Raw genomic sequence first — 93,402 nt, forward strand, 5'->3', positions numbered from 1 at the left:
CCTCTCAACTGTGCACGATAGCTCAGGTCGAGATCCTCCGTCAGTGTATCGGCCTGCCAGTTGCCCGCATCTTCGATGGCGGATTTGCGCCACACGCCTGCGGTGCCGTTGAAGTTGATGAAGTAGCCGACTTTGTTGCGGACGGATTGTTCGATCACGAAATGCCCGTCGAGCGCCATGGCCTGCGTTCGTGTGAGCAGCGAGTAGTCGAAGTTCAGATGTTCCCAGCGTGTCTGTACCATCCCGATAGCCGGGTCGGTATTGAAGTGTGGGATGGTCTTGAGCAGAAAATCCATTCTCGGCACAAAATCGGCGTCGAAGATGGCAATGAACTCTCCTCGAGCCGATGCCAGTCCTTTCTTCAATGCTCCTGCCTTGAAACCCTCTCTGTTCGTGCGGCGCACATGTCGGATATCGAAGCCAAGCTTGTGATACTTCTCGACATGCGCGGCAACCACATCAACCGTTTCATCCGTCGAATCATCAAGCACCTGAATCTCCAGCTTCTCCTTCGGATAGATCATCGCGCAGGATGCCTCAATCAACCGGCCGACAACGTAGCGTTCGTTGTACACGGGCAACTGCACGGTGACAACAGGATACTCATCCAGGGATTGTACGGCGGGACGTTTCTGATCCTTGAATTTCAAATAGTAATAGATCATGATGAAGCCGTGCAATCCGAAGATGAACAGGATTGACAACGAAGTGATGTAGGCAATCAGTACAAATTCAGCCATGATGACTTCTTTTTACACCTCTGATGTGGATACAATGATGGTTTACCAGCCGGATACTGTTTCAAGCAAAATATCTTCCGAGATCTTCTTCATTGCTTCTTCCAGCCCAAGCTGGCGTTGGGCAAATCCGCCCCCCGAATCGTAGTCGCCGTAATTCGAGAATGTCTTCTCGAACACCTTCTTCCGCATCTTCATATCCTGGAAAATCACCTTCACCGACATGTTGATGCGCCGTTTGTTTACTTGTTCGCTTCCTTGGGCTCCGGCCCCGACTGAAAGAATCTCATCACGAACGGGAAGAATCACGGTTTCAAGAATTGAATCAGACGCGCCGCGATCTGCCACTTCAAGACTGTTGTCACTGATGAACAAATCCGTGAGCGTCGTTGTAAATTTCTCGCGCAAGCCAGCCTCGCCGAAACCCGATTGATCGTCAGCGAGAGGGATGGCAATCGTCTTCAAATGACTCGGCACAGATGCGCCTGTAAATGAGTAGCAACCCGCCAACGCGAGCATCCCAACGAGACTGACGAGTGTGATATCGGCGGTTCTGAGGTTCATTCGAGATTGTATTCCTTGATTTTCCGATACAGCGTCCGCTCGCTGATGTTCAGCGCACGAGCCGCGGCACGACGGTTTCCTTTCGACCTGTGCAGCGCCTCAACGATCATTTTGTGTTCCATTTCGGCAAGCGAAAGTGTCACATCAGATTGTATAGCCATCGGGTCGGTGACTTGCTGTGCAACGTTTGCCATTGCCGCTGAATGCTCTTGCAATGCATTCTTGAGTTCCAGAACATCCGCCTTGATCTCCAGCAACGCCCGGAGAATCAATTCCCGTTCGGCCTGTTCAACGCTTCTGCCGGTTACGGCAGGAAGGTTCCGTCCTTCGGCTTTGGGCGAATGATATTCTTTGAGATACCTGCGTACGTCGTCGGGTTGAAGGATTTTCCCGCCCTCCAACACCAGCATGCTTTCCGTTACGTTGCGCAGTTCGCGTACGTTGCCCGGCCAATGATACTGCATCAATTCCCGCATCGCCTCGTCGGAAATGCCGCCGAACTTCACATTGTTCTTGGCGGAAAGTTCTTCGACAAATGCTTTGAACAACACTGGCACATCTTCCCTGCGATCGCGCAGGGGTGGGATGGCAATGTTCACCGAGCGGAGCCGATAGTACAAATCCGAGCGGAAGCGGTTGTTGCGGACTTCTCCCTCAAGATTCTTGTTCGTTGCGGCAATCACCCGCACGTTGACCCGCCGTGAAATGGACGAGCCTACACGAAGAAATTCCCCGTTTTCAAGAATACGCAAGAATTTCACCTGCGCTGAAAGCGGCATCTCGCCGATCTCATCCAGAAAAATCGTTCCGTTATCTGCCAGTTCGAAGTAGCCTTTACGTTCGCCGGCAGCCCCGGTAAACGAGCCGCGTTCATGCCCGAACAACTCGCTTTCGATAATTCCTTCGGGAATCGCCCCGCTGTTTACGGTCACCAGCGGCTTTTTGCTTCTCGTGCTGGCGCCGTGAATCGCTTTTGCAATCACTTCCTTCCCGACGCCGCTTTCTCCCGTAATCATCACGGTGATGTCGGTAGGGGCAACCTGCTGCACTACCTCAACAATTTTCTTCATGGCAACAGATTCGCCGAGAATGCCGTGTTCTTCCTGAAAACTCGAGGGTGATATCTGTAGTGCCGAACTTTCCATTACCGGATAACAATGATGTAGTTCATGTTGAATTCGCGACGGATTGCGTCACCCGTTGCCCGGGCATCGGCGTCCGTGCTGTACGAGCCGACATACACAACGAACAGCTCCCGTCCTCCGCTGCTTTTCTGTGCAACTTCCGCCGGGTAATTGTGATATGTGAAGAATGATTTCTGCTTGTCCGCGTTTTCGTACGTTGAGAACGCGCCGACCTGCAGCGTGAATCTACCCGGCGAGGCGGGGGGCTGCGTGACAGGGGGCTTCACCTCTTCGCTTCTCGGGGTCGACTCCGGTTGTGATATTTCGATGCTCGGAGTTGTGGGCGGTTCGGAGACTGTAGCGGAGGCTTGCGCGGTTGCTGTTTTCTGTTCGGAGATTACCGGCGCGGCAGGAGACAAACCCGCAACGTATTTCGAGTCGGGGTAATCCCGCTTCAACTGTTCGAGCTTCAGGTCTGCCGTCCGAAACAGCCCGATTGCATAGTAGAACTTGTACACTCTGTGCAGCGCATCGTCGGCCCATTCACTCGTCGGATGATTGTCGACGATATTCTGATACAAACGAACCGCCTCTGCTCCGTCCGTTGTCATCAATGCCTGCAGGTACAACACGCCGGGATTCTTCGGATGTTGATTCAGAAGAGACGGAAGCTCGTTGCGGACAAGATCGGCTTGTCCGTTTTCGATCAGGGCGATATAGGTTTCGATGTTCGGCGATTGCGCAAACGACGCAACGCCGGTCAATGCCACCAATGTCAAGATCACGATACTCAGCTTCATTGTGTCACCATCTCCGTCATGAATCCCGTCTTCAAATCAGAATGAGAACCCGCCCGTTTCCCGAACAGCGTTGCCGGGTTGCAGCGTTCGATCAAAATATCAACGTACTCGCCCGACGCTTCGCCGTTTTTCGAGAAGATGACGGTTCTGTTGGTGTCCGTTCGTCCCGTCCACTCTTCATCCGATTTCTTGCTCGGGCCTTCGACGAGAACCTGCTCGACTTTTCCGATCAGTTTCTGATTCAATTCCTGTGAGATTTTCTGCTGAAGCTGGGAGATTTCAAATACTCGCTGTCCCTTTACATCTTCGGGGATGTCATCCACCAGCTCCCACGCTTTCGTATTCTCGCGTGGAGAGTATTTGAATGTATACGCTCCGTCGTACCGGACTTCACGCATCAACTCAACCGTCATCCGGTGTTCTTCTTCAGTTTCAGACGGGAACCCGCTAATGATGTCGGTGGTGAGACTTGCATCCGGCATCGCCGTTCTAATCTTCTCAACAAGTCCGAGATAATGTTCAATGGTGTAGGTACGGTTCATCAACTCCAAAATCCTGTTCGAGGCAGACTGAACCGGCAGATGAATGTACTTGCAGATATTGCTGTTTGCCGCAATCGTCCCGATCAGCTTGTCGCTCATATCCTGCGGGTGGGATGTCGTGAAGCGAATCCGCATGGTCCGGTCGACTTCAGCAACACTTCGCATCAGGTCGGCAAAATCGTATTCGCCGTCGCTGTACGAATTGACATTCTGCCCCAACAACGTCACCTCTTTGAAGCCGCGTTCGGCAAGGTTTCGTACCTCTTCCACAACGCTTGCCAGCGATCGGCTCCGTTCGCGGCCGCGTGTGAACGGAACAACGCAAAACGAGCAGAACTTGTCGCAGCCCCGCATGACGGAAAGCCACGCGCTGATACCGTCCGTGCGGAGGGGGACGATATCTTCGTAATTCTCGACCCGCGACAGCCGTGTGGCAATTCCTTTTTCTCCCACGAAGGCGTTTTCGATCAGTTCGGGAAGCTTCCGGTACTCGTCCGGCCCGACAACGAGATCAACCAACTTTTCTTCTTCCACCAACTTGAAGCGCAGCCTTTCGGCCATACAGCCGAGGATCCCGATAAGCGTGCCCGGCCGCTGCTTTTTATACGTTCCGAACAGCCCGATCCGGCCGTAAATGCGCTGCTCGGCATTGTCGCGGATGGCGCACGTATTTACCAAAATCACGTCCGCAGCGGACATATCGTTGGTGAAGCCGTAGCCCTGCCGTGCGAGAATGCCGCCGACAACCTCGCTGTCTGCCATGTTCATCTGGCAGCCATACGTTTCAATATAGACGCGCTTCATTGAGTATGACAAAACTGAATGGGCTTGGGGGTGAAAAAAATCTATCCAAAGCATGACAGATATACAATCAGGGTGGGTTAAATGAGAGTTAAATGATTTTAATTGCTAAGGATTTTGTGCGAAGTGGAACAGGAAATGCCAATTCGTCACGCCTTCGGGTGGAAGGGGTGTGTGACAAAAAGTGAGAGGGAGGGAGAGGCGATTCCTATCGTCCGATGGAGTCGGTTTTCCGATTCGGAAAACGCCCCTACGGTTGAAAGCTTCAGGTTTTAAGCTGGAGTAGAACGGATCGCCGATCCGTTCTACAGAAGCTCGCGGTCACGGCGGCCGTGTCCAATCGGTGGCTGTGATGATTGTTGGGGTGTTGCTGTCACGTCAAGTACTTTGTATCTTGGAAACGAAAACTGCTCTCTCACATAATCTCTTCACGCATTCATCGCGAAGGAGGCCACCATGAGATATCACCTTGCATTTCTGTTGCTGGTCACTCTGGCGGTTGGGAGTTCTGCCCAACAATTTGAATGGGCAAATGTCCACCCCCTCGTCCTTACGTCAAATTACAACACGGTGCGGAACGTCCTCACTCTTGACACCGCGGACAATCCTGTCTCCGGGCGGCTTGTGCGAACGGTATCGGGCAACTTCGGCGAATCTGTGATTGAGAAACTCAATACGTCCGGAACCACGATCTTTTCGGACACCCTCTTTGGCAAAGTCTTTCTGCAACACCTTACATCCGACAACAACAATAACCTGATTGTCGCCGGCCTGTTCCGGGACACGATTCGCGTCGATACCGCCATGCGAACACTTCCTTCGTCGAACCTGGTTCATAGCTTCATTATGAAACTCGATCCTGATGGAAGATTGGTATGGTTGAGAGACATGACGCAGACAAATCCGATCGTCAAGGAGATTTTTTCTTTGAAGTCCGACAGGGATAACAACATCTGGGCGGCGACTTCACCGGGTTTCCCTACTTCGTATGTGATGAAGCTGGATGGAAATGGAAATGAAGTCGCCTCGTTCCAGCAGATCAATGCCCGTATCATATCAAGCCTGGCAATTGATGCTGAGGGTAATGTTTGGGCTGCCGGTTCCACGTTCGATGGCAGCCACTCGTTCAATGGATTGCAAGTCACGGCTCCCTACCCGTACAACATCTATGTCGTACGGTATTCACCGAGCGGAGCGGCCCCTTTCGTGCGGTTCGTTCAGGATATCACACTCCCGTCTCCCCTTCTTGCTGCAACAGGTCGAGATGTGATCATGGGGGGGGAGACTTCTTGCGCCCACATCGTTCGGCGGGCTTCCGGCACACGGCCCGCGCTGGGTGTATGACTTGTATTCGACAAGGATCGATTCGAGCGGATCATTCGTCTGGCTCACTGAGGTCCCGTTTGAGGTTGGAGGTGACGCCGGTCCTGGTGAAGGGCCGTTCCTCGCAACGAGTCCCGATGGTTCAGTCATTGCCACTGGGTTCACTCGGGGAACTTTGAACTGGGGAAACGGGGTGGTCACGCAAGCGCAAAGCACAACGGACATTCTCGTGATCAACCATTCCTTTTCTGATGGGACAGTGCGGTGGGCGAAGACGGCCGGAGGCGTGTACTACAACAGGGGAGATGCCGTTGCCATTGATCGCCGCGGAGCGATCTACGTTGCCGGCATGGTGGGAGTGAATGCCCGCTTCGACTCACTTCAGTTCACCGGGGAAGAGATTAACACCTTCATTGCGAGAATCGGTCCCGGCGGAGCTACATCGGTTGGTGATGAGCCACAGCCGTACGAGTTTTCTTTGCATCAGAATTACCCGAATCCGTTCAACCCCACGACAACAATTACATTCAGCATTCCCGTCGGGATGGGGCAAGCCCCGTCAATACTGAAGGTTTATGATCTGCTCGGAAGGGAAGTGGCAACGTTGGTGAACGGGCAGCGGAATCCGGGAATGTACAAGGTCACTTGGAATGCGGAAGGCGCCGCCAGCGGTGTGTACATTTGCCGGTTAACTACAGGCGGCTTAACGGCAACACGGAAGCTTTTGCTGGTTCGCTGAAGAATATTGCGGGTTTGCGGCGTTCGTTCTTAAACTGGGTCGTCATGGCATCGATGTCCAATCGGCAGGCCGTGACGACTAAAGCGATGATGCTGTCACAGATCGCAAGCTGTGCATGTTTGCTGTGACTCAAGCCGTCAATTTTTCCTTAATGATCCTCAGGCACAGCACAATCTGTTTCTTTGCGATATCGCCCTGCTTAATGACAACGTTGAGTACTTTCTCCTTCCGTTCTGGGCTGCCGACTGAACTCGGATTGCAACAGGCATGGACATATTTTTCAAATATGAAATGGTATTGTCTTATCGTTGCATAGGTAGTTGAAAGCGAACCCAATAGGTCGGGATCATTTAGCCACTGGAGTTCTCCCCCATCAGAGAATGCATTCCATGATTCTAGCCGAACTGGAAAGAAGTTGTCAAGAACATCCTTGTGGAATTCGTTGATCGCATTTTGGTTCTCATTAAGTTCCGCGTCCAGCAAACTTAGGATCTTCTTGACACGCGCATTTGTTTCCCTTTTTCGCTCGCTCTCGCTTCTCAAGCGAGCCATCCGATCAAGCCATAGTGCAATGGGGAACCCCAAAGCAACGCCAAATATAGTGGAAAGGAGATTGGATAGAAAATCTGCACAGAATGCTTGATCGAACACATCTACCTCGTTTGTGCTAGCTAACTTTCGGGGGCGTCGTTTTGATGAGCTGGGCGGCCGCCTCATGGACTCAAATTGTATTTTTCTCTCACGGCGCGCAGGGTCCACGTTTGCCCCGACAGTCCGAGAAAAACTGCCCCTTCACTCTACCAAATCCCACCTCCAAAGTCAAGACGGAACTGCACATCACCGCCTCCCCTTTAGTTTCACCGAAAATACAATTACATTGGCTGCACAAAATCCCCCACAACCATGCAAATGTTTTTCGTTGCCGGCATCGGCATCGCCGTATTCATCGAAATCCTCCTGATCAGCAAGAAGAACAAATCCGGATCGGACAAGATTCTGACCTTCTGGATGTTCCTGATTCTCGTCCATCTGTTCGTGTTCTATATGTTCTTCACACGAGAGGTGCACAACTTCCCCTTTCTTTTGGGTATTGAACACCCGCTTCCGCTTCTTCATGGCGTATTCTTGTATTTCTACGTCGCCTCATTGACGAAACAGTTGCCCGAAAAGAAGTCGCTATTAGTCCTGCATTTCCTGCCGGCAGCACTGATGTACGCATATCTCGCAACATTCTTTGTTCTTCCCTCTGAACAGAAAATCGAAGTGTACAAGAATCGCGGCGCAGGGTACGAGATGTTCAATATGCTGAAATCGTATGCCTATTCGCTGTCGGGAATAGTCTATGTAATCTGGTCGGCGATACTCCTTAAGAGGCACCAACGCAACATCCGTGACCAATTTTCCGCTCTCGAAAAAATCAATCTGCAATGGCTGCAACTCCTGACGTTCGGGCTGGGGGGTATCTGGTTTCTTGTGATCTTCTTCGGAACGGATGTTCTGATTTTCTCGGGTGTTGTTGTCTTTATCTTCTTGATAGGCTTCTTTGGAATCCGGCAAGCGGATATCTTTGCCCGAACCGCTGCACCGATCGAGGAGAAGGAGCCGAAGGAGAAATATCAGAAGTCGGGATTGACGGAAGATGTCTCCGAAGAGTTGCATAAGGAACTGAAACGGCTGATGGCAGACGGGGCATTGTACAAAAACAGCGAACTGTCGATCAGTGACCTCGCATCCACACTCGGCGTGCACCCGAACTATCTCTCTCAAGTCATAAATCAGAAAGAGAAGAAGAACTTCTACGATTTTGTGAATACGTACCGGATTGAAGAATTCAAGCGGCTGATCGGACTGCAAAAAAACCGGCAGTTCACCCTTCTTTCATTGGCCCACGAGTGCGGATTCAGCTCAAAAACGGCGTTCAACCGAAGTTTTAAGAAAGCCACCGGTTTGACCCCCTCCCAACACGTCTCTGCTCAAAACCAACCTGAAACCTGAAGTAACAACAGACCCCATTCTTACTTCGTTCTGAGCCCCACCTTGCAGGATGGCACCCGAATACACGTGCCGCCTTCCAAGGCGAACCGACTTCCCCCCCGAGCAGGCGTATCTTTACACCAGATGTACCAATCAACCATTCATCAATCATAAATCTGGTGTAATTATGAAAACACTACTCTTTGCGTTGGTTACGGCAGTACTTGCCGCGGCCACATTCACCTCCTGCGAAACTGTCGAGTGGAGCGAACCCGGCGCTTTGGTTCCTCTCACGGTGGACCAGGACCCCACGCTGCCCTCTATTTCCGTGAACGGCACACAGCTTCATGCCGAAACATACGGCAATCCGAACGACCAGATGATCATCGTTCTGCACGGAGGTCCCGGATCGGACTACCGGAGCCTGCTCAACTGCAGCAGGTTTGCGGCGGACGGTTACTTTGTCGTGTTCTACGATCAACGCGGCTCGGGGCTGTCGAAGCGGCACGGCAAGGAAGTCTACACAAAGCAGGTATTTGTTGACGATCTTCGGGCTGTTATCAACCACTACAAGCAGCCGGGGCAGAAGGTAATTCTGATGGGGCTTTCCTGGGGGGCAATGCTGGCAACCGCGTACGTCAACGAACATCCTGCGGAAATAAGCGGAGTTGTTATGATGGAACCGGGAGGTTTCATCTGGCGTGATGCCGAGGCGTATATCAAACGATGCAGATCGCTTGAACTGTTCGGCGAGACGAGCAACGATTATCTCTTCATCGATCAAATCGTGACCGGACATGATCACAACGTGCTTGATTACAAGGCGGCCGTACAAGCTGCCGCTGATTTTGCAAAAGGCAACAAGGTGGGAAATCAGGGCCCGTCGCCGTTCTGGAGGATCGGGGCAGTATGCGCGTCGGCGTCGTTCGAATATGTGCATGCGCATCCGTTCGACTACACGACGAATCTGCAGCACTACACAACGCGGGTTCTGTTCATGTACAGCGAGCTGAACACAGCATACGGCAGAGCATATGCGGAGCATGTCTCCTCGGCATATCCGAATGTGCAGCTTGCCGAAGTGATGGGTACGGGGCACGAAATTCCGTACTTCGGCTGGGCGGGATTCTATCCCGTTGCCAAAGCGTACCTTGACTCAATCAGATAATCATACTCTAAAGGAATATCACCATGAAAAAACTTGTTGCAGTAACAATCGTCATGCTCAGCGTTGTTCATTCCGGCTCGTCGCAGACCATCAACTGGAGATCGTTGGGCGAGGATCAACGCAACGTCATCCAATTGAATGTTGGATTTGACTACGGCGTGACAGCTCAAGCCGTCTACGGCCGGGCGTTCACGTTCATCAGGCCGGTTATGGTAGGAGTGGATTTTTCGTTGCCGATGGGAGAGAATCTTGTCGACGACTTCAAAGCAAAACTCGGGGTGCAGATTGAAGTTGTTGAGATGGGAGGATTCTCTGCTACACTGCGAATTTTTTCGATCTTCAGGCGATACGAGAATGAGTTGGTGAGAATCGTCAGTTTCGGGTCGGATTTGGGACTTGTGGCGGGATATTACAGTCCGACATGGCACGTCGCCGGCGAATTCGGATTCGACAAATCCATCGTGTCGCATCTGAAACACTCCGACGTCATGCGAAGCTACTATCCGCGGATACGGGACGGCTGGTACATTCCGTCGGGAGGGCATTTCTATTACGGCATACAGGCGGGCAAGACACTCGGGCAGAATCTCGACCTGACGCTGCGTGTTGGCGCAACCAATGCGCAACACAGCGACGAAGAGGCCGCCGTGCCCTACTATCTTCAACTCGGATTGGGAATGAGGTTCTGACCGGAACGATCAGATGAGAAAGGTGATAGAGAAGTTGTTCTGGATAGCACTCGTGGTCATCAGCGTGTCTCTGTGGCTTGCGGCGATATGGCTGATGTTCCACGAGTGAGGGGGAAGGGGGGTGTCGCTTGTGTACTGTCACTGCCCGCTGATTATCTGCATTTGCTGTGACAGCCGCGAAAACAGATTTACATTAACTCGATCCCTTTGCCGCCTCTGCCTTTTTCCCAAAGATCATCGCAACGCCCCAGAAGATCACTCCAGCACCTGCAACGATCAAGGCAATCCTCGCGGGAATTGCAGCTATAGTCTCACCCCCTAAGACGCCCAAAGTGCTTGCAAGAATCCAATATCCAAACAGAGCGAAAGCAAAGAACTTCAGAGGCGGGGTCTGTTGCGCCCGGAATCGCCGCAAACCAAAATAGAATGGAACTGCAGCAATTGTAAATAGGACCGCAGATGGGATGGCACGTGATCCGTAATACACGACCCGATTAGATTCCGAAGAACTTGCGTAGGAGGATGGGCTGTGAGTACGTTCAGGAGGCATTGTCTCGTGAGCGGCAATCGATTGCTCGCCAGCATCACCATACGTCTTCAAGAAAGCTTTGCGCCATACATCAGGCTCAACTTTAGGGGCCGTACTTTGCGGGTTAGCTTCAAAAATCTTCCGAGTGGTTTCAAGAATCTCTTCGTCGGTAGAAGAGCTATGTTCCGGATGCATTGATCTAAATCGCTTTAACTTGCTCATAGCATACAAGGACTTCTCTCCAGTTTGCGCTGGCATTTCAACTTCAAACCCCGGAAGTAATTTAACACTACCGAGAACCTTGTTGGTATTATTCCACCACCATTTATGGGCATCATATGAATCGACCGCAGAATTCTCGCCGACGATTCCTCCAGAAAAGAAGGAAGAGAACAAAACGAATCCGTCGCGCGAGAAAACTATCTCATGTCGTGCAATTCTAGAGGAGAAGGCTTTAGAGTTACCAATTTGATCTTTCACTAAAAAAAGGAGAGTAATCACATTACCATCCATTGAAGCCACTGTCGCGTCTTTTCTATTTATTTCCTTTAGCACTCTGAAGAACTCGACAGCATCGTCATGGGTGAAGGCATGGCCCGAGAATGCCTCCACAAACAGAAGTGAATGCTCAGACTCCGAGACTGGAAATCTGTAGCTTAGAACCCCAACTGACCAAATTGTTGAGGTGATACCGGGAAGTTTAATCGGCCTCCACCCAGAAGGGATAGTAGATTGCCTATACCCGCCCCCCTTGATTTCATACCCCAATGGAAGCGTGAAAGACAAGTGACCTTCTTCAAAACGAACTTCGCGAGATAACTGAGCAACTGAATTCTGGCAGAATAAAAGGGTCATTAGTGTGAGCACAAAGAATGTAGATTTCATGGAATTAATGCTTTCTGAAAATGCGATGAATGAGTGCATTGATGTTTAGACCGATTCCGAAAAAATTTGGCTTCAGTTCGATCAATTGATTGATTCCTAAACGTGAATTCTCAGTTTGCATCTTCTTGCCGATGAAATTCTCAAGTCTTGTAGCGAGGTTTTTCAAATCGAGCATTCCTGCGGCCATGTCTCGTGACTCGCAATACAATTTTTCGACTTTTCTAAAATCCGAGTTTTCATAATCCATCAAGTGTTGTGGATATTCACGATGCCACATTTGTCCCAGTTCTTGATTGATTCCCCTCGCCGTATCTCCGATGGACCTAAGCCGAGCAACATGATGACTTTGAATTTCCTGGGTAAGTTCTGAAACGACCTCCTGTATTTCGTTGGCTGCGCGATCATAAATACTCATACAATGCACTATCAGATCCTTAAATCCAGCATACACATTGTCCCAGTAACCGCTTTGCTGTAATTCGTCACGTACGCCTTTCAATGTTTTGCAGGTTTCACGAAGAGAGTGAATCCACTGCTTCAGATCGCCAGACATTTCACTAAGTGTTTGGGAAGAGTAATCGGTATCCCCTGCCATCAATGACCTTACCATATTGATTCCTCTGAGTAAGCATTTGCGAAACCTAACGGACTGCGGTATGGTATGAATATGCAGGATCCCGCCGCACTTGAACTCCCCCAACTCTACCAAATCCCACCAAAAAAGTCAATGCTGGAGGCCACGTCGGCATGCCCGAAAAAGCTACTCTCCCCCAACTTTCTTATCTTTAGACAACGGTTTTTCATCTCCAATTCATAGCTGAAAGAAATACGTCCATGATGCCCTCGGAATTAATGAACAGCATACATCTCAAAGCAAAATCCCTCAAGAAATCCATCGTTCTGCCCGATGCAACGGATGAACGCGCCATTCAGGCGGCGCGGATTCTTCTCGATAAGGGGCTCGTTGCCCCCATTCTCATCGGTGATGCGGGCGCTATCGAAGAGCAGGCGAAGAAGGCGAATACGCAGCTCGGCGGCATTCGCGTGATTGATCCGAAAAAGTCGGAAAAGCTGAGCGACTTCTCCCACATCTTCTTCAATATCCGCAAGGAGAAGGGAATCACGTTTGAAGAAGCGCAGAAGGCAATGACCAACCCGCTCTACTTCGGCGCCATGATGGTGCGTGAAGGCATGGCCGATGGCAGCGTTGCCGGTTCGCTTTCCACCACGGGCGACGTGTTGCGTGCCGCCATTCAGGTGATCGGGCTGGCGGATGGAATCACGATCGTCTCCAGCTTTTTCCTGATGGTATTTCCGCATCAGGTGTTCTCGTTTGCCGATTGCGCCGTTGTGCCCGACCCGACCCCCGAGCAACTTGCTGACATCGCTGCCTCGACTGCCGATAATCACAAGAAACTCACCGGCGAGGAGCCGCGTGTTGCCATGCTTTCGTTCTCCACAAAAGGGAGTGCGAGCCACCCGCTCGTCGAGAAAGTACAGCAGGCAACGGCGATTCTCAAGAAGAAGCGCGCCGATTTAGTGGTTGATGGAGAGTTGCAACTCGATACGGCAATTGTTCCGAAGGTGGCACAAAGCAAAGCGCCCGGCTCGCCCATCGGCGGGCGCGCAAATGTGCTGGTCTTCCCGGACCTGAATGCTGGGAACATCGGCTACAAGTTGGCGCAGCGGTTAGGCGGAGCGGAGGCAATCGGCCCGGTGGTGCAGGGATTGCGCAAGCCCGCATTCGATCTCTCCCGCGGCTGCAGCGTTGACGACATTGTGAATGTCGCGGCGATCAACGCGGTGGTGGGGACTGTCTGAAATTGATTTAACTTGGAGATTGTCACTGCGGTTTTTACTTTGTAGCGTCGATTTATCACTTACCGGAGGGGAGATATGAAGGGAATTCAGTTATTGCTCGTGTTGCTGATTGTTCTTTCGCAATTTCATTGCACCGACAAAGCCGTCACATCGAAAGATCCTGAACAGATTCTGCATGATTGTTCCGACCCGCCCGTGGTACGTACCGGTGAAGCGACCTACTACACGTGGGCAAACGGCGGGGGCAACTGCATGTTCGACCCGACGCCGAACGATCTGATGGTTGCGGCGATGAATGCCGCGGACTATGCAGGTTCGGCGGTATGCGGCTCGAGCGTTACGATTACGGGCCCGAGCGGACAAGTCACGGTGCGCATCGTTGACCAGTGCGGCGATTGTCCGCCAGGAAACATTGATCTGAGTCCGGCGGCATTTTCGCGTATCGCCGACATTTCACTCGGGCGTGTGCCGATTACGTGGCGGTACGTCCCGACAGCGGTGTTGGGAAACATCATCTACCATTTCAAAGATGGCAGCAACCAATGGTGGACTGCGGTACAAATCCGCAACCACCGCTATCCGATTGCGCGGGTTGAGTACAAGACGCAGGGGGGGACATTCAAATCTGTAAACCGGACTGACTACAACTATTTCGTCGAGTCAAGCGGAATGGGACCCGGGCCCTTTACATTTCGCGTAACCGATATTTACGGTCACGTGTTGGTGGATAGCGCGATTGTTCATCGCGAGAATCAGGATGTGCCGGGGAGCGGACAGTTTCCACCGTGTAATTAGAACGGGAATCGCTCAGCGAAGCAAGTTGTAATGAAAACTGATGAATGAATTGAGGAGGGGATTATGAAATCGCGTATTTGTGTGGTTCTTTTCTTATTTGTGATTGTTGGCTGCTCCGATTTGACCGACGCCGTGAAGCCTCAAGCGGTTGGTGAGCATGTTGTGAAGCAAGAGAGCTTCGGCGAGCTGGAAGATTCCTTGGCTCTGATTGATGCGTTGGGAATACGATGCGACACGCCCTTGCGCACCGGCTATGCCACATACTATATCGAGGCAAACGGGGGAGGCAATTGTCTCTTCGACCCGACGCCGAACGATTTGCTGGTCGGCGCGATGAATTCCATTGACTACGCCAACTCCGATATTTGCGGCGCGACGGTGATGGTGTGGGGCCCGAAGGGCAGTGTTGTTGTCCGCATCGTTGACCAATGCAGCGGTTGCTCGGAAGGCTCCATAGACTTGAGTCCGTTGGCGTTTTCCCGCATTGCCGATCTTCCGTTGGGGATTGTGCCCATCAAATGGAAACTCATTGCTGCGCGGGTGCAAGGAAACATCAGCTACCGGTTCAAGGACGGCAGCAATCAATGGTGGACTGCGGTGCAGATACGGAATCACCGCTATCCGATTGCGCGGCTGGAATACCTCTCCGGCGGAAATTGGATAAACGTGCAGCGTCTCAGCTACAACTATTTTGTCGAATCAAGCGGAATGGGCCCCGGCCCGTACACATTTCGTGTGACCGATCTGTTCGGCCATGTCCTGGTGGACAATGGAATCGCGCATATCGAGAACGGAAGCGCGCCGGGAGCGCGGCAATTTCCGTTGTGTACTGTTGTGAAGGAGTTCTGAGAAATACAATTCTTGCGAAAAACAATCACGCGAAAATCCGGATACCCTATGCGATCAGAAAACTTCTGGGTTCTGCTTTGTGCTTGCACAGCAGCCATTCTGCTTACTTCATGCGCCTCACAATCGGTGTACATGCAAAATCTTACCTCCGACGGCACGATGGTAAAGCCGCCGCTCTTCATGACGGATAATCCGCAAGAGGGAGATGTACGCGTTGTTCCGAAAGTGGCAGTTGCCGCACGGCAGACTCTCGTCGGAAGGGCGCACGAACACTCCAACGTGAACGACAGCGGCGTGTTTCAGGTGGATACGGTAACGCAAAACGGCACAACGCAATACTTCGAGAGGGCGGGCGTGAACAAGAATTCTTTTCAGGGAAGGAGTTTCCGCTGGGAGCCGCCGAGGGTAACGGCATCGGTGGATTTCGAGTACTTCGTGACGAAGACATTCTCCGTTGTTGCGGGGGCGAACTATTCGTCAGGGTCTACGCGAAGTTTTCTCGGCGCGGCCGGCGGAGTCGGGTTTTCGTTCGAGAGCCGAAACCTCGGACTGCGTATCGATCTCGGCGCGCATTGGAGTTCGGTTGCGTACACCGTTGACTACGTCGTTGCAACGAAGCTGTTTGGAGAATCGGATCAGCGGGTTGAGTTCTTCCGCGAGTCGGGGAAATCATCCTACCTGAATTCGTACGGCGCATTCACGCTCAACACAAAATACAAGTCGTCGCCTGTTCAGGGCTTTCTGCAACTCGGTATTAACCGGCAGACATTGGTTGAGATCGAGCGGCGGACATCGTTCGTCGGCAGCTCCGTGGTGTTGCAGTCTGCATCGTTCTTCATTGTAACACCGGGGGTATTCTTTCATGTTGCCCGCGGGACAAGAGTTGTTGCAGGGATACACTTGGCCGATGAGACGGAGTTGCTTGAAGCCGATCCCGGAGTGTTGCTCTCGCCGTTTCTGCAGATAGAAATCGGGCTTTGATGTATAGAAAGCGGCAGTTCTTTGCTTTCCGTGCAGATGTTTATCCGAATTCCCCGAAAAAGCTTGACAGAATACGGGAAAAAATCGTATGTTCAATGCGTACGAAACAGATCATGAACAAAACCACTCGACATAGAGTCGCCATACTTCTGCTGCTCGTGTATGTGCCGGTTCTCCTCACTATGGACCTGTGGCACAACCACGTGATTGTGCTTCCCGGCGTAACGGCAGAAGTTGCCGCTTCAACGGTGGCGAAGGGTGTGACTCTCTCACATGACGGTTTTTGCGCGTCGTGTCTCTTTGCGACGGGGCATTTGTTTGAGAATGTCTCGCCGGTGCTGGCACTCAGTTGTCAGTTCAGCGTCGTACTCTCTTCCCAACAGCCGCCACTTTCTCCTTCAAACAGGCTCGAATCCGCACGGGCTCCTCCATCCTGTCTCCATTCCTAATCTCACGTTTGTAAAAGCAAATCCTTTTTGTTTTGCAGACGGCATGTCGTAGCGTGCCGATCTGCATTGCAAGCTGTTTTTAACCAACTTGAATGTGATGGCGATTTCAATGCAGAGTTTCCATTGGAAATATGCGGCGTTGTTTCTTGCTGCGGCTGTAGTCCAGGCTGCAACGGGGGAACTGCGTGCGCAGCACAATGTTCAGATCGACGGCCGTGTTGTGGATGCCGTGACACGCCTGTCCTTGCCTGGTGCGTCTGTTATCCTACTGGAACTGATGCAGGGCCAGAGCACAAAAAACGACGGAACGTTCTCATTGGAAGTGCCGCCGGGAACCTACCATCTGCTTACCCGGTATGTCGGCTATGCGGATGACACGCTGGCGGTTTCGCTTGCAACCAATACTTCCTTGACGATTCGTCTGATGCCTGTTGACGTCAGGCTGTCCGAAGTTCAGTCAACGGCGGAAAGGGACAAAGAGTATTTGCAAAGGTCAAGCCGGGCAATCGCCGTTCTTACCAAAAAGGAGTTGGACAAACATCGGGGCCAGACGCTGGGAAAAACGTTAGAGAATATTCCCGGTGTCACTCTGTTGCAAACCGGGCCATCCATTGCAAAACCGGTTGTGCGCGGCCTGCATAGCCAGCGCGTCTTGGTTTTGAACGCGGGCATTCCGCAGGAAGGCCAGCAATGGGGAGGCGAACATGCGCCCGAGATTGATCCGTTTTCGCCATCGCGCATCGAGGTTTTGAAAGGGGCCGCTGGCGTGGAATACGGTGCTGGTGCAATAGGCGGCGTCATTCGCGTGGAACCGAGAACCTTCCGCGAGCTTCCCGGTATGCACGGGGAGGTTTCCCTCAATGCGTTTTCGAACAACCTGCAAGGCTCCGGTGCCGTTTTTCTGGAAGGCGCACACGAAGCCCTTCCCGGGTTTGCATGGCGTGTGCAAGGCAGCCTCCGGAAGGCCGGTGATACCCGGACGAGTGCCTACGTTATGAACAATTCGGGATTTTCCGAGGTGGATGCTTCGGGAGGAATACGATACGCGACAGGCCGCTGGAGTAGCGAAGTATACTACAGTCATTTCGGAACAATACTTGGCATTTTTCGCGGCTCGCATATAGGCAATATCACTGACCTGATGCAAGCCATTACCGACGGCCGACCGCAAGTTGTGACACCGTTCAGCTATGCTATCAACCGGCCGAAGCAGGAAATCCGGCACGATCTCTTCTCGCTTCGTTCGTCATTGATGTTTCCGGGAGTTGGTGAATTGACGACGCAATTCGGATACCAGCAGAACAACCGGCTGGAGTATGATGCACATCGGGCATATAATGACTCCCTGGCGGCTTTGAATGCGCCGTCGTTCGACCTGACGCTGACCACGTATACTGCTGATGTGAAGTTCAAACATGTTCCAGTCAACGGATTGTTCGGTAGCATCGGCGTCAGCGGAATGCGGCAAGGCAATGTCAGGGCAGGCAGCGTGTTTCTCGTTCCGAATTTCAGGGCATACTCGGCAGGCGTGTACGCACTCGAAAGCTGGGCGCGTGACCGGCTGACACTCACTGCGGGCGTGCGCTACGACTTCCGGCAGGTGGAAGTCTATCCCTTTAACTTCAGGGGATTGCAGCAGCGAATGCACACCTACGGAGGGTTGTCGGTCGCGTTCAGTGCATTGTATCTTCTTTCTGATTCGTGGTCCGTCGGGTCAAGCATCGGGTCGGCATGGCGTCCGCCAAGTATCAATGAGATGTACAGCAACGATATCCATCACGGCACGGCACAGTTTGAGATTGGCGACCTGAATCTCGATACCGAGCGGAGCCTCAGTCTGGATGTTACAGTGAAACACGCCGGCGAACGAACGAACGCCGAATTCAGCCTGTACAGCAATGTCATGAACCGTTTCATCTTCCTGTTTCCCGATCCGCAACCGACATTGACGATCCGCGGCGCGTTTCCGACGTTCCGGTATATGCAGGCGGACGCCGTTCTGAGCGGGTTTGAAGGGTCATTCGAAATCCGTGCAAGCGAGCTGCTGAAGTTGGGCATTACCGGCTCACTTGTTCGCGGCGACAACCGGAGTACCCGTGAGCCGCTGATAGGTATGCCGGCGGATCGTGTGAGGCTGTTGACGCACTTTGACATCGGTGATTTTTCGACCTTCAGCAATACGTACGTGGAAATTGTGTCCAATTTTGTCCGCAAGCAGGACCGGGTTCCCGCGAATGCTGACTACGCCGCCTCGCCGGCGGGATACGCTTTGCTGGATTTCGGAATGGGGGGAGAGTTGAGTTTTGGAACACAGGCGATTGCGATCGATCTTACAGTACAGAATCTGCTCAACAGATCGTATCGCGATTATCTCAGCAGGTTCCGGTATTTCACTGATGACCCCGGTGTCAACGCCGTTCTTCGGGTGAGAATTCCCATTGGCGAATCGGCGGAGTGAGGTTTGAGTTCAAAAATTGAAACTATTCTATAACAATCAATATATACGAGGATGTACGATGAAGAATCTACGGGCAATACACGTTCTTGCGGCATTTCTTTTGTCAGCCGCGGTTCTGGTTACAGGATGCAAGAAAGATGATCCCGTTTCACCGCCTGAGGAGCAGAATCCGCAGGAACTTATCACCACGCTGATCTTGTCACTCACGGACACGGCAGGTGTAGCCCCTGGCGCGGAAGCTATCTTTAGAGATCTTGACGGCCCCGGCGGGAATGCGCCCACCATCGATACAATGAAAGTGCAGTCAGGCGTTGTCTATCAGGCCACGATACTTCTTCTCGACCAGACCAAAACCCCGGCGGATACGATCTCTCATGAAGTAGAGGAGGAAGGACTTTCACATCGCTTCTGGTTTACGGTCGGAGGTGGAGCCGCCGGGAGAATCACGGTGACGTATCTGGACGAGGATGAAGGAAACCCACCGCTTCCTATCGGCCTTGAGACACAGATTGCCGTCTCTGCAGGCGGAACAACAACCGGAACATATCAGGTTGTGTTGAAACATTATGAACCCGCATCTCTCAAACGGTCCGATACGAACGGCACGCTCGGCGAGACGGATATTGACGTGACGTTTCCTGTACAGATTCAGTAAGCCTGGATGTGGAAAGGGGGATGCGAAAGCATCCCTCTTTTTGTTATAGACGCAGCTTTATCCCGCCATTCATCACAAATCCATCCACGGGGGCAAAGAGATCGTTGAATATCGGATTCGTGATTGTGCCCGTGTAAATGCTGCCGAACCTCGTTTGCCTCGTGTCAAGAAAATTCTCGAAGTTGATGTAGAGGGAGAATTTCTCCCATGTTTTCTCCGCCATCAGTCCGCATATCCAATACGACTGACCTTTCGTTCCGTCCGGCAATAGTTGTGTGTCGAAGTAGTATGCCTCGGCTCCCAGACGCCACTCATCGTGAACATACATCAGAACGGTATTCACGCGATGCTTCGGCGTAAGAGGCATGGGCGAGAGCATCCCCGAAAAATGCCGTTTCGTATCGGTAAGTGTATAGCCCAGATACAGCTTGAGATCGTCAATCGTCAGTTTGATGTTTGTTTCGATTCCGCGGGTATCGATATGTCCGTCGGCATTCGTGAACATCATTGCTCCTGCTACCGACGGTGTCAGGACGAGTGGCTTGTCCAGCTGTGTATAGAAAACCATCTGGTTGATGTTCAGAGAAACAACATCCAAGATTGTCGTCCGGTAATTGATATCAACGTTGCCGCCCAACGAACGCTCGGCGGATTGTGCCCCTATCGGGAGTATCCCGCGGAACTGCAGTGCCTCTGCATCTTCCGTGAAGATCGTCGGCAGCTTGTACCCCAAGCCGCCGCCGATGCGGGAGGTCAGGTTCGGGGCAAGCTTCATGAGTATGGAAATGCGCGGGAGGGCAAATGATCCGTACTCGCTGGCGTAGTCCAGCCTCATCCCTCCCTCGACCGCCAGAAGATCGCTTGCGTCCCATGTGCTTTGAAGAAATCTGCCAATGATTGTCTGTGAAAAATCTTTGGGAATAACTGCATCCTGTTTGCTCTCTTCGAACCTCTCGGTTGTAAGACTCAGACCTGCAATCCACTCAATATCTCCATTCCCATAGAATAGCGTCACCTCGGTAAATGTGGAGAGTTGATTCCCTTCGAACCTGTATTGCGGAACTTCCAGTAACCGGTTGAAGGAGCTGACACTGTTTCTGAGCGTGAGGCGACCGTTCTCCTGAAACGAGTGTTCGAAGGACAATTGTGTTGAGATGCGCGTTGATTTGTTCCGCTCGAAATAGCTGTGAGTACTGTCCCCGCCGTTCTTGATGTAGTGCATATCGCCGCCGAGACGGTTCTCGAACATCGCATTGATTCCACCAATCAGCATCGACTGTTCGCCGAGTCTGGAAAACAGCCGGGGGTTGACCGTAAACCGCTCGAACTTCGGAATGGCGGTCAGATCGATGTCGGCCGGATCGTACGGCGCGTTGCTGTTGTGGGCGGCAAAAACCGTAAGCCCGAGTTCGTCAAACCGGTTGCTGTAGAAGGCGTTGATGTCGAGTCCGCCCGCAGTCGTTCCATTGATGTGGAAATTCAGATCTTCTTCTTCAGTCGGACTTTTCGAAATAAGGTTGATGAGGCCCGCGATTGCTCCTCCGCCGTACAGCGTCGATGCGCTTCCCTTGATGACTTCCACCTGGTGCAAGTCAAGAGGCGGAATCTGCATGATACTCAATCCGCCTGCGAAGCCCGTGTACAGCGGAAACCCGTCTTTCAATATCTGCGTGTATCGCCCGTCGAGCCCTTGGATACGGATACCGGCATTTGCCGTTGTTGCCGAAGTTTGCTGGATGTGAATACCCGTGCTTTCACTCAACAACATGCGGATATCTCCAGGCTTCATATTCGATTTTTCCTCCAACTCTTCCGTAGTAATTGCCTCGATGCGTGTCGGCTCGTCTGCAATTGTACGGCTGGTGCGCGTGGTCGTAACGACCACCTCTCCCAGTTCGCTTTCCGTGGGTGAGAGATAAACAATCACAGGCTCATTTGAAGGCAACGGAAAGTCGAATGGACGTTCAACCCGCTTATAGCCGATAAGGCTGAAAACAATGTGAATTGTTCCGTTCCTGATATTCGTGATTTCAACATATCCGGCACTGTCGCTGCTCGCGCCGGAAGCGGTCTTTTCAAGAACAACAGTAGCGCCCCATAAAGGCTCACCGGATTTGGCGTCCTTGATATACGACTTAAATGTATTCTGACTTGCAGCGCCGGATGTGCATAGCGTGGCAAGCAGGAAAAGCAAAATCGTTCTCATGACATATCCTGTTATAATGATAGGTCGGAGTTTGCTGGTTGCAGCAAGAATCCTTGATCAAGAAAGATAAATCAGGAGAACGGCTTGGGGGGGTGCCAAATGTTCCGGCAGATGAGGGAAAAATCCGGTTCGGCGAAATCCGGGCACATCTCAGAAGGCGGTGTGGTTGGAGGCAGGGTAGACGTGAATTGAGCGGTAAAGCCGGAGACGGGGCACGTTGAACATCCGAAAAACGGAGAGCAGGGCTCCTTACACACATCGTTCTTCTGTTCGCATGTCTCAGTCTCGCTTTCATCCGCAACAGAGTTGTCAAATGCGCAGCAAGGGACGATTGAAACGGCGAAGACGTGCAGCGTGAGTATGATTGCGATGATTCTCATGCCTCAAGATACAAAGAGACGGTATGAGATGAAACAGATGGAATTCTTTCCTACCATCATTCACAGAAAATCGCGTCATTACTGTAGCTTCCGTTCGGGAGCCCCGTCTATACCGACTTATCTCAATAGGAGAATGTGATGTACGCTCCGCGTGTGCGGTTTGTTCTGTTGTGCTTCTTCATGTTCTCGGGAGTTTATGCGGCTGGAAATGACATGAATGCCCGGCAGCCCCCGATGGCGGAAATCAAGCCTCATACGTTGGAGAAGCACGGCAGCATCCGCACAGACAACTACTACTGGTTGCGCGAACGCGACAACCCGCAGGTACTCGAATATCTCAACGCAGAAAACCGCTACACGGATGCTGTCATGGCTCCGGCGAAACAACTTGAGCAAAAGCTGTTTGAGGAAATGAAGGGACGCATCAAACAAACAGACCTTTCCGTGCCGTACAAACTGGACGATTACTTCTACTACACGAAATACGAGAGCGGCAAAGAATATCCCATCTACTGCCGTAAACAGGGCTCACTTGATGCACGGGAAGAAGTGATGCTCGACGGAAACGAGATGGCGAGAGGCCACGGCTTTTTCACCATCGGAAGCACGGCAGTAAGCTCTGAGCAGGATGTTCTTGCTTTCACGCTGGACACAGTTGGACGCCGCTTCTATACAATACGTTTCAGGAATCTCAGAACCGGTGAATTGCTACCGGACGAGATACGCTCATCTACCGCAAATATCGCATGGGCAAATGACAACAAGACACTCTTTTATACGAAGCAGGATCCGGCAACCCTGCGTGCGCACAGAGTATACCGGCATAGGTTGGGCACGGACGCATCGCAGGATACGCTTGTGTATGAGGAGGAGGACAGTACGTTCAGTTGCAGCGTCTTCCGGACGAAATCCAAACAATACATAATGATTGCTTCACGGCAGACTCTGAGCACGGAGTATCGTTACTGTGATGCCAACACCCCCGACGGCCAGTTCAGAATCATTATGTCGAGAATGGACAACCACGAATACTCCGTTGAACATTTCGAGAGCAACTTCTACATCAGGACAAACTATAAGGCAAAGAATTTCCGTCTGATGCGAACACCGGTTCTGGACACACGCATGCTTTCCTGGAGAGATGTGATTATTCACAGGCGGGGTACGCTGCTGGAAGGGTTTGCGATCTTCAAGGACTTTCTGGTTGTCATAGAGCGCAAGAACGGTTTGCGCCAGATACGCGTTCTTCCGTGGAGCGGCGGCGAGCACTACATCCAGTTCGACGAAACCGTTTATGCCGTGAGTGTCGGCATCAATCCTGATTTTGAGACGCATCTGCTTCGGTACAATTACCAGTCGTTGGTCACCCCCAACTCTGTTGTTGAGTATGACATGGCGAGGCGGACGAGGACGGTGTTGAAGCAGGATGAAGTGTTGGGGGGGTACAATCCCGACAGGTACCAAACGGAACGGGTGTTTGCAAAAGCGCCAGATGGACTGCTTGTTCCGATCTCGCTTGTCTATAGAAAGGGGATGAGAAGAAACGCGGACAACCCGTTGTTGCTGTACGGCTACGGATCGTACGGCATAAGCACAGAAGCAACGTTCGCATCCAACCGGTTGAGTCTGCTCGACCGCGGGTTCATCTATGCCATCGCGCATGTTCGCGGGGGGCAGGAACTTGGGCGAGAGTGGTATGAAGACGGAAAGATGCTGAAGAAAAAGAACACCTTCACCGACTTCATTGCGTGTGCCGAGTTTCTCATTCAGGAACGCTATACAACTCCCCGGAAACTCTTCGCACAGGGAGGAAGTGCAGGCGGCCTGTTGATGGGAGCAGTGATGAATATGGCTCCCAACTTCTTCAAGGGCATTGTTGCAACAGTTCCCTTCGTTGACGTTGTCACAACGATGCTTGACGAGACAATTCCGCTGACAACATCGGAATACGACGAATGGGGGAATCCGAACGAGAAAGAATACTACGACTACATGCTTTCTTACTCTCCCTACGACAACGTTGAACCAAAGAACTATCCCAACCTGTTGGTGATGACGGGATTGCATGATTCGCAGGTACAATACTGGGAGCCGGCCAAATGGGTGGCAAAACTGCGGGCGCTGAAAACCGACGACAATCTGCTCCTCCTCAAAACCAACATGGAAGCAGGGCACGGCGGCTCCTCCGGCAGGTTTCGCAGGTTGCGCGAAACTGCGCTGCAATACGCGTTCATGTTGCACATCCTGGAGAAGACGAAATAGCATGAACCGACCTCGACAACACAATCCGGCCGGTTTCACACCGCTGTCATTGTTCACAAGAATCCTTCTTGTTGTGGCGGGAACGATCTCGCTCGGAGTCGGCATCGTGGGGGCGTTTCTTCCCGTGCTGCCGACAACGCCGTTTGTGCTGCTTGCCGCACTCTGCTACGTTCGCAGTTCGCAACGCCTGTACGAGCGACTGATGCAAAGCCGGTTCGCAAGCAAGCATGTCCGTAATGTGCTGGCGGGGAACGGCATTCCGCTTTCTGTCAAGATCATCTCGCTTTCCATCTCCGCAGTCATGATCGGCTATGTGAGCATCTTCGTGACGGAAAGTTTCGTCGTGAGGATGTTGCTCGGCATGTTGTATCTCGTGCAACTCGGGTTTATGGTGAAGATGAAGACCCTGAAACATCATCATGATGAAGGCCGGATTTCTGAACATCGATTGCTTGACGAGGCATGAGTCGACTTCCGACAAGCAGATGAATGCGGAGAAGTCTGACGATTTTTTGTATCTTCTTGATGGTGTTCCAATAAACTGAAAGAGACGATCATGCAAATCGGAATTGTCGGACTTCCGTTTTCCGGAAAATCCACCCTGTTCCAAACCATCACAAAATCCCACTTTGATCCCGCGGCTTTGGCAAAGGTGGAAGCGCATCATGCCGTTGTGAAAGTTCCCGATGCCCGGCTGGATGAATGTTCCCGGATCTTTTCCCCGAAACGGACAGTCAACGCTACCATTGAATTTGTCGATGTTGCCGGATTGAAGAAGGGCGAAACCGGCTCGACGCAGTTCACCACGAACTTTCTCTCCAACATCAAAACGAACGACGCGCTTGTTCAGGTTGTGCGCCTCTTCGCGAATGATGCCGTGCCGCATCCCGATGGAACGATTGATGCGCAGCGGGACATCGATTCGTTTGAAACGGAGTTCATTCTTTCGGATCTCGCCGTTGTGGAGAGCCGGGTCGAGCGCCTGAAGAAGCAGGTGATGAAGTCGGGAGATGAGTTGGGCAAACGCGAGTTGCCCGTTCTTGAGAAATGCAAACAGATTCTTGATTCGGCAAAACCGCTGCGTGAGCATGACTTCACGAAAGAGGAACTTCAATTGCTGAAGACATATCAGCTTCTTTCCATCAAACCGATGCTGATTGCCTTGAATCTTGATGAATCGCAACGCGACCAGGCCGATTCTCTTCGCAGGAAGGTCGCCGAACAGAAAGAGGGGAGCCATACAAAAGTCGTCTCTTTCTTCGGCAAGATCGAAATGGAGATGTCGGAACTTGCGGATGAAGAAGCCTCCGTGTTCATGCAGGAATATGGCATCACCGAGTCGGCGCTGGACACACTGATTCGCGAATCATACGCTATGCTGGGTCTGCAATCGTTCTTTACGGTCGGCGAGGACGAGTGCCGGGCATGGACGATCAGACGCGGAATGACGGCGCAAGAATCAGCAGGGGTTATTCACTCGGATTTTTTCTCGAAGTTCATCCGTGCAGAAGTGGTGCACTACGACGACTTTGTTGCGCATGGCGGTTCGTTTGCCAAAGCAAAAGAGGCAGGTGTGTGGAGGCTTGAAGGGAAAGAGTACATTGTGAAGGACGGGGATATCATTTCGATTCGGCACAGTTAAGCAAGACGGCGGCAAAAACCGTGAACCATCCACCAAGTGAGTGATGTGCGGAATGCCGATGCAATGAAAACGCCATCTCCTCCCATTGAATAGGCAGAGATGGCGTTGCCGTTACGGAACGGAAGAACAACCTACGAAGTCTTTTGCCGGATCTGCTTTGCCGCGAGGTGGCGCACGTAGTACATTTTTGCGCGACGCACAGACCCTTCTTTCACCCTCTCGATTTTTGCAATGCGGGGGGAGTGAAGGGGAAAAATACGCTCAACGCCCACTCCATCCGAAACCTTCCTGACCGTAAACGTTGCGCTCATGCCCGAACCGTGGCGTCCTATTACGACACCCTGAAACTGCTGGATTCGTTCCTTGTCGCCCTCGATGACCCGCACATGTACGTTGATGGTGTCGCCCGCGGAAAACCCCGGAAGATCGCTCTTCATTTGCGTCGCGTCCACTAACTTTAGCTTATCCATGACTGCTTCTCCAAACTACGTGTGTTGTGATTGTTCAAGTAAGTCTTTCCGGCGTTCCGCGGTTCGTTTCATCTGCTGTTCCGCACGCCAGGCTTCAATTTCTTTATGATTGCCTGAGAGAAGAACCCCGGGCACTTTCATTCCATCAAACTCTTCCGGACGGGTGTACTGGGGTCCATCAAGTACACCGTGCTGGAAGGAATCTGTCAATAACGATTCGCCGTCGCCAATCACGCCGGGAATCAACCGCACGACCGCGTCGATAAGAACCAGTGCCGGGAGTTCTCCCCCGGTCAACACATAGTCGCCGATGGAAATTTCCCTCGTGATCAGCGCTTGTCGAATGCGTTCGTCGATTCCCTTATAGTGTCCGCACAGCAGCAGAAGATTCCCTTTCAGCGAAAGCTCGTTGGCACTCCTCTGTGTCAGCGGTTCGCCATCGGCACTGAGATAGATCACTTCGTCGTAGTGTCGCTTCTTCTGCAGGGATTCGATACATGCAAACACCGGCTCTGCTTTCAGAATCATCCCCGCTCCGCCGCCGTACGGTGTATCGTCGATCGTCTTGTGTTTGTCGGTTGCAAAGTCCCGCAGGTCGTGCAACTCGATCTCGACGATACCCTTTGCCCTCGCCCGCTTAATGATGCTTTCGTTCAGCGGACTGTGCATCAGCCTGGGAAATCCTGTTACCACGTCAATCCGCATCGTGTTCCTCCGTCTCTCCTGCAGACTCGTCGAGCATCCCTTCGATGAGTCGTACCTTCATGGTTCGGGATTCCATGTCGATCCTCTTGATGAACTCTTTTACCGCCGGGAGCAGAACCTCGTTGCCGTTCCGCTCCACGACGTACACATCGTTTGCAGGATATTTGAGAACATCCTTCACGACACCGATTGTCTCGTTATTCTCGCCAATGACGCGCAAGCCGATGATGTCGTGAACGAAGTGGGTTCCTTTCGGAAGCCGGACTGCGTCCTTTTCATCTACAAAAAGAAAGGAGCCGACGAGCTGTTCTGCGTCGTTTCGATCCGCGATGCCCTGGATGGAAATACGGACGCCCCGCGGCTCGACACGAGCCGACAGGATGCCATATTCGGCCACCTGAGCGTCGGTCGGGCCGATCAGCACCTGTTTCAGTTTTCTAAACCGCGCCGGATTGCTCGTCATGGGAAGTACAACAAGTTCGCCCCTGATGCCGAACGGCTTGACGATTTTTCCTACTGCCAACAGTGTTCGACTGCTCAATTCCTTCGTACAGGCTTAGTCTGCAATCTCCAGAATTGCCCGTTTACCTTCCTTGGCTGCAACCGCCGCAAGCAATGTACGCATTGCCTGTGCAGTTCTTCCCTTTCGTCCGATCACTTTGCCGACATCCGCCTGCCCTACTTGAAGTTTGAATATCACCTTGCCGTCCTTCTCTTCCTGGTCGAGAATGACCTGCTCGGGATTATCCACGAGATGTTTGGCGATGAACGTTACAAATTCACGCATAGCGCGCCTCTTGAGTTGGTTGTTAGATCTTACCTGTCCTAAGACCGCTGTGCACTCCTTGCGCATGGTCTTTAAGATCTGACGTCTGTACGACAACGCCCGCACACTTGTGCGGGATGTTGCCAGCGAGAAGCCTGCTCGCCTCCGTGCGAGTTAGGTCAGGCCGCGGCAGTTCCTGGTTCTGCCGGTGCCGGCTCGCCGCCGGCACTTTTTCGAGCCTTACGTTTTGCAGCAAGACGACGTGCTTTGCGCGCTTATCAAAGAAAGAGCTTTTCAGCCTGTGCCATTTGCCACCTTCTCCATAGTGCTGCAATCGTGGTTTGTCCGTTCCTTTTGAGCAGGCTCCACTTCAGCCATGTCCGTTCCGTTGCAGCAAACTGCGCAAGGTATCCGTGGGTCGCGCTCCGGCCTTCAGCCAATACATCAACCGCTGTTCTTTTGTTTCAATGAGCATCGGATTACGCAGGGGCTCGTAGCGGCCGATTATTTCCAGAAACTTGCCGTTACGGGCTGCACGCGAATCCGCCGCGACGATGTGGTACTGCGGCATCTTCTTTTTGCCGACTCGTCGCAATCTGATACGTACTGCCAATTGTTCCTCCTCTATGTTTTAACATTCTGTAGAGTAGTCATGTCTCCGCTCCTCGCCGGACGAGCGGATTCACTTTCGGATATGCCTCAAAACGCCGCTTTCATGCGTTGGGACATCTTGAACTTGCCGCCCCCTTTTCCAAAGCTTTTCATCATCTTCTGCATTTGCTCGAACTGCTTGATGAGTTTATTGACTTCCTGAACGGAGGTTCCGCTTCCCGTCGCAATCCGCTTGCGCCTGCTGCCGTTCAGCACGTCGGGATTGTCGCGCTCTTTTTTCGTCATGGATTGAATGATGGCTTCGATGCGGACAATTTCCTTGTCATCAACATTCACGTCCTTCGGCATCTTGTTCATGCCGGGCAGCATTCCCATCACCTGGCTGAGCGGCCCCATCTTCTTTATTTCCTGAAGCTGATCGAGAAAATCCTCGAATGTAAACTGCGATTTTCGGAGCTTTTGTTCAAGCTTGACCGCCTTTGCCTGATCGAACGTTTGTTGTGCCTTTTCGACAAGCGTGACAATGTCACCTTTGCCGAGGATTCTGCCTGCAAGACGTTCAGGATGAAACTTCTCCAGCGCATCGAGCTTCTCCCCCACACTAATAAACTTGATCGGCTTGCCAACAGTTGCGCGTAACGAGAGTGCCGCCCCGCCCCGTGCGTCGCCATCCATTTTTGTCAGCACCGCGCCGTCGAAATTCAGGCGGTCGTTAAACGCTTTTGCCGTGTTGACGGCATCCTGCCCCGTCATCGCATCGACGACGAAGAGGATTTCATTAGGCTTGGTTGAGGTCTTGATCTCCTCAACTTCCTTCATCATCTCTTCATCAACGTGCAGGCGCCCCGCAGTGTCGATGATGACAACATCGCGGGCATTTTTTCGGGCGTGTTCGATGGATTGCCTGGCAATCTTCACGGCACCGGAATCCCGTTCGGAATACACCGGAACGGAAATCTGTTTCCCGAGTGTAATCAATTGGTCGATTGCGGCAGGCCGGTACACATCTGCGGCAACGAGCAGCGGGCTTCGACCCTGACTCTTCAGGTGGTTGGCCAACTTTCCTGCGAACGTCGTTTTGCCCGATCCCTGCAATCCCGCCACCAGAATAACAGATGGCGGCATTGATGAGAACGAAAGCTCAGCCTTCTTTTCGCCCAGTAACCGTACCAACTCGTCGTAGATGATCTTGACAATGAGTTGTCCCGGGGTAATACTGGAAAGAACTTCTGCGCCTACTGCCCTTTTCTGGACGTCATCTATGAACTGTTTTGCGACTTTATAGTTGACATCGGCATCAAGCAACACGCGCCGGACTTCACGGAGAGTTTCAGCGACGTTTGCCTCTGAAATCTTTCCCTGGCCTCTTAGCTTCTTCAGCACCCCATCTAATTTCTGACTCAGATCTTCAAACATCGGCTAAACAGGAGAAGTAGCACAAGAAACAGAATCGTACCCATCAAGATGGGTGATTAAAGTACGGAAAAACAAGAAGTTAAGCAAGGCAGTCAGATTAAGAATTGTTAGCATGCCGGGGATTTTCCGCGCTTCTTTGCCTTGAAACTCACGTACCAATTGGGTAGAATGAATTACGCATTTTCTGTCAAAACTGCATGTAGGGACTTGATTGTGACAAGACTTCAGACGCTCATCCTAACACTTGCTGTCTTTTTCTGCGGAGTTGTTGCTTTTGCCTCATCATCGAACGATTTGGTTGAGAAGGGGTGGAAGTCGCTTGAGCCGGCCCCGGCCCCGGGAGGCGGACAATCCGAAGCTGAGAAATACTTCAAGGAGGCAATCGATGCGGACAAATCCAACACCCGGGCACATCTCGGACTTTCTTTACTGTACGAGATGCAAGAACGAAAACTCGAAGCGTGGAATGCGTTCCGCAACGTCCTGACAACGGAGCAGAACTATTACCCCTACCTCTCGGCGCAATGGCTCTATACGTGGGACGACAAGTTGCGCAATTCGCCTGCTTCCGGCATGATCGGACTGCTGAATCAACTCACGGAAAAAGCCAACCCGGACGGAATGATGAAAGCGCAGGCAGCCGAGCAATTAGGCACACATTTCATGAACCGGGGCGACTTGCCGCAGGCACGGGGCTGGTTCAACACAATGAACGCCATTACGCAGTGGATGGTGATCGGGCCGTTCGACAATATTTCGGCTTCGGGATTTGACAAGGCGTTTCCGCCGGAATATGAATTTGATCAATCGAAAACGTATGAGGGAAAAAACGGGATTCCGGCAACGTGGTTCGAACCGAAGGCGATACGATTTGACCGATGGGTCGATTTCACGCGTTACTTTGCTTTCTCACAAGCGGTGTACTATGCCAACGCTTTCATCTTCTCCCCGAAGAAGCAGTCCGCATGGATACGCATCGGAACGTCGGGATCGCTGAAGGCATTTCTGAATGATGAGGAGATCATCCGGTACTTTGATGAAAACAACAACGATCTCGACACCTATATCATCGAAACCGAATTGCAGGAAGGCTGGAACCGGCTCCTCGTCAAATGCGGCTATTCCGAGATCACGCGCTGTAATTTCATGGTACGCGTCACAGGCTCATCCGGTGATCCCATCGACGGATTGAACATCTCTCTTTCTGCACAACCCTACACGGTAAAGCCGGGCGCCCAGAGCAGGCATGTCGAGAATTTTGCCGAGGCGTTCTTCAAGGAAGAAATCAAGAATCATCCCGGGCGGCTGGAGAATTACGTTCTCCTTGCCCAAGTCTACCTTATGAATGACAAAGCTGTTGAGGCCGAACTGCAGTTGCGGCAAGCGCTGAAACGTTCTCCCAACAACATTCTTCTTGTCAACAAGATACTTGAAGCGTACATCCGGGGACAGAAGTTTGACGAGATGACACAAACTCTCGAGAAGCTGCTTACGATTGAGCCCCATGCTCCGAATGCCATCACGTATCGCATTCAACAGGCTATTGACAATGAGGATTATGAGACGGCGGAACGTTCGTTGCAACAATTGAAATCGCTTCTTCCCGATTCCGAGCAAGCATACCGCCAGGAGATTGCCCTCTATAGAAAGAAGAAGCAGAACGAGAAGGTGCTTGAGCTGAACAAGGAGGCGTATACCAAACATCCCGATGTGTGGGAGTTTGCATATCTCGAAGCGACTCTTGCCCAAACACGGCAGCGCAATACCGATCGCGCAAAGCAGATCGTCGCGCACTATCTGAAGAACAACTACAACGCCAACGCATTGAGCACGCTTGCGGAATACAGCCTCACATCGAGCCTCTCCGAATGGGAAGCATACTATGCGAAGATGATCGAGCTGGAACCGGCGGCACCGGGATACCACTACAAAATGGCGAAAGTCTATTCCTCTCTTGAGTTGTACGACAAAGCTGTACAAGCTATGCGCCGGGCAATAGACATGTGCCCGAACAGCGATTCATACTGGTCGGAATTGGGTGAATTGCATCGCATCATGAATGACATTCCACAGGCAATGGGGGCTTATCAATCGGCGTTGAAATTCAACCCCGCCAACTACGATGCGCGTGAAAAGCTCCGCGAACTGCAGGGGAAGAAATCGATCTTCTCACATTTCCAATCTGCAGGCATAGACAGCGCGGTCAAGGCCTCGCCCAAATCGGCCGACTATCCGAACGATAACGGCGCCATCCTGCTGGACGATACGAAGCGGGTTGTGTTCGACAAGGGAACGTCAATGTCGCAACACGAGTTGCTTGTGAAATTGTTCAATAAAACCGGGATTGACCAGTACAAGGAGTTCGGCGTTCCGTACAATCCCTACACGGAAACGCTTATCATCGAAAAGGCTGTTGTGATCAAAAAGGACGGGTCGGAGGTGAAAGCCGACGTTTCGAGAAATGCGATGGTATTCAAGCAGCTTGAGGAGAATGATTGCGTTTACATCAAGTGGAAAACAAAGAACCACTACAATGGCCGGCTATCCAATCAATTCTGGGACGAGAACTATTTCAACGGCGGATACCCCGTTGTGCTTGCCCGGTTCAGCCTGCTTGTTCCCGAACAACTCGTGTTCAACCACCGGACGCAACACATGCCCGACAATCCGGTGAAACGAACAACCGAAGATGGCTTGCTGTATGAATGGTCGCTCGGCAACGAGCCGGCAATCGTGTACGAGGCGGGGATGCCTCCGCTTACCGACGTTGCGAAGGTGCTGTATATTTCCAGCATCCAATCGTGGGATTACTTGGTGGATTGGTATACAGACCTCGCGAGAACGAAAACACGCAGCACGTTCGAAATCCGTGAGCAGGTCGAGGAATTGTTCGAAGGAAAGAAGAATCTGACAGAAGAGGAGAAAATCAGAATCGTCTACGACTTCATCACCGAAAACATCCGGTACAGCAGCGTGCCGTTCAGGCAGTCGCCGCTTGTGCCGCAAAAGGCGCGTGACGTTCTCGTGAACCGCATCGGTGATTGTAAGGACGTTGCCACACTGTGCATAGCTATGTTGCGTGAAGTCGGCATCACGGCGCATCATGTTCTCGTCAACACGGCGGATCAGGGGTCGAATGCAAACATCCTGCCGACCATCGCGTTCAATCATGCAATTGCGGCGGTGGAAACCGAGCAAGGAATCCGCTATCTCGATTTGACGGCAAACAATTTTCCGTACGGCTCTGCTCCGTCTCCCGATATCAATGCGTTCTCTCTTCTCATTGCCCCGAACAACACAAAGCCGGGGTATCTCGGCAAAAAGGAATTCAGCCCCAGCAACGTGCATCGAAAGACAACAGTAACGATTGCCGTCGACAACAGCATCAGCGTCCGGCATGAATCGAAGAGAACGGGCGTCGAGACGGCAAGCGTACGGTTTTTCTATCGCGATAGAAGCCCATCGGATAGGGAGAAACTCTATGTGCAGGGGCTGACATCGGACTTCCCCAACGTACGGTTGACTTCGCTGAGTTTCACCGGCCTTGATACCGTTACGGATGTTGTGACCGTGAGTTCGGGATTCGAAGTGCCTGACTATGTGTCCGAATCGGGAAGGTTCAGGTTTCTCAAGCTGCCGTGGGCGGATAAGCTCGGCCCGAACTCCGCTCTTGTACACGATACGCGGATGTATCCCATCGTGGACTACTCGCACGAAGATACATTGCGGGAGCAACTTACCGTCAAGCTTCCGAAAGGATACGTCGTGGAAGGCCTCCCCCCGAAAGCGAAGCTCACCTCCGAAGCAGCGGAGTATTCGGTTTCATACAAACTGTCGGGAGGGGCGTTATTGGCGACGCGTGAGTTTATCAGAAAGAAGAACACCGTTCTGCCGGAAGAATACGCCGCGTACAGGAAGTTTTACAACGACGCGTTGAAGGAAGACACAAGGCAGATTGTCTTGAGGAAGAAATGAAATACACTTGGAGGACGCTGTTATGGAATTAACTCTTGAAGAGATGGCCATGAGACTGCTTGGTCTCCCGGCGTCTTCGCGTGCGATGCTTGCCGAAAGACTCATTGAAAGTCTTGACGAGACAGAAGACGACGAAGTCGAACGTCTATGGATTCAAGAAGCGGAGGTTCGTCTTCAATCTATTCTTGAGGGCAAAGCAAAAACCCGGCCCGCTGATCAAGTTTTTCGGGAAGCACGAGAGAAGCTTGGATGAAGCTTCTCGAATTCGATTCAAATGCCGAGCAGGAAATGCTGGAAGCGGCTTTTTCTATGAAGAACGTCAGGTGAAGCTTGGCGTTGCATTTCTGAAAGAGATAGAGAGGGCGGTCCGACGATTGATTCGGTTTCCTGAATCGGGGGTTATCGTTAGCCAGAGGATTCGCCGTTCAATGGTGAAGAAATTTCCATACGCTGTTCTGTACTCGAATCAACCGGAGAAAATCGTTATTGTTGCCGTAATGCACTGTCGAAGAAAACCGGGCTATTGGAAGAAGAGATTGCGATGATGAACAAACTCACTCTTGTTTGTATTGTCGTGTCGCTTGGCGTGTCTGAATTCGTTCATACGCAGCCGGCAAAGATTTCCAGTGCCCTCAAAATTGCGCGGCTAAAATACTCCGGCGGCGGCGATTGGTACAATGATCAGTCGGCGGAAGTCAACCTGCTGAGGTTTGTCCGGGAGAATACCAACATCCACGTCGAGCCGACGTATGAATTTGTGGATCTGAACAGCGAGCAGTTGTTTACATACCCGATGCTGTTCATGACGGGGCATGGCAACATTTCCTTCAACGAGCAAGAGGTACGGCGTCTGCGAACATATTTGGAGAACGGCGGCTTTCTCTATGCCGATGACGACTATGGAATGGATAAGGCGTTCCGCCGCGAAATGAAGAAGATCTTTCCGGGACAAGAGCTTGTTGAACTACCGTTCAGCCACGACATCTATCGCAATCAGTTCGAATTCCCGGGCGGTCCGCCGAAAACACACGAGCATGACGGGAAGCCGGCACAGGGCTTCGGATTGTTTCATAACGGGCGGCTTGTTGTGTACTACACATTCGAATCCAACCCGAGCGATGGCTGGGCCGATCCCGAAGTTCATAACAACACTCCCCAAAAACGGGAAGAGGCCCTGAGGTTCGGAACAAACATCATTGTATGGGCGTTGACGAATTGAGAGCTATGTCGTGAGAGGCAAATGAGCGAAAATACCCCAAAAATACTCAGCGAGTTGACGGACAGACTTTCCGCCGTACGAAGGAAGGAGAATTCTTCTTCTCTTCTTTACGGCATCTTATTTTCTGCTTCCGTGATGGTCGTTGCTGCGGGATCGATGATTCTTATTGAACAGATATTCTATCTGCCGGCTCCGGCCAGAACGATCATTTTTTGGGTCGTCACCGCTGCCGCAATCGGCTTGCTTGGATGGTTTGTTTTTCGTCCGTTGCTGACGCGGTTCGGTTTGCTGCCCGCAGAAAGCGATTCGCAAACGGCGGAAAAAGTCGGCAAGGCATTCCCGGGCATCAACGATCATCTCGTCAACATCCTTCAACTATACAAAGAGAAAGACAGCACACAATATTATTCTCCCGATCTCATTGATGCCTCGTTTGAAGATGTCAGGAAAGAAATCGAACCCGTTGATTTCACTTCTGCAGTAAGCTATGCGCCTGCCCGGAAGTGGGGAAGGATTTTCGGATTGGTATGTGGAGTTACGGTGCTTCTCTTTGCGGTCTTTCCTTCCGGCTTTCTTGGGGCTGCAAACCGGCTTTTGCATTACAGCGAATCGTTTGAAACTCCGCAGCCGTTCCGGTTCATCGTCGAACCGGGCAACAAGGAAGTCGTAAAGGGTGCCCCGGTGCCGATTGTAGTGAAGGTGGAAGGCGTGCCTCAAAAGCAGATCACGCTTTCATCAAAGCCGTCGGGTCAAATTCAGTTTGAAGAAAGGACTCTTGTCGCCAACGCAGACGGTACGTTCAACTACGAAATGCCCGCATTGAAATCCACGACAATATATCGGGCAAGCGCAGGCGATGTTTCCAGCGACGAGTACACGCTGACGGTCATCGACAGGCCGATGGCAAAGATGCTGCGCGTGAACCTCAGCTTCCCATCGTATGCAAAACTCCCGCCGCGTCAGCTTGATGATAATGTCGGGGATGTGACGGCGCTGAGGGGAACACGTATCACGCTTTCTCTCGAAGCAAACAAATCCCTTGCTGAAGCGAAGCTCGTTTTCACACAACCGGCAAATGAACCGAATAGAAAACCGATCACACACCCCCTCACCGTTTCGGGAAACAAAGCATCCGGTTCGCTGATGTTGCTCAGAGAGCAGACGTACTACATTCATCTCGTCGACGAAGAGAATATCACAAGCGCCGAGCCGATTGAATACTCACTCAAGATTGTGCCCGACGCATTCCCGACCGCACAAATACTCTTCCCCGGAACCAATATTGATATTGCCGAGAACAGCCGGCTCAATATGCTGTACAAAATCACCGATGACTTCGGCTTCTCATCGTTGCGACTCGCGTACCGGCTCATTCAGTCGCGCTACGAGCAGCCGTGGGAAGATTTCCGGTATCTCGCCGTTACGATTCCTACCGCAATCACAAACGAGGGAGACATTGCCCATCTCTGGCCGCTTTCCGAACTCAATCTTGTTCCGGAAGATGTTGTGAGTTATTATCTCGAAGTGTTCGATAACGACAACATCTCCGGTCCGAAATCAGGACGAAGCGAAATCTACACGTTACGTCTTCCCTCACTCGAAGAAGTGTTTGCCGATCTCAACCAGTCTCACGATGTGAGTCTTGAGGCGATGAAGGAATCGTTGAAACAAGCGGAAGAAGCAAAGAAAGAGCTTGAACAACTTCAGCAGGAAATGCGGAAGAACCAGCAGAAGATGGACTGGCAGCAGCAAAAGAAAGCCGAGGAGATGCTGAAGAAATATGAAGAGATTCAAAAGAAGATGGAGGAAGTGAACAAGACCATCAATGAGATGGTGCAGAAGATGGAGAAGAACGAAGTTCTCTCGCAGGAGACGCTGGAGAAATACCAGGAACTGCAAGAGCTGATGGAACAAATGAACTCGCCGGAGTTTGCCGACGCAATGAAGAAAATGCAGCAGGCCATGCAGCAGATGAATCCCGAGCAGATGCGGCAGGCGATGCAGAATTTCCAGTTCAACGAGGAGAATTTCCGCAAGAGCATCGAGCGGACGATGAACCTTCTGAAGCGTATTCAAATCGAACAGAAGATGGACGAAGCGATCAAGCGGGCGGAAGAAATGATGAAGAAGCAGGAAGACCTGCAGAAGCAAACCGAGCAAACGAATCCCTCGGACAAGAACAAGCTCGACGATCTTGCCCAGCAGCAGAAGGACTTGAAGGAAATGCTCGAGCAACTGCAAAAGGAACTTGCCGAGTTGCAGAAGAAGATGCAGGAATTTCCCGCCGAGATGCCTCTCGACGAAATGCAGAAGGCGCAGGAACAACTCTATCAGAGTCAACTCGACGAGATGATGGAACAGATTGCCCAACAGATGCAGCAGCAACAACTCTCGCAGGCAATGCAGAACCAGCAAAGCGCCCGGCAGAAGATGCAGCAATTCATGCAACAGATGCAGCAGATGCAGCAAGCGATGCGGCAAAACCAGCAGCGGCAGATCGTGAACGAAATGCGGCGGGCGCTGCAGGATTTGCTGAATCTCTCGAAACGGCAGGAACAACTCAAAAACCAGTCGCAACGGATGGAGCCGAACTCGCAGCAGTACCGCGATAACGCCCAGCAACAAATGGATGTTCTGCGCGACCTCGCAAACGTCACGCAGGGACTGTCACGCCTTTCACAGAAAACATTCGCCATCACGCCCGAGCTCGGCAAATCCATCGGCGATGCGATGCGGCAAATGAACCAGGCGATGCAATCGCTGGACCAACGAAGCGGCAATCAGGCGGGGGCACAGCAGCAGGGGGCAATGGGTTCATTGAACGAAGCAGCAGACCAATTGCAGAGCGGCATCAACGGCATGATGCAGGGCGGACAAGGGATGGGCATGGGCATGGCGGGATTCATGCAGCGACTGCAACAGATGAGCGGGCAGCAACAAGGGATCAATCAAGGAACGCAGAGCCTGCAGGGAATGTCGCAACAGCAGATGGCGGAGATGGGACGACTTGCCGCCGAACAGGGAATGGTAAGAAAGTCGCTTGAGCAACTCGCGAAAGAGGCGGCGCAAAGCGGCGAGTTGAGCAAGATGTTAGGCGACCTCAACCGCGTTGCACAAGACATGCGCGAAGTACAGACGGATCTCGCCCAGGGTAATGTCAACCCCGAAACGATGAAGAAGCAGGAACGGATTCTCTCGCGCCTGCTCGACTCACAACGCTCGGCGCGTGAACGTGACTTCGAGAAGAAACGCCGCGCAGAATCAGGCACGAATGTAGCGCGCCGCAGTCCCGGCGAGATTGACCTGACGACGCAGGAAGGCCGCAACCGCCTCCGGCAAGACTTGCAGAAAGCCATTGACGAAGGCTACGCAAGAGACTATCAGGAGTTGATCAAGAAGTATTATGAGGCGTTGGAGAAGATGGAGAGGGAGAACTAATTACGGCATGTTGTAAGGACACGACCCCGTCGTGTCCTTCGCTTAACTGTGAACACGAAGAGGGCATGACTGAGTCATGTCCCTACAAAGAGAATATGCAATATCCCGATTTTCATGATTGGTGCAAGTTGTAAATCCTGTTCGGAATAAGTAGATTGAGCGTCACATATTCCGCTCAGGATTAATTCATGGCTTTTACGAGATTACTCAAGGGGAAAGACCCCGCCCGGACCCCCAATACATTAGCCCGCCATCTTTTCTCCGTGTATGAACACTACCGCGTTGACCATCTCGGCCCGCACAACTGCAATCACACGAACATCCGGGAGGCTGTAGCGGCTTGTGTTTCGAACAGCAAGGGGTTGTTGAGGGTTGAACAGATAGGCTCATCGCTTGAGGGAAGAAGCATCAACCTCATCACCTGCGGAAAAGGAAGCAAGCGAGTTCTTCTCTGGTCACAAATGCATGGCGACGAGTATACGGCGACTCTTGCGTTGATGGATATCTTGAACTTACTCGTCCGAAGATCTTCAGAAGAGAAGTGGATTCATGAGATGCTGGAAGAGTCGACGCTGTATGTTCTTCCAATGCTGAATCCCGACGGTGCTGAGCGGAGGCAGCGGCGTACCGCGCAGAATATCGACATGAACCGTGATGCGCGGGCGTTGATTACGCCAGAGGCTCAACTGCTTCGCACTCTGCAGCACAGGCTCAAGCCGCAGTTCGGATTCAATCTGCACGATCAGGAGTTGTGGGCCGTCGGCGATTCCAAGGAAGTCTCCGCGATTGCTTTGCTTGCTCCGGCGCTTGACAGGAAGCGCTCAACGCCGATGGTACGCGTGCGTGCCATGCGCGTTGCCGCGCTGCTTACCCGCGTGCTGGCACAATTCATCCCGAAGAACCTTGCGACGTACGATGATGCGTTTGAGCCGCGGGCGTTCGGTGACAACATGCAGTTGTGGGGAACCAGCACCGTGCTTGTCGAGTCAGGTCACTGGCCCGGGGACAGGGAGAAAAAGTTCATTCGCAAACTGAACTTTGTCGGCATACTCACGGCTTTGCGATGTATCGCCAACGGCTCGTATCAGGATGCGGAACTTGATCTCTATAAAGATCTTCCTCAAAACGGCAAGGCAATCTATGATATCATTGTCCGCGATGTGGTTCTCAAACATTCTCTCAACGGAATGCCCGATTGGACGCAGAGTGTTGACATTGGCCTGAGCATTCCCGCCAATACCAATCCCAACCCTGTTGTTGCTACTGTCAAAGATATTGGCGACCTGAGTACGTACGCAACACTTGAAACGATCAACGGCACCAAGCGATCAATCTCATCTTCCATATTGAAGTTGGAGCAGGAAATTCCTCTTTCAAGGCTGCTCGACGCGCTGCAACTCTACTACAGGTAATAGGCGATATTGCTTACGAAGACGGCTTGAATGTCGGGGGCTAATGTCGTAACTTGGCTCGTGAGTTAACTTCGTTCGTTCATTCTATCCGGAGCTGCATGGCACGGGCTGCCGTTACGCAAAAACAACGTGAATTTCAGGGTGAAGCCCTTCCGCATATGGACTTTCTGTACAACTATGCCTTGCGGATGACGTTTAATGCGGCCGATGCGGAAGACCTTGTTCAGGAGACGTTTTTGAAGGCGTTCCGGTTCTGGGACTCGTACGAGAAGGGAACGAATATCCGCGCGTGGTTGTTCAGAATCATGAAGAATGCGTTCATCAACCGCTACCGGAAAGAGAAGAAAGAGCCGGAGACGGTTGAGTACCAGGAAGTCGAGAACTTCTACAACAGCGTCCGCGAAAGCGCGGTTGAAACCAGCGACCTGCAGGAATCTGTTTTCAAGAACCTGCTGGAGGATGAAGTGGCTGTTGCGATTGCAGAGTTGCCGGAAGATTTTCGTACTGTGGTTATCCTCTGCGACATCGAAGAGTTGACCTACGAAGAGGTTGCAGAGTTCATCGATTGTCCCATCGGAACCGTTCGTTCACGGCTTCATCGGGGAAGAAAACTGTTGCGGGCCCGGCTCACGGAGTATGCCCGAAAGCGCGGGTACGTTGAAGAAAAGAAATAGAAAGATCCTTATCGCATTATTGCTAACAGTCTGGTCAGGTCAACGTGGAGTGTAGGAAATATCAGGAGCATATCACCGCGGCGGTTGACAATGCTCTGGAAAAGACGGAGAGGGATGCGCTGGAACTGCATCTCGCTGATTGCCCCTCGTGCAGAAACGAATTTGAAGTGGAGAAGCTGACACGCAATCTTGTCAGAACGCGTTGTCAGCGCAAGCGGGCTCCGGGCCATGTGCTGCAGCATATATCTCAACAGCTTGAACAGGAAGCAAGCCACGGGAAGCCTGTTGCATGGTGGGGCTCCCTTGTTGAATCAACGTACTTTAAACCCGCAGTTGCCTTCGCTGCTGCTTGTGTCGCCATCATCTTCCTTGTAAACAATCCATCATTGAACAGTCCGAGAGTGATCGAAGCATCACTTCTTCCCCAGAATGACATCATCAAACAATCGCTTGCCAACTATGGTGCGGTGGTCGCGGGAGAAATAACCCCGCAAGTGGTTTCCAGTCAGGCCGAATATGTTCAGGGATTCTTTGCGGGAAAGACGAAATTCCCTGTGTTGTTGCCAAAGATGACGGATTGTACATTGGTGGGCGGTGTACTCAACGATTTCGGCGGCGAAGCGCTGGCTCACGTCGTGTACAGCTACAACAGTTCGGACATCATTTATGTATATGAGGCCTGTTGGAAGACCGTCCTGAATGGTTCGCCATTCCATCTCGGCCGGGATGTTGTTGATGAACTGCAGCGCACACAACGGTACAGTACAACCACTCCCGATGGACGCTCGCTTGTATTATGGACTGACGGCAGAACTCTTTGTGCTGCTGTCTCCAGCATTGATGTTGCCGCACTCATTGCGTGCCTCGACGCGGCCCGATAGCTCTGCATTCCGCCGCTGCGGAATTCCTTTTAAATCTGAAAGGCAGCTTGCATGTACTCGCGCATACTCGTCCCTACCGATTTTTCCAAATCATCCTTCGTTGCATTCAAACCTGCTCTCGAAGTAGCAAAACGGTTCAAGGCTAAAATCTATCTGTTGCATGTTACGGAGGAAGTGCCTGTCTATGCATATCGCATCGGCATTTCCCAGAGTGAATTCAGTGAACGCTTTCTTGAACACGCGGCAAATGAAATGCGCAAAGCAGCGAAACGTCTCGGCGACCCCGGGGCCGAGTTGCTGATTCGACGGGGTGTGGTGCTGAACGAGATTCTGAGCATCGTGAAAGATAAGAAGATCGACTTGATAGTCATGAGCACACATGGCCGGACGGGACTTGCGCACGCCGTTGTCGGAAGTATTGCAGAAAAAGTCGTGCGCCGAGCACCATGCCAGGTGCTGACCGTCAAGCCGAAGTAGCCCCCGGCGTCTATTCAGGAGAGTATGTGTTGTACTGTCCGCTCCGCATTTCTTGACATCCCTTCTTTATCTTGGTATATTTTTTTGGTGAACATAAAAGGTGTCGAGCCGACACCTTTTTCTTTCTTTGATTTCGACAGGGGTCAGTTACTTCATGCAATCAGATTCGCTACCAGGAGGCGGGCCGCTGTACAGCGATCAGCTCGACGCGATTCCCAATCAATTACCGGTTTTGCCGCTTCGCGATGTTGTGGTCTTCCCGTATATGATTTTCCCCGTGCTTGTGGGGCGTGAGTCGTCACTCAAGGCCGTAAACGAAGCTCTTGAGCGCGACAAGTTCATTTTTCTCGCTGCGCAGCGCAACTCTGTGACGGAAGAACCCGGCATCGAGGATATCTATCACGAAGGCACGATAGCGAAGATCATTCAGATCCTCAAACTTCCCAATGGTTTAATGAAGATTCTGGTTGATGGTGTTGTCCAAGCCTCAGTCAAACGATTCATCTCCAACGGCAAATTTCTCGAAGCTGAACTCCAGATCAATTTCGACCACGTGGTAATGGACTCGGAACTCGATGCGCTATTGCGTCATACGTCGAGCTTGTTTGCGGAGTATGTTCATCTCAACCGCAATGTGCCGAGCGAAGTATTGCTTGCGTTCGAGAACACGAAAGACGTACAGCGAAAGGTGTTCTACATCGCGTCGAACATCCTGCAGAATGTGGATGTCAAGCAGAAAGTCCTGCAAATCACCGCGACGCGCGAGCAACTGCACGAGTTGATACGGATTCTGAATTCCGAAAACGATGTTCTCAAAATTGAGAAGGAGATTGATTCGAAGGTTCATGACAACATTGCCAAGTCGCAGCGGAAGTTCTTCATCCAGGAACAGATCAGGATCCTTCAGGATGAATTGGGAGATGAAGACTCCTCTCCCGAGCTCCTGAAGCTTCGCGACGATATCAGGAAAGCAAAGATGCCGAAACCGGTGGAGGAAAAGGCCGCCGAAGAGTTCGGAAAATTGAAGAAAACACCGCCCCTCTCACCTGAATCGACCGTCATCCGGAGCTATCTCGACTGGATGGTAAATGTTCCGTGGCACAAGCGAACCAAGGACAACCTGAATGTTGAACACGTCAAAGCAATTCTGGATGAAGATCATTTCGGACTCGACAAGCCGAAAGAGAGAATCCTGGAACACATCGCCGTACTGAATCTTGTACGCGAAATGAAGGGGCAGATCCTGTGCTTTGTCGGCCCGCCCGGTGTCGGCAAAACGTCCCTTGCGAAATCAATCGCCCGAGCGCTTGGGCGCAAGCTTGTGCGCATTTCACTCGGTGGCGTACGCGACGAGGCGGAAATTCGAGGGCATCGCAGAACGTACATCGGATCCATGCCCGGCAAAATCATCCAATCAATGAAACGGGCCGGTGTCATCAATCCTGTGATTCTGCTGGATGAAGTTGACAAGATGAGCATGGATTTCCGCGGTGATCCTTCATCCGCACTGCTTGAGGTTCTTGATCCCGAACAAAACTCAACGTTCAACGATCACTATCTCGATGTTGACTACGATCTCTCGCATGTCATGTTCATTACAACGGCAAACGTCCGGTATCAAATACCGCTGCCATTGCAGGATCGGATGGAGATTATCGAGCTTGCGGGGTACCTGCAGCACGACAAGCGCGAAATTGCGAAGCGACATATTCTTCCGAAGCAGTTGGAAGAGCATGGCCTCACAAAGAACAACATCGAATTTCAGGACACTGCGATAGATCGAGTCATCGCAGCGTACACGCGAGAGGCGGGCGTGCGCAATCTCGAACGTGAACTGGCATCGGTTTGCCGGAAAATCGCGAAGGAAATCGTTGTGGGAAACCAGAAGAACGGGAAGAAAGAAAGGCAGAGTACGGTTCCTGCGGTAACTCCCGAAAAGGTGGAAGAGTATCTTGGCGTTCCCAAGTTCCGCAGCCGGTTGCGAGCCGAGACGAACCGCGTCGGTTCGGTAACAGGGCTGGCATGGACGAGTGTCGGCGGCGACATTCTGCATGTTGATGTGACTATCATGAACGGGAAGGACAAGCTGACGCTGACCGGGCAATTGGGCGACGTGATGAAAGAGTCGGCGCAAGCGGCCCTCAGTTATCTTCGGTCCAATGCCGAGTCGCTTGGACTTGGGGCCGACTTCTACAGAGACAAAGAGATTCACATTCACTTACCTGAAGGTGCAATACCGAAAGACGGGCCGTCGGCAGGCATAACAATGGTTATGGCGATGTACTCCGCTGTGAGCGGCAAACCTGCACGGGCTGAAGTGGCGATGACGGGTGAAATTACGTTGCGCGGCGAAGTTCTGGCCATCGGCGGGTTGAATGAAAAGCTTATTGCTGCACAGCGAAGCGGCATTACCACGGTTCTGATTCCTCAGGAGAATGTGAAGGACCTGACGGAAATTCAGGCGAAGGTGAAGGAAGGATTGTCGATCATTCCGATCAACAAAATCGAGGAAGCGCTTCAATACGTCTTCCCGTGATAGAGTTTTCATTTTTCTTTTTTTTTTTGATCTATGAGTGATTACATCGTTACCGCCCGCAAGTATCGTCCGATGAAGTTCGACGATGTTGAAGCGCAGGGCCATGTGACGCAAACGCTGAAGAATGCCATCAAGCAGAAACGTCTTGCACACGCATATCTGTTTGCCGGGCCGCGCGGTGTCGGAAAGACTACTACCGCCCGTTTACTTGCGAAGCTTGTCAACTGTCGGAATCCGACCGCCGATCTCGAGCCTGATAATACGTGCGATCTCTGCCGTGAGATTACGGAGGGAAGAAGCTTTGATGTTCTTGAAATCGATGGCGCCTCGAATCGCGGAGTCGAGGAAATTCGGAATCTTCGCGAGTCGGTCCGGTACGCCCCCGCCAAGGGAGCATACAAAGTGTACATCATCGACGAAGTACACATGTTGACAAAGGAGGCATTCAATGCGCTTCTCAAAACGTTGGAAGAGCCGCCTCAGCATGTGATGTTCATCTTTGCGACAACTGAAATCCACAAACTTCCCGCTACCATCATTTCACGTTGCCAGCGATTCGATTTCCGCCGTATTTCAATTGAGGAGATTATGGCAAACCTCGGCAGCATTGCGAAGAAGGAGGGACTGGAGATTGACAATGACGCGCTGCTGTTGATTGCAAAGAAAGGCGACGGCTCGATGCGCGACTCGCAGAGCATCTTCGATCAGATTGTGGCGCTGTGCGGTTCAACGATTTCGAAGGACCAGATTCTGCAAGCGCTCAACATCGTCGATCAGGATTTCTATTTCCGTGTCACCGATCTCATCAAGGTGAAAAACACAAAAGGCGGGCTTGATCTCGTTCAGGATATCATGAACCGCGGCTACGATATCAAGGAATTTCTCGGTGGGTTGACGGAACATCTCCGCAATATCCTCACCACAGTAACAACGGGATCAACTGCATTTATTGAAGAGTCCGATTTCTACAAACAGAAGTATGTCGAGGTGGCGAAACAGTTTACCGTTGCCGATGTGCTGCGGTTGCTGAAGTTTGTGAACAGTACCGAGGCAGCCATCAAATGGAGTGCACAACCCCGCTTCAAGCTTGAGGCGGATATCGTTCAGTTGATTGCCCTGAACAGTGCCGCTGAAGTTGGAGAGGTTCTCAAGAAGATTGACGACTTGTCAAAAGGTATTCCGCAGGAGAAAAAAAAACTCCGTGAAGACAACCAGTTCCCGATAGCTAAAGCCTCCACGCCTTCCATTGATGAACGGCAATCGGAAGCAGGTTGTTCCTCTCCTCAAACATCAACCACAACTTCACGATTTGCTGTACGCCAGACCTTTGTGCGTCCACCGGCGCAACCGAAAAGCGAAAACTCCCCAGCCCTTGAAACCGCCGTACTGGCATCACTCTCGGAGGGGGAAGTTACTTCGCGATGGGATGAGTTCCTTGCCGAAGTTCGCCGCCAGCGTATTGCGGTGGGAACCGCGCTTGAGTCGGCAGACCTGCTGGGTGTCAGCGGCTCGACGATCCGTGTGCGTGCAAGCGATTTCACCGCCTCGTCGATAACCCGTAACAGGGAGCTTCTGGCGACCATTATTCAAAGAGTGTTCAATACGCGGGGTAGAATAGAAGTTGAGATCGGCCAGGAAAAGAAGGCATCAATATCTCTCGATCCGCATTCCGCCTCCACAACTGAACTTCCGCCGCCGGACCAGTTGGAGAAGGAGCATCCTGTTATTAAAGCAATGATCCGTGAACTTGGCGCCGAACCTTTTTGACTGAAACGAATGTGAGGAAGGCCAAATGAGGACACCCGATTCTGAAATCAGCCTAATTCCGCTGTATTGTCGAGGTTCGGTGCCTGCGAATGTGATCTCGAACCTTGATTTTCAAGCCTCATTTTCTGATTATGAACCCACAAACTCAGGAGAGCCGTTACTGCAAGCATGATACAGTGCTGTATGTAGTTCACTGTAAACTCAATCCGTCCGGCTGACAGGCCGGTGTATTTTTCGAGAGGTGAAAGATGAAAGCTCGTTGGTGTGCAATCGTGTTGTTGATGTGTGCCGCCTCTTCCGGGGCAATGGCCGGAGGCACGAGTGTGGCAAAGTATGCCGGGGAATTTACCTCGATCGGAGTCGGTGGAAGGGCTCTCGGTATGGGCGGCGCATTTGTGGCGCTTGCCAATGATGTGACTGCAGGATATTGGAATCCGGCCGGGCTCTCCCACATCATGTATCCGCAAGCGGCGTTGATGCACGAGGAACGCTTCGGGAGTGCCGTCAATTACGATTACGGCGCAATTGCATTTCCGCATGGAACGAACACGAGTTGGGGATTCAGCGTCATCCGCATTGGTGTTGATGATATTCAGGATACCCGCAATGCTGCAATTGATGCAAGCGGACGCTTGGTTGATTACCAGACGTACATTCAGAATCCGGAAAACTACCGGATTGACCCGAGCCGCGTTACGTACTTCAATGCGGCCGATTGGGCATTCTTCTTCACCTACTCAAAGAAGCAGTCGGAAGATTTCTCGTACGGCGCAAGCCTCAAGGTGATCCGCCGTGAGTTAGGTGATGCGTCGGCAACAGGCTTGGGGCTCGACATCGGCGTGTGGTACATGCCGATGGATAACGTCATGTTGGGGGTAAATCTTCAGGATATTACCACGACGTTTCTAGCGTGGAATACCGGCACGAACGAGTTGATTTCCCCGACGATGAAAATCGGCTCGGCATACTTCATCGAAGCATTCGGCGGGCGGTTTGCACCGGCAATTGATTTTGATATCCGTTTTGAAAATCGCAAGTCGGCATCAACCTTTGCGCTCGGCCCGGTGAGCTTTGACGCGCATATCGGGACGGAGTTCATGTTCAAGAATGTTGTTGCATTCCGTGTCGGATACAACGATGTGAAGCAGGTCTCGTTTGGAGCGGGGCTGCATCTCCCGAAACTCAGCATCGACTATTCCTTTGCGCGGTTTGCACAATCCGCCGGAGATCGTCTTGATGATACCCACCGCATTTCGTTGATGTTCACACTCGAAGCCGAACAGTTCAGGAGAGTGGACGGATACTGAAGTTGACTTGGTTGCGATAACGAGGGGTGTGTTCAGGCGTTGAGCACACCCTTACTGTTTCAGGGGGGAAGTGCTACTTTGTTGTTAGTTCGAATACACCGCTCCAGTCGGCGGGAGGCGGATTTCGCTTGAAGAAACCTGCGCGTTCGGTGTATAGATGTGAAGGGTAGTCCTCTTTCCGAAGCATTGCCGCTTCACTGAATCTTCGTTCCGCTTCTTCCCATTTTCTCGATCGGTACAACATCAATCCTTCCGTGAACAACTGAACAAATTGTTCCAGCGCAGGATCAAGATTCGCATCCCGTTGCTGAATCAACTCGAATGTTCGAACGGGTTCCGTGCGTCCTTTCACCGATAGCAAGTCGAGTTCACGTCCGAGTATGTTGTGTTTCACAGCCTCATACGTTGTCTCGCTGACGATGATTTCCGTCCGATACACCTTGTTGGCTCCCTCGAGGCGAGAGGCGATATTCACACTATCCCCGATAACAGTATAATCGAATTTCTCCGCGCCGCCCATATTGCCGACAACCATTTCGCCCGTGTTAATGCCGATGCGCGTGTAAATCGGCGGTCTGCCATCCAGCTTCCAGCGATCACGGATTTGCCCGAGTTTGTGCTGCATTTCCAGAGCTGCGACACATGCACGCAAAGCGTGATCTTCTTGCGATAGCGGCGCTCCCCAGAATGCGATCACCGCATCGCCGAAAAACTTGTCAAGTGTGCCGTTGTTGCGGAGAATAATGCTCGACATTTCCCCGAAATATTCGTTCAACAATGCAACCAATGCATCGGATTCCATTTTCTCGGAAATCGATGTAAAGCCTTCAATATCACTGAACATTACAGTAAGCTGCTTGCGTTCTCCCCCCAACTTCAACTTCTCCGGGTTGGCTATCAGCTCATCAACAACAGTCGGATTGACGTACGTGCTGAACATTGTCTTGATCATGAGGCGCTGCTTGCGCTCGGTGACGAAGTGGTACCCCGTGCTTGCGACGTAGCCGCCAAGCACGGCCACGATGGGGCTGATCGCTGCCATAACAAACTGAGAGTGGATAAACAGCCACAGCGTTGCCGCTGCAATCACTGCAAGTTCGAGCATCACAAACAGAAAACCGAACAACTCAAAGACAAAATGCCGCTTGCTTCGCCCGCTTCTCAGAGCGGAGGTGACATAAAATGTGAAGAGGGAAAAGAACAGGACAAGGAGAATTTCCGACCGGGTTGATTGTTTGTACAGGAACCTGTTCTGGAGGATGCTCTCGACGACGTTCGCGTGTATCTCCACACCATACATGAGATTGTCGCCGCGCTGCAACCCCTGTGCTATGGAGACGGGAAAGAGATCATGATCTTCTGGCAGCGTCGAGCCGACAAGAACAATTTTATCCGTAAACGTACCGTCATACCGGTACCCGTAATCGGGGTCGCTGAACGTGTTGATCGATTCGCCCGTTTCCGTTTCTTCATTGGTGATGATGTCTTCGTCATCGATAACATCCGCGAACTTGACACGCCGGAATGTTCCGCTGGGGCCGAAGAAATTGATAAGCAGGGAAGAGGGATCGTATTGCGGAATCATTCGCCCGGCATACGCGAAACGCTTCTCTTCAATTGTTGCAACATGTTGCGGCGGAAGTCCCAGGTATTTATTGAGAACGGCAAAGCCGAATGTCGGCACGCGAACAGTATTGTGCCGCCTGATATGTGTTGCCTCCCAGAACGGACTGTAGCGTCTGTGCACGCCATCCGGGTCGTTCCGGATATTGACGAGCCCGAGCGAACTATCCACTGTGAAGAAGATGTTGCCAAAGTGTTCATCGGCTTCAACCAGTGCATAATCCTGCGGCTTCGTTTCCAGCTTGCCTGCCAGCACAACAATTCCCGCTTCGCGAATTGCCGCCCGGAGATCGTCGTCGTTTTCCGGGGACTGGACTTCCGCTTCACTCAGGATAATATCGATCCCGACAGTCTTCGCACCTGCTGCTTTCAGATTTCGGACAAGACGGGCATAGTATGAGCGGGGCCACGGCCACCGATCGGGCAGCGACCTGTACGATTCATCGTTGACTTCTACAAGTACGACATGGCTTGATTCACGCAAGGCGGGATATGTGCCGCGTACCTGAAAGCGGTAGTCCAGCGTTGCCATCTCGAGCCGTTGCACAACTCCCAGCTGGAGGATATCATCATGCGTGAGAATGATGGTGAGCACGCCGACAACGATTGCAACCAGGAGTTTTCTGAGGTGCGGGTTCATTGCACGTCAGAAATCGAAGCGATATTTGACGCTCCAGAAATCATCGTTCGGGAGGCCGATGTTCCCGAAGAGGCTGTACTGAAGGATGATGTTCATTGCTCGCGTCACAGCCCATTGCGTCGAAAGATCGACTGTGACCCGCTTGAAATCGCCGAACGTAGGACTGACGGTGCAGGAAACCGACGCAACATCATCGGGAAGAGTGTACACGCCGTTGGCAAACACATTCGTGTACCGCAACCGCATGCGCGCCCCGAACGGCCCCGGGTAAGTATTGTAGTTGTGCGTGAACCCCATTGTGGTTTGCAGCGGTATCCGGTATCGCGAGTTGAGATTCAAAGCGACGGAGGTGTTGCGGACATCGAGGTTTTGCGGCGTGTAATCATTCCGTTGTGAACCCGAAAGGCTGATTGATGCGGTATGCGACGCATGGAAGTTGAACCGCTGAGCAAGAAGAACAAAAATCCTGTTCGTCTGATCGTCCACCGCACCAATCACAAATCGCGGAGAAAGGTTGTTGATGTTTCGATAATGTGTGAACCCCACAGCGATGCTCGGTACGTTTGAACGCGGATCGTAGTTAACGGCAACATTGTACGTTGTGAAATGAGTTGTCACCGCTTTTGATTTGCTGGTATTGTCCGAAAGGCGCTCGTATCCGAGAGTGATGAAGAGATTCTGGGCCGGAAGCTTGATCCGATCGGTGATGTTAAATCCCGCAATGTCCGTTCTGAGGAACGTTTGCCCGAATGAATTGTAGTCGCTTCCCCGAAACTGATAGCTGATTCTGAATGCGTTATCGAAGTAATTCAGAGCAAGGCCTACGTCGTAGGCAACTGTTGAGAGTTTCTTGAACGAAAGAGGCCGGAGATTGTCGTTGACCGTAATGAAGCTCTTCAGGATGTCCCGTGCGTTCTTGATGGCAGCAGCATCCTTCGTGTACACCGAGTCGATATACGCATCGGTGAAGTTGCCGCTTGAAATATCGTTATTGTATGCACTGAAGGCAAACTGTCCGGTCAGCTCGATTCTGCTGTTATCGAAGCGCGATAACAAATCTGCTCCCAGTACAAGATTCTCTTTGGGCCTCGTCCCGTACCGGATTGAATTCATGTCATCTTTCGACTTCAACCAGGTGAAGCCGATTTGATATGTCTCGCCAGATCCGAAACTCGGTCGCACGGCAAAAAGGCTGCGCGAGTAGGTTCCGTAATTGTACTTTCCCCAGAGAACCGAATCGATTTTTGCGTATGCCGCGAGAGAGTCGAGCTGTTGTTCGTACGCCAGGTTTTCAATCGGAATGACCTTCAGGAGAGTTCCCTCAATATCACGGACTGTCTTTCCGGCAGCAACCTCAACGTTGAATTTGCCGAGCCTGATTGCAGAGTTCAGCCCGCGAACACGTTTTCCGTTCAGGATCAGACTCGGGAAGTAGGGGTAACTGTCGCCGTATCCCACAAGGAGCCATTTTGATTCCAATCCGGCGTAATATCTGTTTTGCGGCTGCCGATTCAAGCGTTCATCCGACGTGACGAACGCATTGGCATTGAAACGCCACGCACCCTGGCTGCCGTTGAAGCGGAAGTTACCCCGATTGTACCATGTTTCTTCGCGGTTTACTTTCTCGCGCCTGAGCTCAAGATCAACGGATCCCGTTGATACAAATGCGGCACCCCCCCGCTCGGGGGGCTGTCCTTCAGCCAGCACGTTGAATGACGTTGTCACCTGTCGGTGCAATAATCCCTGGCGGTTGTACAACAAAACGGAAGCTGTGTAACGCCCCGGCTTGAGAGTGACTCCGTGATTGGTCGGAACATACACGAGAATGTCATCACTGATAACAATATGGCGCGTGACATTTGTATTATTCAGAAAGAGTTGAGTCGCCCGCTTGACAACCATCGTGTCTGCTCTGAACATCGACACGGAAATCAGCACATCGTTTGCCTCATAGGAGGCGTTTGGTTCAGGACTGAGGAATACCGCTTGTACATCATCCTCCTTCTTCATAACAGGAAGCTGGAGGGTTTTCCCGGGTGCATTGGTAAGCGGGTCCGGGCTTTCGCTTACAGGGTATGACTCGAGTTGACCCGAACGATTGACGAGCACGATATAATATTCAAGGAACGGCGGTGATACATGCCTGGGAGGAATTCGTGCGATTGCCGTGTTTCCTAACAGCTCCATCTCCACCCTGGTCCAGCCCGATTCGGTAAATGAGCGGTAGAGAAAGTATACGCGTTCTATGGTTTCTCCATGGCGCAGCTCGGCACGGACTACCAACGGTGATCCGCTAACAGCTTCAGATGGTGAGAACGAGGAGATGCTCGTTGAAACCTGGGCCTGTAGAGTTGATATACTGATGAGAAGAGAACAGAGCAGAACAAGAGTATGCAGAACACGGCAACGGCACCTCGATAGGGTCGGCGAAAAGCCAATTGTCATTGTATCTAAGAGGAGAATGATTCAAAAAAAAGCCCTGCAGAACATCACATCCACAGGGCTACTCGCGTGTGAACGTCACTTATCTGAACTTGATTTCGATGTTCTTCTTGTTGCCCCCGCCGTCCTTCAACTCGATATCAAGCCTGCCGTCCTGCTCTCCTGTACGCGAGGAAAGCTCGGCGGCTACCTTTTCTTCGGGCGTTGACGGGCGTACTTGGAGAGTACCGTCGGGAAATGAAAGTCCGGTAAACCCGCCGCCCACATCGACAACCCGCGACGAAACCTTGCTTGAGAGCGTAACCAGTCCGTCAAGAACAATCAGCTTATCCGAAGAGTCTGATGCGCTGAACTGTCCGCTTGTTCCCCGCACCGATGCAACAGAAGTCGGCGACGAAAAACGAAAGCCCTCACCCTGTTGTTGCTTCTTGATACTGAAGCCGATGACACCCCGCTCGAACTCGGTCGACTTCAATGTTGACGTTGCATCCTTTGCGCCACTGAGCAGCACCTCGGTCTTTTCACGTACGCGCAACATGCTGTTGTCTTTGAACTTGATCACCGCGATGGATTTCTCTCCGGTTTTCAAACGCTCGCCGGACGAGAGCATTTCGCCCCGCTTGGCAGCCTGCCAGGCTTTGTCGGGTTGTTTGCGCGTAACATCCAGAATAACTCTGCTGATAAGTGCAATAGTAGTATTCTGCATCGGGGGAGGAACTGCGCCCGGGAGGACGCATATCATCACCACTATTAGGCCTGCTAAACCTGTTGTTTTCATTGTCAGACTCCCCTGATTATTCAACAATTACCGAACTGACTGATTCCGGGCTTGACCGGATATCATTCAATGCGTTTAACAAGTCGGCCAGAGAAATAGGGGAACCATTGAACCGGAATGTCCCGGACGGGCTGAGATCCTGGGCGCGAATTTGATCGAACACGGGTTTGTATGAAGGAGGCAGAGCATCCTCCAATTCCTGAAGTAGCCAATCGAGGGAGCTTCTTCGCTGTGTCGAAACGGAGAATGACCGCAAAGCGCTGCGAAGCTCGAGATCTGTTCCGCCCGCTGTGCCAACCAATCCCTTCACGTGCCACACGTATGTCCGGCCAGGCATCAGTGGTCGCGCACCAGTTACGGGATAGCGGAATGATCGCGTTGCAACAGTTGCGGTTGTCTGGGGAGTACCGGAAGCCACTTCTTCCAGGCTTCGCTGACCGGGAAGCATCTCATAGATACTGATTGTTGCGCGCGGCCCGTCGTATTGCCACTCAAACAACGGCAGTTCTTCCACAACTGTCTCACCCGCGGCCGGTGCAAGCAACACCGGGGATGACGGATTGGTCAAATTGAATTCGAACATTCCCTGACCCGTCGCATTGCTGGCGCTGACATCAACCGTAAACCTGTACGTGCCTGCAGGCATCGACCCGCTCGGAAGAGCAATCTCCTGAAATGCTGCTTTCGCCTGTTGGTTGAAGATGTAGCCGTCAACATCGCGCTGCGGAATGCCTCTTCCTCTTCCAAGTTCGAGGTTGGTAACAGTTCTGGTGCCTTCCAACAGGAAGGGTTTCGAGATGAACTTCGCGGCATTGACGTAGGTTTCACCGGCAGCCAAATAGACATCAAGGTTGATCGTGAGAACCACTTCGACCGATTGTGGTGACGACATGGTGATTGTAAAAAGCCACTTCGGCGTTGTGGCATTGAGAAAATCAAGGTCGCTAATACTCAGAGTATTAACGGGTGCACGAAGGGTGGTAACGGTGATTTGGCTCTGTGAGGTGGCCGGCCACAGAAGAACCGCCAAGCAGAAAAGAACCGAAAGGACTCCCCAAGTCCTTTTCCCATCAAACACATTCTTCATAATTGTTCCCCTTCAGATTATGAATAGACAACATTCCCCTTGAAATGATAAGAAAAACCCCATTGGATAGCAAACCCGATGATCTTTGCGACTGTTCAACGCACAAAAAAGGGAGGGCGCTTCAAAAGGCCCTCCCATGACCGGATCTTTCTATGGCAATGGTAATCAGAAATTTCTGATATCGTTGAACACGACAAAAGCCATGAATGCGAGGAGGAGAAAGAACCCCGCCCGCTGAACCACAAGCTTGATTTTCGTCGGGATTTCCCGCCCCATTATTCCCTCAATGCCGAGAAACACAAGGTGTCCGCCGTCAAGGGCCGGGATTGGCAGGATATTCAGGATGGCGAGACTGATGCTGAGAAACGCCATAAACGTCAGGTATGTGATGATGCCCAGTTCAGCAGTCTGCGAGGCGAGCTGCGCAATTTTGATTGGCCCAGCGACGGATTCGCGGAAGGGGGTTTTGCCGCTGACAATACTCCCGATCCCCTTGATCGTCAGCCCCACCACATTGCTGATGCTGACAACGCCCTCATTCAGGGCTTCGAGCAGTGAATAGTCTGTATGTTTGACCGGCCCGTTGTAACGCAACCCGAACGAGATACCTATCAACCCCTTGTCGCTTGGCACAACCGTGCCCGACATCAGCGAGTCGTTGCGTCGCCATTCAACATGCAACGGCTTACCCGCATGTGCACGTACGATCTCATTCACTCTGCGGTCGTACCTGATCGGTTGATTGTCGAGCGAGAGGAGAACGTCGCCCGCCTTGAGTCCTAACTCCGCGGCAGGCCTGCCCGGATCAACGGTGTTGATAACGAGTTCCGTGTGGTTAGGCGTAATACCGAATGAGCCTTCGTTGAGGGATTGCAGAGTCTGTTCAGGGGCGTTGACAATCACTTCATTCCCATCCCGCAGGACAACGAAGTGAAGTTCCTTCCCGATATTTTGGAGATAGACATGATTCCTGACGTCATCCCAATGCTCAATCTTCTTGTCGTTTATTGTCAAAATCTTGTCGCCGCTTCGGAGTCCGGCTGCCTCGGCGGGGCTTGCTTCAAGCACGTAGCCGATTTCTGTGGTGTCGGAAACACTTTTGCCTTGCGAATAGTGAATCCCCCAAAAAATTCCAACGGCGAGAAGGATGTTCATAATCACGCCGGCAGAAATGACAATCATTCTCTGCCAGATCGGTTTCGAACGGTATTCCCACGGTTGAGGTTCCTGTTGCAAGTATTCGGTATCAAAGCTTTCATCGATCATCCCGGCGATCTTGACATACCCGCCGATCGGAATCCAGGAGATACAGTAATCCGTTTCACCGATTTTCTTCCCGAATGCGCGGGGAGGAAAGCCTAGAGAGAACACATCAACCCGCATACCGAACATTTTTGCTGCAAGAAAATGCCCCAACTCATGAATGAATACCAGAATACCTAACGTGACAACAAAATAAAATATCGTGTTGATGACTTCCATGCGATTCCTTCGTTACTGTACCGTTGTTGAGAATTCGTGAGCATGCTGACGCGTCTCGGCATCAATACGCACAATTTGTTCGTACGTTGCATTGTGAACCACTGTGTGTGAAAGCAGCGCTTCCTCGATGACTTCGGGAATTGATGAAAAAGGGATTTCCTGATTCAGGAACTTCTGCACGGCAACTTCATTGGCGGCGTTCAGAACGGTGGTTGCCGTTCCCCCTTTCTCCAATGCCGTGAACGCGAGATCAAGACATTTGAACTTCTCGTAGTCCGGCTCGTCAAACGTCATTTCTTTCAGCGTAGAAAAATCCAACCGCTTGTGCGGAGCTTCCGGTCTGTCGGGATACATCAACGCGTATTGAATCGGCACCTTCATATCGGGCATGCCAAGCTGCGCCTTCGTCGAGCCGTCCTTGAATTCCACCATCGAGTGGATGATGGATTGCGGGTGAATCACGACATCAATGCGTGCGGGCGGCAATCCGAACAACCAGTGTGCTTCTATCACCTCAAGTCCTTTATTCATCAGCGTTGCCGAATCGATCGTGATTTTGTTCCCCATGCTCCACGTCGGATGATTTAACGCATCGGCAACCGTGATACCGGAGAAGCGTTCTTTTTCCAGTCGCCGGAACGGACCGCCGGAGGCCGTAAGAATCAGCCTCTCAACATTGCCGATCTCTTCGCCTTGCAGACATTGGAGGATGGCACTATGCTCGCTGTCAACAGGAATCATCCGTACGCCATGTGTCTTCACGGCTTTCATCATGATTTCGCCGGCAACGACAAGCGTTTCCTTATTTGCCAGAGCTATGTCCTTTCCGGCTTGAATGGCATGCAGCGTCGGCTTCAGTCCGGCAAACCCGACCAGGGAACTCACAACAACGTCAACATCTTCGCGCTGAACGATCTCGCACAAGGCATCTTCGCCGGAAAGTACTTCAGTTGTTCCATTGACGAATTTTCTCAGGACTGACGCGTTGCACTCGTCAAGTACCACAACCGCACGCGGGTTGAATTGCAGGATCTGCTTCTGCAACAAGTCGATATTCTTGTGTCCCGTCAGATAGGTAACGCGGAAACGGTCGGGAAACAGGGAAATGACATCCAGTGTGCTGCGCCCGATGGAACCCGTGGAACCGAGGATGGCTATGTTCTTCTTTCTCACTATCGAAAAATCATTCTCTCACACAGAAACAAAATCACCAAGAGATTCGTTCTTGAATCAAAGCTTGGTGATGAAAATAGTCGTTTCAAATCAGCAAAAAGGTACGTAAATCGCATTTCGTTAGCAAGGAATGCGCTGCGATCCAATATGGGAACCAGCCTCCTTGAGGACAGTTTATGCTTATTGCACTCATATTGTATAGTTATGTGAATTTGGTATATTATTTCACATGAATCGAAATGCCCGGGAAAAAACCACTCTGCTTGCTGCAATATTCTGCGCGATTGCCTTATGGCTTTGTGCCTCTACGTTTCGTGCCGCTGGCCAGACTTCTGATACGAACAATCGTTACCGGTTGGCGCAGAGCTACGAACAAGGCGGCGATTTCGAGAACGCGGCAAAATTGTACCGTGAGCTTCTTCTTGCCGATCCGGCCAACTACGTGTTCTTCGACGGACTCCGGCGGTCGTACTTTCAGCTTAAGAGATATGATGATGCGATTATTCTGATTCGCCAGCGTTTGGTTTCGAACCCGCGCGACCTGAATCTGCTGTGTTATCTCGGCAGCGCCCAATACCAGTCCGGCCAGGAACGCGAAGCGAGTGCTTCCTGGGAACAGGCGATAAACGTCGATCCGAAGAATGCCAATGTGTATCGTGTTGTGGCAAACACGCTGATCGAGAACCGTTTGCTTGAGAAGACTGCCGAATTGTACCGCCGGGCACGTGTCGCATGCAACGATCCGAATCTGTTCACTCTTGAGCTTGCCCAGCTTCTCTCGGCAACCATGGATTACGCCGGAGCGACAACGGAATTCCTCCGGTACTTGCAGCAGATTCCCACACAACTCGGCTATGTACAGAGCCGGATGTCGCAATACACCGGGAAGGAAGATGCGCGCAATGCGGCAATTGATGTCGTTCGCTCGGCCCAGCGGAACTCCGATGACTTGAATCTTCATCGCCTTCTTGCGTGGCTAATGATGGAAGCGAAGAACTTCGGCGAGGCGTTCAATGTGTATAAAAGAATCGACGCGTTGACGAATGCACAAGGAGTTGAATTGTATTCATTTGCCGAGCGGGCTTACAAAGAAGGCGCGTTCGGCATTGCCGCGGAAGCGTACAGGACTGCAATTGCTGCACCGCTTGTACCGCAGCGGCTCCCGCATGCACAGTTCGGGCTTGCACTTGCCGTCAAAGAGTTGAGTCTTCTTGAAGACTCCGTCAAAAGAACCTTGCACACCGCGGGCCCTGTGCCTGAGTCCCAATCAAGGTTTGTTGCAGCGATTGATCATTTCAGAACATTGATAACGGAGTATCCCAACAGCGAGTTTGCCGCGCGTTCATATCATCAAATCGGGCTGCTGCAATTTGAAAAGTACTTCGATCTCGACGGCGCGTTGGCGTCGTTTCAGAAAGTTGAACAGGGGTTGCCCCGGACGAATCCCGTCAGATTCGATGCACTGATCAAGTTGGGAGAGGTGTTGACGGCGAAAGGCGACACAGCAGCGGCGGCCATTCGGTTTCGTTCCGTGATGGCCGCGCCCAACGCGACGCCCGATCAACAAGATGAAGCAACGTACAGGCTTGCCGAGCTCGAGTATTTTGCAGGGAACTTCAACGAAGCAATCCGGAACCTCGACGCTATCAGCACAAACCTGAAAGCCGACTATACAAACGATGCGCTGCTACTCCGCTCTTTTTTGCAGGAAAATTCACAAGGTGCCGAAATCCCCCTCAAAGAATTTGCAAGGGCAGACTACCTTGCCCGCCAGAAGAAATACACCGAGGCAATATCAGCATTTCAAGGTGTTATTGACAGGAACCCCCAGGCGCTGTTTGTGGATGATGGTATGATGAAGATTGCAACGCTGCAAACCAAAGCCACGCGGTATACCGATGCGCTCGCAACATATCAGGCGCTGGTGTTGCAATTCAAGGAGAGTAGCATAGCGCTTGACAAGGCACAGTTCAGCATCGCCGAATTGTACGATTACAGCCTGAACAGCAAAGCACAGGCCATTGCTGAGTACGAAAAACTGCTGGCCGACTACCCGCAATCGCTGCTGAACGAAAAGGCACGCCGGCGGATCAGAGAGTTGAGAGGGGATTCGTTATGAGAAGTCTGTGTACCCGGACCGCAATACGGCTTCTGCTTTTCGTCCTGCTTGCTTACAATGTCGCAGCGGCCCAATCCAAGGTTCTGATCCCGATGGATTTGTCACAGACGGATCATCTGAAGGCGTACGGCCTCGCGTACTGGGCCTTGACAAAGGGAATTGAAATTGACTGGCTGCTGAACTATCGCGGCGGTTCATTCATGATAGATGATCACAGCGTGGTTTCGGCGGAATGCCGTATACGCGGTGTCGCTTTCACCTTTGTCAGCGCTTCCGAGGCTTCGCAGATTTACTCTGAAGTCCAGCAGGAAGATAACAACATGGATGTCATCCGTCTGGAAAAAGCACCGAAAGTTGCCGTATACGTACCGCCTGGCTTCCAGCCCTGGGATGATGCGGTAACGCTCGCGCTTGAGTACGCCGAGATCAAGTACGATAAGCTGTGGGATACTGAGGTCATAGCCGGCAAACTGAACGAGTACGACTGGCTTCATCTGCATCACGAAGATTTTACCGGCCAGTACGGCAAGTTCTACGCATCCTTCGCCCAGGCAACATGGTACATTGAACAACAGGTGACGTTGGAGAGGGAGGCAAAGAAGCTCGGATTCAAGAAAGTGTCAGAATTGAAAAAGGCCGTGGCGCGGAAAATCAAAGAGTATGTCGGCAGCGGCGGATTCATGTTTGCCATGTGTTCGGCAACGGACACGTACGATATTGCACTCGCTGCCGAGAATACCGATATTTGTGATGTAATGTACGACGGCGATCCGCCAGACCCGAACGCACAGCAAAAACTCGATTTCAGCAAAACGCTGGCATTTACAAACTTCACGCTCGAAAAGAACCCTCTGCGCTACGAGTACTCCGATATCGATCAGCCGCCGAGTGATTTGTTAGGATTGCAGAATCCGGAAACCGATTACTTCACATTGTTTGAGTTCTCCGCCAAGTTCGATCCCGTGCCGACTATGCTTACGCAGAACCACGTCAACGTGCTGAAGGCATTTCTCGGACAAACCACGAACTTCAAAAAAAGCTTGATCAAAAACACCGTGACAATACTTGCAGAGAAAGAAGGAATTGACCAGGTTCGCTACCTGCACGGGAATTTTGGCCGGGGAACGTTTACGTTTTATGGCGGCCACGATCCTGAAGATTACCAACACGCAGTCGGTGATCCGCCGACGGATTTGTCGTTGCACAAGAATTCTCCCGGATACAGGCTCATTCTCAATAACATTCTCTTCCCGGCGGCAAAAAAGAAACAACAAAAGACATAGTAGATTCGAATTCATCAACATTGTAGTATCTATCATTTCAAGAACAAGACAAGGAGACACCATGAAAAGAGGCGTGCTGATACTCGCAACACTGACAATTCTCTGTGCCACCTCGCTGACGGCCGGGCCGATCAGTTTCGGGTTGCAGGCAACAGGGGCGAACATCAATATTGACGGGCCATTGAAAGAGGTGTACGGCTTTGGTTTTGGCGGCGGGGCACATCTCGATATCAACTTGCCCGTATTGTTTGCCATTCGGATTCAGGCGGATTACGTCACCTTCTCCCCCGACAACGGAAAGTATCAAGCGCTGATCGCCGGTCTGATTCCCGGGTCAGCTTCAGCAGATTTTTCTATTGATGGGGGGAGAATTAACATCTTTTCGGCCAATGCCAATGGCAAATTGAGCCCGTTGCCTCTTCCCATTATTTCCCCTTATATTACCGGAGGAATTGGATTGGCGAACGTCGGTGCAAGCGATGCAACGGTGAAGTTCCAGGGTAATCCTGTTCAGGGAGGGACAATACCCGGATCAAAATCAGAAACGAATACCTCGGCAAACCTCGGTGTCGGTGTCGATTTAGATCTCCTTGTGCTCAAGCTCTATCTCGAAGCCCGCTATACGTGGATTTTTGCATCGGGGGCAACAAGCACCTACATCCCTGTATCGCTAGGAGTCACATTCTAGTCACGCAAAGTCTTTATGAGAAAAACAAAGGGCGAGCCTTTCGACTCGCCCTTTTTCTTGATGGAGATTTCGATTGCTCGAACTCTATTTGAGGAGTATCATCTTCTTCAAACTTGTGAAGTTCTGATTGTCTCCTGTTGATGTAGCTTCCATCCGGTAGAAGTAGATGCCGCTGCTCACCTTGCTGCCGGACTTGTTCGTTCCATCCCATGTTGCGAGGAAGTAACCGGCATTCCTGACCTCGTCGGCAATCGTAATGATTTCCTGACCGAGCAGGTTGTAAACAGTCAACTTCACCCTGCTTTCCGTCGGTAATCCGAACTTGATGGTGGTTGCCGGATTGAAGGGATTGGGATAGTTCTGCGACAGCTCAAATGACTCGGGAATCTGATTTCCTGCAGAAGAAACGCCCGTGAGAATGTCAACCGCAACAGGTACGTTTACAATCGGAGCAAGAGGATCATTCGTGTTTACAACAAGCGCTGCTTGCGATCGTCCACCTCCGAGTTCGCCCGTTCTGACCCTGAATCCAAGCAAAGCGCTGTCGCCCGAAGCTACCGTACCGCTCGCGCCCGACATGATGTTCACCCATTGTCCGCTGCTGGTCACCAGTTGCGTGTAGTAGAGCGTGCTTGTTTGTGTGTTCGTGATGGTAGCCGGCGGCGGGAACGCTGACGAGGTTGCGAGACCGCTCGTGATTGTCCCGAATGGAATTGGAACAGGAACAGGGGAACTCAGTTGGTAATAGTACGTCAGGCCGGCTGCTCCCGGCCAATGGGCGCCAATGGCGTAAATCTTGCCGGCCTGCAATGTGACAGAGATTGGACCTGACGAATACCACAGCGGACCGCCAGTGCCCGACGTGATGGAGGTTTCAAATATCTTCGTGTAATTTGTCCCGGTAGTGTTCTCATACACCACGAAGCGGATTTCGCGCGGGCTTGTCAGCGTCAGCCATGTTTTAATTTCGCTGAGCACGACTGTGGTGGCGACATTCACCACGCCCCCGCGCATGAGCGTTGAGCTGGATGCAAGTGAAGTGGTTGCCGTACCGACATTGACAGAATCTCTGCCAATGTGGCCCCCGCTCACGTTGCTGGTGTACGTCAACTCTCCCAGCCCGGTGTTACGAATAGTGACCGTTCCGTTGACGCTGTCACCCTGCGAAAGAGCAAACACGAATGAATCGGGACTGACAACCACGTGAGCAATTCCTATACTCCGTCCCCGCAATGCTATAGAGGGAGCGAGCGCGTCGTTCGATACGAACTGCATCGTTCCGGTGTATGTTGCTCCTGGAGCCGGAGCCGTAAACCGTACGGTAACACGCTGCGTATCCAGCGATGCCAATGAGAAGCTCGTCGGATTGGCAGAGAAGTTCGGATTGCTCATTGTAATGTTCGTGACGTTGAGTGCTGCCGCTCCGATGTTGCGGACAAGAACCGACAGGGCCTTGCTCGAATCGATCTCTACATCGCCAAAATCCAACGAGTCGCGATCTACCGAGGCTCTCGGTCCCGGAGGTGGTACAACAAACAATCGCGATGGTACGCGCAACGTATCTGCAAGTGCCGAGTTCGTTGCAATGACTTCAACGCGTCCGAGGTAATTCCCGGGATTGTTGAATATATCGGGATCCGTCGCGTCGAATCTTGCAGTCATGAGCACAGAGTCGCCCATTGCGACGGATCCTGAAGTCGGGCCTACCGAGAACCAATTGCCGCCTCCCTGTGTCAAAGCGAGTATTCCGAAATTTCCTCCGGAACCCGAAGTGCCTGTGTAACTCCCGGTCCAACATGCGCTGAACGCGGTGCCATAACCCGCCGCTGAGTTGGTTGTTGCGATACCATCAACACTGCTTGATGTTCCCGTGAAGCCGGGGTGGCGGAACTCCACGAGCAAGTGGCCGCCTGTGTATTGCCATGGTGTATCGAACGTAATTTCCGGTCCGAATTGGTTCGGGTTGCCTCCTGAAGGGTATGAGCCCGCGGGAATAAGAAGGCTGCCCGAGCGCACCTGAGTCTGCGGTCCGACAATATTCTGCGCAAAAGTCAGGCTTCGATTCGCCGGTGCAACGCTTCCGCTCAGGTAGATGTCATAGTTGGTGATTGTCACATCCGAAGCAGGCCACGGCGCCGATGCAGATACAGGAATCCTGTGGCGGATGGCTGTAATTCGCTGCCCAACCAAGCCGGTAAGTAAACTGTCATGAATCAGGTACTGATAGGTTCGAGCCGCGTTTGCAAGTTGTCCGTTGAATGTGGAACCCCCGGACTGATTCTCGTAGTTCGGTGGAACCACATAATCCAACTGTGCCGCTGAGTTGGCTGCTGCCGGATTCGAAAGCTGCTCGAGCGTCAGCGGAATGACCTTTGCGGCACCGGGATTTGTTCTCGGATATACGATTGCCCTTGCGGAGAAGTCTCCCGCCGTGGTTCCGACGTTTCTCATACGGAAGGTGACGGAATCACGCGTACCGCCTTCGAGCGTTCTGGTCAACGAATCGACGCTGGCCGTGAAGTGCGGAACACCGATGGCTGTACCGTCAAGCAGAACATCTTTGCGTGGTGTGTAGATGGAACTGCTCAGCACAATGACACGTCCAGTATCCGTACCTCCCAAGGTCGGTGTGTAGGTAACGTAAATCTTCACCGAGTCCTGTGCCGGAATCACCACGTTCGTCGGCGAGACGGCAAAGTCCGGATTGGTTGTGGTAAGAGAACTCAGCGTCAGCGGCGAGGCGAACTGATTGCGCGCCGTCAGACTGTCGAGCTTCGAGCCCGGTACCGGCGTGGGCGGGAAGGTGATGCTCGCTTTTGTGAGAACGAGGTCAAGCGGTCGCATCCCGAAGTTCCGCGTTAACGTGTCGTTGCGCGTGATGGTTACGGCAAGCGTGGTGTCGAGGAATCCGAACCGCCGTGCGCGTAGCGTGAGATTCGCCGTTGTTCCCGGCGTATCCACCTGCGCTCCGGCAAAGTAGGCACCCGTTGCATCACTCGTTCCGCTTTGCTGCAACACATTCTGCACAAAATCAATCGCCACGTTCTGAATCGGGGCGCCGCCCACGGTATTGGTCACCGTGCCGCGTATCCAGCCGAAATTCTCTCCGTAAATAATGCGTTCGATGTAGGCTTTGTTGAATGATCCTGTTGCACCGCTGCGGCGGTCAGTCCACAAAACCCATGCTTTGCCGCCTGCTGCCGCCGTTTCGTAGTAATCGCCGTTGTACACTGTGTTGGTGCTGGGTGTTCCTTGTGGTGCCCATGTTGCGCGCACATCGCTCACCACCCAATTATCCCATGTGTCGCCGCCATCCACCGAGTAGGCGGCATAGCGGTTAGCCATCGTGGTCGATGCTGTCGAGTCAAAACTGTAATAACTGACCGTGATACCGCCCGTGGAGGGGTCGACCGCAATGGAGGGCATCCACTGCCACCGGCCTGCCACGACATCGGGGCCGTTCACTTTAATGCGCGAACTCCACGTCGAGCCGCCATCGGATGATCGATAGACATAAATATCAGCTTGACCGCTGGTCGGCACATCCAATTCGGGAACAACAACGTAAATCCATCCGCGACGCGGGCCGTTGGAACGGTCAACGTCATGATAGGGAAAACTTGCTGCACGGGTACCGTTCAGTTGCGTAATGGCGCCGTTGGAAATTCTGATACCATTAATCGGAAAAACAATTGCCGGCGTGCTGTATGTCGCGCCGCCATCGGTGGATTTGGCAAAGCCGATACCGACTTCTGCCGTGCCGGTTGTGTAGTGTGCCCACATCGGGTAAACTTCACCGTTCGGGCCGATGGCAATATGCACACCCTGACCGCGGTTCGAGCCGATGGGCAATGCCACGCGCGGAAGCCACGTTACGCCGCGATCGGTCGAGCGGGAAATTTGTATCGGCGTTCCCGTCACCCCGAAATCCGTCCATGCCGCATAGACGTTGTTGGGAAATGTGCCGGAGAAATCCGCCGCTGCGTGCTGCTTGTCGTCGTTCGTACTGTTCAGATTATCGGCATTGGCGCGTGCGCTCCACGTTGCACCGAAATCCGTCGTCGTCACAAAATAAATCCCGCCCGGCGAGCCGAGCGTACAGTAATATGCTTTTCCGCCCACATCAAAAAAGGCGACCGGGTCACCGAAACTGTCGATAATGTTGGGTGGAAGGTCTTCACTTTGCATGGAAGCAGGCCACGTCACGCCGCCGTCGGTACTGAACGCCCACGGCTGGTGCACCACGGGATTGGATCCGGGAATGCGTCCGTTGGTGGAGACCATGAGATGATTGGGATTGGAGAAACTCACACCAATGGAGTTCTCGCTCTGCCAGTACAACGACGGATTGAACACCTGGATATCCGGCGTGTTCGGCGGACTGTCGGGATTGTCGCCCCGACGCGGGTTGCGCGTAGCTTCTGCCGGTGCTTGCACCGCCTGCGCTCCCGGCGGCGCTGTATCAATCCCCAACTTCCATCGCTTCGCCGCATTCCACATCGCACCCTGGTCTTGCGCGTGTGCCAGTGTTGCAACTGCAAAGAAGACTAATACCAATGTGCTTCGAAATATCATTCGCATCATTGCTTTGTTGCTCCTTATTTGATTTTGAAAAAGCGGACAACGCGTGACCGAAAGAAATCACGCGTTGCCCTGTTGAGTGGGTTTGATTTGAAAAACGACAGAAGAATGTTACTTGAGGAGTATCATCTTCTTCAAGCTTGTGAAGTTCTGATCTCCCGCCGTTGACGTTGCTTCCATCCGGTAGAAGTAGATGCCGCTGCTCACCTTGCTGCCGGACTTGTTCGTTCCATCCCACGTGGCGAGATAATATCCCGCGTCCCTGACCTCATTCGAGAGCACGGCGACTTCCTGTCCGAGTATGCTGTAGACGGTGAGTTTCACTTTGCTATCTCGCGGCACGCCGAACTTGATGGTTGTCGTCGGGTTGAACGGATTCGGATAGTTCTGCGCCAGCGTGTATTCTTCAGGGATGCCCAGCCCGGCTTCCGTAACCCCGGTCGAGCCCGTCACGAGCAGCCGTACCGGCACGCGGAGCGTATCCGCCAACTGGGAATTTGTTGCCACAACCGAAATCTCGCCGAAGTAGTTGCCGGGATTGTTGCTAATCGACGTATCGGTGGCATCGAAGTACGCGGTCATAAGAACTGAATCGCCGACAGCGACCGAGCCCTGGGTTGGCTCAAGCGAAAGCCACGTTCCGCCGGAAATGTCAATACCGCAATGTGCCATCAGGGTGGATGTATTGGCAAACGGCATAGGGCAGCTTCCGCCGACAAGAGAGGCAAGTCTTCGCACGCCGGAAATGCCGGTATGATATGTGGAAAGTCCCGCCGCCCCGACTTTCGCACATTGATTGACATCAATAACGAGGCTTTGTGTCGGATCATACGCAAACGGGATGTCGAGTTCGATGCTCAGCCAGTCGCCAATGGCAGCGACTCCAAGAGAATCCGTTGCGCGCGAGTACACAACTTGCATCGGCCCGGCGTACCAGTCAGCCGATGGCAGTTCTGTGAGGGTTGTTTGCCCCATCTTGACCTCCAACTGCGAGAAAACGCCCGACCCGACAGTTGCGATTCGGAAGTAGAGCTTCGTGATTCGTCCCTGAGGTGCAGGTGCGGGTTGGGAGAAGTCTCCCGGCAGATAAATCCACTGAATGCGCTTTCCGGCGGTCACGTTGAACGGAAACGTATTTGCGGCGCCACCGGTATTAAAGTTATAATGCATCGGAATGGCCATACCGGAATTTCCCCGCGACATGTCTTCCGGAGCCGAGGGATCGTACCCGTCCAGCACCGGGTCGGGAGTGCCCGACGCAAGCGTGCCTGCGGGTCTTACGGTTACCGGGACTGTAACCGGCTGTGATGCTTCACCGCCGGGTCTTTGCGGGAACATCTTCACCAGAGCACGGAACTCGCCGAGGCCTGTGCCCGCGTTCCTCATGTAGAATTGTATCGAGTCACGATTGCCGCCTTGGAGAGTTCTCGTCAATGAGTCGACGCGCACGCGAAACACGGGGGCACCCAGACTTGATCCTTGCAATTGTACCGACGGGGCTGCAGGGTCGTTCGAGACGAAGCTCATCGTGCCCCCATATACCGCTCCCGGCGCCGGTGCTGTGAATGTGACATTCACCCTCACCGAATCCAATGAGGTAAGCGTGAAATTCGTCGGGCTTGCCGAGAAGTTCGTGTTTGTCATGGTGATATTGGTGACCGTCAACGTCGCGCTGCCAATGTTGCGGACAAGAATGGAGCGCGTTCTGCTCGAATCAATCTGTACAACGCCGAAATCAAGAGAATCCTTGTCAACGGAGAGGCGTGCCCCGACAGGCGGAACCACGAACAGCCGCGAAGGAATTCTCAACGTATCAGCCAAGGCGGAATTGGTTGCGATAACGTCGAGTCTGCCAAAGAAGTTGCCCGGATTGCCGTAAATGGTTTCGTCCGTGGCGTCGAAATACGCCTTCATGGTGATGGAGTCGTTGATGGCGACCGTTCCCGTAGTGGGAGCAACAGAGAACCAGTTTCCGGTGCCAACCTCGGCGTTCCACGTCGAGGCAATCTCAACATCAGTGAGCGCCCTGTTGTACATGCGGAATTCATCCATCAGTCCACCGGCAGGAATACCGGCAGAGGTGGAGTATGCCCCGACTCTGAAAGGAGCCGTTCCGTTCAGATTCAGCGCGCTTTGTGCAACAGTGGTAACAAGCACGCCGTTTCTGTACGCTTTGATGTTCGGTCCGCTGGCGTCATAGACGAAGTGAACAACAGTCGGCCCGGGCGCTACTCCCGGAACGTCAACATTCGTGATTCCCGTGCCGCGCAAGGTTATGGCTCCGGCTCCCGCCGCGCCTCCGAGGAAGCAGCGGAAACTTGAAGCGGTGTTATCTCCCCACAAATAGAAGAGAGAAGTATTGCTGGGCAGATTGCTCAGCCACATGCTGATGGTCCAGCTTCCGTTGCCGAGGGCTGTGTTCCAACCGGTGTTGAGGAAGTGGTTTGCGGTACCGGTTCCCGTGAGTGCGCTGCCAAATTGACCTGAACCACCCATCGTTTGTCCGGTTATCGGGGCCGGGTTGGTTCCGACGCCCGGAACTGCATGATTTTGTGTAGACGTTGCGCCTGCTTCATCGAACTTGTAGTATAGTAATTCAGGGAACTGCGCCATGATTGTCGACTCGCCGCCGGAGAAGCCGTCGATTGTCAGCGGAATTTCGACGGGTTGACCTGCCGCTCCACCGGGGCCCGTTCGCGGGAACATGATTGCCCTTGCGGAGAAGTCTCCCGCCGTGGTTCCGACGTTTCTCATACGGAAGGTGACGGAATCACGCGTACCGCCTTCGAGCGTTCTGGTCAACGAATCGACGCTGGCCGTGAAGTGCGGAACACCGATGGCTGTACCGTCAAGCAGAACATCTTTGCGTGGTGTGTAGATGGAACTGCTCAGCACAATGACACGTCCAGTATCCGTACCTCCCAAGGTCGGTGTGTAGGTAACGTAAATCTTCACCGAGTCCTGTGCCGGAATCACCACGTTCGTCGGCGAGACGGCAAAGTCCGGATTGGTTGTGGTAAGAGAACTCAGCGTCAGCGGCGAGGCGAACTGATTGCGCGCCGTCAGACTGTCGAGCTTCGAGCCCGGTACCGGCGTGGGCGGGAAGGTGATGCTCGCTTTTGTGAGAACGAGGTCAAGCGGTCGCATCCCGAAGTTCCGCGTTAACGTGTCGTTGCGCGTGATGGTTACGGCAAGCGTGGTGTCGAGGAATCCGAACCGCCGTGCGCGTAGCGTGAGATTCGCCGTTGTTCCCGGCGTATCCACCTGCGCTCCGGCAAAGTAGGCACCCGTTGCATCACTCGTTCCGCTTTGCTGCAACACATTCTGCACAAAATCAATCGCCACGTTCTGAATCGGGGCGCCGCCCACGGTATTGGTCACCGTGCCGCGTATCCAGCCGAAATTCTCTCCGTAAATAATGCGTTCGATGTAGGCTTTGTTGAATGATCCTGTTGCACCGCTGCGGCGGTCAGTCCACAAAACCCATGCTTTGCCGCCTGCTGCCGCCGTTTCGTAGTAATCGCCGTTGTACACTGTGTTGGTGCTGGGTGTTCCTTGTGGTGCCCATGTTGCGCGCACATCGCTCACCACCCAATTATCCCATGTGTCGCCGCCATCCACCGAGTAGGCGGCATAGCGGTTAGCCATCGTGGTCGATGCTGTCGAGTCAAAACTGTAATAACTGACCGTGATACCGCCCGTGGAGGGGTCGACCGCAATGGAGGGCATCCACTGCCACCGGCCTGCCACGACATCGGGGCCGTTCACTTTAATGCGCGAACTCCACGTCGAGCCGCCATCGGATGATCGATAGACATAAATATCAGCTTGACCGCTGGTCGGCACATCCAATTCGGGAACAACAACGTAAATCCATCCGCGACGCGGGCCGTTGGAACGGTCAACGTCATGATAGGGAAAACTTGCTGCACGGGTACCGTTCAGTTGCGTAATGGCGCCGTTGGAAATTCTGATACCATTAATCGGAAAAACAATTGCCGGCGTGCTGTATGTCGCGCCGCCATCGGTGGATTTGGCAAAGCCGATACCGACTTCTGCCGTGCCGGTTGTGTAGTGTGCCCACATCGGGTAAACTTCACCGTTCGGGCCGATGGCAATATGCACACCCTGACCGCGGTTCGAGCCGATGGGCAATGCCACGCGCGGAAGCCACGTTACGCCGCGATCGGTCGAGCGGGAAATTTGTATCGGCGTTCCCGTCACCCCGAAATCCGTCCATGCCGCATAGACGTTGTTGGGAAATGTGCCGGAGAAATCCGCCGCTGCGTGCTGCTTGTCGTCGTTCGTACTGTTCAGATTATCGGCATTGGCGCGTGCGCTCCACGTTGCACCGAAATCCGTCGTCGTCACAAAATAAATCCCGCCCGGCGAGCCGAGCGTACAGTAATATGCTTTTCCGCCCACATCAAAAAAGGCGACCGGGTCACCGAAACTGTCGATAATGTTGGGTGGAAGGTCTTCACTTTGCATGGAAGCAGGCCACGTCACGCCGCCGTCGGTACTGAACGCCCACGGCTGGTGCACCACGGGATTGGATCCGGGAATGCGTCCGTTGGTGGAGACCATGAGATGATTGGGATTGGAGAAACTCACACCAATGGAGTTCTCGCTCTGCCAGTACAACGACGGATTGAACACCTGGATATCCGGCGTGTTCGGCGGACTGTCGGGATTGTCGCCCCGACGCGGGTTACGCGTAGCTTCTGCCGGTGCTTGCACCGCCTGCGCTCCCGGCGGCGCTGTATCAATCCCCAACTTCCATCGCTTCGCCGCATTCCACATCGCACCCTGGTCTTGCGCGTACGAGACGCTGACTAACAGTATTCCCAATACTACACAACAGAGATGTAGCAGTCTCCGATTCATGATTGCTCTCCCATAATTAATGAATGATGTAGAAAGTTACTTGTTGATGCGGATTCGTGTTGTTCGTCTCCCCTCTGCGAATCGTCAGACGAATGGCATGGTGCCCCTTAGTACAGCAGGAAAGCTTGAGTTGGTGCGTCGGCGTGATGACAGGATTGCGTGATGGCTCTGGAGGCATCAGCCTTCCCGAAACAACCTATCTGGTTTTCAAAGTCCCGCTGAAAGAACTGAGCCGGGTTGGAAGTGTGAAACCCTTCGCTCGATTACATAAAATAATACAAACCACAGAGTGGAGTTGCAAGCCTTTTCTCAAAGAAAAGCAGAATCTTCGCATAACAGGGCGCGATCACAGTTGTGGTCGCGCCCTGATCTGTAAGACGAGTCTTGACTTAGCGGATAAGAGCCATTTTCCGTGTTGCGAAGTGCGATGATCCGCTGTATAGCGTATAGAAGTACACGCCGCTGGCGAAATCCGACGCATTCAGGATGAATGTGTGCCGCCCGGCTTCGAGAGACTCATCGACCAATGTGGCGACTTTTTGTCCCAGTATGTTGTAGACAGCAAGTATCGTCGGGCCCGGATGCGAGAGGGTGAACTCAATTGTTGTTGCCGGGTTGAACGGATTGGGATAATTCTGCCCCAGTGCAAATGCAAGAGGAGTTCCGCCGTCCGATCCTGCAGAAGTTACGCCACCCGGCGACAAAGTAATGTTGATGTTGTCGAGCGACATGATTGTAGGAGGCAGAATAACCGTTGCTGTCGCGAGGTTGTAGCCGTCTTTGTCTGCCGTCAGTGTGATGGATCCCGGTGTTACTGCCTCGATCACATAGTAGCCCGAGGGTTCACTAACGCCAATGCCGACCAGGATTCCGGTTTCTGTTTCAGCAGTGATAATGGCTCCGCGCAGCGTTGCATTCGTGTTTGTTCGCACAATGCCGGTGATACGGGCGAGGCCGTTCCCGCGAATCTGACGTACACAGATATTGATATTGGTTATGTTTCCTGTAACATCCACGGTATCCGCCTGATCCCGGCGATTCACGCCGCATGAGTTGGCTTTGTAGTACGCGGGCGCAAATCCGAGGAATGGATGCGCACTGATGAAGTACTTTCCTGCTTCGACATTATTGATGATGAAATTTCCCAGAGAGTCCGTATGCCCGTACCGGACCGGGATAATCGACGGCTGGGGCAGCCGCGCAGGATGCAGGTACACGCGCGAAGGAACACCATTGCCGAGCGAATCAACAACGCGTCCTGCAACGCTGTTCTGAGGGAACAACCGTTCGCTCAGCGAAAAATCAATCCCCGCCGTGTCACCCGTGAAGTGGATAATATCGGCGAGTTGCGGAGTTGGTTTGTTGTCGAAATACTCGGGCCAGTACCCGTGTTTCGATGCCATGACAAGGTAATTGCGCCCGGTGATCAGATGGGCAGTATAACGCCCCAGCGAATCCGTCATGCCACTCCATTGTACTCCCATCGTAAAACCGACACCATCGAGTGTCATGCTTTCCTCGCCGCCCGGCACTCCTCCGTTTGCAGCTGCGGAAATCATGTTCTGCATCGTTCGCAGCACGGCAACGCGTGCATGCGGAATCGGATTGTTGAGTGTGTCCCGTACCGTGCCGCGCATTGTTGCATACCGCGGCGGCGAAACACGCGTGAGCCCGAAATCAGCCGTAAATGTTGTACTGTCGCCAACCGCAATTACAGTGGCTTGCGATGGTTCCCGCACATCGTCGTAGAACTCGGGATAGTAACACCCGGTATTGGAGGCACACAACACCTCTGCACGGACGATGTAGCGTCCTGTATCAAGCGTTGCGTGGTACCCTCCGAGTGAATCAGTAAATGCAAACGCCGGAGGGGTGGTCATCGCGTTTGCCAGACGAAAGAACCGGATTCGTGCATTCCGGATGGGCAGATCGGTCGAATCATCTGTCACTGTTCCTTCGATGAATCCGTGTACAGTAGAACCCAAGGGGGCACCAGAATCTCGGCAACGTTGCTGCGCGGGCCCAACACTGCGGGGAAATTCAGCGAGGATGCACGAACGTAGTAGAAATATCTCGTTCCTCGAACAACAGTAAAATCGCGGAACATCGGATCACGAACGCCCGATGCAACCTGTTGATAATGACTTGTGTCGTGTGCCGAACGGAACACGACAAATGCCCATTGTCCGGCTGCAGGCATCTGCCACTGCAACCTGACGCTACCCCACGAATTCGGTGTCGGGTTTTCAAATGTTGCCGTGAGATTTGCCGGAGCCGGCGGGAGTTGACCAAAGGCGGTAGCACTCGCAAGAATGAGTGTCATCCACAAGAATACAAAGCGGTAGATCATACGTACCCCCTTGAAACTGTAATTGATGAGAGCAGACCCGAAAAAAACGTACGGACTACAGAAACAAATTGCAAGATACACCTTGACGTGATGGAGGAAGTAAGAACGCGGCTGTTGAAACACTCTACAGTGATTTTCCGGATAACAGTGGCATTCCGATGACGCGTCCAACCGCGCATTCCGAACACCGTGCTTCCGAACAATAATAGCGAAACAGATGAATTGCGCCTTGTTGATGAAGAGATGAACGGAGCGAGTCCCGTGAGCGGGTCAATTGATTCCGGACAACTTCAACCACACTGTTCTCTTGTGAGGGCGTGAGATACGCCAGTAGGGAGCGGGCGTTCTTGCGCATAGCGCTGTCATTAAAAATTCGCGCGTACAGCAGCACGACGGGAATCAGCACATTCACGATGATATCATGAATGCGAGCGGCGCCGAGTGTTGTCCGTGCTGCATCGGAAGTTTGTATGTCGCCAGCAGTCGTTTCTTTGCTTCTTCCTTTGAAATGATAATGCTTGTGCCAGAACTCATCAACAGTACAATCAAACAAGGCGTGAAGCTTCTCGTTCCGTTTTTTTGGCGTGTATGCGTCCGATTTGAAGGTGCCTATTATTGTACGGAATGATCCTTCGCCGAACAGTTGCGGAAGCAGGAAACACATCGCAGCAAGTCGCGCCGTTGGAAAATTGCCCGGACGCAAACGGAAGAAAAGCCAATCCGCTTCGTTCAGTATCGAGTCTTTGAACTCGGGCCGGAGTTGTTTCCACTGCCGCTTCAGCGAGGCAACATACCTGCGAGAAGCGGCATCAGAGACCTCTTTTGCAGAAGGCAGAAGGCCGGCTGCGCCGAACAACAAGGCCATCATTGTCTGCGTTTCGGAAAGAGTATGTCTGCGAAGAACATGAAGTTGCATTGCGCGGGCGAGGGAGAGAAACGGCTTCGTGTTCTTCGAGTAGCCGAGCGCTTCCATTATTCCTTCATACAACAACTGCTCCCATACTGTCCGCTCGGTAAAATCCTTCTTACCATACTCTTTCCTTGGAGGAGGAATGTCATCCGGATTTCCGTAGTAGCGCGGATACGGCTCGCGTACAATGAGCTTCGATTCATCAACGAGTTGTTTGAGACGTTCTTCAAAGCGGCGGACTTTCAATTCCATGCGCTCTCTTCCTAACTTCTCAACCCAATTCACAATAGTAGATCGTGGAACTGATTCGTTGATTTCCGTGCAAGGAAGCGACGTGCCAGTATGCGGCATATCATCGAGCAACGACTTTTCCCATGCTCCATGACATTTCTCATCAAGATAGGGATGAAGAACGAGCAGGGGAATCGCCCTTTTGCTTGCCGTCCGTGTCGGAGGAGAAAGCGGATCCGCCGACATGACAACATGAAGGATCACTCTGTTGTAATGCGGATCGGAATCGTGTTTGTGCGAGAGCCATTCACCCGCATTGATATGCAACTCGACATCGCCGTGAAAGGTAACTGTGCCGATAGAGATTTTGGCGTTGAGGAAATCAGGGCCGCCATCGGTGTTGGGAACGCCCGGCGAAATGATGCGGACCGGTTTCCCGTCCTTTGTGGTGAGATGATCTTTTGTGAAGGATTGCTCCTGCCAGATGCGGCGGAGGATTGATTCGGGCATGTCGGGGAAGTTCATGCGTTCCTCACAGATGTCCCCCTGATGAACGGTACGTTTTCGAAAGATTAGAAGAATTCTTCTCTGATGGCATTCATCTGATCGCGCAGAGTCAGTGCGGCGGCTCGGGCCGCGCCGGCAAAGTCATCGCCGCCGGATGCGTAAATTATGCCCCGGCTCGAATTGATAATTGCCATCTCGCCGTTCTTGTCGCAACCGTAACGAACCGCGGCGGCAAGGTCTCCCCCCTGCGCCCCGACACCCGGAATTAACAACGGCAAATCGTGCGCGAGCTTGCGGACGCGTTGCAACTCCTTCGGGCGGGTTGCGCCGATGACGAGGCCGCAGTTCCTTTTCACATTCCACTTCTTCACTTTGACGATTACCTGTTCGTAAAGGGGCTTTTCCTTCACTTTCATATACTCAAAATCTTTCGCTCCGGGATTCGACGTGAGTGCGAGAATGAATGCGCCGTGCCGTTCATCGGTGATGAACGGTTCCACCGAATCGAACCCCATGTACGGGTTCACCGTGCTCGCCGCGAAACCGAAATCATCCCGCAAACTCCTCGCATACATCTCCGCCGTATTGCCGATGTCGCCTCGTTTTGCATCACCTATCGTGATAACATCGGGCGGAATCGCGGCAAGCGTTTCCTTTATCGTACGCCAGCCGGTTTCGCCGAGCGCTTCATAGAAAGCGAGGTTCAGTTTGTACGCGCAGACGAGATCCTTCGTTGCAGCGATGATGCGTTTATTAAATTCGAGAATCGGATTCGTCGCGCCGAGCAAATGGCGGGGAATCTTCTTCAGATCGGAATCAAGGCCGATGCAGAGGAGGGAGTTGGATTGTTGTTGAGATTGACGCAGTTTGGAAAAGAAAGTCATGACCGGGCGAATTGAGCAACAATATTCTCTGCAGAAAGAAAATACTTTTTGGCAGATCAACAAGCAAGCGGGTTACCGCTGCCTCTCAAACGTTCTCACATAATCATGCTGCGGTCCCATCTCGAGGGCATGGCATCCGGTGCAGCCTGCGCCCCGTTGGGTCATCGAAATGAACGTCGCCCCGTTGGGGTAGAACTCAGCCCAGAGCCAGCCGTTGCCGGCCAGCGGGTTGTTGCGATCTTTATACATGACCGCAAGCAACGTTGTGGCTCCGTTATCATCTTTGATTTCCTTTACGATGATGGATCTGTCGGGAAACGGAGCGGCGTAACGCCCTCCTTGCAGGGCATCGAGCGCAACGGGGTTCATGCTTACCCTGACAAGCGGGCGGTGGGCCGTTGATCCGTTCAACGAGCCGGCGGTAACAGAATCGGCGTGAGGGAATAGCGCGTAGCTCCGGTACGGCTGAGTTTGCGAAATAGCGCGAAACAGCGCCGCGTCACCCGACACTTCTTCGGCCATTACCTCAGGCGTCGTCGTGCCGGAAGGTGCTTGCTTCTCCCTGCACGAGTATGTAAAGAAACCGCCAGTCAGGATAACAATAATGAATACTCTAAACCTCATGGTTCCGCCCTTCGATAAGATGTAACACTCTACCTCAAACAACACAAGAAATGTCACAAAAGTGTCACCCAGTGTACTGCGTGTAGTGTTCGATGATCTCTTGCGGAATGATGAGTGCCCGCCCCGTTTTCATATCAATCATCGTGCTGATGAAATAGCCTTCAGCGGCCACCTTGCGCGGTTCTTTCTTGAAGATCTGAAATCCCACCTTCACGTCGGCCTTGTCGAATGAATCGAGCCACGTCTGCACAATCACCCGGTCTGCAAGAGTCACTGCGCGTTTGAATTCGATGAAGAAGGCTTTCTGATACCAGTTCCAGCCGTTTTTCAAAAACTCATCCATCGGCATGCCGTAACAGCGGCCCATCTGGTCGTAGCGTGCCGCCAGCACATAGTCGAGGTACTTCGAGTTGTGAACGTGATTGTTCATATCAATATCATCCGGTCGGACGATGAGTTCGGATTCGAAACGGGTGTAGGGCATAAGATTGATTTGGAATTACGGATTGGGGATTGGGGTGTTCGCCGAGCGTCCTTCATCAATCCTCTTCGTCACCATCGCATAGATGTACAATGCAATCGCGGAGGTCAGGCCGATTGCGAGGAAGTAATACCAGATAAAATTCGCGTCGGTGTACGCGGTCGCCATTTGATCGGGCGTCAGTGTTCTCGGGTCGGGACAGTATTTTGTGAGAAGATAACCCGAAAGTCCGAAGCCGAGCAGGTTGGCAACGAACGAATGCAAGTGTCCGAAGCCGAGGTACAGCCCTTCTTCACCCTTAGGCGCCTGCTTTGAAAAGAACTCGAGATATCGCGGCGAAATGAAACACTCTGCCAATCCCTGAACAATTATTCCCGCAATGAGCATGATCGTTATCGGATGCGCGGTGATGCCGAAGGGAAGGGCAATGGATGTGCCTGACAGCGATTCAAGCGTGGGACTGGAGGCCATCAACAATGCTGAAAGAGGCATAAGCAGCATCCCGATGGTCATCGAGGTGATGGCCATCGCCTTCCTCATGAGTTGCGTGACGATGACGACGAATGTGACAACAACTGCCGGATTGACGTTGGCAATCCATTCGGGCGAAGCTTCCTGACCGACAAGACGAATCACATACTTCGGCATTGTTGCATACATCTGATGTTGAATCATCCAGAAGCCGGAGACAATGAGAATAAGTGTTACAAGCCGCGGATTCGTCAAGACGCGAACAAGGCCCTTCCACACTTCTTGCAGACTTTTCCCCTCGCCGGCCGTGCTGATGTTCTTATACCAGAAGAACACAACGATCACCGCGAGCAGACTTAATGCCGCCGAAAAATACTCGATGGATTCAAGCCCCCAATTCAACCGCAACGGATAGGAAATGGATTTTCCCGAAAACGATCCGATGTTTACCATCCCGTAAAAGATTGAATATGCGCGTGCTCGTTGATCGGATGTTGACGTTTTGGCAACCGTGCCGGTGATGAGTCCCTTGATGAATGATCCGCCGAGAATAAGCAGAATGACAGCCGGTACAACCGTAGGCTTGTACGGCAGCGCGCCCAGCGAGAAAAATCCAATCGCCAACAAGCCAAACGCGAGAAGCATTGCGTTGCGGAACCCCATCTTATCAGCGAACGCGCCGGTGAAGGGCGGAAGAAGGTACACACCCGCGGCATAGAAACCGCTCAACCAGGCAGCATCAATATCATCGAAGCCGACGACGTTGGAAAGATAGAGTGTGAAAGTAATAAAGACAGCATAGAACGAAGCACGTTCAAGCAGCTCGACGCCGTTGGCAACCCAGAACGCCTGCGGAAATTTCCACGAGATTTGTGAGGACACTGTAGGCCTTTTGATGAGTGATTTTCGAAGTTAGGGTGTTCGAGATAACGCAACCAATTTCTGGAGAATCGGGAAGAGAAACAATTCATTTTCTCAGAACTGGCTGATGTCTCTGCCAAAAATCTTCGCCTTCACCCAATCGAACAGGACAAGCGTTTTGTTTTTCAAGCTGACGATGCGCGAAAGGTACGCCGAACGCCAGAACAGCCACGTCGCCCAGCCGCGGCCCTTCACTCCTTCAAGGTCGGCCAGCGCTTTGTTGTCGCCGACGTACGCTAACATGCCAAGATGTTTGTAGCGAAACGGTTCTGCGTCTTTATTCCGTGCACGACGAGTGAGTGCTTTAGCGAGATATTTACCCTGCTGCTGTGCCACTTGCGATGTTGCGGGAAGCGGATTGTTCTTGACGATGCTGCAATCGCCAAGAGCATAGATGTTGTCAAATCCTTCCACTCTGAAAAAATCGTCGATCAGAATTCTTGACCGGTTGTCTTTCGGGAGATTCACTTTCTCCACAAGTGTTGTCGGGCCGTTTCCCGTACTCCAGAGCAACAGCCCGTAAGGGAGTTCGGAGCCGTCCTTCAAATAGACGGCCTTCTCGTCGACGCTGATCACGGGCGATTCGGTAAGAACGCTGATGCGCTGGCGGGCAAAAAGGTCGGTGGCGTAGCGGCGCAGCTTTTCATCGAATGTGCCGAGAATTTCCTTCATTGCTTCAACAAGGGTGATGTGAGCTTCGGCCACAAGATGGGGATACGCTTTCTGCAAATCTTCAAGCATGAAGTCGTTCAACTCCGCCGCAAACTCGACGCCTGTCGGGCCGCCGCCACAAATAATGAAGTGCAGCAACCGCTGGCGTTCTTTTGCGCTGATACCGGGGAGGTTGGCCTGCTCAAACCTGCTGATAATGCGCTGCCGCAGCTCGCGTGCATCGTGCAGTTCCTTCAAGAACATCGCGTGTTCAGCGACGCCGGGCACGCCGAACGAATTGCTCACCGCGCCAACGGCAATCACGAGCACATCATACCCGACCTCGAACTCGTGCTTATCCGCAACGCCGATACATCGGACTGTTCTGCCGCCTGCATCGATATCCAATGCTTCGGCGTGATAAAAGCGAATATCCTTTCGCGCATGCCGGATAGGCTCGATGATGCTGCGGAACTCGATCGTGCCAACGGTCGTACTTGGGAGAAGAGGCGTGAAGAGAAAGTGGTTGCGCGGACTTACAACGATGATGTCGTAATCGTCCTTCAGGTTCTTCACAAGATTGAACGCGCCGAAGCCGGTGCCGAGAACGACGAGACGGGGACGGGATGACGAGACCATAAAGGCAGGAAATTCGACTCTTTTTGAAATTGAACTTCAGTAACTATGAGGTGAATTCGAGTTTCACTTCCGGCGTCAGCACTTCGTTCATCGAGCCGGTGCGGTAGCCTTGAAGATCGAGAGTTACATACGTAAAGCCGAGATGCTTGAGATGGACAACGAGCCGTTCGCGCAAGTCATCATCCAGCAGTCGACCAAGTTCCTCCTTGCCGACTTCGATGCGAGCCGTCCTCTCATCATGAAAGCGTACGCGAAAGAACCGGAAACCTTCATCACGCAGAAACGTCTCGGCAGTATCCACTTTGGTAAGATTTTCTTTCGTGATGCTCATTCCGTAGGGAAACCGGGAGGAGAGACAGGCGAACGCCGGTTTGTCCCACGTCGGCAGGCCGAGATGCTTCGAAAGCTCACGGACTTCGTCTTTGCTGAGTCCGGCTTCGAGCAGCGGTGAGCGAACGTTCTTCTCTGACTTGGCCTTCATCCCCGGACGGAAATCGCCGACATCGTCCGTTATTGTTCCGTCGGCAATCCACTTCAGGCCTTCGCGTCTGGCAATCTCATCCAACTTCCCGAATAGCTCCGTTTTGCAGAAGTAACAGCGATTGACGGGGTTCTCCTGAAACTTCAACACGTCGGTTTCCTCCGTGTTCACGACGATGTACCGGGCGCCGATGCTCCCGGCAATCTTCACCGCTTCTTCAAATTCGCGTGTCGGGTACGTTTCCGATCTGCCAATCATTGCGACAGCCTGTTCGCCCAACACATCAACGGCAATTTTCAGAAGCAGTGTACTATCCACACCGCCCGAATACCCGATGGCGACGCTTTCCATCTCTTTCAGGATGGACTGAAGCCGTCGGTACTTTGACTGTACGATTTCAGAGAACATGAACATCCTCCCAAAACAAAAATCCCGTCTCACAAAATTGTTGACGGGATAATATAAAGAATGTTGCTCGTTCGCGAAACTCGCCGGCCCTACTTCTCCAGCAACTTCTTGAATGCCTTCAGCGATCTCGCGTCGGGAAATTCCTCTTCAAACATCCGCTTCATTTCGGGGTTGAGGGTGAAGGAATTTTTGAGAGACTCGATTGCTTCAAATGTCCGGTTCAGAACTATCAGCGCTTTGGCTCTGTAGTAGAAGGGGTCTGCCGAAACGGGATTGGATTCAACTGCTTTGTCGAATGACTTGAGGGCTTGTTTGACGTAGCCGAGTTCGAACAAGGTCTCACCGTAGTCAATCCACGCCTCGTAATTTGTCGGCTCCAACTTTGTGACCATCTTGTACGCAAGAACGGAATCGCGGACGCGGCCCATATTGTACAGCAAGTCGGCTTTTGCATACCACAAGTCGGCGTAATCGCCGCACAGCGAAAGCGCCTTGTTGTAATCGCCTAACGCCCGGCGGTATTGGCCGAGGGAATCGTAGCAGCTTCCCCTTCCGAAGTACGATTCATAATGGCGGGCATCATACTTCAGCGCTTGTGTAAACGACCTTATCGCCAGCTCGTAATCTCCCAACTCTTCGTAGGCGTTCCCCAGATTGTGCCACGCGGGAACGTCTTTTTCTTCCGATTTCAAGGTCTCACGGTAGCATTCAATCGCCTCCTCAAGTCTTCCCATATTGGCATAGGCGTTTCCCTTATTGTACCATGCTGCCGGAAAGTTCTCGTGAATCGCCAGGGCCACATCGTAGCTTTCGACTGCCCGGTAGTAGTTGGCCATCCGGTTCAGGACTATGCCGCGATTGTACCAGGCGTTATAATTGTACGGGTCGAGATTCAGATGCTCATCGTAACACCGGAGGGATTCGGTGGGCATGTCGAGATAGTCGTAGCAGAAGCCCAATTCATACCATGCATCTCTGTTGGCAGGATTTCCCTCGACGATAAACCGGAAAATTTTTGCCGCCTCCTGATATCGTCCGGTTTTTTCCAGCGTGATTGCTTTGTTGAAGAGGGCATCTTCGTTGGCGGGTTCGATTTCAAGGGCCTTCTCGAAACAGGCAAGCGCCTCTTCGGGCTTGCTCAAATCGTCAAGCGAGATTCCTTTATTGATGAGAATTTCCGGATCGACAGGGTTGAGCGAGAGGGCTTTGTCGTAGCTTTCGATTGCTTCTTCGTACCGGTAGAGATTGTTGAGGATGAGACCCTTGCGCTGCCACGTCTCGGCACTATAGGGGATATAGACGAGAAGTTGGTTGATGAAGTGAAGGGCATCCTCGAATTTTTCGCTCTCCCAGTAGTAGTTGACGATTTCTTCCAGCGCTTCGATGCTCGAGATCTTGGAAGAGCCGTCCTTGAGCATATCCTTCAGCTTCTTAAGCTCGTCTTCAGGGCGTTCGTCGTCCAAAGACTCGTTTTCATCGTCAAAATTGGTATAATCGAAAATACTCATGCTCATCTCCCTTACTAAAGCTATCGGTCGGGAACCCCTCCATCTTTGCTCGCAAATAAACCAAAATGGAATCTGAAGTCAAGAACACAATTCATCAAGCGCGGTAAGTCCCGAGTTTCATTGATTTTCTATGGCAATAGGTTTATATTCAACGGTTAAAACTGAATGATCCGAGAGAATATAGAGACGATCCGCGGCCGGATCACCGCAGCGTGTACAACGGCGCGCAGAAATCCGGATGAGATTACGGTTCTCGCCGTTTCGAAGACATTTTCCTTCGATGCTGTTGCGGAGGCCGTTGCTGCCGGGATTGTTGATGTCGGCGAGAATTATGTTCAAGAACTTCTGAACAAGAAGGCGCAACTTGAAGCAGCGCCTGTCCGCTGGCATTTCATCGGACATCTTCAGACGAATAAAGTGAAGTATATTGCAGGCTGGATTCATCTTGTTCATGCCGTTGACAGCATCGGGCTGGCAAGTGAACTGGACAAGCGGGCGAAACAAACCGGCCGAGTGATCGACGTTTTGCTCGAAGTGAACACAACCGGCGAGCAGACGAAATTCGGACTCCGACCGGAAGCCACAACCGGCTTTGTACAGTCGCTTGCAGCACTTCAGAACATCCGGATTGCGGGATTGATGACGATGGGCCCGTTCCTGCCCGACCCGGAGGGGTCGCGTCCCATGTTTCGGAGGCTGAGGGTGTTGAGGGATGAGGTCGCCGCGTTGAAACAACCCAACGTTACAATGCGGCATCTCTCGATGGGGATGACGGGAGACTTTGAGGTGGCAATTGAAGAGGGCGCAACCATCATACGACTCGGCACGGCGATCTTCGGAAAGCGTACTCGAAAAGCATAATCACACGAACAGAGGAGGATTGATATGAAGCTTTCACCGCTCGACATTCGGAAACAGGAATTCAAAAAGGTGATGCGCGGGTACGACCCGATTGAGGTCGAGACCTTCACGGAGACGATGGCTAACGAGTTCGAAAACCTGCTGAAAGAACAAAACGACCTCCGAACCAAGATTGTTGAGCTTGAAACACAGCTCAAAGACTACAAACAAATGGAGCGGACGCTTCAGCAAACCCTCATGCAGGCGCAGGAAGCGACAGGCAAAACATACGAGGCCGCCCGTCGCGATGCCGAGTCAATCGTCAAGGAAGCAGAACTGAAAGCCGCCCAGATTCTCAATCTGGCAAACGACGAGATGGGCAAACTCAACAACGAAATTACCCAATTGAAATCCCGTAAAGATTCCCTCATCGGCCGGTTGCGGGTGTTGTTGAGCTCTGAGTTGGATTTGATCAAGTCGCTGGAAGTGGGCAACGACCCTGTTCTCTCAAATGACTCCTCGCGAGGCACAGGCAAGGACAATATCGATCTCGACAATATTCTCAAGGCCATCGAAAATGTCGGAACTCCGGAATCACATTGATGAAGCGGTGGCGTTTCTCCGCACAAAGACCCGGATGCAGCCGCCCATCGGCATCATTCTCGGAACCGGGCTTGGCGGGTTGGCGAAGGAGATCAAGCAGGACGTTGTTATCGACTATGAGAACATCCCGCATTTCCCCGTCTCAACGGTAGAATCCCACCACGGCAGATTGATTTTCGGAACGCTCGGCGGCAAGCAGGTGGTTGCCATGCAGGGGCGCTTCCACTATTATGAGGGTTACAGTATGCAGCAGGTAACCTTCCCCGTCAGAGTGATGAAGTTCCTGGGTGTAAACACGCTCCTAATTTCCAACGCAGCCGGCGGGATGAACCCCCAATTCCGCAAGGGAAGCGTCATGATTATCACCGACCACATCAACCTTTTGGGCGACAATCCCCTGATCGGCCCGAACGACGACTCCCTCGGTCCGCGTTTTCCCGATATGTCCGAGCCGTACAGCAAGAAGTTGATTGCACTGGCCGAGAAAGTGGCGCTTGAACGAAAAATACGAGTGGAGCGGGGAGTGTTTGTTGCCGTTGCCGGCCCGAACCTGGAAACCCGTGCCGAATATCGTTTCCTTCGTTTGATCGGAGGTGATGCGGTGGGAATGTCAACCGTCCCCGAGAACATTGTCGCAAACCATATGAGTATGCAGGTGTTGGGCTTCTCTATTATTACTGACGAGTGCTTCCCCGACGCGCTGCAACCGGCGAATGTAGCGGAGATTATAGCTGTTGCAAACGAAACCGAACCGAAACTGACGGCTATTATGAAGGGTGTGGTAGAGAGTTTGTAAAGTCTCGAGCGAGTGATGGAGTTTCAAGGATTTGGAAGAATATTGGTTGTTGTCGGAAGCGTGATATTGTTGCTGGGCATTGGGTTCATGGTGTGGGACAAGATTCCGTTTCTCGGCAAGCTTCCCGGTGATATTCGTGTTGAGAAGGAGAATTTCCGGTTCTACTTCCCCCTCACAACAGGGATTTTACTGAGCATCTTCATCAGTGTAATTCTCTGGATTGTTTCACATTTCAGAAAGTAGAACAATGCGCACACTACCTGCATTCTTTATTCTTCTGCCTGCAGTAACGGCAGCATTTGCACAACAACCGGAGCCGAAGGAAAAAATGCGTACAATCAGCGTTCGAGGCGAGGGAACCGTCGCAACAGCGCCCGACCAAGTGCGGGTCTCTGTTCAGGTAAGCACTCGGGAGGAATCGGCTTCAACAGCAATGCGCTCGGCGAGCAGCAAAACGCAGGCGATTCTTTCTCTCTTGAAAAATCTCGGAGTTGATGAGAAGAGTATTCAAACCTCGCGGGTGAACGTTTCACCCGTGTACGACTATTCACGCCAGATTCAGCCGCCGCCCATTGTCGGCTATACGTCTTCGAACGATTTCACTGTGTTGTTCAAGGGGAAGTTGATGGATAAAGTGGGGGAATTCATGGACAAAGCCGTTGCTGCCGGAGCAGCGAACTTCGGCGGGCTGCAGTACGAATCTTCCAAGCAGCGCGAGATTGAACGGGAAGCGTTAAAAAAAGCAGCCGATGACGCAAAAGCAAGAGCCGAAGTTCTTGCAAAACAACTCGGCGCGACATTAGGGCAGGTAACAACCATCTCCGAAAGCGTCAGCGGTGGCGGCCCGGGTCCTATGCTGATGAGAGGCAACGCGATGATGGAAGCCTCTTCCGCCGCCCCGGTGATGCAGGGCGAGCTTTCCATTCGCGCAGACGTACATGTGGTGTTTGAGCTGAAGTAGATCCCAGACTAACAGATAATGTTCAAAGAACTCACAGAAAAACTCTCCTATCCTGACGTAGAAAAGGAAATCCTCAAATTCTGGAAAGAGAACGGGATTTTCGAGAAGAGCATTTCCACGCGGGAAGGGAAACCCGGATTCACCTTCTATGAAGGGCCGCCGACGGCAAACGGTCGTCCGGGCATTCATCATGTCATGAGCCGTACGCTGAAAGATCTTGTTTGCCGCTACAAAACCATGCGTGGCTTTCAAGTTCACCGAAAAGCCGGATGGGATACGCACGGGCTTCCGGTGGAGATCGAGGTCGAGAAACAACTCGGCTTTAAACACAAAGACGAGATTGTGAAGTACGGCGTTGCCGAATTCAACAAGAAGTGCCGTGAGTCAGTCTGGAAATACAAAACCGATTGGGAGAAGATGACCGAGCAGATGGGCTACTGGGTCGATCTTACGAAGCCGTACGTTACGTTCGAGAATAACTATATCGAATCCATCTGGTGGGCGCTGAAGCGGTTTTATGATGAAGGAATGATCTACAAGGGCTACAAGATTCAGCCCTACTGCCCGCGATGCGAAACGCCCCTCTCATCGCACGAAGTGTCTCTCGGCTACGACGACGTAAAGGACCCGAGCGTGTACGTGAAGCTGAAGCTGAAGAGCCAACCCGACACATCATTCCTTGTCTGGACGACAACGCCGTGGACGTTGATTTCGAACGTTGCCCTTGCCGTACATCCGGATGTGGAATACGTGAAGGTCGAACACAAAGGCGAAAAGCTGATTCTTGCTGAAGCGCGATTGAATGTGCTGGAGGGCGAGTACTCTGTGTTGGAGAAGATGAAGGGTTCCGCCCTTAGCGGGCTGGAATACGAGCGCATCTTCAACTATCATCCTGTTGACAAGAAAGCGCATTATGTTGTCGAAGCGGTATTTGTCACTACGGAAGATGGCTCGGGCATCGTACACATGGCGCCTGCTTACGGCGAGGACGATTATCAAATTTCGAAACTCTACAATCTGCCAACAATCCATCCCGTAAACAAAAGCGGCGAGTTTACCGACGAAGTAACAGACTTCGCCGGAAAGTTCGTGAAGGATGCTGATCCTCTCATCATTCAAAATCTGAAACAGCGCGGCATTCTGTATCGCAAAGAGACAATTACGCACAGCTATCCGCATTGCTGGCGCTGCAAAACCCCGCTGCTCTACTATGCGCGTGAATCGTGGTACATCAGCACAACGAAATACGCGCAGAAGATGATTGATCTTAACCGGCAGATCAACTGGGTTCCGCCGGAAGTCGGTGAGGGACGGTTCGGCAACTGGTTGGAGGAAAACAAAGACTGGGCGCTTTCGCGGGATAGATTCTGGGGAACGCCGCTGCCCATCTGGATTTGCGAGAAATGCACAGCACAGAAGTGTGTAGGAAGCGTGGAGGAATTCAAGAACGGAAGTAATGTCCCCGACCCGCTCGACTTGCACAAGCCGTTCGTTGATGCAGTGACATTTACCTGTTCGTGCGGCGGAACAATGAGGAGGACCCCGGAATTGATCGACGTCTGGTTCGATTCGGGAGCAATGTCGTTTGCGCAATGGCATTATCCGTTCGAGAACAGAGAACTGATCGACAGCGGCGAACAGTATCCCGCCGATTTCATCTGCGAAGGCATCGATCAAACACGCGGGTGGTTCTATTCGTTGCACGCAATCGGAACGTTTCTCTTTAACAAGCCCGCGTACAAGAATCTCATCGTCAACGAACTCATCCTTGACAAAGACGGACAAAAAATGTCCAAGTCGAAGGGCAACACCGTCGATCCGTTCGCGACGATAGCAAAGTACGGGGCCGATACCACACGCTGGTATCTGGTGACAACAAGTCCGCCGTGGCGCCCGACAATGTTTGACGAAGCCGGACTCGGTGAGGTGCAACGGAAGTTCTTCGGAACTCTCGTCAACACCTATGCGTTCTTTGCCCTATACGCCAATATCGACCGGTTTACGCACGCCGAGCAACTCATCCCCGTTTCCGAGAGACAGGAAATCGACAGATGGGTGCTTTCCGAATTGAATTCGCTGCGTCGGCGATACCGGGAATTGATGGAGGCCTACGACGTAACAAAAGCCGCAAAGGCTGTGAGTGAATTCACAATCAATCACCTCTCGAATTGGTATGTTCGTCGGAATCGCAGGCGCTTCTGGAAAAGTGAGCGTGGAAAGGACAAAACAGCAGCATATCAAACGCTGTACGAGTGTCTCACGACCATTGCGAAACTGACGGCCCCGTTCGCGCCGTTCATTTCCGAAGAACTGTACCGCAACCTGAATTCGGTCACAAAACGTCAAACGGAAGAATCCGTGCACCTTGCGATGATGCCGGAGGTGGAGGGAAGTTCCATCGATGCGGAACTTGAGTCGAAAATGGAGCGTGCGCAATTGATTGTGGAGTTGGTTCGTTCCATGCGCATGAAATCGAACCTCAAAGTCCGGCAGCCGCTGAAGCGCATCATTCTTCCGGTTGCGAATGAACAGGAGAGGTCGCTTGTCGAGCAGGTGAAGGATGTCATCCTCGAAGAGATCAACGTCAAGGCGATCGAATTTGTCACGGATGATTCGGGGATTGTGAAGAAGAAGGCAAAAGCGAACTTCAAATCCATCGGACCGAAGTTCGGTAAATCGGTGAAGCTTGTTGCCGACCGGATCAAGGAGATGAGTGCCGGAGAAATCGGCCAGCTTGAGCGAAGCGGTTCGTTCGAGCTTCCCGTCAACGGATCGTCGTTTACCATCGGAACCGATGATGTGGAGATCGTTCGGGAAGATCTGCACGGCTGGCTTGTCGAATCCGACGGGGGCGTTACTGTTGCCCTCGACACGGAGTTGTCGGATGAGTTGATAGCAGAAGGCTTTGCCCGGGAGTTTGTAAGCCGCGTGCAGAACATGCGGAAGGATGCCGGTTTTGACGTAACCGATAGGATTATCATTTCCTACAGATCATCCGGAAAACTCTCGAGCGCATTGCAGAAGATGCGTGAGTACATTATGACCGAAACGCTTGCTGTAGAGCTGAGTCCGGAATTCAAAGCGGGCCCGCATACATCAACACAGGATATCAATGGCGAGATTGCGGACGTATCAATCGAGCGTCGTAGTTAGCTGTTCATCTATCTCATAAAGGAGCAAAAAGTCGATGGCGAAAAAGGGGTCGAAATCAGTGGTCAAGTCAACCGTGGCGATTATGAAAGAGAAAGCAGCAAAGCGGGTGAAGCAGGCGAAAAAGGGAAAAGTTGGAGCGATCAAGCGTTCAACCGGCAAACCGGCAAACAAGTCCGTCACCACCAAAGCGAAGCAGCCGGTTCCTACAAAGCAGTATAGCGAACGGGATCTGAAGCATTTCAAGGAGATCATCCTTGAGAAGAAGACAGAGATGATGGAAGAACTTGAAACGCTCAAAGAGACGATGATGGATGTGACCACGGGTGAGTACGTGAGCGAGAGTTCCACCTATTCTCTTCACATGGAGCAGGGAACGGATGCCATGGAACGCGAGAAGACGTTTCTCTTTGCCTCTCGCGGCAGTAAGTTTGTCAATCAATTGGATGACGCACTCGCCAGAATTGACAATGGAACGTACGGTGTTTGCCGCGTATGCCAGCTTCTTGTGCCGAAAGAGCGGCTGGAGGCAGTGCCAACAGCGCAAACGTGTGCAGAGTATAAGAACACGAATGTTCCCTGTGAACGCGGCCGCACAGCGCTGGCAAAAATGAAAAAGCGTTGAGGTGTGCGTGCGTGTTCTATGGCTTACGTTTGCCATTGTTGTTGTTGACCAGGTTTCGAAACTTCTGGTCAAGGGAATCAGCATTCCCTGGCTCGGAATCAACATTCAGGGCATGCGATACGGGTACAGCACTCCGGTGCTGGGCGATTTTTTTCGCCTCACCTATATCGAAAATCCGGGCATGGCCTTTGGCATTGATATCGGGGGGAAGCTTTTCTTCTCCATCTTTTCAATCATCCTGAGTATCGGAATCCTCTACTATTTGTATCGGGAGCGGGGAGAAAAGTTGGGATTCCGGATTTCCCTTGCGCTCATCCTCGGCGGCGCGATCGGAAATCTGATCGACAGAACCTTCTACGGCGTTCTCTTTGGTGAGGGTCCGTTGTTCTACGGCAGGGTAGTGGATTTTTTCGACGTGGACTTTTTCAATATCAACATTCTCGGATATTCTCTCACACGATGGCCTGTGTTCAATGTTGCAGATGCTGCGGTGACGATAGGCATCGTGTTGCTGTTGTTTGTGCATCGTTCCCATGAAGCGGCCCCAAAGGATATTCCGCCGCCCGCACTTCAGGAGATCTCTCCCGACGAAACCCGTCATCCTTCGCCTGCGGAATCAAACAAAGCTCTGCGTTAGAGTACCTTCCGCCGATGCCCACTGAAATCGAGATCATCGTTCCTTCGGGCAAAAAGAAAGAAAGGCTTGATGTCTTTCTCACACATCATGTCGAGAATGCAACGCGCAACAAGGTGCAGCGCGCCATCGAGCAAAGAATGGTTCTGGTGAACGGCAAGGCTGTCCGACCCAGCCATCAAGTCGCTCCCGGTGAAAAGATTCACGTAATTCTGCCGAAACCGCTTCCTCAAAAAGCGTTGCCCGAGAACATTCCTCTTGACATCCTTTTTGAAGACGACGAATTACTTGTGGTGAACAAACCTGCAGGTATGGTAACGCATCCCGCGCACGGAAACTATACCGGCACACTCGTAAACGCCCTGCTGTTTTACTGCAATCAACTCTCGACAGTAAACGACGCGACACGTCCCGGCATCGTTCACCGGCTGGACAAGGATACCTCGGGGCTGATGGTTGTTGCCAAAACTGACGCCGCGCATGCAAACCTCGCCAAGCAGTTTTCCGCAAGAACTGTTCAGCGGGAATATTGGGCACTGGTGTGGGGAAGCTTCAAGGAACGAAGGGGAATCATCGAAGCTTCATTGGGGAGAAGTAAGTCCGACAGAAAGAAGATTGCTGTAGTCGCGAATGGCAAACATGCAGTTACGGAATACGAAGTTGTTGAGAGATTCGACTATCTGTCACTGATTCGCTTGAAACTTCGGACCGGCCGAACGCATCAGATCAGGGTTCATCTTGCCCACATCAACCATCCCGTTTTCGGTGATCCGACCTACAGTGGTCGCCGGATCGTTGCCGGATCGGGATCCTTCGAGCAGAAAACCGAAGTTCAGCAGTTGCTCAGGCTCATTTTACGTCAATCGCTTCACGCGAAGACGCTCGGCTTTGTCCACCCGAAAACACAGACGGAAATTTTTTTTGATTCCGACCTTCCAGCCGATTTTTCGTCAATTTTAGCCCGTTTGAGGGCCCATTGATTACTTTTTGATTTCGTGTTTCCTATCACCGATTTGCATTCCACAAAGTTATTTTTTATGTTAGTCGTAAATTTCAGCGTGATGGGTTCTAATCTCTCGGCTATCAAAGCTGCATTCCGCTCTTCAAGCTGCAATTCAGTTTTTTAACATCAAAACAAAACACGCGGGGTATAACCGGATCAGTCCGGTCGAATTGTGTTGCGATGGGTTAAGCACACACGTTTCAGGGGTACACATGGAAAAAACAGGTTTTGAGAAGTTCAGGAAACCGGCTTTGGCACTTCTTGCCGGTGCTGTTCTGGTGACTGCCGGACCAACAGCATCAGCTCAATCCCGATTCGAAGTAACCATCCAGCAATTCAACAGCGATGAAGTTCGCGGCTACGTGCAGCCCATCGGGGATATGTTCGGGGCAAACATGAATGCAGGCTTATTTCACTCGGCTGATGTCGGGAAAGATGGCTTCCATTTTCGCATTGATATTGTGGGGATGATCTCAGTTGTAAGCGACGAGCACAAAAGCTACGCCGCATCGCTGCCTTCCGGATTTATTCCGCAGGGGGGGTCATACCAAACCGCAACGGTTTTTGGCGGGGCAGGAACCACGTTCAAAGATGCACATTCGGGACTTGAGTACAGGGGCTCGGACGGAGTATTCAGCACAAGTCTGTTTCCGCTGTTCGTTCCGCAGGTAACCATTGGGACGCTTTTTGGTACGCAGGCAATAGTGCGCTATATCTACATTCCTTCTCTTTCGGGCGGAAAGCTGCCAAGTTCCCGATTGTGGGGCGTCGGAATGCGCCACAGCATCAGTCAATATTTCGGTGCAGCCCCTCCGTTCGATGCAGCCGTTGCATTCCTCTACTCCGATTTCTCTCTGGGAGATATGGTGGAGTTGCAGGGCACGGTTGTCGATCTGCAAATCAGCAAATCGGTTCTTCTCTTCACATTCTATGGCGGTATAGCGGTTCAACAGAGCTCAATGGAACTCCGCTACAACCATCAGGCCACTGCTACCTCGACCTCCAATCTTGTTGATGTTGCTCTTAACGGGGGAAACACGTTCCGCGTAACAACCGGGCTGCAAATAGATCTGCAGGCAGTTCGACTCTTTGCGGATGCAAACTTTGGCCGTGTTCAACATTTTACAGGAGGAATCGGTTTTGGTCTCTAGGCAAGTAGTGAATATCTGCATGCCGCGTATCGGGACGCTGTTCGCCGGGATGGCGGCAGTTCTTCTCTCTCTCTCGACAATCGGCTCATCCTGCGTTAATGAGAATGCCCACGTGTCTGTAAATCTTTCACCGATCGTGGGCAGATACAAGCTCGGAACAAACCCGACGTTTTTCGGGACAATCACGGTGAAACTCGACAGCATTGTCGCAAGGGATTACAGAAACAAGATCAGACAAGGCCGAATTTACGATCTCAAAGTCCGGGTTGAAGGAGAGTATGGCGGGGAGGTGGCCGGAATTGCAGCCGTTCAAGCAGGAAACGGCGACCCCAAACAAATTTTGCGATTTCCGAGAACAGGCTCTGTGAACTGGTCGGTGTACAGGCAACCACAGTCCCTACTTGGCAACTCGACCTATCTTCTTCCCCAGCCGGAAGGCATTAACGAACTTCTTACAGCCCTTTTGGCGAAACCCCTCCCCGATATCACCTTCTCAGTGGTGGGTACGCTCAGTATTGCGCCTGTACCTGACAATTTGTATGTTGTCGTCGAAGTCTATCTGCAGGCTGACGCTGAGATAAACTGAACCTTGTCGGGGGCTCCTTCTGCCGTGTGAAGTGATTGCACGCGGCTGTCTCTTTCCACAAATATGTGTGTTGCCTTGCAACTCGACTGTGAGTAAGATAGTCCACCAACTCATGTTTCAACAACTATCAAGGAGTTTGTATGAAGGAACGTCTACACTATGTTTTCGTTCGTGGCGGAGTTGCTCTGTTCGCCCTTGCGCTTCTCGCAACGGGAATACGGGCGGAATCGAACTTCGAGAAGATCATCAGACAGCAGAATGCGGAGAATGCCAAAGGGTACGTTCAGCCGATTGCCGATATCTTCGGGGCAAATATGAACGCCGGCTTCTCGCGCAATGCGAAGCTCCCCGCATCAGGTTTCAATTTCAGGCTCGACATCATCGGCATGGCCGCACTCGTCGGGTCGGATCAAGAAACGTATATGGCAACGGATCCGTGGGACAGGAAATTCCAGACAGCGACGATTCTCGGAAAGAAGGGCGGCGCAAGTCCCAACCCCATCGATCCAAATAATGCCGCGCTCGAGTATCGCGGGTCGGACGGAATCATCAGCACATCCATATTTCCGTTTGCGGCTCCGCAAGTAACCATCGGGCATATCTACGGCACGGAAGCGATCATCCGGTATGTTCCGATTCCGGAAATCAGCAGCGCCAATCTTCCAAAAATCACGTTGTTTGGTGCAGGCGTGCGCCACAGCCTGAGCCAGTATTTCGATGAGATACCTCTCGACATGGCAGGCGGCTTCATGTATAACAGTTTCACAGTCGGGGAGTTCATTACCATAAAAGGATGGGCTATCGCTGCACACGCAAGCAAGGAACTCTCCGTCCTGGTCCTCTACGGCGGCATTCAATACGAGAAGAGCACGCTGACGCTGACGTACAAATCCACGGGGGGTGAAGACGTCAACATTGATCTTGAGGGATCCAACGTTGTTCGCGCAACGCTGGGGGCGGGATTGAATCTCGGCATCCTGAAGATCTTTGCCGACGCCAACTTCGGAGCGCTGACCAGCTTTACCGCGGGCATCGGGTTCGGATTCTGAGAATGATGAAACATGAAATTGTGAACAATTATTCAGAGGAGAAAGTATGAAAGCAAGAATTATCGTGATGATGCTGTTCGTCGGGCTGATGACGACGGGTTTTGATTGTATAAACGAGGATGCTCTG

General features: G+C 52.2%; 75 protein-coding genes. 42 read left to right on the top strand and 33 right to left on the bottom strand.

The annotated features are described in order from the left end of the window. The 5 genes from KF749_10320 to miaB form a co-directional block, all read right to left on the bottom strand. The coding region (locus KF749_10320; GenBank protein ID MBX2991545.1) for a glycosyltransferase at window positions 1–740 on the bottom strand (740 nt) is incomplete at its 3' end. A gap of 42 nt (window positions 741–782) precedes the next feature. Beyond that, entirely contained in the window at window positions 783–1,301 is a 519-nt protein-coding gene (locus KF749_10325; GenBank protein ID MBX2991546.1) for a hypothetical protein, read from the bottom strand. Beyond that, window positions 1,298–2,446, bottom strand: a complete 1,149-nt coding sequence (locus tag KF749_10330; GenBank protein MBX2991547.1) for a sigma-54-dependent Fis family transcriptional regulator — start codon at window positions 2,444–2,446, stop codon at window positions 1,298–1,300. Before KF749_10330 ends, KF749_10325 begins: the two co-directional genes overlap by 4 nt. Continuing rightward, window positions 2,446–3,225 carry an SPOR domain-containing protein gene (locus KF749_10335; GenBank protein MBX2991548.1) on the bottom strand — a complete coding sequence of 260 codons (780 nt, stop codon included), beginning with the start codon at window positions 3,223–3,225 and terminating at the stop codon, window positions 2,446–2,448. The genes KF749_10330 and KF749_10335 overlap by 1 nt, the downstream gene beginning before the upstream one ends. Next, a complete protein-coding gene (gene miaB / locus KF749_10340) occupies window positions 3,222–4,571 on the bottom strand; it encodes a tRNA (N6-isopentenyl adenosine(37)-C2)-methylthiotransferase MiaB (GenBank protein MBX2991549.1) in 1,350 nt (449 codons plus the stop codon). The genes KF749_10335 and miaB overlap by 4 nt, the downstream gene beginning before the upstream one ends. A 453-nt stretch (window positions 4,572–5,024) precedes the next feature. Here miaB and KF749_10345 point away from each other — a divergent pair, with 453 nt between their 5' ends. Both KF749_10345 and KF749_10350 read left to right on the top strand, forming a co-directional pair. Further along, on the top strand, window positions 5,025–5,912 hold the full coding sequence (locus tag KF749_10345; GenBank protein ID MBX2991550.1) for a hypothetical protein: 888 nt from the start codon (window positions 5,025–5,027) through the stop codon (window positions 5,910–5,912). Between the two features lie 172 nt (window positions 5,913–6,084). After that, the gene (locus KF749_10350; protein MBX2991551.1) at window positions 6,085–6,630 is read left to right on the top strand and encodes a T9SS type A sorting domain-containing protein; all 546 of its coding nucleotides are present in this window, start codon (window positions 6,085–6,087) and stop codon (window positions 6,628–6,630) included. 129 nt (window positions 6,631–6,759) lie between these two features. On the opposite strand, the gene KF749_10355 is transcribed toward KF749_10350, so the two are convergent. Further along, window positions 6,760–7,281 carry a hypothetical protein gene (locus tag KF749_10355; protein MBX2991552.1) on the bottom strand — a complete coding sequence of 174 codons (522 nt, stop codon included), beginning with the start codon at window positions 7,279–7,281 and terminating at the stop codon, window positions 6,760–6,762. Window positions 7,282–7,533: 252 nt separating this feature from the next. On the opposite strand from KF749_10355, the gene KF749_10360 reads away from it, so the two are divergent. The 3 genes from KF749_10360 to KF749_10370 all read left to right on the top strand — a co-directional run bounded on the left by KF749_10360 (window position 7,534) and on the right by KF749_10370 (window position 10,461). Further along, on the top strand, window positions 7,534–8,625 hold the full coding sequence (locus KF749_10360) for a helix-turn-helix transcriptional regulator (protein ID MBX2991553.1): 1,092 nt from the start codon (window positions 7,534–7,536) through the stop codon (window positions 8,623–8,625). A 166-nt stretch (window positions 8,626–8,791) separates the two neighbouring features. Continuing rightward, on the top strand, window positions 8,792–9,772 hold the full coding sequence (locus KF749_10365) for an alpha/beta hydrolase (GenBank protein ID MBX2991554.1): 981 nt from the start codon (window positions 8,792–8,794) through the stop codon (window positions 9,770–9,772). Window positions 9,773–9,795: 23 nt separating this feature from the next. Beyond that, a complete protein-coding gene (locus tag KF749_10370) occupies window positions 9,796–10,461 on the top strand; it encodes a hypothetical protein (protein ID MBX2991555.1) in 666 nt (221 codons plus the stop codon). Window positions 10,462–10,654: 193 nt separating this feature from the next. Here KF749_10370 and KF749_10375 read toward each other — a convergent pair whose 3' ends face one another. Both KF749_10375 and KF749_10380 read right to left on the bottom strand, forming a co-directional pair. Continuing rightward, the gene (locus tag KF749_10375) at window positions 10,655–11,875 is read right to left on the bottom strand and encodes a hypothetical protein (protein ID MBX2991556.1); all 1,221 of its coding nucleotides are present in this window, start codon (window positions 11,873–11,875) and stop codon (window positions 10,655–10,657) included. Between the two features lie 4 nt (window positions 11,876–11,879). Then, entirely contained in the window at window positions 11,880–12,485 is a 606-nt protein-coding gene (locus KF749_10380; GenBank protein MBX2991557.1) for a hypothetical protein, read from the bottom strand. Between the two features lie 227 nt (window positions 12,486–12,712). Here KF749_10380 and pta point away from each other — a divergent pair, with 227 nt between their 5' ends. The 7 genes from pta to KF749_10415 all read left to right on the top strand — a co-directional run bounded on the left by pta (window position 12,713) and on the right by KF749_10415 (window position 19,883). Beyond that, the gene (gene pta, locus KF749_10385) at window positions 12,713–13,696 is read left to right on the top strand and encodes a phosphate acetyltransferase (GenBank protein MBX2991558.1); all 984 of its coding nucleotides are present in this window, start codon (window positions 12,713–12,715) and stop codon (window positions 13,694–13,696) included. Window positions 13,697–13,771: 75 nt separating this feature from the next. Then, a complete protein-coding gene (locus KF749_10390; GenBank protein ID MBX2991559.1) occupies window positions 13,772–14,491 on the top strand; it encodes a hypothetical protein in 720 nt (239 codons plus the stop codon). A gap of 63 nt (window positions 14,492–14,554) precedes the next feature. After that, window positions 14,555–15,340, top strand: a complete 786-nt coding sequence (locus KF749_10395; protein MBX2991560.1) for a hypothetical protein — start codon at window positions 14,555–14,557, stop codon at window positions 15,338–15,340. Window positions 15,341–15,388: 48 nt separating this feature from the next. Further along, the gene (locus KF749_10400) at window positions 15,389–16,321 is read left to right on the top strand and encodes a hypothetical protein (protein MBX2991561.1); all 933 of its coding nucleotides are present in this window, start codon (window positions 15,389–15,391) and stop codon (window positions 16,319–16,321) included. Window positions 16,322–16,434: 113 nt separating this feature from the next. Continuing rightward, entirely contained in the window at window positions 16,435–16,770 is a 336-nt protein-coding gene (locus KF749_10405; protein MBX2991562.1) for a hypothetical protein, read from the top strand. A 109-nt stretch (window positions 16,771–16,879) separates the two neighbouring features. Beyond that, window positions 16,880–19,228, top strand: coding sequence for a TonB-dependent receptor (locus tag KF749_10410; protein ID MBX2991563.1), 2,349 nt, complete (start codon window positions 16,880–16,882; stop codon window positions 19,226–19,228). A 58-nt stretch (window positions 19,229–19,286) separates the two neighbouring features. After that, complete coding sequence (locus KF749_10415) at window positions 19,287–19,883, top strand: hypothetical protein (GenBank protein MBX2991564.1); 597 nt, start codon at window positions 19,287–19,289, stop codon at window positions 19,881–19,883. A gap of 43 nt (window positions 19,884–19,926) precedes the next feature. Here KF749_10415 and KF749_10420 read toward each other — a convergent pair whose 3' ends face one another. Beyond that, a complete protein-coding gene (locus tag KF749_10420) occupies window positions 19,927–22,089 on the bottom strand; it encodes a TonB-dependent receptor (GenBank protein ID MBX2991565.1) in 2,163 nt (720 codons plus the stop codon). Between the two features lie 518 nt (window positions 22,090–22,607). Between KF749_10420 and KF749_10425 the strand changes: the two genes are divergently transcribed. From KF749_10425 to ychF, 3 genes are all read left to right on the top strand, one after another. Beyond that, window positions 22,608–24,731: a S9 family peptidase gene (locus KF749_10425; GenBank protein ID MBX2991566.1), complete on the top strand. Its 2,124-nt coding sequence runs from the start codon at window positions 22,608–22,610 to the stop codon at window positions 24,729–24,731. A gap of 1 nt (window position 24,732) precedes the next feature. After that, the gene (locus KF749_10430) at window positions 24,733–25,197 is read left to right on the top strand and encodes a YbaN family protein (protein MBX2991567.1); all 465 of its coding nucleotides are present in this window, start codon (window positions 24,733–24,735) and stop codon (window positions 25,195–25,197) included. A gap of 90 nt (window positions 25,198–25,287) precedes the next feature. Continuing rightward, complete coding sequence (ychF, locus tag KF749_10435) at window positions 25,288–26,373, top strand: redox-regulated ATPase YchF (protein ID MBX2991568.1); 1,086 nt, start codon at window positions 25,288–25,290, stop codon at window positions 26,371–26,373. 131 nt (window positions 26,374–26,504) lie between these two features. Here the strand turns inward: ychF and rplS are convergent, their stop codons facing one another. The 6 genes from rplS to ffh form a co-directional block, all read right to left on the bottom strand. Continuing rightward, entirely contained in the window at window positions 26,505–26,843 is a 339-nt protein-coding gene (gene rplS / locus KF749_10440; protein MBX2991569.1) for a 50S ribosomal protein L19, read from the bottom strand. 15 nt (window positions 26,844–26,858) lie between these two features. Continuing rightward, window positions 26,859–27,548 carry a tRNA (guanosine(37)-N1)-methyltransferase TrmD gene (trmD, locus tag KF749_10445; GenBank protein ID MBX2991570.1) on the bottom strand — a complete coding sequence of 230 codons (690 nt, stop codon included), beginning with the start codon at window positions 27,546–27,548 and terminating at the stop codon, window positions 26,859–26,861. Further along, window positions 27,538–28,071 (bottom strand): 16S rRNA processing protein RimM, encoded by a 534-nt coding sequence (gene rimM / locus KF749_10450; protein MBX2991571.1) that lies wholly within the window; start codon window positions 28,069–28,071, stop codon window positions 27,538–27,540. The genes trmD and rimM overlap by 11 nt, the downstream gene beginning before the upstream one ends. Window positions 28,072–28,104: 33 nt before the next feature. Then, window positions 28,105–28,335 (bottom strand): KH domain-containing protein, encoded by a 231-nt coding sequence (locus tag KF749_10455; GenBank protein ID MBX2991572.1) that lies wholly within the window; start codon window positions 28,333–28,335, stop codon window positions 28,105–28,107. Window positions 28,336–28,684: 349 nt separating this feature from the next. Beyond that, entirely contained in the window at window positions 28,685–28,927 is a 243-nt protein-coding gene (gene rpsP / locus KF749_10460) for a 30S ribosomal protein S16 (GenBank protein ID MBX2991573.1), read from the bottom strand. 86 nt (window positions 28,928–29,013) lie between these two features. After that, the gene (ffh, locus tag KF749_10465; protein MBX2991574.1) at window positions 29,014–30,342 is read right to left on the bottom strand and encodes a signal recognition particle protein; all 1,329 of its coding nucleotides are present in this window, start codon (window positions 30,340–30,342) and stop codon (window positions 29,014–29,016) included. A gap of 213 nt (window positions 30,343–30,555) precedes the next feature. Here ffh and KF749_10470 point away from each other — a divergent pair, with 213 nt between their 5' ends. The 12 genes from KF749_10470 to KF749_10525 all read left to right on the top strand — a co-directional run bounded on the left by KF749_10470 (window position 30,556) and on the right by KF749_10525 (window position 48,028). Next, window positions 30,556–34,317: a DUF3857 domain-containing protein gene (locus KF749_10470; GenBank protein MBX2991575.1), complete on the top strand. Its 3,762-nt coding sequence runs from the start codon at window positions 30,556–30,558 to the stop codon at window positions 34,315–34,317. Window positions 34,318–34,339: 22 nt separating this feature from the next. After that, the gene (locus KF749_10475; GenBank protein MBX2991576.1) at window positions 34,340–34,570 is read left to right on the top strand and encodes an addiction module protein; all 231 of its coding nucleotides are present in this window, start codon (window positions 34,340–34,342) and stop codon (window positions 34,568–34,570) included. Beyond that, on the top strand, window positions 34,563–34,862 hold the full coding sequence (locus KF749_10480; protein ID MBX2991577.1) for a type II toxin-antitoxin system RelE/ParE family toxin: 300 nt from the start codon (window positions 34,563–34,565) through the stop codon (window positions 34,860–34,862). Before KF749_10475 ends, KF749_10480 begins: the two co-directional genes overlap by 8 nt. Next, the gene (locus tag KF749_10485) at window positions 34,862–35,536 is read left to right on the top strand and encodes a DUF4159 domain-containing protein (GenBank protein ID MBX2991578.1); all 675 of its coding nucleotides are present in this window, start codon (window positions 34,862–34,864) and stop codon (window positions 35,534–35,536) included. The genes KF749_10480 and KF749_10485 overlap by 1 nt, the downstream gene beginning before the upstream one ends. A gap of 21 nt (window positions 35,537–35,557) precedes the next feature. Beyond that, window positions 35,558–38,974 carry a hypothetical protein gene (locus KF749_10490; protein ID MBX2991579.1) on the top strand — a complete coding sequence of 1,139 codons (3,417 nt, stop codon included), beginning with the start codon at window positions 35,558–35,560 and terminating at the stop codon, window positions 38,972–38,974. A 188-nt stretch (window positions 38,975–39,162) separates the two neighbouring features. After that, window positions 39,163–40,386: a peptidase M14 gene (locus KF749_10495; protein MBX2991580.1), complete on the top strand. Its 1,224-nt coding sequence runs from the start codon at window positions 39,163–39,165 to the stop codon at window positions 40,384–40,386. Between the two features lie 98 nt (window positions 40,387–40,484). Further along, window positions 40,485–41,060: a sigma-70 family RNA polymerase sigma factor gene (locus tag KF749_10500; protein MBX2991581.1), complete on the top strand. Its 576-nt coding sequence runs from the start codon at window positions 40,485–40,487 to the stop codon at window positions 41,058–41,060. A gap of 44 nt (window positions 41,061–41,104) precedes the next feature. Then, the gene (locus KF749_10505; GenBank protein MBX2991582.1) at window positions 41,105–41,941 is read left to right on the top strand and encodes a zf-HC2 domain-containing protein; all 837 of its coding nucleotides are present in this window, start codon (window positions 41,105–41,107) and stop codon (window positions 41,939–41,941) included. A 51-nt stretch (window positions 41,942–41,992) separates the two neighbouring features. Further along, window positions 41,993–42,418 carry a universal stress protein gene (locus KF749_10510; GenBank protein MBX2991583.1) on the top strand — a complete coding sequence of 142 codons (426 nt, stop codon included), beginning with the start codon at window positions 41,993–41,995 and terminating at the stop codon, window positions 42,416–42,418. 154 nt (window positions 42,419–42,572) lie between these two features. Beyond that, complete coding sequence (gene lon, locus KF749_10515) at window positions 42,573–44,954, top strand: endopeptidase La (protein ID MBX2991584.1); 2,382 nt, start codon at window positions 42,573–42,575, stop codon at window positions 44,952–44,954. 33 nt (window positions 44,955–44,987) lie between these two features. Continuing rightward, a complete protein-coding gene (dnaX, locus tag KF749_10520) occupies window positions 44,988–46,721 on the top strand; it encodes a DNA polymerase III subunit gamma/tau (GenBank protein ID MBX2991585.1) in 1,734 nt (577 codons plus the stop codon). 248 nt (window positions 46,722–46,969) lie between these two features. Then, on the top strand, window positions 46,970–48,028 hold the full coding sequence (locus tag KF749_10525; GenBank protein ID MBX2991586.1) for a PorV/PorQ family protein: 1,059 nt from the start codon (window positions 46,970–46,972) through the stop codon (window positions 48,026–48,028). A 73-nt stretch (window positions 48,029–48,101) separates the two neighbouring features. Here KF749_10525 and KF749_10530 read toward each other — a convergent pair whose 3' ends face one another. The 6 genes from KF749_10530 to KF749_10555 form a co-directional block, all read right to left on the bottom strand. Then, window positions 48,102–50,291 carry an adenylate/guanylate cyclase domain-containing protein gene (locus KF749_10530; protein ID MBX2991587.1) on the bottom strand — a complete coding sequence of 730 codons (2,190 nt, stop codon included), beginning with the start codon at window positions 50,289–50,291 and terminating at the stop codon, window positions 48,102–48,104. A gap of 6 nt (window positions 50,292–50,297) precedes the next feature. Next, on the bottom strand, window positions 50,298–52,574 hold the full coding sequence (locus KF749_10535; GenBank protein ID MBX2991588.1) for a hypothetical protein: 2,277 nt from the start codon (window positions 52,572–52,574) through the stop codon (window positions 50,298–50,300). A 241-nt stretch (window positions 52,575–52,815) separates the two neighbouring features. Continuing rightward, on the bottom strand, window positions 52,816–53,511 hold the full coding sequence (locus KF749_10540; protein ID MBX2991589.1) for a FecR domain-containing protein: 696 nt from the start codon (window positions 53,509–53,511) through the stop codon (window positions 52,816–52,818). Between the two features lie 16 nt (window positions 53,512–53,527). Next, window positions 53,528–54,598: a hypothetical protein gene (locus KF749_10545; GenBank protein MBX2991590.1), complete on the bottom strand. Its 1,071-nt coding sequence runs from the start codon at window positions 54,596–54,598 to the stop codon at window positions 53,528–53,530. A 165-nt stretch (window positions 54,599–54,763) separates the two neighbouring features. Beyond that, entirely contained in the window at window positions 54,764–56,080 is a 1,317-nt protein-coding gene (gene rseP / locus KF749_10550; GenBank protein ID MBX2991591.1) for an RIP metalloprotease RseP, read from the bottom strand. A 12-nt stretch (window positions 56,081–56,092) separates the two neighbouring features. After that, complete coding sequence (locus KF749_10555; GenBank protein MBX2991592.1) at window positions 56,093–57,253, bottom strand: 1-deoxy-D-xylulose-5-phosphate reductoisomerase; 1,161 nt, start codon at window positions 57,251–57,253, stop codon at window positions 56,093–56,095. A 229-nt stretch (window positions 57,254–57,482) separates the two neighbouring features. Between KF749_10555 and KF749_10560 the strand changes: the two genes are divergently transcribed. From KF749_10560 to KF749_10570, 3 genes are all read left to right on the top strand, one after another. Beyond that, window positions 57,483–59,372, top strand: a complete 1,890-nt coding sequence (locus KF749_10560) for a tetratricopeptide repeat protein (GenBank protein MBX2991593.1) — start codon at window positions 57,483–57,485, stop codon at window positions 59,370–59,372. 23 nt (window positions 59,373–59,395) lie between these two features. After that, window positions 59,396–60,655, top strand: coding sequence for an asparagine synthetase B (locus KF749_10565; GenBank protein ID MBX2991594.1), 1,260 nt, complete (start codon window positions 59,396–59,398; stop codon window positions 60,653–60,655). A gap of 61 nt (window positions 60,656–60,716) precedes the next feature. Continuing rightward, complete coding sequence (locus KF749_10570) at window positions 60,717–61,343, top strand: outer membrane beta-barrel protein (GenBank protein MBX2991595.1); 627 nt, start codon at window positions 60,717–60,719, stop codon at window positions 61,341–61,343. Between the two features lie 84 nt (window positions 61,344–61,427). Here KF749_10570 and KF749_10575 read toward each other — a convergent pair whose 3' ends face one another. From KF749_10575 to KF749_10630, 12 genes are all read right to left on the bottom strand, one after another. Then, window positions 61,428–65,918, bottom strand: a complete 4,491-nt coding sequence (locus KF749_10575) for a choice-of-anchor D domain-containing protein (GenBank protein ID MBX2991596.1) — start codon at window positions 65,916–65,918, stop codon at window positions 61,428–61,430. Window positions 65,919–66,035: 117 nt separating this feature from the next. After that, a complete protein-coding gene (locus tag KF749_10580; GenBank protein MBX2991597.1) occupies window positions 66,036–70,811 on the bottom strand; it encodes a T9SS type A sorting domain-containing protein in 4,776 nt (1,591 codons plus the stop codon). 389 nt (window positions 70,812–71,200) lie between these two features. After that, entirely contained in the window at window positions 71,201–72,796 is a 1,596-nt protein-coding gene (locus KF749_10585; GenBank protein ID MBX2991598.1) for a carboxypeptidase regulatory-like domain-containing protein, read from the bottom strand. Then, a complete protein-coding gene (locus KF749_10590; protein ID MBX2991599.1) occupies window positions 72,757–73,161 on the bottom strand; it encodes a hypothetical protein in 405 nt (134 codons plus the stop codon). Before KF749_10590 ends, KF749_10585 begins: the two co-directional genes overlap by 40 nt. 124 nt (window positions 73,162–73,285) lie before the next feature. Then, the gene (locus KF749_10595; GenBank protein ID MBX2991600.1) at window positions 73,286–74,827 is read right to left on the bottom strand and encodes a DUF2851 family protein; all 1,542 of its coding nucleotides are present in this window, start codon (window positions 74,825–74,827) and stop codon (window positions 73,286–73,288) included. Between the two features lie 47 nt (window positions 74,828–74,874). Next, the gene (pyrF, locus tag KF749_10600) at window positions 74,875–75,693 is read right to left on the bottom strand and encodes an orotidine-5'-phosphate decarboxylase (GenBank protein MBX2991601.1); all 819 of its coding nucleotides are present in this window, start codon (window positions 75,691–75,693) and stop codon (window positions 74,875–74,877) included. A 72-nt stretch (window positions 75,694–75,765) separates the two neighbouring features. Then, on the bottom strand, window positions 75,766–76,317 hold the full coding sequence (locus KF749_10605) for a cytochrome P460 family protein (GenBank protein MBX2991602.1): 552 nt from the start codon (window positions 76,315–76,317) through the stop codon (window positions 75,766–75,768). 64 nt (window positions 76,318–76,381) lie between these two features. Then, a complete protein-coding gene (locus KF749_10610; protein ID MBX2991603.1) occupies window positions 76,382–76,810 on the bottom strand; it encodes an acyl-CoA thioesterase in 429 nt (142 codons plus the stop codon). A gap of 6 nt (window positions 76,811–76,816) precedes the next feature. Beyond that, window positions 76,817–78,151 (bottom strand): MFS transporter, encoded by a 1,335-nt coding sequence (locus KF749_10615; protein MBX2991604.1) that lies wholly within the window; start codon window positions 78,149–78,151, stop codon window positions 76,817–76,819. 93 nt (window positions 78,152–78,244) lie between these two features. After that, window positions 78,245–79,480, bottom strand: a complete 1,236-nt coding sequence (locus KF749_10620; GenBank protein ID MBX2991605.1) for an FAD-dependent oxidoreductase — start codon at window positions 79,478–79,480, stop codon at window positions 78,245–78,247. Between the two features lie 43 nt (window positions 79,481–79,523). After that, window positions 79,524–80,375 (bottom strand): ATP-dependent sacrificial sulfur transferase LarE, encoded by an 852-nt coding sequence (gene larE, locus KF749_10625; GenBank protein MBX2991606.1) that lies wholly within the window; start codon window positions 80,373–80,375, stop codon window positions 79,524–79,526. An 83-nt stretch (window positions 80,376–80,458) separates the two neighbouring features. After that, entirely contained in the window at window positions 80,459–81,877 is a 1,419-nt protein-coding gene (locus KF749_10630; protein MBX2991607.1) for a tetratricopeptide repeat protein, read from the bottom strand. Between the two features lie 165 nt (window positions 81,878–82,042). Between KF749_10630 and KF749_10635 the strand changes: the two genes are divergently transcribed. The 12 genes from KF749_10635 to KF749_10690 all read left to right on the top strand — a co-directional run bounded on the left by KF749_10635 (window position 82,043) and on the right by KF749_10690 (window position 93,275). Then, a complete protein-coding gene (locus tag KF749_10635) occupies window positions 82,043–82,738 on the top strand; it encodes a YggS family pyridoxal phosphate-dependent enzyme (GenBank protein ID MBX2991608.1) in 696 nt (231 codons plus the stop codon). A 24-nt stretch (window positions 82,739–82,762) separates the two neighbouring features. After that, the gene (locus KF749_10640; GenBank protein ID MBX2991609.1) at window positions 82,763–83,320 is read left to right on the top strand and encodes a DivIVA domain-containing protein; all 558 of its coding nucleotides are present in this window, start codon (window positions 82,763–82,765) and stop codon (window positions 83,318–83,320) included. Further along, window positions 83,295–84,116, top strand: coding sequence for a purine-nucleoside phosphorylase (locus KF749_10645; protein MBX2991610.1), 822 nt, complete (start codon window positions 83,295–83,297; stop codon window positions 84,114–84,116). Before KF749_10640 ends, KF749_10645 begins: the two co-directional genes overlap by 26 nt. 15 nt (window positions 84,117–84,131) lie before the next feature. Further along, window positions 84,132–84,359, top strand: coding sequence for a DUF2905 domain-containing protein (locus tag KF749_10650; GenBank protein MBX2991611.1), 228 nt, complete (start codon window positions 84,132–84,134; stop codon window positions 84,357–84,359). Window positions 84,360–84,363: 4 nt separating this feature from the next. Then, a complete protein-coding gene (locus KF749_10655) occupies window positions 84,364–85,077 on the top strand; it encodes an SIMPL domain-containing protein (protein ID MBX2991612.1) in 714 nt (237 codons plus the stop codon). 18 nt (window positions 85,078–85,095) lie between these two features. Next, the gene (gene ileS / locus KF749_10660) at window positions 85,096–88,230 is read left to right on the top strand and encodes an isoleucine--tRNA ligase (GenBank protein MBX2991613.1); all 3,135 of its coding nucleotides are present in this window, start codon (window positions 85,096–85,098) and stop codon (window positions 88,228–88,230) included. A gap of 34 nt (window positions 88,231–88,264) precedes the next feature. Further along, on the top strand, window positions 88,265–88,852 hold the full coding sequence (locus KF749_10665; protein MBX2991614.1) for a conjugal transfer protein TraR: 588 nt from the start codon (window positions 88,265–88,267) through the stop codon (window positions 88,850–88,852). Between the two features lie 7 nt (window positions 88,853–88,859). Beyond that, window positions 88,860–89,489, top strand: coding sequence for a signal peptidase II (lspA, locus tag KF749_10670; GenBank protein MBX2991615.1), 630 nt, complete (start codon window positions 88,860–88,862; stop codon window positions 89,487–89,489). A 14-nt stretch (window positions 89,490–89,503) separates the two neighbouring features. Beyond that, window positions 89,504–90,466, top strand: coding sequence for an RluA family pseudouridine synthase (locus KF749_10675; GenBank protein ID MBX2991616.1), 963 nt, complete (start codon window positions 89,504–89,506; stop codon window positions 90,464–90,466). 235 nt (window positions 90,467–90,701) lie between these two features. Continuing rightward, window positions 90,702–91,640: a hypothetical protein gene (locus KF749_10680; protein ID MBX2991617.1), complete on the top strand. Its 939-nt coding sequence runs from the start codon at window positions 90,702–90,704 to the stop codon at window positions 91,638–91,640. Continuing rightward, the gene (locus KF749_10685) at window positions 91,630–92,226 is read left to right on the top strand and encodes a hypothetical protein (GenBank protein MBX2991618.1); all 597 of its coding nucleotides are present in this window, start codon (window positions 91,630–91,632) and stop codon (window positions 92,224–92,226) included. Before KF749_10680 ends, KF749_10685 begins: the two co-directional genes overlap by 11 nt. Window positions 92,227–92,366: 140 nt before the next feature. After that, complete coding sequence (locus KF749_10690) at window positions 92,367–93,275, top strand: hypothetical protein (GenBank protein ID MBX2991619.1); 909 nt, start codon at window positions 92,367–92,369, stop codon at window positions 93,273–93,275. The last annotated feature ends 127 nt before the right edge of the window (window positions 93,276–93,402 follow it).

It is taken from the genome of Bacteroidota bacterium (assembly GCA_019637975.1).
GTDB lineage: Bacteria > Bacteroidota > Ignavibacteria > UBA10030 > UBA6906 > CAADGV01.

Coding starts and splice junctions, on each gene's coding strand:
- KF749_10575 (MBX2991596.1), bottom strand. CDS start 65,918: ATGATATTTCGAAGCACATTGGTATTAGTCTTCTTTGCAGTTGCAACA.
- larE (MBX2991606.1), bottom strand. CDS start 80,375: ATGTTCATGTTCTCTGAAATCGTACAGTCAAAGTACCGACGGCTTCAG.
- KF749_10580 (MBX2991597.1), bottom strand. CDS start 70,811: ATGAATCGGAGACTGCTACATCTCTGTTGTGTAGTATTGGGAATACTG.
- KF749_10590 (MBX2991599.1), bottom strand. CDS start 73,161: ATGATCTACCGCTTTGTATTCTTGTGGATGACACTCATTCTTGCGAGT.
- KF749_10430 (MBX2991567.1), top strand. CDS start 24,733: ATGAACCGACCTCGACAACACAATCCGGCCGGTTTCACACCGCTGTCA.
- KF749_10390 (MBX2991559.1), top strand. CDS start 13,772: ATGAAGGGAATTCAGTTATTGCTCGTGTTGCTGATTGTTCTTTCGCAA.
- ileS (MBX2991613.1), top strand. CDS start 85,096: ATGTTCAAAGAACTCACAGAAAAACTCTCCTATCCTGACGTAGAAAAG.
- KF749_10560 (MBX2991593.1), top strand. CDS start 57,483: ATGAATCGAAATGCCCGGGAAAAAACCACTCTGCTTGCTGCAATATTC.
- pta (MBX2991558.1), top strand. CDS start 12,713: ATGCCCTCGGAATTAATGAACAGCATACATCTCAAAGCAAAATCCCTC.
- KF749_10540 (MBX2991589.1), bottom strand. CDS start 53,511: ATGAAAACAACAGGTTTAGCAGGCCTAATAGTGGTGATGATATGCGTC.
- KF749_10335 (MBX2991548.1), bottom strand. CDS start 3,225: ATGAAGCTGAGTATCGTGATCTTGACATTGGTGGCATTGACCGGCGTT.
- KF749_10655 (MBX2991612.1), top strand. CDS start 84,364: ATGCGCACACTACCTGCATTCTTTATTCTTCTGCCTGCAGTAACGGCA.
- KF749_10490 (MBX2991579.1), top strand. CDS start 35,558: ATGAGCGAAAATACCCCAAAAATACTCAGCGAGTTGACGGACAGACTT.
- KF749_10395 (MBX2991560.1), top strand. CDS start 14,555: ATGAAATCGCGTATTTGTGTGGTTCTTTTCTTATTTGTGATTGTTGGC.
- KF749_10345 (MBX2991550.1), top strand. CDS start 5,025: ATGAGATATCACCTTGCATTTCTGTTGCTGGTCACTCTGGCGGTTGGG.
- pyrF (MBX2991601.1), bottom strand. CDS start 75,693: ATGACTTTCTTTTCCAAACTGCGTCAATCTCAACAACAATCCAACTCC.
- ychF (MBX2991568.1), top strand. CDS start 25,288: ATGCAAATCGGAATTGTCGGACTTCCGTTTTCCGGAAAATCCACCCTG.
- KF749_10510 (MBX2991583.1), top strand. CDS start 41,993: ATGTACTCGCGCATACTCGTCCCTACCGATTTTTCCAAATCATCCTTC.
- KF749_10330 (MBX2991547.1), bottom strand. CDS start 2,446: ATGGAAAGTTCGGCACTACAGATATCACCCTCGAGTTTTCAGGAAGAA.
- KF749_10475 (MBX2991576.1), top strand. CDS start 34,340: ATGGAATTAACTCTTGAAGAGATGGCCATGAGACTGCTTGGTCTCCCG.
- KF749_10680 (MBX2991617.1), top strand. CDS start 90,702: ATGGAAAAAACAGGTTTTGAGAAGTTCAGGAAACCGGCTTTGGCACTT.
- KF749_10425 (MBX2991566.1), top strand. CDS start 22,608: ATGTACGCTCCGCGTGTGCGGTTTGTTCTGTTGTGCTTCTTCATGTTC.
- KF749_10420 (MBX2991565.1), bottom strand. CDS start 22,089: ATGAGAACGATTTTGCTTTTCCTGCTTGCCACGCTATGCACATCCGGC.
- KF749_10530 (MBX2991587.1), bottom strand. CDS start 50,291: ATGAACCCGCACCTCAGAAAACTCCTGGTTGCAATCGTTGTCGGCGTG.
- rplS (MBX2991569.1), bottom strand. CDS start 26,843: ATGGATAAGCTAAAGTTAGTGGACGCGACGCAAATGAAGAGCGATCTT.
- KF749_10675 (MBX2991616.1), top strand. CDS start 89,504: ATGCCCACTGAAATCGAGATCATCGTTCCTTCGGGCAAAAAGAAAGAA.
- KF749_10545 (MBX2991590.1), bottom strand. CDS start 54,598: ATGAAGAATGTGTTTGATGGGAAAAGGACTTGGGGAGTCCTTTCGGTT.
- KF749_10455 (MBX2991572.1), bottom strand. CDS start 28,335: ATGCGTGAATTTGTAACGTTCATCGCCAAACATCTCGTGGATAATCCC.
- KF749_10400 (MBX2991561.1), top strand. CDS start 15,389: ATGCGATCAGAAAACTTCTGGGTTCTGCTTTGTGCTTGCACAGCAGCC.
- KF749_10570 (MBX2991595.1), top strand. CDS start 60,717: ATGAAAAGAGGCGTGCTGATACTCGCAACACTGACAATTCTCTGTGCC.
- KF749_10375 (MBX2991556.1), bottom strand. CDS start 11,875: ATGAAATCTACATTCTTTGTGCTCACACTAATGACCCTTTTATTCTGC.
- KF749_10630 (MBX2991607.1), bottom strand. CDS start 81,877: ATGAGTATTTTCGATTATACCAATTTTGACGATGAAAACGAGTCTTTG.
- KF749_10410 (MBX2991563.1), top strand. CDS start 16,880: ATGCAGAGTTTCCATTGGAAATATGCGGCGTTGTTTCTTGCTGCGGCT.
- KF749_10500 (MBX2991581.1), top strand. CDS start 40,485: ATGGCACGGGCTGCCGTTACGCAAAAACAACGTGAATTTCAGGGTGAA.
- rseP (MBX2991591.1), bottom strand. CDS start 56,080: ATGGAAGTCATCAACACGATATTTTATTTTGTTGTCACGTTAGGTATT.
- KF749_10690 (MBX2991619.1), top strand. CDS start 92,367: ATGAAGGAACGTCTACACTATGTTTTCGTTCGTGGCGGAGTTGCTCTG.
- lon (MBX2991584.1), top strand. CDS start 42,573: ATGCAATCAGATTCGCTACCAGGAGGCGGGCCGCTGTACAGCGATCAG.
- KF749_10650 (MBX2991611.1), top strand. CDS start 84,132: ATGGAGTTTCAAGGATTTGGAAGAATATTGGTTGTTGTCGGAAGCGTG.
- KF749_10405 (MBX2991562.1), top strand. CDS start 16,435: ATGAACAAAACCACTCGACATAGAGTCGCCATACTTCTGCTGCTCGTG.
- ffh (MBX2991574.1), bottom strand. CDS start 30,342: ATGTTTGAAGATCTGAGTCAGAAATTAGATGGGGTGCTGAAGAAGCTA.
- KF749_10495 (MBX2991580.1), top strand. CDS start 39,163: ATGGCTTTTACGAGATTACTCAAGGGGAAAGACCCCGCCCGGACCCCC.
- KF749_10380 (MBX2991557.1), bottom strand. CDS start 12,485: ATGGTAAGGTCATTGATGGCAGGGGATACCGATTACTCTTCCCAAACA.
- KF749_10620 (MBX2991605.1), bottom strand. CDS start 79,480: ATGGTCTCGTCATCCCGTCCCCGTCTCGTCGTTCTCGGCACCGGCTTC.
- KF749_10645 (MBX2991610.1), top strand. CDS start 83,295: ATGTCGGAACTCCGGAATCACATTGATGAAGCGGTGGCGTTTCTCCGC.
- dnaX (MBX2991585.1), top strand. CDS start 44,988: ATGAGTGATTACATCGTTACCGCCCGCAAGTATCGTCCGATGAAGTTC.
- KF749_10595 (MBX2991600.1), bottom strand. CDS start 74,827: ATGAACTTCCCCGACATGCCCGAATCAATCCTCCGCCGCATCTGGCAG.
- KF749_10485 (MBX2991578.1), top strand. CDS start 34,862: ATGAACAAACTCACTCTTGTTTGTATTGTCGTGTCGCTTGGCGTGTCT.
- KF749_10640 (MBX2991609.1), top strand. CDS start 82,763: ATGAAGCTTTCACCGCTCGACATTCGGAAACAGGAATTCAAAAAGGTG.
- trmD (MBX2991570.1), bottom strand. CDS start 27,548: ATGCGGATTGACGTGGTAACAGGATTTCCCAGGCTGATGCACAGTCCG.
- KF749_10370 (MBX2991555.1), top strand. CDS start 9,796: ATGAAAAAACTTGTTGCAGTAACAATCGTCATGCTCAGCGTTGTTCAT.
- KF749_10605 (MBX2991602.1), bottom strand. CDS start 76,317: ATGAGGTTTAGAGTATTCATTATTGTTATCCTGACTGGCGGTTTCTTT.
- KF749_10525 (MBX2991586.1), top strand. CDS start 46,970: ATGAAAGCTCGTTGGTGTGCAATCGTGTTGTTGATGTGTGCCGCCTCT.
- KF749_10365 (MBX2991554.1), top strand. CDS start 8,792: ATGAAAACACTACTCTTTGCGTTGGTTACGGCAGTACTTGCCGCGGCC.
- KF749_10360 (MBX2991553.1), top strand. CDS start 7,534: ATGCAAATGTTTTTCGTTGCCGGCATCGGCATCGCCGTATTCATCGAA.
- KF749_10665 (MBX2991614.1), top strand. CDS start 88,265: ATGGCGAAAAAGGGGTCGAAATCAGTGGTCAAGTCAACCGTGGCGATT.
- KF749_10635 (MBX2991608.1), top strand. CDS start 82,043: ATGATCCGAGAGAATATAGAGACGATCCGCGGCCGGATCACCGCAGCG.
- miaB (MBX2991549.1), bottom strand. CDS start 4,571: ATGAAGCGCGTCTATATTGAAACGTATGGCTGCCAGATGAACATGGCA.
- KF749_10415 (MBX2991564.1), top strand. CDS start 19,287: ATGAAGAATCTACGGGCAATACACGTTCTTGCGGCATTTCTTTTGTCA.
- KF749_10325 (MBX2991546.1), bottom strand. CDS start 1,301: ATGAACCTCAGAACCGCCGATATCACACTCGTCAGTCTCGTTGGGATG.